The organism is Morganella sp. HMSC11D09, assembly GCF_001807955.1.
Lineage (GTDB): Bacteria > Pseudomonadota > Gammaproteobacteria > Enterobacterales > Enterobacteriaceae > Morganella > Morganella morganii.
In genome coordinates this window covers 273,577-364,626 of sequence record NZ_KV791711.1, presented here as the reverse complement: position 1 = coordinate 364,626, position 91,050 = coordinate 273,577, and the positions used below count along the sequence as shown (strand labels likewise).

87 protein-coding genes and 6 tRNA genes (1 of these 93 only partly in view) are annotated in these 91,050 nt (G+C 52.4%); 41 read left to right on the top strand and 52 right to left on the bottom strand.

Annotation, left to right across the window (positions count from 1 at the left end; genetic code table 11):
• The first annotated feature begins 167 nt into the window (after positions 1-167).
• Positions 168-1,256 (top strand): tRNA/rRNA methyltransferase, encoded by a 1,089-nt coding sequence (locus tag HMPREF3119_RS17300; RefSeq protein ID WP_064483342.1) that lies wholly within the window; start codon positions 168-170, stop codon positions 1,254-1,256.
• Positions 1,257-1,748: 492 nt separating this feature from the next.
• On the opposite strand, the gene emrB is transcribed toward HMPREF3119_RS17300, so the two are convergent.
• The 11 genes from emrB to nrdH all read right to left on the bottom strand — a co-directional run bounded on the left by emrB (position 1,749) and on the right by nrdH (position 14,923).
• Positions 1,749-3,281, bottom strand: coding sequence for a multidrug efflux MFS transporter permease subunit EmrB (gene emrB, locus HMPREF3119_RS17290; RefSeq protein WP_004235564.1), 1,533 nt, complete (start codon positions 3,279-3,281; stop codon positions 1,749-1,751).
• A gap of 12 nt (positions 3,282-3,293) precedes the next feature.
• On the bottom strand, positions 3,294-4,472 hold the full coding sequence (gene emrA, locus HMPREF3119_RS17285; RefSeq protein ID WP_070580410.1) for a multidrug efflux MFS transporter periplasmic adaptor subunit EmrA: 1,179 nt from the start codon (positions 4,470-4,472) through the stop codon (positions 3,294-3,296).
• Positions 4,473-4,715: 243 nt separating this feature from the next.
• Positions 4,716-5,231, bottom strand: coding sequence for a transcriptional repressor MprA (gene mprA / locus HMPREF3119_RS17280; protein ID WP_004235567.1), 516 nt, complete (start codon positions 5,229-5,231; stop codon positions 4,716-4,718).
• Between the two features lie 483 nt (positions 5,232-5,714).
• Positions 5,715-6,941 (bottom strand): MFS transporter, encoded by a 1,227-nt coding sequence (locus HMPREF3119_RS17275; RefSeq protein WP_070580408.1) that lies wholly within the window; start codon positions 6,939-6,941, stop codon positions 5,715-5,717.
• A 170-nt stretch (positions 6,942-7,111) separates the two neighbouring features.
• Positions 7,112-8,110 carry a glycine betaine/L-proline ABC transporter substrate-binding protein ProX gene (proX, locus tag HMPREF3119_RS17270; protein WP_004235570.1) on the bottom strand — a complete coding sequence of 333 codons (999 nt, stop codon included), beginning with the start codon at positions 8,108-8,110 and terminating at the stop codon, positions 7,112-7,114.
• A gap of 82 nt (positions 8,111-8,192) precedes the next feature.
• The gene (gene proW, locus HMPREF3119_RS17265) at positions 8,193-9,332 is read right to left on the bottom strand and encodes a glycine betaine/L-proline ABC transporter permease ProW (protein ID WP_070580406.1); all 1,140 of its coding nucleotides are present in this window, start codon (positions 9,330-9,332) and stop codon (positions 8,193-8,195) included.
• On the bottom strand, positions 9,319-10,524 hold the full coding sequence (proV, locus tag HMPREF3119_RS17260; protein ID WP_004235572.1) for a glycine betaine/L-proline ABC transporter ATP-binding protein ProV: 1,206 nt from the start codon (positions 10,522-10,524) through the stop codon (positions 9,319-9,321). Before proV ends, proW begins: the two co-directional genes overlap by 14 nt.
• 604 nt (positions 10,525-11,128) lie before the next feature.
• A complete protein-coding gene (nrdF, locus tag HMPREF3119_RS17255) occupies positions 11,129-12,091 on the bottom strand; it encodes a class 1b ribonucleoside-diphosphate reductase subunit beta (RefSeq protein WP_004235573.1) in 963 nt (320 codons plus the stop codon).
• A gap of 24 nt (positions 12,092-12,115) precedes the next feature.
• Positions 12,116-14,236, bottom strand: coding sequence for a class 1b ribonucleoside-diphosphate reductase subunit alpha (gene nrdE, locus HMPREF3119_RS17250; protein WP_070580404.1), 2,121 nt, complete (start codon positions 14,234-14,236; stop codon positions 12,116-12,118).
• 30 nt (positions 14,237-14,266) lie between these two features.
• Positions 14,267-14,683, bottom strand: a complete 417-nt coding sequence (nrdI, locus tag HMPREF3119_RS17245) for a class Ib ribonucleoside-diphosphate reductase assembly flavoprotein NrdI (RefSeq protein ID WP_004240863.1) — start codon at positions 14,681-14,683, stop codon at positions 14,267-14,269.
• A 21-nt stretch (positions 14,684-14,704) separates the two neighbouring features.
• The gene (gene nrdH / locus HMPREF3119_RS17240) at positions 14,705-14,923 is read right to left on the bottom strand and encodes a glutaredoxin-like protein NrdH (protein ID WP_024474189.1); all 219 of its coding nucleotides are present in this window, start codon (positions 14,921-14,923) and stop codon (positions 14,705-14,707) included.
• 308 nt (positions 14,924-15,231) lie between these two features.
• Between nrdH and mnmH the strand changes: the two genes are divergently transcribed.
• The 3 genes from mnmH to cspE all read left to right on the top strand — a co-directional run bounded on the left by mnmH (position 15,232) and on the right by cspE (position 17,372).
• Positions 15,232-16,314 carry a tRNA 2-selenouridine(34) synthase MnmH gene (mnmH, locus tag HMPREF3119_RS17235; RefSeq protein ID WP_070580402.1) on the top strand — a complete coding sequence of 361 codons (1,083 nt, stop codon included), beginning with the start codon at positions 15,232-15,234 and terminating at the stop codon, positions 16,312-16,314.
• A 181-nt stretch (positions 16,315-16,495) separates the two neighbouring features.
• Positions 16,496-16,963: a methylated-DNA--[protein]-cysteine S-methyltransferase gene (locus tag HMPREF3119_RS17230; protein WP_004235582.1), complete on the top strand. Its 468-nt coding sequence runs from the start codon at positions 16,496-16,498 to the stop codon at positions 16,961-16,963.
• Between the two features lie 199 nt (positions 16,964-17,162).
• A complete protein-coding gene (cspE, locus tag HMPREF3119_RS17225; protein ID WP_004235583.1) occupies positions 17,163-17,372 on the top strand; it encodes a transcription antiterminator/RNA stability regulator CspE in 210 nt (69 codons plus the stop codon).
• Between the two features lie 90 nt (positions 17,373-17,462).
• Here the strand turns inward: cspE and HMPREF3119_RS17220 are convergent, their stop codons facing one another.
• The 10 genes from HMPREF3119_RS17220 to rsfS all read right to left on the bottom strand — a co-directional run bounded on the left by HMPREF3119_RS17220 (position 17,463) and on the right by rsfS (position 26,988).
• Positions 17,463-18,311: an EamA family transporter gene (locus HMPREF3119_RS17220; protein ID WP_036424934.1), complete on the bottom strand. Its 849-nt coding sequence runs from the start codon at positions 18,309-18,311 to the stop codon at positions 17,463-17,465.
• A gap of 303 nt (positions 18,312-18,614) precedes the next feature.
• Positions 18,615-19,580: a lipoyl synthase gene (gene lipA, locus HMPREF3119_RS17215; protein ID WP_004235585.1), complete on the bottom strand. Its 966-nt coding sequence runs from the start codon at positions 19,578-19,580 to the stop codon at positions 18,615-18,617.
• Positions 19,581-19,711: 131 nt separating this feature from the next.
• The gene (gene lipB / locus HMPREF3119_RS17210; protein WP_004235586.1) at positions 19,712-20,344 is read right to left on the bottom strand and encodes a lipoyl(octanoyl) transferase LipB; all 633 of its coding nucleotides are present in this window, start codon (positions 20,342-20,344) and stop codon (positions 19,712-19,714) included.
• Between the two features lie 141 nt (positions 20,345-20,485).
• Entirely contained in the window at positions 20,486-20,749 is a 264-nt protein-coding gene (gene ybeD / locus HMPREF3119_RS17205; protein WP_004235588.1) for a DUF493 family protein YbeD, read from the bottom strand.
• A gap of 68 nt (positions 20,750-20,817) precedes the next feature.
• Positions 20,818-22,032, bottom strand: coding sequence for a D-alanyl-D-alanine carboxypeptidase DacA (gene dacA / locus HMPREF3119_RS17200; RefSeq protein WP_004235589.1), 1,215 nt, complete (start codon positions 22,030-22,032; stop codon positions 20,818-20,820).
• Between the two features lie 93 nt (positions 22,033-22,125).
• Positions 22,126-23,115, bottom strand: a complete 990-nt coding sequence (gene rlpA, locus HMPREF3119_RS17195) for an endolytic peptidoglycan transglycosylase RlpA (protein ID WP_049246186.1) — start codon at positions 23,113-23,115, stop codon at positions 22,126-22,128.
• Positions 23,116-23,132: 17 nt separating this feature from the next.
• Positions 23,133-24,245 (bottom strand): peptidoglycan glycosyltransferase MrdB, encoded by a 1,113-nt coding sequence (mrdB, locus tag HMPREF3119_RS17190; RefSeq protein WP_070580400.1) that lies wholly within the window; start codon positions 24,243-24,245, stop codon positions 23,133-23,135.
• A 5-nt stretch (positions 24,246-24,250) separates the two neighbouring features.
• Positions 24,251-26,131: a peptidoglycan DD-transpeptidase MrdA gene (gene mrdA, locus HMPREF3119_RS17185; protein ID WP_032099116.1), complete on the bottom strand. Its 1,881-nt coding sequence runs from the start codon at positions 26,129-26,131 to the stop codon at positions 24,251-24,253.
• 56 nt (positions 26,132-26,187) lie between these two features.
• Positions 26,188-26,658: a 23S rRNA (pseudouridine(1915)-N(3))-methyltransferase RlmH gene (rlmH, locus tag HMPREF3119_RS17180; RefSeq protein ID WP_004235593.1), complete on the bottom strand. Its 471-nt coding sequence runs from the start codon at positions 26,656-26,658 to the stop codon at positions 26,188-26,190.
• A 3-nt stretch (positions 26,659-26,661) separates the two neighbouring features.
• Positions 26,662-26,988: a ribosome silencing factor gene (rsfS, locus tag HMPREF3119_RS17175; protein WP_004240847.1), complete on the bottom strand. Its 327-nt coding sequence runs from the start codon at positions 26,986-26,988 to the stop codon at positions 26,662-26,664.
• 290 nt (positions 26,989-27,278) lie between these two features.
• Here rsfS and HMPREF3119_RS17170 point away from each other — a divergent pair, with 290 nt between their 5' ends.
• Entirely contained in the window at positions 27,279-27,806 is a 528-nt protein-coding gene (locus HMPREF3119_RS17170) for a DUF1722 domain-containing protein (RefSeq protein WP_015422537.1), read from the top strand.
• Here the strand turns inward: HMPREF3119_RS17170 and HMPREF3119_RS17165 are convergent.
• The gene (locus HMPREF3119_RS17165; RefSeq protein ID WP_004240845.1) at positions 27,776-28,135 is read right to left on the bottom strand and encodes a winged helix-turn-helix transcriptional regulator; all 360 of its coding nucleotides are present in this window, start codon (positions 28,133-28,135) and stop codon (positions 27,776-27,778) included. The two genes, HMPREF3119_RS17170 and HMPREF3119_RS17165, sit on opposite strands and share 31 nt — an antisense overlap.
• Before the next feature lie 103 nt (positions 28,136-28,238).
• Between HMPREF3119_RS17165 and HMPREF3119_RS17160 the strand changes: the two genes are divergently transcribed.
• Entirely contained in the window at positions 28,239-28,958 is a 720-nt protein-coding gene (locus tag HMPREF3119_RS17160) for an SDR family oxidoreductase (protein ID WP_004235596.1), read from the top strand.
• A gap of 1 nt (position 28,959) precedes the next feature.
• Here the strand turns inward: HMPREF3119_RS17160 and nadD are convergent, their stop codons facing one another.
• The 8 genes from nadD to HMPREF3119_RS17120 form a co-directional block, all read right to left on the bottom strand.
• Positions 28,960-29,616 (bottom strand): nicotinate-nucleotide adenylyltransferase, encoded by a 657-nt coding sequence (gene nadD / locus HMPREF3119_RS17155; RefSeq protein WP_032099110.1) that lies wholly within the window; start codon positions 29,614-29,616, stop codon positions 28,960-28,962.
• Complete coding sequence (gene holA / locus HMPREF3119_RS17150) at positions 29,597-30,640, bottom strand: DNA polymerase III subunit delta (RefSeq protein ID WP_064483337.1); 1,044 nt, start codon at positions 30,638-30,640, stop codon at positions 29,597-29,599. Before holA ends, nadD begins: the two co-directional genes overlap by 20 nt.
• Entirely contained in the window at positions 30,637-31,191 is a 555-nt protein-coding gene (gene lptE / locus HMPREF3119_RS17145; protein WP_015422538.1) for an LPS assembly lipoprotein LptE, read from the bottom strand. The genes holA and lptE overlap by 4 nt, the downstream gene beginning before the upstream one ends.
• A 14-nt stretch (positions 31,192-31,205) precedes the next feature.
• Positions 31,206-33,788, bottom strand: a complete 2,583-nt coding sequence (leuS, locus tag HMPREF3119_RS17140; protein WP_032099112.1) for a leucine--tRNA ligase — start codon at positions 33,786-33,788, stop codon at positions 31,206-31,208.
• 216 nt (positions 33,789-34,004) lie between these two features.
• A complete protein-coding gene (locus tag HMPREF3119_RS17135) occupies positions 34,005-34,730 on the bottom strand; it encodes an amino acid ABC transporter ATP-binding protein (RefSeq protein ID WP_004240836.1) in 726 nt (241 codons plus the stop codon).
• Positions 34,727-35,404: a glutamate/aspartate ABC transporter permease GltK gene (gene gltK / locus HMPREF3119_RS17130; protein ID WP_004235602.1), complete on the bottom strand. Its 678-nt coding sequence runs from the start codon at positions 35,402-35,404 to the stop codon at positions 34,727-34,729. Before gltK ends, HMPREF3119_RS17135 begins: the two co-directional genes overlap by 4 nt.
• Entirely contained in the window at positions 35,404-36,141 is a 738-nt protein-coding gene (locus HMPREF3119_RS17125) for an amino acid ABC transporter permease (protein ID WP_004235603.1), read from the bottom strand. Before HMPREF3119_RS17125 ends, gltK begins: the two co-directional genes overlap by 1 nt.
• Positions 36,142-36,339: 198 nt before the next feature.
• Positions 36,340-37,242, bottom strand: a complete 903-nt coding sequence (locus tag HMPREF3119_RS17120) for a glutamate/aspartate ABC transporter substrate-binding protein (RefSeq protein WP_064483336.1) — start codon at positions 37,240-37,242, stop codon at positions 36,340-36,342.
• A 424-nt stretch (positions 37,243-37,666) separates the two neighbouring features.
• Here HMPREF3119_RS17120 and HMPREF3119_RS17115 point away from each other — a divergent pair, with 424 nt between their 5' ends.
• From HMPREF3119_RS17115 to HMPREF3119_RS17100, 4 genes are read left to right on the top strand one after another with little or no spacing between them, the layout of a single operon-like run.
• Complete coding sequence (locus HMPREF3119_RS17115) at positions 37,667-38,035, top strand: hypothetical protein (protein ID WP_004235607.1); 369 nt, start codon at positions 37,667-37,669, stop codon at positions 38,033-38,035.
• A 57-nt stretch (positions 38,036-38,092) separates the two neighbouring features.
• On the top strand, positions 38,093-40,129 hold the full coding sequence (locus HMPREF3119_RS17110; protein WP_070580419.1) for a protein-disulfide reductase DsbD family protein: 2,037 nt from the start codon (positions 38,093-38,095) through the stop codon (positions 40,127-40,129).
• On the top strand, positions 40,126-40,854 hold the full coding sequence (locus tag HMPREF3119_RS17105; protein ID WP_004235609.1) for a DsbA family protein: 729 nt from the start codon (positions 40,126-40,128) through the stop codon (positions 40,852-40,854). Before HMPREF3119_RS17110 ends, HMPREF3119_RS17105 begins: the two co-directional genes overlap by 4 nt.
• The gene (locus tag HMPREF3119_RS17100; RefSeq protein WP_004235610.1) at positions 40,854-41,351 is read left to right on the top strand and encodes a protein disulfide oxidoreductase; all 498 of its coding nucleotides are present in this window, start codon (positions 40,854-40,856) and stop codon (positions 41,349-41,351) included. The genes HMPREF3119_RS17105 and HMPREF3119_RS17100 overlap by 1 nt, the downstream gene beginning before the upstream one ends.
• A 71-nt stretch (positions 41,352-41,422) precedes the next feature.
• Here the strand turns inward: HMPREF3119_RS17100 and lnt are convergent, their stop codons facing one another.
• From lnt to miaB, 5 genes are all read right to left on the bottom strand, one after another.
• Positions 41,423-42,976, bottom strand: a complete 1,554-nt coding sequence (gene lnt, locus HMPREF3119_RS17095) for an apolipoprotein N-acyltransferase (protein WP_004235611.1) — start codon at positions 42,974-42,976, stop codon at positions 41,423-41,425.
• Entirely contained in the window at positions 42,973-43,863 is an 891-nt protein-coding gene (gene corC, locus HMPREF3119_RS17090; RefSeq protein ID WP_004235612.1) for a CNNM family magnesium/cobalt transport protein CorC, read from the bottom strand. Before corC ends, lnt begins: the two co-directional genes overlap by 4 nt.
• A gap of 70 nt (positions 43,864-43,933) precedes the next feature.
• Positions 43,934-44,401: an rRNA maturation RNase YbeY gene (ybeY, locus tag HMPREF3119_RS17085; protein WP_004235613.1), complete on the bottom strand. Its 468-nt coding sequence runs from the start codon at positions 44,399-44,401 to the stop codon at positions 43,934-43,936.
• On the bottom strand, positions 44,394-45,476 hold the full coding sequence (locus HMPREF3119_RS17080; protein WP_062772239.1) for a PhoH family protein: 1,083 nt from the start codon (positions 45,474-45,476) through the stop codon (positions 44,394-44,396). Before HMPREF3119_RS17080 ends, ybeY begins: the two co-directional genes overlap by 8 nt.
• A 52-nt stretch (positions 45,477-45,528) precedes the next feature.
• The gene (gene miaB / locus HMPREF3119_RS17075) at positions 45,529-46,968 is read right to left on the bottom strand and encodes a tRNA (N6-isopentenyl adenosine(37)-C2)-methylthiotransferase MiaB (RefSeq protein WP_015422540.1); all 1,440 of its coding nucleotides are present in this window, start codon (positions 46,966-46,968) and stop codon (positions 45,529-45,531) included.
• Positions 46,969-47,172: 204 nt separating this feature from the next.
• Between miaB and ubiF the strand changes: the two genes are divergently transcribed.
• Positions 47,173-48,354 (top strand): 3-demethoxyubiquinol 3-hydroxylase, encoded by a 1,182-nt coding sequence (gene ubiF / locus HMPREF3119_RS17070; protein ID WP_070580398.1) that lies wholly within the window; start codon positions 47,173-47,175, stop codon positions 48,352-48,354.
• Between the two features lie 217 nt (positions 48,355-48,571).
• Here ubiF and HMPREF3119_RS17065 read toward each other — a convergent pair.
• The 9 genes from HMPREF3119_RS17065 to nagB form a co-directional block, all read right to left on the bottom strand.
• Positions 48,572-48,646: transfer RNA gene (locus HMPREF3119_RS17065), tRNA-Gln, on the bottom strand.
• Positions 48,647-48,667: 21 nt separating this feature from the next.
• Positions 48,668-48,744: transfer RNA gene (locus HMPREF3119_RS17060), tRNA-Met, on the bottom strand.
• Positions 48,745-48,781: 37 nt separating this feature from the next.
• Positions 48,782-48,856 (bottom strand) — tRNA-Gln (locus HMPREF3119_RS17055).
• A gap of 39 nt (positions 48,857-48,895) precedes the next feature.
• Positions 48,896-48,980: transfer RNA gene (locus tag HMPREF3119_RS17050), tRNA-Leu, on the bottom strand.
• Positions 48,981-48,988: 8 nt separating this feature from the next.
• Positions 48,989-49,065, bottom strand: a tRNA-Met gene (locus tag HMPREF3119_RS17045).
• Positions 49,043-49,240, bottom strand: coding sequence for a hypothetical protein (locus HMPREF3119_RS18970; RefSeq protein WP_004235617.1), 198 nt, complete (start codon positions 49,238-49,240; stop codon positions 49,043-49,045). Before HMPREF3119_RS18970 ends, HMPREF3119_RS17045 begins: the two co-directional genes overlap by 23 nt.
• Positions 49,241-49,255: 15 nt before the next feature.
• A complete protein-coding gene (locus tag HMPREF3119_RS17040; RefSeq protein WP_070580396.1) occupies positions 49,256-50,491 on the bottom strand; it encodes a DNA-binding transcriptional regulator NagC in 1,236 nt (411 codons plus the stop codon).
• A gap of 13 nt (positions 50,492-50,504) precedes the next feature.
• The gene (gene nagA, locus HMPREF3119_RS17035) at positions 50,505-51,668 is read right to left on the bottom strand and encodes an N-acetylglucosamine-6-phosphate deacetylase (RefSeq protein ID WP_070580394.1); all 1,164 of its coding nucleotides are present in this window, start codon (positions 51,666-51,668) and stop codon (positions 50,505-50,507) included.
• A gap of 83 nt (positions 51,669-51,751) precedes the next feature.
• Positions 51,752-52,561 carry a glucosamine-6-phosphate deaminase gene (gene nagB / locus HMPREF3119_RS17030; RefSeq protein ID WP_070580392.1) on the bottom strand — a complete coding sequence of 270 codons (810 nt, stop codon included), beginning with the start codon at positions 52,559-52,561 and terminating at the stop codon, positions 51,752-51,754.
• 428 nt (positions 52,562-52,989) lie between these two features.
• On the opposite strand from nagB, the gene nagE reads away from it, so the two are divergent.
• Positions 52,990-55,020 (top strand): N-acetylglucosamine-specific PTS transporter subunit IIBC, encoded by a 2,031-nt coding sequence (gene nagE, locus HMPREF3119_RS17025; RefSeq protein WP_070580390.1) that lies wholly within the window; start codon positions 52,990-52,992, stop codon positions 55,018-55,020.
• Positions 55,021-55,194: 174 nt separating this feature from the next.
• Positions 55,195-56,862 (top strand): glutamine--tRNA ligase, encoded by a 1,668-nt coding sequence (gene glnS, locus HMPREF3119_RS17020; RefSeq protein WP_004235622.1) that lies wholly within the window; start codon positions 55,195-55,197, stop codon positions 56,860-56,862.
• Positions 56,863-56,993: 131 nt separating this feature from the next.
• On the opposite strand, the gene fur is transcribed toward glnS, so the two are convergent.
• The 3 genes from fur to ybfE all read right to left on the bottom strand — a co-directional run bounded on the left by fur (position 56,994) and on the right by ybfE (position 58,593).
• Entirely contained in the window at positions 56,994-57,443 is a 450-nt protein-coding gene (gene fur, locus HMPREF3119_RS17015; RefSeq protein WP_004235623.1) for a ferric iron uptake transcriptional regulator, read from the bottom strand.
• 179 nt (positions 57,444-57,622) lie between these two features.
• Positions 57,623-58,153 (bottom strand): flavodoxin FldA, encoded by a 531-nt coding sequence (gene fldA / locus HMPREF3119_RS17010; RefSeq protein ID WP_004235625.1) that lies wholly within the window; start codon positions 58,151-58,153, stop codon positions 57,623-57,625.
• 146 nt (positions 58,154-58,299) lie between these two features.
• On the bottom strand, positions 58,300-58,593 hold the full coding sequence (gene ybfE / locus HMPREF3119_RS17005) for a LexA regulated protein (protein ID WP_004235627.1): 294 nt from the start codon (positions 58,591-58,593) through the stop codon (positions 58,300-58,302).
• Positions 58,594-58,902: 309 nt separating this feature from the next.
• Between ybfE and HMPREF3119_RS17000 the strand changes: the two genes are divergently transcribed.
• On the top strand, positions 58,903-59,157 hold the full coding sequence (locus tag HMPREF3119_RS17000; RefSeq protein ID WP_070580388.1) for a hypothetical protein: 255 nt from the start codon (positions 58,903-58,905) through the stop codon (positions 59,155-59,157).
• Between the two features lie 29 nt (positions 59,158-59,186).
• Here the strand turns inward: HMPREF3119_RS17000 and ybfF are convergent, their stop codons facing one another.
• Complete coding sequence (ybfF, locus tag HMPREF3119_RS16995; protein ID WP_036417111.1) at positions 59,187-59,966, bottom strand: esterase; 780 nt, start codon at positions 59,964-59,966, stop codon at positions 59,187-59,189.
• Between the two features lie 258 nt (positions 59,967-60,224).
• Between ybfF and seqA the strand changes: the two genes are divergently transcribed.
• On the top strand, positions 60,225-60,779 hold the full coding sequence (seqA, locus tag HMPREF3119_RS16990) for a replication initiation negative regulator SeqA (protein WP_070580386.1): 555 nt from the start codon (positions 60,225-60,227) through the stop codon (positions 60,777-60,779).
• 47 nt (positions 60,780-60,826) lie between these two features.
• Positions 60,827-62,467 (top strand): phosphoglucomutase (alpha-D-glucose-1,6-bisphosphate-dependent), encoded by a 1,641-nt coding sequence (gene pgm / locus HMPREF3119_RS16985; RefSeq protein WP_062772245.1) that lies wholly within the window; start codon positions 60,827-60,829, stop codon positions 62,465-62,467.
• A 60-nt stretch (positions 62,468-62,527) separates the two neighbouring features.
• Here pgm and HMPREF3119_RS16980 read toward each other — a convergent pair whose 3' ends face one another.
• Positions 62,528-62,956: an EamA family transporter gene (locus HMPREF3119_RS16980; RefSeq protein WP_004241607.1), complete on the bottom strand. Its 429-nt coding sequence runs from the start codon at positions 62,954-62,956 to the stop codon at positions 62,528-62,530.
• 274 nt (positions 62,957-63,230) lie between these two features.
• Between HMPREF3119_RS16980 and HMPREF3119_RS16975 the strand changes: the two genes are divergently transcribed.
• Entirely contained in the window at positions 63,231-63,443 is a 213-nt protein-coding gene (locus HMPREF3119_RS16975; RefSeq protein WP_015422543.1) for a YbfA family protein, read from the top strand.
• Positions 63,444-63,570: 127 nt separating this feature from the next.
• Entirely contained in the window at positions 63,571-64,314 is a 744-nt protein-coding gene (locus HMPREF3119_RS16970) for a type 2 GTP cyclohydrolase I (RefSeq protein ID WP_024474160.1), read from the top strand.
• 39 nt (positions 64,315-64,353) lie between these two features.
• On the opposite strand, the gene HMPREF3119_RS16965 is transcribed toward HMPREF3119_RS16970, so the two are convergent.
• Positions 64,354-65,499 carry a multidrug effflux MFS transporter gene (locus HMPREF3119_RS16965; protein WP_070580384.1) on the bottom strand — a complete coding sequence of 382 codons (1,146 nt, stop codon included), beginning with the start codon at positions 65,497-65,499 and terminating at the stop codon, positions 64,354-64,356.
• A 104-nt stretch (positions 65,500-65,603) separates the two neighbouring features.
• On the opposite strand from HMPREF3119_RS16965, the gene HMPREF3119_RS16960 reads away from it, so the two are divergent.
• Complete coding sequence (locus HMPREF3119_RS16960) at positions 65,604-66,368, top strand: AraC family transcriptional regulator (RefSeq protein ID WP_015422544.1); 765 nt, start codon at positions 65,604-65,606, stop codon at positions 66,366-66,368.
• A 69-nt stretch (positions 66,369-66,437) separates the two neighbouring features.
• On the opposite strand, the gene HMPREF3119_RS16955 is transcribed toward HMPREF3119_RS16960, so the two are convergent.
• Positions 66,438-67,733 carry a citrate synthase gene (locus HMPREF3119_RS16955; protein WP_024474157.1) on the bottom strand — a complete coding sequence of 432 codons (1,296 nt, stop codon included), beginning with the start codon at positions 67,731-67,733 and terminating at the stop codon, positions 66,438-66,440.
• A 589-nt stretch (positions 67,734-68,322) separates the two neighbouring features.
• Here HMPREF3119_RS16955 and sdhC point away from each other — a divergent pair.
• The 12 genes from sdhC (at position 68,323) to ybgE (ending at position 82,196) form a co-directional block, all read left to right on the top strand.
• Entirely contained in the window at positions 68,323-68,712 is a 390-nt protein-coding gene (gene sdhC, locus HMPREF3119_RS16950) for a succinate dehydrogenase cytochrome b556 subunit (protein ID WP_015422545.1), read from the top strand.
• Positions 68,706-69,065, top strand: a complete 360-nt coding sequence (gene sdhD, locus HMPREF3119_RS16945) for a succinate dehydrogenase, hydrophobic membrane anchor protein (RefSeq protein WP_004235642.1) — start codon at positions 68,706-68,708, stop codon at positions 69,063-69,065. The genes sdhC and sdhD overlap by 7 nt, the downstream gene beginning before the upstream one ends.
• On the top strand, positions 69,066-70,832 hold the full coding sequence (gene sdhA / locus HMPREF3119_RS16940; RefSeq protein WP_004235643.1) for a succinate dehydrogenase flavoprotein subunit: 1,767 nt from the start codon (positions 69,066-69,068) through the stop codon (positions 70,830-70,832).
• A 34-nt stretch (positions 70,833-70,866) separates the two neighbouring features.
• Entirely contained in the window at positions 70,867-71,583 is a 717-nt protein-coding gene (locus HMPREF3119_RS16935; RefSeq protein ID WP_004235644.1) for a succinate dehydrogenase iron-sulfur subunit, read from the top strand.
• Positions 71,584-72,044: 461 nt separating this feature from the next.
• Complete coding sequence (sucA, locus tag HMPREF3119_RS16925) at positions 72,045-74,849, top strand: 2-oxoglutarate dehydrogenase E1 component (RefSeq protein WP_070580382.1); 2,805 nt, start codon at positions 72,045-72,047, stop codon at positions 74,847-74,849.
• A 14-nt stretch (positions 74,850-74,863) separates the two neighbouring features.
• Entirely contained in the window at positions 74,864-76,075 is a 1,212-nt protein-coding gene (gene odhB, locus HMPREF3119_RS16920; protein ID WP_004235646.1) for a 2-oxoglutarate dehydrogenase complex dihydrolipoyllysine-residue succinyltransferase, read from the top strand.
• 148 nt (positions 76,076-76,223) lie between these two features.
• Positions 76,224-77,390, top strand: a complete 1,167-nt coding sequence (gene sucC / locus HMPREF3119_RS16915) for an ADP-forming succinate--CoA ligase subunit beta (RefSeq protein WP_070580380.1) — start codon at positions 76,224-76,226, stop codon at positions 77,388-77,390.
• Positions 77,390-78,262 carry a succinate--CoA ligase subunit alpha gene (gene sucD / locus HMPREF3119_RS16910; RefSeq protein WP_004235649.1) on the top strand — a complete coding sequence of 291 codons (873 nt, stop codon included), beginning with the start codon at positions 77,390-77,392 and terminating at the stop codon, positions 78,260-78,262. The genes sucC and sucD overlap by 1 nt, the downstream gene beginning before the upstream one ends.
• 803 nt (positions 78,263-79,065) lie before the next feature.
• Positions 79,066-80,628, top strand: coding sequence for a cytochrome ubiquinol oxidase subunit I (gene cydA, locus HMPREF3119_RS16905; protein ID WP_004235650.1), 1,563 nt, complete (start codon positions 79,066-79,068; stop codon positions 80,626-80,628).
• Positions 80,629-80,642: 14 nt separating this feature from the next.
• Positions 80,643-81,785, top strand: a complete 1,143-nt coding sequence (cydB, locus tag HMPREF3119_RS16900) for a cytochrome d ubiquinol oxidase subunit II (protein WP_004235651.1) — start codon at positions 80,643-80,645, stop codon at positions 81,783-81,785.
• A gap of 13 nt (positions 81,786-81,798) precedes the next feature.
• Positions 81,799-81,906, top strand: coding sequence for a cytochrome bd-I oxidase subunit CydX (gene cydX / locus HMPREF3119_RS16895; protein ID WP_004235652.1), 108 nt, complete (start codon positions 81,799-81,801; stop codon positions 81,904-81,906).
• Positions 81,907-81,911: 5 nt separating this feature from the next.
• Positions 81,912-82,196, top strand: coding sequence for a cyd operon protein YbgE (gene ybgE, locus HMPREF3119_RS16890; protein ID WP_015422547.1), 285 nt, complete (start codon positions 81,912-81,914; stop codon positions 82,194-82,196).
• Between the two features lie 68 nt (positions 82,197-82,264).
• Here ybgE and HMPREF3119_RS16885 read toward each other — a convergent pair whose 3' ends face one another.
• Positions 82,265-83,158 (bottom strand): LysR family transcriptional regulator, encoded by an 894-nt coding sequence (locus HMPREF3119_RS16885; protein ID WP_004235654.1) that lies wholly within the window; start codon positions 83,156-83,158, stop codon positions 82,265-82,267.
• A gap of 91 nt (positions 83,159-83,249) precedes the next feature.
• Between HMPREF3119_RS16885 and HMPREF3119_RS16880 the strand changes: the two genes are divergently transcribed.
• The 10 genes from HMPREF3119_RS16880 to HMPREF3119_RS16835 all read left to right on the top strand — a co-directional run.
• Positions 83,250-84,623, top strand: a complete 1,374-nt coding sequence (locus tag HMPREF3119_RS16880) for an MFS transporter (protein ID WP_070580378.1) — start codon at positions 83,250-83,252, stop codon at positions 84,621-84,623.
• Complete coding sequence (locus HMPREF3119_RS16875) at positions 84,616-85,023, top strand: hypothetical protein (RefSeq protein ID WP_015422548.1); 408 nt, start codon at positions 84,616-84,618, stop codon at positions 85,021-85,023. The genes HMPREF3119_RS16880 and HMPREF3119_RS16875 overlap by 8 nt, the downstream gene beginning before the upstream one ends.
• Before the next feature lie 426 nt (positions 85,024-85,449).
• The gene (gene ybgC, locus HMPREF3119_RS16870) at positions 85,450-85,842 is read left to right on the top strand and encodes a tol-pal system-associated acyl-CoA thioesterase (RefSeq protein ID WP_070580376.1); all 393 of its coding nucleotides are present in this window, start codon (positions 85,450-85,452) and stop codon (positions 85,840-85,842) included.
• Complete coding sequence (gene tolQ, locus HMPREF3119_RS16865) at positions 85,839-86,525, top strand: Tol-Pal system protein TolQ (RefSeq protein WP_070580374.1); 687 nt, start codon at positions 85,839-85,841, stop codon at positions 86,523-86,525. The genes ybgC and tolQ overlap by 4 nt, the downstream gene beginning before the upstream one ends.
• 14 nt (positions 86,526-86,539) lie before the next feature.
• Positions 86,540-86,965, top strand: coding sequence for a colicin uptake protein TolR (gene tolR / locus HMPREF3119_RS16860; protein ID WP_004235659.1), 426 nt, complete (start codon positions 86,540-86,542; stop codon positions 86,963-86,965).
• 46 nt (positions 86,966-87,011) lie between these two features.
• Positions 87,012-88,112 (top strand): cell envelope integrity protein TolA, encoded by a 1,101-nt coding sequence (gene tolA, locus HMPREF3119_RS16855; RefSeq protein WP_070580372.1) that lies wholly within the window; start codon positions 87,012-87,014, stop codon positions 88,110-88,112.
• A 127-nt stretch (positions 88,113-88,239) separates the two neighbouring features.
• Positions 88,240-89,532, top strand: coding sequence for a Tol-Pal system beta propeller repeat protein TolB (gene tolB / locus HMPREF3119_RS16850; protein ID WP_004235661.1), 1,293 nt, complete (start codon positions 88,240-88,242; stop codon positions 89,530-89,532).
• Between the two features lie 43 nt (positions 89,533-89,575).
• Positions 89,576-90,070 (top strand): peptidoglycan-associated lipoprotein Pal, encoded by a 495-nt coding sequence (pal, locus tag HMPREF3119_RS16845; protein WP_004241622.1) that lies wholly within the window; start codon positions 89,576-89,578, stop codon positions 90,068-90,070.
• Between the two features lie 9 nt (positions 90,071-90,079).
• Complete coding sequence (gene cpoB / locus HMPREF3119_RS16840) at positions 90,080-90,859, top strand: cell division protein CpoB (protein ID WP_015422550.1); 780 nt, start codon at positions 90,080-90,082, stop codon at positions 90,857-90,859.
• A gap of 164 nt (positions 90,860-91,023) precedes the next feature.
• Positions 91,024-91,050 (top strand) — tRNA-OTHER (locus HMPREF3119_RS16835) (it continues 48 nt past the right edge of the window).

Genomic DNA, 91,050 nt, shown 5'->3' with positions numbered 1-91,050 from the left:
TTCACAAAAAACAGTATGCATTGTACTGTTAACGCTGCACAATAGCATGATTTTTCGCGGGGGCGCCTGAGTTCAGTGCCTCCGGCGGGGGCGGCCGGTGACCATAACCGGCAGGTCCGGACGATATCGGGTAATCTTCGCCCCCGGAAATGGCGTGGGAGAAACACATGAACGACTCTTTAAATGGTAAAAACGGCAAAGTGAAAGTAATGTATGTCCGCAGTGAGGACAAACAGGACGATCAGAAAAAATCAGACAGACGCGGTGGCCGGGGATCAGATCGCGGCGACCGCAACAGCCGCGGCCCGCGCGGGGATCGCAATGAGCGCAGCAATCGCGGAGAACGCAGTGACCGCAGTGATCGCGGCGAACGCCGGGGTCAGGGAAGTTATTCCGATGATGGTCGTTCACCGTGGAAAACAGTGTCCCGTCAGCCGTCAGAAGACGGAGAAGGGCTGATCCCGGATCACGGTGGTATCAGCGGCAAAAGTCAGATTGACCCGGCACAACTGCGCCGTCAGCGTCAGGAAGAAACCCGTATTTACGGGGAAAACGCCTGTCAGGCCATGTTCCGCAGCCGTCCGGAGCGCATTGTGCGCGCCTGGTTTGTTCAGTCAGTGACACCGCGTTTCCGCGATGCCCTGAAATGGCTGGCGGCAAACCGCAAAGCCTATCATGTGGTGGATGAGGAAGAGCTGGCCAAAGCATCCGGTACTGAACACCACGGCGGTGTCTGCTTCCTGATTAAAAAACGCGGCGGTGTGAGTGCGGAAACTTATCTGGAAACCGCCGGTGAGCAGGATTGCGTGCTGGCGCTGGAAAACGTAGGTAACCCGCATAACCTCGGCGGTATTATGCGCAGCTGTGCTCACTTCGGTGTCAACGGTGTGATCCTTCAGGATGCCTCTGTGCTGGAATCCGGTGCGGCTGTCCGCACAGCGGAAGGCGGTGCCGAGCATCTGGTCGGGATTGATGCCGATGGTCTGACGGATACGCTGGATTTATTCCGCAAAAAAGGGTACGCCATCGTCACCACCTCCAGCCACAAAGGCAGCACCGATCTGGCGAAAGCCACACTGCCTGCAAAAATGGTACTGGTTCTGGGTGAAGAGAGTGACGGCCTGAGTGACGCGGTCTGGGAAGGCGGGGATATGCGCCTGTCAGTCGGCGGTACCGGTAATGTCGAAAGCCTGAACGTGTCCGTTGCGACCGGGATTATCCTGGCACGCTGGTGGCAGCAGAATAAAGTCAGCTGATACCGGCTGATTATGATTAATAAAACCCGGCGTTTGCCGGGTTTTTAATTAATGATGTTCATGAATGTTTTTTCTGAAATAAATATCTCCCGTTATATTCACCTGTCTGTCAGCACGCCAGTCATAACGGCTGTACGGGGATAGATGCTGTTAATGTCAGATATTATAAAAAAACCATGCCGGAGCATGGTGCAAAAATGTGCATTAAAAATAAAAATTATGGCAAACAGCATTAATAATGCTAAATCATGCTCACACTCCTTTGTGAATATAATATTGATAATTATCCGTGATATTAATTCCGCAACCGGAAAGTGTATTTTCCTGCGGTGAAATAAGAATAGCAATTTGATGATTTTAATAGCAAGTGATTATTCTGTTAATAAGTTTTTGTTTTATTATTGTTTAATTAATTTGTAGATAAATATATTTTATTTTTATATTAAGCACATCAATAAAAATAAAGGCACCGCAGTGCCCTTATTTTCTTATTTAATGTGCACCACCGCCGCCGCCACCGGCAGTAAACGGTGGTTTGGCAAACCAGACCAGCAGCATCAGCACCAGGAAGACACCGGCAGAGAGCCAGAAAATCTCGTTCGCAGAGATAATCAGCCCCTGGTCGGTGATCACTTTTGCGATATAGGCCGATGATTGCTGCTGCGACATCCCCATTTCACCCAGCGTGTGATACATCTGCTGTGTATCCGGGCTGAACGGGTTGATATGCTCGGCAAAATTGGCGTGATGCATGGACTCCCGCTGTGTCCACATCGTGGTGGTGATCGATGTTCCGATAGCGCCGGCCAGTGTCCGCGTAAAGTTTGACAGGCTGGATGCCGACGCCATTTTCTCCGGCGGCAGGCCGGAAAGCGTAATGGTGGTCAGCGGCATAAAGAAACAGGCGATTGCCAGCCCCTGTACAAACTGCGGCCAGGCTGCGGCGGCAAAGTCCATTCCCGGCTCAAACGTATAGGCCCGCCAGTAGAAACAGACGGTATACATAATGAAGCTGAATGTCACAATGATCCGGTAATCCACTTTATGAGCATATTTGCCGATAAGCGGTGTGATCAGCAGCGGCAGAATACCGACCGGCGCGGAAGCCAGTCCCGCCCAGGTGGCAGTGTAGCCGAATACCCCCTGCAACAGCTGCGGCAGCAGAACAATGGTGCCGAAATAGAGCATATAAGCCAGACTGAGGCTGAGGCAACCTATTGTGAAGTTCCTGCTCTTAAACAGAGACAGGTCCACCACGGGGTGATCATCCGTCAGTTCCCAGACGATCAGGAAGGCGATGGCAACCACAGCTATCACGGTCAGGACAATAATCTCCGTCGAGTTAAACCAGTCCAGCTCTTTGCCCTGGTCGAGCATAATCTGCAGACAACCAACCCCCACCACCAGCAGGATCAGCCCGACAGTATCAATCGGACGGATTTCCGTTTTGGTTTCCCGGCCCTCCAGGGTTTTTGCGGTCAGCATCATGATCACAATCCCGAACGGCACGTTGATGAAGAAAATCCAGCCCCAGTGATAGTTGTCACTGATATAGCCGCCGAGGATAGGCCCGCAGATCGGCGCGATAACAATGGTGACTGACCAGAGCGCCAGCGCCATAGTGCGTTTTGCGGGAGGATAGTTATTGAGCAGCAGACTCTGTGACAGCGGGATCAGCGGCCCGGCCACCAGACCCTGGATCACGCGGAAGAAAATCAGCATGCCCAGGCTGTTGGAAATACCGCATAACCAGGAGGAGATGGCAAACAGCGCTGTTGACCACATAAACAGACGCACTTCGCCGATCCGCTTGGCCAGCCAGCCGGTGATCGGGATGGAGATGGCATTCGCCACCCCGAATGAGGTAATCACCCAGGTTCCCTGAGAGTTAGAAGAACCCAGGTTACCGGCGATCGTCGGGATCGCCACGTTGGCGATAGTGGAGTCGAGCACCTGCATGAAAGTCGCCAGTGACAGGGCGATAGTCATCCAGGCCAGTCTTGCTCCGGTCAGTGGCGCCTGCATAACCCTGACCCCTTACTGACCGGCATTGCGGCTGATAATCTCAGCGATCATCTGATCCGCCGGTTGCATATCAATGCTCAGGGCACTGGTATGATAGGCCGGATCGGTGCGCACGCTTTTCGACCGCACCAGGCCGTCAGTATTCTGTGTGTCCACCGTGACATCACCGGAAAGACCGATACGCAGCGGGTATTTCTCCAGCTGTGCCGGATCCAGCGCGATACGCACCGGCAGACGCTGCACAACCTTAATCCAGTTACCGCTGGCATTCTGCGCAGGCAGCAGGGAGAAGGCACTGCCGGTGCCCATGTCCAGCCCAGTAACGGTACCGGTGAAGACCACTTTGTCGCCGTAGAAATCAGTAACCACTCTGGCCGGCTGCCCGATACGCATGGCGCTGAGCTGGGTTTCTTTAAAGTTGGCATCAATCCACATACCGGTGGCCGGAACCACCGCCATCAGCGGGGTAGCAGGGGTGATTTGTGCACCGACCTGCACACTGCGCCGGGAGACATAACCGTCCACCGGGCTGCGGATATCGGTCCGCTCCAGTGCCAGCCAGGCGTTGCGCACTTCGGTGGCTGCCTGTTTCACTGCCGGCTGTTCACTCAGCGGGGTATCGAGGATCACGGCTTTGTTGGCATTAAACTGCTCGGTGGCAACATCCAACTGCGCTTTGGCACTCACCACGGCTTCGCGGGCGTGCTGAAGTTCTTCTTTGCCGATCACATTTTGTGCGCCCAGTACTTCACGGCGGCGCAGGTCATTCTGCAGGCGGGTCAGTTCTGAACGGCGGACTTCAATTCCGGCCAGTAACTGACGGCTGTTGATCATCTGCTGATGTGTCTGGCGGACACTGTTTGCCAGCGCAACCTGTGCTTTTTCCAGCGCCAGTCCGGCATCGCGTTTATCGAGCTGCACCAGCAGCGTTCCGGCGGTCACATAATCGGTATTATCCACACTGACAGTGGTGACACTGCCGGGAACCTGTGACATCACAATCACCTGGTTGCCGGTGACATAGGCGTTATCGGTCGATTCATGGTGGCGGAGCACCATAAACCAGTAAACGGTGTAAGCCGCACCCAGTAATACAAACAGTAATGTCAGTAACATCAGCGCATTACGGCGTTGTCGTTTTTTGTTACGGACTGGGGGCTGGACAGCCTGAGTTTCCTCACTGACACTCATCAGTTATCTCCGGATATTGTTCTTTTTTTAAGGTGTTGCATGACATAACCGCAACAAAGACAGGCTTGCTATTGTCGTCACTGTGATAAACGACAACCGCAAGCCCGGATGGTCAGCACATCAATTGATGGCAGAAATGTCAGCCTGTGAAGGATAAAGGATCCGGGCCAACAGAAAAGGTTTTTTTACACCTGCTTATTGAGAAAAGCTCTTATTCATTAACCTTAAACAATAAAAGGTTATTTAGTTGTCGCTCTTATCGAGCTGAATAAGCAGTTTGCGCATCAGCTTTTCCAGGTTTTTCTGTTCATCTTCGGCCAGTGCTGACCAGATATGACGTAATGCATCATGCTGAGGCGGCAGCAGACTGTGCAGAAAATCTGAGCCTTTTTCTGTCAGGTGCAGATGCAGACAGCGGCGGTCATTGTGGCTCTCTTTGCGCTCAATCCAGCCGTTTTTCTCGAGTTCATCCGCGATGCGGGTCGCATTGGTGCGGGAAGATCCGAGCGCGGCGCTGAGTTCTGAAGGCTGAATGCTGTGAGATTCTTTAGTATCCAGAATCATCAGAGCCATGAATAATGTCTCATTGATACCCTGAGATTTCAGCATATTGTTGCGTTTTTCTAATAATTTACTCTGAACGTGCATTGAAAGCCGGGTCAGTAAAATTTCCTGATACGGCAGATCGGCACCCAGATTCTTCTGTTGTGAGATCCGGCTGTTAAGCAATTCTTCTGTCGGTGTAAATGAACTTTCCATTATTGAGATACCTTATTAGTTTCTGTTGGTATGTTAACCCGGCTATGACCCGGTGAAATGACCGGCCAAAAGATTAATTTAACAATTATAGCAGGTTAATATCACTACATTTCTTTTGATAATGCCACCTGATTCATAAATTTTATGAATGTTAGTCACAAATATCACTTATTATTTAGCAAATCACTTACATTTTCATTACCGGGCGGCTGACTCTGATTATGCGTAATTTTTGCTTCATAAATTACGTCAATTTTTATTAGTGAACCATGATAATGAAGAATATCAAATGACCTTCATTGCCGTTATGGCAGTGATTATCGCTGTGGTATCTATTTTACGTGGTCAAAAATTATTTTCTTTGATTAACAGTGTTATTTGTAACTTTTAACGAAGGAATAATCCACAGGTGGTAGATTATTATGCGATGTTTGTTGGATTTTTGAGTGGAAAAAGCACCCTAAGGTGCTTTTTCCGGAGGAATCAGGTGTGTGATGGCTGCTGACGGGTAGACGTTTCATCAGACTGCGGTACATCATACTTCTTCCCGGCAAGCCAGATCACCAGCCCCAGGGCACTGACTGCCGCGCCGCTGTAACAGACGCCATCCCAGCCATAGTGGCTGTAGGCATAGCCGGACAGCAGTGAACCGAATGCGCCGCCGCAGAAATAGCAGGTCATATAACCGGCTGTCAGACGGCTGCGTGCCTCCGGCATCATCCGGTAGAGGGTACTCTGATTGGTGACATGCACCGCCTGTACCGCCAGATCCAGTACCACCACCCCGGCCACAAAGGCTGCGACAGAATAACCGCTCAGCGCCAGCGGGATCCACGAGAGCAGAAGCAGCAGCAGACCGGCGCTGGTGGTCAGGCGGCCTTTGCCTTTATCGGCAAAACGCCCGGCCGGGCCTGCCATCAGGGCACCGGCGGCACCGGCGAGGCCGAACAGCCCGATAGTGCTCTCGGAATAATTAAACGGATCCGATGCCAGCAGGAAGGCCATAGACGTCCAGAGCAGGCCGAACGCGGCAAACACAATGGCACCGAGTGCCGCCCGGACACGCAGAACCGGGGTGCGGACAAACAGCACCACAATGGAGGCCAGCAACTGACCGTATTTCAGTTCAGACACCTGCTTATACTGCGGCAGGTGCAGATACAGGATCAGCGCCAGCAGAACCAGCAGCCCGGATGCAGCCCAGTAGACTGTCCGCCAGCCGCCGAATTCCGCCAGCACACCGGCGACGGTCCGTGCCAGCAGGATACCGAGCAGCAGGCCGCTCATAATAATCCCGACCGCCTTGCCGCGGTGCTGCGGTTTGGCGATAGTCGCCGCCAGCGGAATAAGAATCTGCGCCACCACGGAAAACATCCCGGCCAGTGCGGTGCCCAGCAGCAATTGCCAGAGGGTCTGTGACAGAGCAGAAATCACCAGCCCGATAGCTGACAGCAGTGTCATGGTGACAATCAGGTTACGGCGCTCGAATTTGTCCCCGAGCGGCACCAGAAACATCAGGCCGGCAGCATAACTGAGCTGGGCGGTGGTGACGATAAATCCGGCCATACCGGCGGTAACGCCGAATTGTGCGGCAATCGTCTCCAGTAAAGGCTGTGCATAATAGTTACTTGCGACTAACAACCCGGTTGCCATTGCCATCAGGCAGATAAGCTGAGGTGTCAGAACCGCATCAATAGTTTTCTTTTTCATGATTATTATAAGATTGATTGAGTATGAAATGATTACGGGTACTACGGAGCGCTACTATATAGAAAGCAGACCGGAAAGGGTATCGATTTTGTGAGGTTGATCACGTTTCGTTGAGGGTAAAAAAAAGCGGCCATATGACTATGGCCGCCGGGAGGCTTTTTCAGATCCGGTTATTTATCAGCGGCTTTGCGTGCCTGTTCAATCCAGCCGTCGAATTTTGCCTGATTGGCTTTAATCCAGGCATTGGCGTGGCGTTCAATATCCGCCTGCGAGTTTTCGCCGTTATGCATGCGCAGGTTCTGGGCGTTGATGGCCGAGACCGGCAGTTTCATGACAGCGAACAGCTCTGCGGCTGCCGGGTTTTGTTCAGCCCAGGCTTTGTTGGCTGCGATATGCATGGTGCTCGGCGGGAAGCCGTAGTTTTTGCCGTTCGGCAGTTTGGTGTCAATTTTTTCGCCGTCCGGCATGGAGGAGAACGGTACTTCCAGCCAGACCACATCACGTCCCGGTTTCAGCACATCACTGATCCAGTACGGCGTCCAGGTATAGTAAAGCACCGGTTTGCCTTCTTTGTAACGGGTGATGGTGTCTGCCATCATCGCAGCGTAGTTCCCCTGGTTGTGCTCAACGGTGTCTGTCAGCTTATAGGCGTTCAGATGGTTGTTGATGGCGGCCTCACAGCCCCAGCCAGGGTTACAGCCGGTCAGATCCGCTTTACCGTTGCCGTTGCTGTCAAACAGTTTGGCGATTTCCGGGTCTTTCAGTTGTTCAATATTGGTGATGTGGTATTTCTCAGCGGTTTTCTTGTCAATCAGATACCCCTGAGCGGCGTTCACGACATAATCCCCTTTGCGGTAGAATTTATCGTCACCTCCGGCCGCTTTGTACTGGGAATTGTGCAGCGGCACCCAGCTTACTGCCATAAAGGTGGCATCACCGTTGGCGATTGACGCATAGGCTACGTTGTAATCCACTTCCTGAATCGGCTGCACGTCATAGCCGAGTTCTTCCAGTGCTTTGTTGACGATAAGGGTCTGAAAGGTTTCTTCAGTAATGGTGCTTTGTACAGGCAGCACTTTGACCCCTTTGCCCGGCTGCGCGGTGTCCGCGAAAGCCTGAGTACCAATGAGTGCCGATAAGGCGATTGCTGCGATTGCTGTCTTACGCATCGTTTTCCCTCTTGTTGTGCCTGCCGCCGCGATAACAGCGGCAGGGTGATAATGAGCGGGAGCGGAAGCCCCCTACCGTGTGTTACGGCGCGCGGCGGAACGGACGGGTGATAAGCCCGGCAGGACCGGTGCGATACCAGCGGCGGCCGGCTTTGCTGCGGGAATCTTTCCCGAGTGATTGTGTCAGGCGGTCAAGAATAATGGCGAGAATGACAATCCCCGCACCGCCGACAGACGCCAGCCCCATATCCAGACGGCCGATACCGCGCAGTACCATCTGCCCCAGACCGCCGACGGCGATCATGGAGGCGATAACCACCATTGACAGTGCCAGCATCAGCGTCTGGTTGATCCCGGCCATGATGGTCGGCATTGCCAGCGGCAGCTGTACTTTAAACAGCATCTGACGCGGATTGGCACCAAAGGATTCTGCGGCTTCGACCAGGTCGGCGGGCACCTGACGGATCCCGAGGATAGTCAGGCGGATCACCGGCGGCAGGGCGAAGATAATGGTCACCACCACACCCGGCACGTTACCGATACCAAACAGCATGACAATCGGCACCAGATAGACGAAGGCCGGTGTTGTCTGCATGGCGTCGAGCAGCGGACGGATAAATTTCGCGGCGCGTTCATGCCGCGCCAGGGCAATACCGGTCGGTAACCCGATGATAATACAGAACATCAGGGCGGTCAGAACCAGTGACAGAGTCACCATTGCTTCATTCCATGCCCCGATGGCCCCGATAAAGGTCAGTGATACCACGGTGGCAAGCCCCAGTCCTTTGCCGCTCATCTGCCAGGCGAGCAGGGCAAAAATAAGAATGGCGATCGGCGCCGGAATGGCGGTCAGTCCCTGTTCAAAGGTCGTGAGCACAAAATCAATCGGCACACGGATGCCCTGAAAGACCGGACGGAAGTGCAGCACAATCCAGTTGATGGCATCGGTCACCCAGCTGTCAAACGGGATCAGCGAGTGATCAAACGGATTTGCCCAGTCAAACGCGGGGCCGGTATCTGCCGGTGCTGCATCCAGCCAGTCACTGCCGCTGTCCGCCGCGCCACCCCACGGGTCGGCATCCGCACCGCCGGTATCGGCGGCACTTCCCCACGGATCACTGCTGTCTGCGGCGTCAGGGGCTGTTTGTACTGATGAAGGATCCGGCTCTGATGTTGCCGCCCACGGATCCAGTTCTGTATCCTGTTGATTATTCCGGCTCATTCGGCGTCTCCTTATCTAAAGCCTGCAGCAGCATCCCTTTTGAGATAACCCCGGCATAGCGGTTGTTGTTGCCGACCACCGGAACAGCACACGGTGACTGCGCGACAACGGTCAGCAGCTCATTGAGCGGTGTGTCAGCACTGACCGCCTGCGGCTCGCTCAGAATGGCGTCTGTGATAGGTTTTTTCGCTTTCAGTGCCGCCTCCAGTGAGGCAACAGAAACAATACCGGCAAATTTTTGTCCGCGTTCAATCAGGTAACCGTACTCGCGGTCATCATCATTGAGAACTTTCAGTGCCGAACGCGGGCCGAAGCCCGGCGCAACATGCAGCAGCGCATCCGCACGGCGGCGGGCAATATCTTTGGCGCTGAACACATGACTGATATCCACACCACGGAAGAAGGTACGGACATAATCATTAGCCGGATTATTGAGGATCTCATCCGGGGTGCCGACCTGCACCACAACGCCGCCCTGCATAATGGCAATACGGTCGCCGATACGCATGGCCTCGTCGAGGTCATGGGAAATAAACACGATGGTACGCTGTTTATCGCCCTGGAGGCTCAGCAGCTCATCCTGCATTTCGGTGCGGATCAGCGGATCAAGGGCGGAGAACGCCTCATCCATCAGCAGGATATCCGGGTCATTCGCCAGCGCGCGGGCAAGCCCGATCCGCTGACGCATCCCGCCGGACAGCTCATCCGGATAGGAATTCGCCCACTGCTCCAGGTTGACCTGTTTCAGCGCATCCAGTGCACGGTCGTGGCGTTCCGCTTTGCTCATCCCGGCCAGTTCCAGGCCGAATGCGGTATTGTCGATCACCGACATATGCGGCATCAGAGCAAAGGACTGAAACACCATGCTGATTTTTTTACGCCGTACCTCGCGCAGTGCCTGATCAGAAATCACAGCGATATCTTCGCCGTCGATCAGCACCTGGCCGCGGGTCGGTTCTATCAGGCGATTGAGAAGACGAACTAAGGTGGATTTCCCTGAACCGCTCAGTCCCATGATGACGAATATTTCGCCTTCTTCAATGGCCAGATTGGCGTCCTGTACGCCGACGGTAGCACCGGTCTTTTCAAAGATATGTTCTTTGTCCAGGCCCTGTTCTAATAATTCAAATGCCTGTTTCGGGTGCTCACCAAATATTTTATAAAGATTTTTAACTTCGAGTTTTATTGCCATGCAGTATATCCATTCAGAATAACGTGGATGTGAAATGGGTAAATGTGGATCCTCTCCCTGAAAAAAACGTTATTTACCCTAGCATACGAGATAATGCTGACAACCCCTTGTTTATGAGAATTAATCAAAAAGAACGGATATATTTTTGGTGTAAAATCACCGGGATCCGCTGAATATCTTATTTCATTAATATATGAATAATCTGCGGAAAATAAGAAAGGAAAAGTACCGGAAAGTTAACCAGGCACTTGTTTTAACCGCTTTTTATCCGGAATGCCTGAAAAGGGAATATGATGATATTTTGCCGGATAATCCCGGCGTCAGTAAGTTGTGAGATTCATCGCGAAAACAGGGAAAAAAAATTGCACCACATTAAATATATTTATTAATAATGATGTGTAATTATTGGTGCAATAACAGATATTTCGCTTAAGTCTGGAAATGACTCGATAAAAACATCCTGATAACCGGAAAATACCCCCGTAAAAATTGATGATTCAGGTTGTTTTGTGAGCTAAAAATGCACTGATATAAATATGCTGCAATATCAGTGCATTAATAAAACCGGTGTTTATAGTACGATACTTAAACGGAAGTGATTGATTTAAAAATCCCAGTCTTCATCTTCTGTGTTCACTGCTTTACCTATCACATAAGAAGAGCCGGATCCGGAAAAGAAATCGTGATTCTCGTTGGCATCCGGTGACAGCGCCGATAATATTGCCGGACTGACATCCGTCACACTCTCCGGAAACAGTGCTTCATAGCCTAAGTTCATCAGTGCTTTATTGGCATTATAATGCAGGAATTTAATCACATCCTCAGACCATCCGGCACCGTCATATAATTTCCGCGTATAACTGACTTCATTCTCGTATAAATCAAATAACAGACTGAAGGTAAATTCCTTTATTTCTTTGCGGGTTTGTTCATCATAATTCTGTAATGAGCGCTGGAATTTATAGCCGATATAATAGCCGTGAACTGCTTCATCCCGGATAATCAGGCGGATAAGATCGGCGGTATTCGTCAGCTTGGCGCGGCTTGACCAGTACATCGGTAAATAAAATCCGGAATAGAATAAGAAGGATTCCAGAAACACACTGGCGACTTTCTTTTTCAGCGGGTGCGGGTCACGGTAATAGCCGAGGATAATCGCTGCTTTATTTTGCAGGGTCGGTTCCTCTTCACTCCAGCGGTAGGCGTCATCAATCTCCTGTGTGGAGCAGAGCGTGGAGAAAACCGAGCTGTAAGAGCGGGCATGTACCGCTTCCATAAAGCTGATATTGGAGAGTACCGCTTCCTCGTGCGGTGTCAGGGCATCTGGGATAAGCGCCGGTGCGCCGACCGTGTTCTGAATGGTATCCAGCAGGGTCAGCCCGGTGAACACGCGGATGGTCAGCTGTTTCTCTGCCGGGGTCAGTGTCTGCCACGACGGAATATCATTGGAGAGCGGCACTTTTTCCGGCAGCCAGAAGTTGCTGGTCAGGCGGTTCCAGACTTCGAGATCTTTGTCATCCTCAATCCGGTTCCAGTTAATCGCGGAAATGCGGCTTAATGTGGTCATGATAATATCCTGATATAAAACGGTTTATACGGCGCAGGAAACACAGCCCGCCACTTCGGTGCCTTCCAGTGCAGACTGACGCAGACGCACGTAATAGAGGGTTTTTATCCCTTTGCGCCAGGCATAAATTTGTGCGCGGTTGATATCGCGGGTGGATGCCTCATCACTGAAAAAGAGGGTGAGGGATAAGCCCTGATCAACATGCTGCGTGGCGGCGGCGTAGGTATCGATAATCTTTTCCGGCCCGATTTCGTAGGCATCCCGGTAATACTCAAGGTTATCGTTAGTCATAAAGGCGGCCGGGTAATAGACACGGCCGAGTTTGCCTTCTTTGCGGATCTCAATACGGGCCACAATCGGGTGAATGGAGGAGGTCGCGTGATTAATATAGGAAATCGATCCGGTCGGTGCGACTGCCTGTAAATTCTGGTTGTACAGCCCGTGCGCCATCACACTCTCTTTCAGCTGCTGCCAGTCCGCCTGCGACGGAACAGCAATTCCGGCATCGGCAAACAGGGTGCGGACTTTTTCTGTCGCCGGTTCCCATTTTTGCGTAATGTATTTGCTGAAATATTCCCCGCTGGCATAGGCGGACTGCTCAAAGTTACGGAATGTCTGCTGCCGCTCAATTGCCAGTTGGTTGGAGGCTTTCAGGGCATAATAGGCGATGGTTAAGAAATAGATATTGGTGAAATCAATACCTTCTTCTGAACCATAATGAATATGCTCCCGTGCCAGATAACCGTGCAGGTTCATCTGCCCGAGCCCGATAGCATGAGAGCCCCGGTTGCCGTGATCGATGGACGGCACACTGCGGATCTGACTCATATCTGACACCGAGGTCAGCCCGCGCACGGCGATTTCAACAGAGCGGGCGAAATCCGGGGAATCCATCATTTTCGCGATGTTCAGCGAGCCGAGGTTACAGCTGATATCACGCCCGGTATGGCGGTAACTGAGGTCGTCGTTGTATTCGCTGGCACTGTTGACCTGGAGGATCTCCGAGCAGAGGTTGCTCATATTAATGTAACCGGCGACCGGGTTTGCACGGTTCACATTATCCTCAAACATAATATAGGGATAACCGGATTCAAACTGGATCTCCGCCAGGATGCGGAAAAACTCACGGGCATTGATTTTGCGTTTGCGGATGGCCTTGTTATTCACCATGTCCGCATAGTGCTCTGTGATGCTCAGTTCTGACATCGGTTTGCCGTAAATCCGCGCCACATCGTACGGGGAGAAGAGGTACATCGGCTCGTTATTTTTGGCCAGCTCAAAGGTGATATCCGGGATCACCACGCCGAGAGACAGGGTCTTGATACGGATTTTTTCATCCGCATTTTCCCGTTTGGTATCGAGAAACGTGAGGATATCCGGATGGTGTGCATGCAGATATACCGCCCCGGCTCCCTGGCGCGCGCCCAGCTGATTGGCATAGGAAAAGGCATCTTCCAGCATCTTCATCACCGGCACCACGCCGCTGGACTGGTTTTCAATCAGTTTGATCGGCGCACCGGACTCACGCAGGTTAGTCAGCAGAAATGCCACACCGCCGCCGCGTTTGGAGAGTTGCAGGGCCGAGTTCACACTGCGTCCGATGGATTCCATATTGTCTTCAATACGCAGCAGGAAGCAGGAGACAAACTCCCCGCGCTGCTTTTTGCCGCAGTTGAGGAAGGTCGGGGTGGCGGGCTGGAAACGTCCGCTGATGATTTCCTCCAGCAGATGCTCTGCCAGTTGCGTATCTCCCCGCGCCAGTGTCAGCGCCACCATACAGACGCGATCTTCAAACCGCTCTAGATAGCGCTGGCCGTCAAAGGTTTTCAGGGTATAGCCGGTGTAATATTTCAGGGCACCGAGGAAGGTCGCAAAGCGGAATTTTTTGCTGTACGCCAGCCGGAACAGATTTTTAATAAATTCAAAATCATATTGTCCGATGACGTCAGCTTCGTAATAGTTTTCATTAATCAGAAAATCGAGCTTTTCCCGCAGATTGTGGAAAAACACGGTGTTCTGATTCACATGCTGGCGGAAGTAGTGGTGCGCCGCCGTGACATCTTTATCAAACTGGATCCTGCCCTCTGCATCATACAGGTTGAGCATGGCATTCAGGGCGTGGTAATCCGTGTATTCAGTGGTCATCGTGTTATCCCGGAATCAGGTAAGCAGCACTCAGCAGGCGGTCTCAGCGGCCTGCTGCTGCCAGAATTGGTGTAAGCCGCGGCGGACGTTATCGACATCCGCCTGTGTGCCGAGCAGTTCAAAACGGTATAAAAACGGCACCTGACATTTGGCGGCGATAATGTCACCGGCGATGGCATAAGCGCGGCCAAAGTTGGTATTTCCGGCGGCAATCACACCACGCAGCAGTGCCCGGTTCTCAGGCCGGTTGAGAAAGCGGATCACCGGACGCGGCACCGCGCCGCTGTGATGGCCGCCGCCGTAGGTCGGCACCAGCAGCACAAAGGGCTGAGTGGCGGTAAGGTCACCATCTTCCGGCAGCCGTGTGGCCGGGATCCCCAGTTTTTCCGTGAAACGGTGACAGGTTTCTGAACGGGTGGAGAAATAAATCAGTGCCTGCGTGGTCATGGTGCCTCCGGCGTGTGCGGTTCAGAGGGCGGCAAGTTTGTCGGGACGGAACCCGGCCCAGTGATCCTGACCGGCGATCACCACCGGCACCTGCTGATATCCCAGTGTGCGGACATGCTGATACGCCTGCTCATCCTGAGTGATATCAATGACACTGAACGGAATATTTTTCCGTGTCAGCATCTGGTAGGTGGCATTGCACTGCACACAATCGGGTTTGCTGTAGATAGTCACTGTCATGGCGGTTTCCCGTGGTTATCGCTGCCCGTTATGAGCAGATATCGTGGGTTAACTGTGTTTTGAATACTATATGTAGACATTAAATATATCAACCACACTATATATGGTGTTTTTGCATTTTGAATGATTATCACTATTATTAATCCGGATGTGAGTAAATGCATGATGAACTGTCTGCACGGTGAATATGCGGAGGGGGAAAATCCGCAGCGACAAATGTCCCCGTCAGGCGTACAATAAAAAAATCTGAACTGTCTTTTGCAGACAGCTGAATTTATTGGCATCTGAACTGAAATCACACATTTATTATGGAATTAGCTCCGTCTTCCCGAACTATCCGCACACTCCTTGCTTCTGATACCCCGCTGATTGATGTCCGCGCGCCGGTTGAATTCAGCCAGGGAGCCATGCCTGCCTCACACAATCTGCCGCTGATGAATGATGAGGAGCGGGCCGCTGTCGGTACCTGTTATAAGCAGCAGGGCGCTGAAAAGGCGCTGGCGCTGGGGTATCAGCTGGTAAACGGTGAGCGCCGTGAACAGCGGATAGCAGCCTGGCTGGCGGCCTGTGCGGATTATCCGCAGGGTTATCTCTGTTGTGCCCGGGGTGGCCAGCGTTCGCATATCGTGCAGCAGTGGCTGCGGGATGCGGGAACGGAATATCCGCTGATTACCGGCGGTTACAAAGCACTGCGTCAGGCGGTAATTCAGGTGACTGAAGAGCTGGTGGCGCGCCCGGTGATCCTGATCGGCGGCTGTACCGGCAGCGGTAAAACCACGCTGGTGGGCGAACTGGCTGATGGTATCGATCTGGAAGGACTGGCGCATCACCGCGGATCGTCTTTCGGGCGCACGCTGGAGGCGCAGTTTGCCCAGGCGACATTTGAAAACCATCTCGCTGCCGCCATGATAAAAAAAGAAAACGCCGGGACCCGCTGGGTGCTGGAGGATGAAGGCCGCGCCATCGGTGCCAACGGCCTGCCGGAGCCGCTGCGGGTGCAAATGGCACTGGCTTCGCTGGTGGTGGTGGAAGATCCGTTTGAGCGCCGTCTGGAACGGCTGAAAGAAGAATATTTTGACCGCATGACTCATGATTTCACCGCCGCATACGGTGAAGAAAAGGGGCGTGAGGCATACAGTGAGTATCTGCATCACGGGCTGTCAGCTATCCGGCGGCGGCTCGGCACGCAGCGGGCGGCGGAACTGACCGCGCTGCTCGACAGTGCACTTGCCGAGCAGTGGCGCAGCGGCAATACCGAAGCTCACTTCTCGTGGCTGTGTCCGCTGCTGGAAGAATATTACGACCCGATGTACCGCTATCAGCTGAGCAAAAAAACCGACCGCATCCTCTTTCGCGGCACCTATGAAGCCGTCGCTGACTGGCTGAAATAATCCGCCGTCTCATCATTCGTCACAAAGCTGTTCACCGGGGTATCATTTTCCGGTGAACTGACTTGCATGAATTCATTTGCCTCGTTATTTTCTCTGTTGTGAGATGAATGACGTAAATGATGTTTGTCTCTTTATCATAATTAGGTTTTGCTATAGCAAAACCAGCACAAAGGGCAGACGTATGGCAACGACTTATATAAAGGCTCCGGCCGGATTTCCCCGCCGTTATATCATTATCAGCGCGGATGAGCAGGGGATCACTGAACTGGGATTTGATGATACTGCGCCGGCGCAGACAGACAGTGATAACCCGCATATCAGACAGTGTATTCATGAGCTGGATGAATATTTCGCCGGGAAACGGCAGGATTTCAGTGTGAAACTCAATCCGCACGGTACGGAATTCCAGACCCGGGTGTGGGCGCAGTTATCAACTATTCCGTTTGCGATCACCTGGTCTTATAAAGATCTGGCGCTGAAGCTGGGCTCTGCCAATTACTGCCGCGCGGTTGGTATGGCAAACGGGCGTAACCCTGTTTGTCTGATTATTCCGTGCCACCGGGTGATTGCACACGACGGTTCAATGGGCGGATACAGCAGCGGGCTGGATATTAAGCAGTGGCTGTTGCGCCATGAGGGCATTATCTGAGTAAAAAGGTGGCAAATGTTGCTGACCGTTGAAATAACCAGGACAAATCCTCTGGTATATCAGCGGAATATCTCTCACAATGACGTTATCCGGCGGGTAGTTTAGTATCGAACCAGATTGCCCGGCAGGATCAATACAGTCTGAAAACGACTGGCCGGGTACTGATGAAGTACTATCACTTGTTAAAGGGTTTTTTTGAATGTCAAAGCGCAAAGGTAACGTGAAGTGGTTTAACGAAGCAAAAGGTTTCGGTTTTATCACTCCGGAAGACGGCAGCAAAGATGTGTTTGTTCACTTCTCTGCAATTCTGAACGACGGTTTCAAAACACTGGCAGAAGGCCAGAAAGTGGAATTTGAAATCGTTGATGGCGCTAAAGGCCCGTCTGCTGCAAACGTTGTCTCGATTTAAGTTGTAACACGCTATACCGTAGCTGTTATTTTAATTCGACATTATCGTGACGAAAACCCGTTACTCACCATAGTAACGGGTTTTTTTATATCAGCACCGGTTGGCGACCTGGCTGAGCCAGACACTGCCGATCACCACGATAACCCCCGCACACTGTAACAGGCTCAGTTGCTGATCCAGCACAAACCAGCCCAGCAGTACCGCCGTCAGCGGACTGAGAAAACCGAGCGATGCCACGGAATTCGGCCCGAGGATTGCCAGTCCGCGAAACCAGAACAGATAGGTCAGCGCCGCGCCAATCAGCCCCAGATACAATAATCCGCTGATATTGAGCAGCGTCAGCGGCGGCAGTGCCGGTTCAAGCAGCAGAGAGACCGGCAGCAGCAGTAATCCGCCTGCGGTGAGCTGCCAGGTGGTAAAGGTCAGCGGTGAGACATCCGGCTGCCAGCGGCGGCTCAGCACGGTACCGGCGGCCATGGAGAACGCACCTGCTAACCCGGCAATAATACCGATGGTGTCGAGTTTTGCCTGCGGTGTCAGTAACAGCAGTGCCACCCCGCCTATCCCGCACAGTGCGCCGAGTACTGCCAGCGGCTTCAGTACATTGCCCAGCACCATGCGGGAGAGCAGCAGCACAATCAGCGGCTGAATAGCGCCGACGGTCGCAGCCACGCCACCCGGCAGACGATAGGCCGAGACAAACAGCAGCCACCAGAACACCGCGAAGTTCAGTGCCCCGAGCACGAAAATCCGCCCCCACCAGATCCCTTTAGGTAACTGGCGGATAAACAGCATCAGCAGCAGACCGGCGGGTAAGGCACGCAGCATGGCAACAGTCATCGGATAACCAGCGGGCAGCATTTCGGTGGTCACCAGATAGGTACTGCCCCAGACGGCGGGAGCGAGTGCTGTCAGACATAAAACGCCACTACGTTTCATAATTTACTCATTAATAATGTGATATGGAACGCATCATAATCCGCATCAGTTGCAGTGGGAATAGCGGCAGCGGGGCAGAGCACAAAAGACATATATCATTGGTTTTTTTTCCGGTCAGATAAAACGCCGGTAACGGGCAGGCGAACGAAAAGCGTAAGCGCCATGGATGGCGCGATCCGAGCGCACAGGGAAGTGTTTACAGCGACTTTTCGTTTTGCCCGTTACCAGCGTTATCACCGGATCGGCATAAAAAAACCGCCGTTTTTCAGCGGCGGTTTCAGGTATTCACAGAATGGCGGGAAATTACTTAACTTCTTCGCCTTTGGCCTGCAAATCAGCATGGTAAGAAGAGCGGACAAACGGGCCGCAGGCGGCGTGAGTGAAGCCCATCGCCATTGCTTCGGCTTTCATTTCCTCAAACTCTTCCGGGCTGACATAACGCTGAACCGGCAGATGGTGACGGCTCGGCTGGAGATACTGCCCCAGGGTCAGCATGGTCACGCCGTGACGGCGCAGGTCGCGCATCACATCGAGGATCTCTTCATTGGTTTCGCCTAAGCCGACCATCAGGCCGGATTTGGTCGGGATCTCCGGATGGGCTTCTTTAAAGCGTTCCAGCAGTTTCAGTGACCACTCATAGTTAGCGCCCGGGCGCACCTGACGGTAAATACGCGGTACGTTTTCCAGGTTGTGGTTGAAGACATCCGGCGGAGTGGCGGTCAGGATTTCCAGTGCTTTATCCATACGGCCGCGGAAGTCCGGCACCAGGGTTTCAATTTTAATCGCCGGGCTGTGGTCGCGGATAGCGGTGATACAGTCAGCAAAGTGCTGTGCGCCGCCGTCACGCAGGTCATCACGGTCAACAGAGGTGATCACCACATAACGCAGTCCCATATCTTTGATGGTCTGACCGAGTTTCTGTGGTTCGTTGGCATCCGGTGCATTCGGACGGCCGTGGGCAACGTCACAGAACGGGCAGCGGCGGGTGCAGATAGCCCCGAGGATCATAAACGTGGCGGTACCGTGGTTAAAGCATTCGCTCAGGTTCGGGCAGGAGGCTTCCTCACAGACAGAATGCAGGCCGTTACGGCGCATTGCATCTTTGATCCCTTTGATTTTATGGGAATCAGCCGGAAGTTTTATTTTCATCCAGCTTGGTTTGCGTAATCGTTCGGTCGTCTCTGATACCAGGTTTTTGACCGGGATAAGCGCCATTTTATCGGCATCACGGTATTTGATACCGCGTTCCATCTGAATTGGTTTACTCATGTTTATGTCATTTCCGGTTAGATTCATCGGATAGTGATTGATGAGTGCCGTGGTGACGGCCTGTCTGCTGAATGTAACGAAGTCATCAATCTTTTAAAAATCTTTTTAAAAATGTTAAAAAAATTATATCACTATTCTGCGGCAAGTTGGAATCCTAATTGCCGGCAGAATTGTGCGGTCAGCACGGGCTGAACATCCGCAAGGGTAATACCGGGAACAAAATCAGCCATTTGTGTCATGGCGAGACCGGCATAGCCACACGGATTAATACGGTGAAAAGGCTCGAGATCCATATTGATATTGAGCGCCAGGCCGTGGAATGAGCGGCCGTTGCGGATCCGCAGACCGAGTGAACAGATTTTGTTACCCGCCACATAAACACCGGGCGCATCCGGGCGCGGGTAAGCGTCAATATTCCACTGTTTCAGGGTCTCAACCACTGAATTTTCCAGCGCGGTTACCAGTTCGCGCACACCGATTTTGTCGCGTTTGAGATCAATCATCACATACATGACCTGCTGTCCCGGGCCGTGGTAGGTCACCTGGCCGCCGCGATCAGACTGGATCACCGGGATATCACCGGGGGAGATAACATGTTCGGCTTTCCCTGCCTGGCCCTGGGTAAAAACGCGCTCATGCTCGACCAGCCAGATCTCGTTACCGGTTTCCGCCGTACGCTGTTCGGTAAATTGGTGCATGGCTTCAGAGACAGGATGATAAGGCCGCAGGCCCAGCTGACGTAAAATAATGGTGTTATTTTGCAAAATGGTATCTTCAGTTCGGTATGCCGGGCCAGCAGTATAACGCGCACGGCAAATGCGTACCAGTGATGCGCATAAAATGTTCAGAGGGATAAAAAAAAGCCGCCCGGAAAGGCGGCCTGAAATGATGAAGAAATGACGGTGTTACAACACCATTCTGACGCGCTCTAACGCGCCTAATTCTTCGTACAGATTCTCGATCTGCTCAATGTGTGTCGCATCAATGGTGACAGAAACGGAATGATAGGTTCCTTTGCTGCTTGGTTTGATTGACGGACTGTAGTCACCCGGCGCGTGGCGCTGAATCACTTCCAGAACATCATTCACTAATTCCGGTTCAGCGGCACCCATCACTTTGTAGGTAAATGAGCAGGGGAACTCTAACAGTTCATTGAGTTTGGTTTTCATGGGTGCTCCTTAATAAAGCAAAACGTCAGATGAACTAAATATGGGGATAGTTCATCTGATTTCAAGTCTCAGCCGAACCAGCGGTGAAACAGCAGGCGGATGTAGTCGATCAGACGGCTGAAGAAGTTCCCTTCCGGTACCGCTTCCGTCACGACCAGCGGCCGTGTTTCAATGATCTGGTTGTCGAGCTGGAAATTAATGGTACCGACCACCTGGTTTTTCGCCAGCGGCGCATGCAGCTCCGGATCGGTCAGGACAAAACCGGCTTTCAGATCTTTCAGGCGGCCGCGCGGAATGGTGATATAAACATCATTTTCCACTCCTAACTGCACTTTGTCTTTATCACCGAACCAGACGATTTCCGAGACCAGCGGGTTGTCTTTCTGCATCGGTCTGACCGTTTCAAAGAAACGGAAGCCCCAGGTGAGCAGTTTCTTGCTTTCCGCATTACGGGCTTTGGCAGATTTGGTGCCCATCACCACGGAGATCAGACGCATATCCCCTTCGGTGGCGGAAGCGACCAGGTTATAACCCGCGCCGTTGGTGTGACCGGTTTTAATCCCGTCCGCATTCAGGCTCTTATCACCCAGCAGGTCGTTACGGTTTTGCTGGGTAATATTATTATAGGTGAATGAGCGCTCTTTATAGATAGCATATTCATTCGGCACGTCGCGGATCATTGCCTGACCAATCAGCGCCATATCCCGCGCACTGCTGTACTGGCCGTCGGCATCGAGGCCGTGAACGGTTTTAAAGTGGGTATTTTTCAGACCAAGCTGCGCCACATACTGGTTCATCTGGCCGACAAACGTGTCCTGATCACCGGCAACAAACTCGGCCATCGCCACACAGGCATCATTACCGGACTGCAGGTTGATACCGCGTGTGAGATCCGCCACGCTGACGCGCTCGCCCGGTTTGAGGAACATCAGCGAGGAGCCGCGGAATACCGGGTTACCGGTTGCCCAGGCGTTTTCCCCGATGGTGACCATGGTGTCCGGCGTGAATTTACCGGTGTTCATTGCCTGGCCGATGACATAGCTGGTCATCATTTTGGTCAGACTGGCCGGATCACGGCGGACATCGGCATTTTTCTCCGCCAGCACTTTGCCGGAGTGGTAATCCATCAGAATATAGGATTCCGCTTCAATATCCGGAACAGGCGGGATGGTGGTATTCAGATTCGGAACATCAGCGGCAGAAGCTGCGGCGCTCAGTGCCAGGGTCAGACCGAAAGCGGCCAGGCGCCCGGCGCGGTGTTGATAAGTCGTTGCGTATTTCATGAGTGTTAAAACAACATTGATGATGCCGGTGAAAAAGAAACGCTATCATAGCAAAACTGCTATGACAGCGCGTAGTGTTATCACTGCCTGTTTTTAAGGTGCAAGGATAAATGAATTCATATTCAGCTGCTGCTGAAGGCGTCCCTGTACTTCGGCGGCCCGTTCACGGCTGGTAAACGGCCCCAGCTGGACACGGAACATATCACCGGAGGATTCTGTCATACCGGGCACACCCAGTTTATCGCTGAGCTCTTTCTGCCACTGTGTTGCGCGTTCCGCACTTGCCACAGCACCCACCTGGACGCGGTAACCGCTGACAGCGGCCTGCTGCGGTGCGGGTGCGGCGGTGTTTTCAGTTTGGGCTTCTGCCGGTGCTGCGGGCTGTTTCACGGTCGGGATCAGTGCGGATTCCGGCTGCGGCTGTGCCATAACAGGACGGCTGTTGATCGGCACCACCGGGGTGGTATTGGTCACCGGCGTACCGAGAGCACTGGTTTTGCCCAGTTCAGGGCGGCCCGGCAGGGCATAGCTCTGTTTGGCGACCACGGTACCGACAGTCCCGGAGCCGCTCAGCGAGCCGTCTTCCGCAACCACAATCGGGTCAATTTTAATTTTGGTATTCGGCAGCAGGTTCAGGCGATCTGCGACAGCGCGGGAAAGCCCGATCTGTTTGCCCGGCATATACGGGCCGCGATCGTTAATCCGCACCACCATCATGCGGTTATTCGCCATATTGGTGATCCGCGCATAGCCGGGGATTGGCAGCGTCGGGTGGGATGCGGTCAGTTCGGCGCTGTTGACGATTTCGCCGGTAGCGGTCCGGTTACCGTTCTGGGCCTGACCATAAATCCAGGCATATCCCTGCTGACTGAAGTTTTCCGGATCACGGACAATCTGATACTGCTGACCATTACGGACGTAATCATTATTCGCGCCCGGATGCAGCGGCTCGTAGGCCGGTACGGCGCCGAGAATCTCTTTTGCCGGGCCCGGCGGCGGTGTCTGTTTGACCGGCGGCTGCACTGACGGGCAACCTGCCAGCAACGCGGCCATCGCTGTGACCGCAATCCATTGTAAACGCATGAAAACCTCGTAATGTATTATAAGCTTTTTGACAGCATCTTACGGTGTGTATGAATTGACATGACAATACCAAACCCTGCCATTAATACAATCAGGGCGGAGCCGCCGTAACTCATCATCGGCAGCGGCACACCGACCACCGGCAGGATCCCGCTGACCATGCCGATATTCACAAACACATAGACAAAGAAGATGAGCATCAGACCGCCCACCATCACCCGTCCGAAGGTATTCTGGGCTCGGGCGGCAATCATCAGCCCGCGCATAATGATCAGCAGATAGAGTACCAGCAGGAAGATCACCCCGACCAGCCCCAGCTCTTCCGCGAGGACGGCAAAGATAAAGTCAGTATGACGTTCCGGCAGGAATTCCAGCTGGGATTGTGTGCCCAGCATCCAGCCTTTTCCGGCCAGTCCGCCGGAGCCGATGGCAATTTTTGACTGAATAATATGATAACCGGCACCGAGCGGGTCGGTTTCCGGATCGAGCAGCATCATCACGCGGCCGCGCTGGGAATCGTGCATCAGGAAAAACCAGAGCAGCGGAATAAAGGCGGCGAGCAGCAGCAGGGCTATCCCGATAAGGCGCCAGCTCATCCCGGCCAGGAACAGCACAAAAATACCGGAGGCGGCCACCAGGATGGATGTCCCGAGATCAGGCTGTGCGGCGACCAGCAGGGTCGGCACCACCACCAGCAGCAGGGCGATGGCGGTATTTTTCAGGGTCGGCGGACACTGGTCGCGGTTCATAAACCGCGCCACCATCAGCGGAACGGCAATTTTGGCAATCTCGGACGGCTGAAAACGGACAATCCCCAGATCCAGCCAGCGCTGCGCGCCTTTACTGATCTGCCCGAAGACATCCACAAAGACCAGCAGGATGACACAGACAATATAGAGGTGCGGTGCCCAGGTCTCATACACGCGGGGCGGGATCTGCGCCAGAACCAGCATAATGATGATACCGGAGAAAATCTGCCCGAGGCGGCGCTCCATCATTTCCGGATCCAGCCCGCTGGCACTCCACAGCACAAATGCACTGTAAACCAGCAGGATCAGCAGCAGCACCAGCAACGGGAAGTCGATGTGCATGCGGGTCATCAGGGATACTTTGCGCGGATTATCAGTCATGGGCATCACTCTGTTTCACTGCCGGGCGGTGATGGCGGAGCATCCGGCAGTACCGTGTTGTTATCACCCAGCAGGACGTGGTCAAGGATCTGGCGGACCAGAGTACCGACTGCCGGGCCTGCACCGCCGTTTTCCAGAATAATGGTCACCGCCACTTTCGGGTTATCGTACGGTGCGTAAGCAATCATTAATTTATGGTCGCGCAGGCGTTCCGCCAGTTTGCTGGCGTTATAGGTTTCGTAGCTGAACACCTGTGCTGTACCGGATTTGGCGGCTGCTTTGTACGGCGTACCGGCAAAGAATTTGCGGCCGGTGCCGTTCGGTGCGTTGGCCACGCCGAACATCCCGGACTTGGCCAGCTCCCAGTATCCGGAATGAATATCACCGATAGCAATATATTCTTTCTGCTCATACGGCAGCATACCGCTACCTTCTTTGGTGCCGAGCAGCAGGTGCGGTGTTTTCACCACACCATCATTTATCAGGGTATTAAGGGCTTTTGACATCTGGATCGGTGTTGATGTCCAGTATCCCTGGCCGATCCCGACCGGGATGGTATCGCCCTGATACCACTGTTTCTTATAGCGCCGCTGTTTCCATTCACGGGTCGGCATCACACCGTTGTACTCTTCCATCAGATCGATACCGGAATATTCGCCGTAACCGAAGCGGGTCATCCAGGCGGACAGACGGTCGATCCCCATGTCATACGCCACCTGATAGAAGAAGGTATCCGCTGATTCAATAATCGATTTCACTACGTTCAGGTTGCCGTGACCATAGCGTTTCCAGTCGCGGTAACGTTTTTCTGAGCCGGGCAACTGCCACCAGCCGGGATCAAAAATCGTGGTGTTACGGGTGATCACTTTTTCGCTGAGTGCCGCCACAGAAATAAATGGTTTCACGGTGGATGCCGGCGGATAGAGCCCCTGGGTGGTGCGGTTGATCAGCGGCCGATCCGGGTTATTGAGCAGGCCCCGGTAATCCGGGCCGGAAATGCCGTTCACAAACAGGTTCGGGTCATAACTCGGGTTGGACACCAGTGCCAGAATTTCGCCGTTGCGCGGATCACTCACCACGACAGCCGCACGGCTGGTGGTCAGCAGTTTTTCGATATACATCTGCAATTCAAGATCAATCGTCAGATAGATATCTTTCCCGGCCTGCGGTGCCTGCTCGTGTAACTGGCGGATCACGCGGCCGCGGCTGTTGACTTCCACTTCCTCATAGCCGGTTTTGCCGTGCAGGACGGATTCATAATAACGCTCAATACCCAGCTTACCGATATCATGAGTGGCGGCATAGTTCGGCAAAAGACCGTCTTTATCCAGGCGCTCGACATCTTTGTCGTTAATTTTTGCCACATAACCAATAACATGGGTCAGGGCGGAGCCGTAAGGGTAGAAACGGCGCTGATAGCCTTTGATTTCCAGTCCCGGGAAGCGGTACTGATTTACCGAAAACCGTGCCACCTGTATCTGGTTGAGCGGGGTTTTCAGCGGAATAGAGGTAAAGCGGCGGGAACGGCGGCGTTCTTTTTCATAATTCGCGATGTCTTCATCGGTCAGATCGACAATCTCGCGCAGCTCATTCAGTACGTCCGGCAGGTCAGTGACTTTCTCCGGCACGATTTCGAGCTGATAAATGGTTCTGTTTTCCGCCAGCAGCGTGCCTTTGCGGTCATAAATCAGACCCCGGCTCGGCGGAATAGGAACCAGTTTGATCCGGTTATCATTGGAACGGGTCTGATAATCTTCATGGCGGTTAATCTGGAGATGATAGAGATTCACCACCAGTACGGCAGATAAAATAACAATACCGATAAATGCAACCACCGCACGGCGGATAAACAGGGCGGATTCCGCGCTGTAATCGCGGAAGTCCATCCGTTGCTTGTGTTTTTTCTTATCGCCGTCAGGCGCGTTCAGACCGGGCACTGCGGTTATTCCCTGTGATACGGATGATTGGCAGTAATACTCCAGGCACGGTACAGACTCTCCGCGACCAGCACACGCACCAGCGGGTGCGGCAGGGTCAGCGGGGAGAGAGACCAGCTCTGTTCTGCGGCTGCTTTACAGGCAGGCGAAAGACCTTCCGGGCCGCCGATAAGCAGGCTGATGTTGCGTCCGTCCTGCTTCCAGCGTTCCAGTTGCCCGGCCAGCTGCGGGGTATCCCAGCGTGCGCCGGGAATATCCAGTGTGACAATCCGGTTGCCTTTGCCCGCCGCCGCCAGCATTAACTCACCTTCTTTTTCCAGGATCCGTTTGATGTCCGCGTTTTTTCCCCGCTTTCCGGCCGGGATTTCGGTCAGTTCAAACGGCATATCTTTCGGAAAACGATGGAGATAATCCTGAAATCCGGTTTCGACCCAGTCAGGCATTTTGGTGCCGACGGCAATGAGCTGTAACTTCAACACTCAGCTCCAGAGTTTCTCTAATTCATACATACGGCGGCTTTCATCCTGCATCACATGCACGATAGCTTCACCGAGATCGACAACAATCCAGTCGGAAATGCCCTGACCTTCCACGCCGAGCGGCATCATACCGGCCTGACGGCAGTCAGTGACAAGGTTATCGGCCACAGACGCCAGATGGCGGCTGGATGTGCCGGTACAGATAATCATGTGGTCGGTAATGCTGGATTTACCGCGTACATCAATAGTAATAATGTCCTGTGCTTTGGAGTCTTCGAGTTTATCAATAATAAACTCAAGTAATTCTGTGCCTTGCAAAAGGTTCACCTTATATTCCGGATAAATAGATAACAGAACACATCCCCGTCAGTCGTACCGCCGTGGCAGTTCCGGCGCGGGGTTGCTGTGTGCCGGGGGATAATCGCTATTTTACGTTACAGAGGGCAATTTTGCGAGGCTCACCCTGCGTTGCCGCCGGCACCGCAAGAATAACAGCGAACAGGGGGAATACAAAGCAGTAAAGATTAAAGAAATATCAGGAAATGTGCGGACAGGGAAAACAGAAACAGTGCGATTTGTACTATAGTCACTCCGTAACAGATAAAAAGGCGGAAAATATGACATATCAGCGACAACCGGAAAGTAGCGATGAGGATGCACTGTGGCGGCAGAGGGCGCGGCAGGAACTGATTCAGGCACTGAATCCGCCGCTCAGTGCGGGCGGGCTGATCCGTCTGCACAGTCGTTACAAATATGCGCTGATGGCATATTCACCACAGTTATATAAAAGCAGCGGACGGCTGTTGTCACAGGCAGGAAAACTTTCCCCGGCGGAACTGGCGGAAACGGCGGCGGTCTGGCAGCAGGCGCTGCTTACCGCATTTTCACAGCCTGCGACCCGCGCCAATATGACCAATGCACTGATGCATATGCAGGGCTATTTCAAACGTTTACTGAGCCCGGCAGAAAAGCAGCAGATGAGTGCGGCGATTGAAACTTACCGAACCGGCACCGGCTCTGCGGAGGCGGTGAAACATCTGTTGCTCACCACTGCCCGCCACTATCAGACAGATTATCTGTGTGATCAGGCAATACTGCAGCCGGTAACAGCGGCTCAGTCACACTCCGGGCGCAGCAGTGTGTAGCGGTCGCCCATATTCTCATAACCCCAGTCACACATCAGCAGCAGAATCGGGATCAGGGAACGGCCTTTGTCTGTAATAGTATATTCCACGCGGGGCGGCACTTCGGCAAAGACCGTCCGGGTCAGCAGGCCGTCCGCTTCCATCTCGCGTAATTGATTGGTTAATGTTTTTTGTGAAATATTGACAATATAAGCCCGTATTTCCCCGAAACGCTGAACGGTTTTTTCAGATAATAAATTTAATATTAACGGTTTATATTTCCCGCCGATAACAGACAGCGTAACTTCTATTTCACTGACCACTACAATTTTCTTTATTTTATCGTCCATTAGTTACCTGCAGGTTACTTTGTGAAATAAATCTGCCTTCTTGATATATGTAAAGCAAGGCATAAAATCATGCAACTTTATTTATATTCTCAGGATAAATGCAATGAAAAAATTAGTGGTTATTACCGGCGCCAGTTCCGGTATCGGTGAATCTGTGGCAAAACGGATGAGTCAGGCCGGACATCCGGTCTTATTACTGGCCCGCCGCAGTCAGATTACCGAAGGGTTTCATCTGCCGGACAGCCTGTGCCGCAGCGTGGATGTGACGGATCTTGCGGCAATGAAAGCTGCCATCGCAGAAGCAGAAAGCCTGTACGGTAAAACAGATTTATTAATTAACTGTGCGGGCGTTATGCTGCTGGATAATCCGTATGATCAGGATTATGCAGAATGGCAGCAAATGGTGGATGTGAATATTAACGGTGTTCTGACCGGGATTAATATTGTATTGCGCGATATGGTTTCACGTCAGGAAGGAACCATTATTAATATCAGTTCAATTGCCGGACGAAAAACATTCCCGAGCCATTCAGTCTATTGCGGAACCAAATTTGCCGTTCATGCGATAACGGAAAATATCCGTGAAGAAGTGGCATCAGCGAATGTCCGTTTAATTACCATTGCGCCGGGTGTGGTGGAAACGCCGTTATTAAGTCATACCACCAATGAGGAAATTAAGCAGAATTACCAGACCTGGAAAAAAGAGATTCAGTCAGGCCTGGATCCGGAAAAAATCGCGGATTGTATTCAGTTTGCTTATCAGCAACCGCAGGATGTGTGCATCCGTGAGATTGTAATTGCCAAAACCCGGCAGGCCGGGTGAGTCAGCGGTACAGTCCCTGTGCCAGAATGTAGTCCTGAACGGCGGGGGCCAGCTGATCGCTGCAGTCCTCGCCGTTTTTCAGCCGTTCGCGGATATTGGTGGCAGAAATCGGAAACAGAGGGGTATCAGCCAGGAAAATATAACCGCACGGTCGTTTGTGCAGGCTTTCCGGCGTAGTGACCAGATGCTGCACAAACCAGTCAGCCAGCCGTTCGGACGGAAAATCGAGTGAATATCCCGGCCGTTTGCAGACCAGAATATGGCACAGGGTCAGAATCTTGTCCCATTCATGCCAGGTATCAATCGTGAGCAGGGAATCCTGACCAATGATAAAAGCCAGCGGCCGCCGTGAACCAATCTCAGCCCGGTACTGACGCAGTGTTTCCACCGTATAGGAGAGGGCATCGCGGCGCAGTTCGCGGTCGTCCACCAGAAACAGCGGGTCTCCGCTGACGGCCAGTTGTGCCATCATCAGCCGCTGTTTTGCATCCGCTTTCGGCTGCGGACGGTGCGGCGGGACATTGTTCGGCAGTAAAATCACCTGTTCCAGACCGGCTTCCGATGCCATGGCTTTCACGGTATTAATGTGTGCCTGGTGGATCGGGTCAAATGTGCCGCCGTACAGCGCCAGAATCCGGTTATCCGCGTTGTTCGTCATAGAGGATCTGTCCTGTCTGTGCTTTACCGCTCAGGAGCAGTGTCAGTGTCAGTAAGTCATCACTTACGGATTGTCCGTAATCCTGCTTGAGGCGGATTTCAATACGGGTGATCAGGGATATCGCCACCTGCAGGGTATGCGCATCAAGGCGATCCAGGGCTTCGGTTATCATACCGCGGCGGTTCTGCCAGATACGGTGCTTGTCAAACAGTGTGCGCAGCGGCTGGTTTCGGTTTTCGCGCTGTAATGTCAGTAACTGCATCACTTCCCGCTGGACGGTGCGCAGCAGGATCACCGGTTCGTTATCTTCCGCCAGCAGCTGAGTCAGGATATGACAGGCGCGTTTGCTTTTTCCGGCCAGCAGGGCATCCACCCAGTGATACGGGGTAAAGTGAGCCGCATCATTCACCGCTGCTTCCACACGGGGCAGTGTAAGTTTGCCGTCGGGATAGATAAGCGCCAGCCGGGAGAGAGCCTGTGACAGCGCCAGCAGATTGCCTTCGTAGCAATAGCAGAGCAGGCGGACAGCCTGTTCATCCGGTTGCAGTTGTAACAGAGCTGCCCGCGCGGTGACCCACTGCGGCAGTCGGTTCAGTTCCGGGGTCATGCAGGCGATATAGACGCCATCCTGTGCCAGCGCTTTAAACCAGGCGCTGTTTTCCTGGGCTTTGGTCAGTTTATGGCCGCGCAGTATCAGCAGCAGATCCGGATGTAACTGCCCGGCCAGCCGGAGAAGCTGTTCGCCCATTGCGGCATTGGGGCCGTTTTCCGGCAGATACAGGGTGAGTGTCTGCCGTCCGGCAAACAGACTGAGTGACCGGCAGACAGAAAAAATCGCATCCCAGTCAGTATGTTGTTCAAGAGAAAAGGTGAAGTGCTCGTCAAATCCCTGTTCCTGCGCCGCATGGCGGATAGCATCCCGGGATTCCTGGAGCAGTAACGGCTCGTTCCCCCAGAGGAGGTAACGTTCACGCAGCCCCGAACGGAGCTGCGTGATGAGTTGCTCAGGTGAAACTTTTATCATGCCTTCGGTGCGACAATCTCAGCCGCTTCAGCATTTTCAGCCTGTTTCTGTTGTTCGGACGGCTGGATAATCAGCAGTTTACGAACCAGACGGGCGGCTGCCTGCTCACGCATTTCCTGGCGGATCATATCTTTTTCCGCATCTTTTGCGAGTGCTTCCAGCGGGTTATCGAAGAATGAACGGTCAACGCGGACATTGATCGGATAAACCGACCCGTTCGGCATAATGACCTGGGCATTCAGGTAATAAACCAGCTCTTTCTCAGCGGCTTTACCGTCCTGGAAAATCGATACTGTCTCTTCCGAACCTTCGGAAGAACTGGTGATCTTCAGAACCGGGATGGTGGCATCACCACCTTCAATAATCTGAACGTTATTCAGCAGCAGTTGCTGGCGGATAGCACGGGTTTGTTCGCCATACGGATCACCGGTGCTGATTTGCAGTTTCTGCAGTTCAGGCGGGATTTGCGTGGTGCCGCGCAGATGGAAGCCGCAGCCTGCGGTGACCAGCACCGCAAGCCCGAGCAACAGCGTGATAATGCGATGTCGCACGATATCTCCTTAAATTAACCCACGACCAGGTTCAGTAATTTACCCGGCACATAAATGACTTTGCGAACACTCACACCTTCGAGGTATTTCGCCACATTAGCTTCCTGCGAGGCCAGCGCCATGACCGCATCCTGCTCCGCATCGGCGGCAACGGTGATACGGCCGCGGACTTTACCGTTGATCTGGATAACAATCAGTTTGGTATCGTCAATCATCGCTTCTTCGCTGGCGACCGGCCACTGTGCATCATCCACATCCGTTTCGTGACCCAGTGCTTTCCACAGGGTAAAACCGGCGTGCGGGATAATCGGCGACAGCATACGGATAACCGCATCCAGCGCTTCCTGCATCAGTGCGCGATCCTGCTCTGTTTCCTGAGGTGCGCGCTGCAGTTCATTGAGCAGTTCCATAATCGCCGCGATGGCGGTGTTGAACTGCTTACGGCGGCCGGCGTCATCGCTGACTTTGGCAATGGTTTTGTGCAGTGAGCGGCGCAGATCTTTCTGTTCCGGTGTCAGGCTGCTGATATCCAGCGGCGCGGTTTTGCCTTTCTGAACATGCTCATACACCAGACGCCATACACGGCGGATAAAGCGGTTCGCGCCTTCCACGCCGGATTCCTGCCACTCCAGGGTCAGTTCCGGTGGTGCCGCAAACATCATAAACAGACGAACGGTATCCGCGCCGTATTTTTCCACCATAATCTGCGGATCAACGCCGTTGTTCTTCGATTTTGACATTTTGCTCATGCCGGTGTGAACCAGCTCGCGGCCTTCTTTATCTGTTGCCTTGATGATACGGTTTTTATCATCACGCTCAAGAATGGCATCTTCCGGAGACACCCATACGCGGTGGCCGTCAGTGTCGGTGTAATAGAAGGAATCAGCCAGTACCATGCCCTGACACAGCAGGTTTTTCGCCGGTTCATTTGAGTTCACCAGACCGGCATCACGCATCAGTTTGTGGAAGAAGCGGAAATACATCAGGTGCATAATCGCGTGTTCGATACCGCCGATATACTGATCGACCGGCAGCCAGTAGTTAGCCGCAGCCGGATCCAGCATGCCTTTGTCATAGTCCGGGCAGCAGTAACGGGCGTAATACCAGGAGGATTCCATAAAGGTATCGAAAGTATCGGTTTCACGCAGCGCAGGCTGACCGTTGATGGTGGTTTTTGCCCACTCCGGATCGGCTTTAATCGGGCTGGTGATGCCGTCCATGACCACATCTTCCGGCAGAATAACCGGTAACTGATCTTCAGGAACCGGAACCACGGTGCCATCTTCCAGGGTTGCCATCGGGATTGGTGCGCCCCAGTAACGCTGACGGGAAACCCCCCAGTCACGCAGACGGTAGTTGACTTTGCGCTCGCCGACGCCGAGTGCCACCAGTTTGTCCGCAATTGCGTTAAAACCGGCGGTGTAATCCAGACCATCGAACTCACCTGAATTGAACAGGGTGTTTTTGCCGGTCATTGCTGCTTCACTGATATCCGGTGCGTTACCGTCTTCGCCCAGGATGACCGGCTTGATTGGTAAACCGTATTTGGTGGCGAATTCCCAGTCGCGCTGATCGTGCGCCGGAACGGCCATAACGGCGCCGGTACCGTATTCCATCAGGACAAAGTTGGCGACCCAGACCGCGACTTTTTCACCGGTCAGCGGGTGAATGGCAAACATACCGGTTGCCATGCCTTTTTTCTCCATCGTGGCCATTTCAGCTTCGGCCACTTTGGTATTACGGCACTCATCGATAAAGGTTTTCAGTTCAGGATTGTTCTGTGCAGCCTGCTGTGCCAGCGGATGACCCGCCGCTACCGCCAGATAAGTGACACCCATAAAGGTATCCGGACGGGTGGTGTAGACACTCAGTTTTTCGGTGCTGTCCGCGACATCAAAGGTGATTTCCACACCTTCGGAACGGCCGATCCAGTTGCGCTGCATGGTTTTGACCTGCTCCGGCCAGTCTTCCAGCGTATCCAGATCATTGAGGAGTTCTTCGGCATAAGCGGTGATTTTGATAAACCACTGCGGGATCTCTTTGCGCTCAACCGGGGTATCACAACGCCAGCAGCAGCCGTCGATAACCTGCTCGTTGGCAAGCACCGTCAGGTCATGCGGACACCAGTTCACGGCGGAAGTCTTCTTATACGCCAGACCTTTTTCATACAGCTTGGTGAAGAACCACTGTTCCCAGCGGTAATATTCCGGCGTACAGGTGGTGACTTCGCGATCCCAGTCGTAGGCGAAACCCAGCTTTTTCAGCTGCTGTTTCATGTATTCGATATTGGCATAGGTCCACGGTGCCGGTGCGGTATTGTTTTTTACCGCCGCGCCTTCCGCAGGCAGACCGAACGCATCCCAGCCAATCGGCTGTAAAACGTTTTTACCCAGCATGCGCTGGTAACGTGACATCACATCACCCAGGGTGTAGTTACGTACGTGGCCCATGTGTAGTCGTCCTGAAGGGTATGGCAGCATAGACAGGCAGTAGTATTTCTCTTTACTGTTATCTTCAGTCACTTTAAATGTTTGTTTTTCCTGCCAGTGACTCTGGACTTGTTGCTCTATGTCTTCGGGACGATATTGTTCTTGCATGGCACCGGTATTCCTGTGGTGATGAACTGCCGGACACGGACTGACGACCAGACCGGGCGGACAGCATGAAAATATTGGGTTTCGTTAATTTCTGACCCGTTAGCATAGCCGATATGCCCCTGAGGGAACAACAGTTAAGGGCGTAAAGGGATGAAAAAAGCAGGGGAATGATAAAGAGAAGAAGAAAGGCCGGTCTGTGACCGGCCGGTCAGAACATCAGTGCAGAATCTTGGCAAGAAAATCTTTGGCACGCTCGGATTTCGGGTTGGCAAAGAAATCGTCTTTTCTGCTGTCCTCGACGATTTTGCCCTCATCCATAAAAATTACACGGTCCGCCACTTTACGGGCAAAGCCCATTTCGTGGGTGACCACCATCATTGTCATGCCTTCGTGCGCCAGTTCAACCATAACGTCCAGTACTTCGTTGATCATTTCCGGGTCGAGGGCGGATGTCGGCTCATCAAACAGCATGGCGACAGGATCCATACACAGGGCGCGGGCGATAGCCACACGCTGCTGCTGCCCGCCGGACAACTGGGACGGGAATTTATCCGCATGGGCAGACAGACCGACGCGCTCCAGCAGTTTCAGTCCTTTTTCTTTTGCTGCCGCTTTATCGCGTCCCAGCACTTTTACCTGTGCCAGGGTCAGGTTTTCCACAATGGAGAGGTGCGGGAACAGCTCAAAGTGCTGGAATACCATGCCGACTTTGGAGCGCAGTTTCGCCAGGTTGGTGCGTTTGTCATTCACCTGAATATCATTGACGAAAATTTCACCCTGCTGCACCGGCTCAAGGCCGTTAACGGTTTTTATCAGCGTGGATTTACCGGAGCCGGACGGGCCGCACACCACAACCACTTCCCCTTTTTTGACTTCGGTCGAGCAGTCGGTTAAGACACGGAACTGACCGTACCATTTGGAGATATTTTTCAGGGAGATCATGACACAGTCCTTCTCTTGAGATAATTAACCAGCATTGACGCACCAAAGCTGATAACAAAATAAACCGCACCCGCAAACAGCACCATTTCGATTTGTGTTCCGTCACGCTCGCCGATATTGCTGGCGGTGCGGAAGAAATCGGTCAGGCTGAGCACATACACCAGCGAGGTATCCTGGAACAGGACGATTCCCTGGGTCAGCAGCAGCGGGATCATCGCGCGGAATGCCTGCGGCAGAACCACCAGGCGCATGGTCTGCATTTTGGTCATACCGAGGGCGAGTGAGGCGGATGTTTGTCCCCGTGACACACTCTGAATCCCGGCGCGGATAATTTCAGCATAATACGCAGCTTCAAACAGGGAAAACGCTACCATAGCTGAGATCAGACGGATATCTGTTTTTGGTGATATGCCAAGAACATTTTGGACTAAGTTAGGCACAATCAGATAGAACCATAACAGCACCATTACCAGCGGAACGGAGCGGAAGGCGTTCACATAGAGAGCAGCCAGCCAGCTTACAATCTTTATGGATGACAGGCGCATCATAGCCAGTATCGTGCCCCACAGGATGCCGATAACAATCGCTGTAACTGTGATTTTCGCCGTAATAACCAGCCCCTGTAACAGGAACGGCATACCCGGCATCACCGAACTCCAGTCAAATTCGTACATCAGTGGCCTCCTGTCCCGGGCAGACGCACCCGTTTTTCCAGTAAATGCATGGCCAGCATAATAATAACGTTGATGCCGACATAGGCGAGGGTGATTGCGGTAAAGGACTCATAGGCTCTGGCGGAATAATCCAGTAACTTCCCGGCCTGCGCGGCCATATCGACCAGCCCGATAGTGGAGGCGATGGCGGAGTTTTTCACCAGATTGAGCATTTCCGATGTCATCGGCGGAATAATCACGCGGTAGGCATTCGGCAGCAGCACATAGCGGTAAGTCTGCGGCAGTGTCAGCCCCATTGCCAGCCCGGCGGCTTTCTGGCCGCGCGGCAGTGACTGAATGGCGGCACGTACCTGTTCGGTCATACGGGCGGCGGTAAACAGCCCCAGACAGAGGGTGGAGGAAATAAAGAACTGGATATTCGGGTCGAGATCCATTTTAAACCAGTCGCGCAGGGACGACGGCAGGAACTCCGGGATCACCAGATACCAGGTGAAGAACTGGACGATCAGCGGCACATTACGGAAAATTTCCACATAAATGGTGCCGAGCGAGGAGAGAAACTTATTCGGTACCGTACGGAGAATACCGAACAGGGATCCCACCAGAAAGGCGATAATCCAGGCACAGATTGACAGCAGCACAGTGACCTTCAGGCCGGACAGGATCCAGCCGAGGTAAGTGGTGTTGCCGAAGGGGGCGGGCTGAAAAAAGATGCCCCAGTCCCAGTTAGCTGACATAGCGCGGCTCCCGGTAAAAGAACGAACTCCCTGTATAAGACGGATAACCAGTGGTTACCGGACAGACAGTGTGTTTGCATGCAACGGACTGTGGTTTATCGTCCGCGCCCGCGTCAGTTGTGAACGCGGGCGCGGCGGTCTTAGTTATATCCTCAGTCCGGACGGCGCAGCCGGTCAGGCTGTCAGCCGCCGTGGTGGTTATTCAAAGGCCTTGTCATTCGGCGCTTTGAACAGCCCTTTCATTTCATCGGATAATTCAAAGTTCAGGTTGAGGTTCTTAGGCGGAATCGGCTGTTTGAACCAGCGGGTGTAGGATTTCTCAGCCTCACCGGAGGTTTGTGCATCAGAAACCGTTTTATCGATCAGGGCTTTGAACTGCGGATCATCTTTGCGCAGCATACAGCCGTAGGCTTCTTCGGACTGCGGTGTGCCGACAATCACCCAGTTATCCGGTTTTTTCGCTTTGGCGCGCTCACCGGCCAGCAGGGCATCATCCATCATAAAGGCGACCGCACGGCCGGATTCCAGGGTGCGGAAGGCATCCCCGTGATCTTTGGCGCTGATAATGCGCATCTTCATCTGCTTCTCATCATTGAGTTTGTTGAGCAGCATTTCAGACGTGGTACCGGATGTGACCACCACGTTTTTCCCGGCGAGATCGGCAAAGTCTTTGATACCGGAGTCTTTACCGGTCAGCAGACGGGTACCGACCACAAAAATAGTATTGGAGAAAGCGGCCTGCTGCTGGCGGGCCAGGTTGTTGGTGGTGGAGCCGCACTCGAAATCGAATGTGCCGTTCTGTAACAGCGGGATACGGTTCTGAGAGGTCACCGGAATTAGTTTGACCTGTAAATCCGGCTTATTCAGGGTCTTTTTCACTGCATCAACAATATGGTTGGAGTAATCCTGGGAATAGCCGACCACCTTTTGCTGGTTATCATAATAAGAGAAGGGTACGGAGGATTCGCGGTGACCGACAACAATCACGCCGCTGTCATTGATTTTTTTCAGTGTACCGGCCAGCTCTTCAGCAGAAACCGCCGCACTGGCAAGCGCGGCTCCGGTGACCAGTACAGACAAAACTAACTTGCGCATAAACAACTCCTTTTCGGGAAACGGTATAAGGACGTGTATTGCTCTTGTGTTTGTATTGTTAAAAATAGAACATAATTGTTAATTAATGGAAGTTAATTTGTTTTAAATCGGGAGATCCCTCTCACTCTGTCAGATAAAGATGTGCAAGTTACACACAGAACGTACACTCACATTAAATTATGATATTTTTAGTTGATTTGGTTTTATGTGCTGATATTGGGGTGATTATTAACCTGTTAATGGTTGTTGTTACTGTCAGGCGGGATGCTGTTATGGCCGGGAAGTGCTATTGTGTCATAATCCGCTGTTGTAACAATTCTGCTGTGCGGCGGTAACATCACATTGCGGTTAAATGTGTAAAGTTATGGTTATCCGGTTGTCTGAAATCGCAGGCTGTGTAAGATAGGCGGTAACTATCGGGGAGCGGGCTATGCTGAAGCAACGCAGGCAGGGTTATCTGCTGCTGTTTTTCACATTATTCTTTATCCTGTTGTGTCTGACACAACGGATGTCTGGTGCGCCGCGCATCAGTCTGAGCCCGTCTGCGGATTTCACTACCCCGGTGCTGCTGAGTGATACGGAAACCGGCAGCGCCAATCCCGGTGGTACCTGTGATATCAGCGCCAAGTCGCTGAGTACCGTGCCGCAGTTCCCGGCAGAACCTCTCTTTTTTGCCCTTCTTTTCTTCGTCATGACCTCGGTGATAGTTCCTGTCCGTTACCGTTCGCGCTCGTGGCGTCAGCATATCCCGCCGATGCGGCTGCGCAGGCATCTCCATTTCTGTGTGATGAGGGATTAGCAACCGGCAATCTGTGTATTGTCGGGTTTTTTGCTTAATTCGGAGATGAAAAAAATTATGCGTTCTGTATTAACAGCGTTTGTGCTGTTTTTGTTCACGCTGACCACTGTGCATGCGGCTGATACCGGCTGGACCGAAATGCCGCACAATGATCACGCCCGTGTCAGAGTCACATCAGATCAGTGGAAAGACGGAAAACTGCGTCTGCTGCTGGCGGTTGAATTACAACCCGGCTGGAAAACCTACTGGCAGTCGCCGGGAGAGGGGGGCGTTGCTCCTGAACTGACATGGCAGGAGGCCTCCGCCGGAACACAGTGGTTCTGGCCCGCACCTCAGCGTTTTGACGTCGCCGGGCTCTCCACCCAGGGCTACGGCGGCAGTGTGGTGTTCCCGCTGGAAGTCACGGCGGCTCAGGCGCTGCCGGTGCTCAGCGGGACACTGACCTTATCCACATGCAGTAATGTCTGTATCCTGACCGATTATCCGGTCTCACTGGATACCTCAGAACCCGCGCCGGACGATTTTGACCGTCAGTATGCGATGGCCATGCAGCAGGTGCCGCAGACCGGCGGTGATATCACCACCGGCGGCAGCCGGGTGAACGGCGGGACGCTGACGATGGCACTGCACCGCCCGGGCGGCTGGCAGGATCCGCAGCTGTTTTTTAATGCGGATAAAGAAACCATTTTTGCCGCACCGTCATTTACGATTTCCGGGGATAATCTCACCGCCACCGTTAAAGTAACGGATGACTGGGGGGAAATACCGTCAGATCTGAACGGAAAACCGCTGTCGGTCGTTGTGACAGACGGCCCGGCAGCGCAGGCGCTCACCACGGTGATCGGCAGCGGACCGGATATTGCGGCCGAATCCGGCAGTGATACCTCCTTTATTATGTTGCTGCTGTTTGCATTGCTGGGCGGGCTGATCCTCAACGTTATGCCGTGTGTTCTGCCGGTGCTGGCGATGAAACTCGGCGCTGTGCTGTATGTGGAAAACCGTGAGCGGCGGATGATCCGCACCCAGTTCCTGGTCTCCTCCTCCGGTATTATGGTCTCCTTCTGGATCCTCGCGGCGCTGGTGTCGGTATTACGCCTGACACAAAGTGCGGTCGGCTGGGGTATTCAGTTCCAGAACCCGTGGTTCCTCGGCTTTATGGTGGTGGTAACTTTACTGTTCAGTGCCAATCTGTTCGGTGTTTTTTCTATCCGTCTGAGCAGTAATGCAACCACAAAACTGGCGACTGCGGGCGGCAAAGGGATGCGCGGCCACTTTATGGAAGGTATGTTTGCCACGCTGCTGGCAACCCCCTGTACCGCGCCGTTCCTCGGCACCGCCGTTGCGTTTGCGCTGGTGGCTCCGTATTCACAGCTGTGGATGATTTTTACCGCGCTGGGGCTGGGGATGAGCCTGCCGTGGCTGCTGATCGCCGCGTTTCCGGGAATTGCCCGGGCGCTGCCGAAACCGGGCCGCTGGATGAACGGCCTGCGTCTGGTGCTGGGTGGCATGATGTTTATTACGGCACTGTGGCTGATCAGTCTGCTGATCCCGCACACCGGGCCGGAAACCGCTGCCGTGATGGTGGGAGTTGTGCTGCTGGTACTTGCGCTGCTGGCTTTCCGCCGTACCGGTATTAAGCGGGGATCTGCGGCACTGGTGGCACTGCTGGTGGCAGGAGGTGTCTGGGCCGGTATCAATATGACGGATGACCGGCAGCAGAGCCTGGTCAGTGATCAGGTGGACTGGCAGCCGCTGACGGAAGAGGCGGTGAACACCGCGCTTTCTCAGGGGAAACGGGTTTTTGTGGATGTGACCGCCGAATGGTGCGTGACCTGCAAAGCAAACAAATACAATGTATTATTACGCGATGATGTTCAGGACGCACTCCGTGAACCGGATGTTGTCGCACTGCGCGGGGACTGGACAAAACCGTCACCGGATATTAATGCGTTTTTACAGAAACGCGGGCATCTGGCTGTGCCGTTTAATCAGATTTACGGCCCTGCTTTACCTGATGGTGAAATCTTGTCACCATTGCTGGATAAAGAAACACTCTTACATCTGTTAAATCAGTCACAAGGAATTGAACCATGAAAAAAACACTCGCGGCTTTAATGATTGCTCCGCTTATCTTTACAGCCACAGCTCATGCGGCCGCTTTTACCGCTGACCAGGAAGCGCAGGTGCGTGAATTGGTTCGTGACACGCTGGTCAAAAACCCGGAAATTCTGGAAGAAGCGATTATGGCGCTTCAGCAGAAACAGACCGAAAAACAGACCGCACAGATGAAAGATGCTGTTAAAGCCAATGCTGACGCGCTGTTTAATGATAAATACACGCCGCGTATCGGTTCAAAATCACCGAAACTGACCATCGTGTCTTTCACCGATTACAACTGCCCGTACTGCAAGCGTTTTGATCCGCAGCTGGAAGCGATGGTGAAAAAATACCCTGACGTGGCAGTTGTCTTCAAACTGCTGCCGTTCAAAGGGGAAAGTTCCCTGAATGCCAGCCGTGCCGCACTTTCTGTATGGGAAAGCAAGCCGGAAGCATTTGCACCGCTGCATAACCGACTGATGCAGAAGAAAACCGCACTGACTCAGGATGACATCAACAGCGCACTGAAAACCGCCAAAGCCGGTGATGTGAAAGTCACTGATAACAGTATGAATACCATGCGTATGAATATGATGCTGGCAGAGCAGTTAGGTGTTCAGGGAACCCCTGCAACGCTGATTGGTGATGTGATGCTGCCGGGTGCCGTGGATGAAGCACAGCTGGATGCCATCATTAAGGAACAGCTGGCTAAGGTTAAATAATGCGGTTACTGCGCAGATGGGGAAAGGAATTTCTCCTGCTGCTGGTGATTTTATTTATTGCGTCACAGGCGATGGACTACTGGCGCAAACCGCAGGCACCGGATTTAAACACGGTGCCTTCGCTGACACTGACAGATGGCACACCGGTGTCCATTGCGCAGATGAGTGCGGAAAAACCGCTGTTGGTCTACTTCTGGGCATCCTGGTGCGGGATCTGCAAACTGACCTCGCCGTCAGTCAGCGAACTGTCTGAGTCTGGCTACAATGTGGTGACGGTTGCTATCCGCTCCGGTGAAGATGACCGGCTGGCGAAAGGGATGGCAGCGAAAGGTTACTATTTTCCGGTGATTAATGATCCGGATGGCCGTATCTCTCAGCTCTGGGGTGTGAATGTCACGCCGACTTTTGTGATTTATCACAAAGGGGAGATAGTCAGTTACACCAGCGGCTGGACCAGTCAGTTGGGGATGATGGCACGGTTGTGGCTGGCGAAGTAATCAGTCTGAAATGAAAAATCCCGCGGTGAGCAATCACGGCGGGATTTTTTTATCTGCGGAAACTTTTCGTATCAGCGAAAATGCAGACCGCGTTCTGTGCTCTTTCTGCGTTTTATCAGTGCCAGACCCAGGAAGACAACGGTGGCACCCCAGACCGGCCAGGTGCCCATACGGTAATACGGTGTGAAGCCGGACGCTGAGGTTACAGTGGCACTCAGGGTGGCCTGTGTGAACTGCGGCAACTGAGCGGTGACAGAGCCGTCCGGCGCAATAATAGCGGTAATACCGTTATTGGTGGCACGCAGCAGCGGACGACCCAGCTCCAGCGCACGCATCCGTGCCATCTGGAAATGCTGCCACGGGCCGATGGAGCGGCCGAACCAGGCATCATTGGAGGCAGTCAGCAGCACGCCGGTTTTATCGGTCATATTGCGGCGCACCTGCTCCCCGAGGATCACTTCATAGCAAATCTCGGCGGTGAGTGTCATTTTTCCGGCGGTCAGCGGCGGCTGGATGTAACCTCCGCGGCTGAAAGCAGACATCGGCAGATTAAAGAACGGCGCCAGCGGACGCAGTAAATCTTCCAGCGGCACAAACTCCCCGAACGGCACTAAGTGATGTTTGTAATAGCGGTTTTTATCCCGGCTGTCGTATTCACTTTTATTACCCAGCACAATCAGGGTGTTGTAAACATCGTACTCTTTACCGTCTGCTTTCGGAACTGCATCAACCACACCGGTGATCAGCTGTGCGCCGCTGAGTGTCAGCAGGCCGTTGAGCTGATCCAGAAACGCAGACTGACTGGCGGCAAAATCCGGAATAGCGGATTCCGGCCAGATAATCAGGGTATCAGGCCGGAAGTAGGGGCGGCTCTCTTTGAGATAGATACCCAGCGTTTTATCCAGCATACCCTGTTCCCATTTCAGGGACTGGGCGATATTTCCCTGAACCAGCGCGACCTGAGTCGGGTCGTTGTTCATCTGATACCACTGGTAGTTGCGGGCGAGCCACGGCGCGAACAGCAGTACCAGCGCCGGGATCAGCGGACGGATACGGCGCTGTGAGAGTGAAAGAGCAATCAGCCCGCTTATCACCATCAGCAGGAAGGTGATGGCATTCACACCCAGGATTGGCGCCAGTGCACGCATCGGGCCGTCAATCTGGGTATAGCCGAATTCCAGCCACGGGAAGCCGGTCAGCACCCAGCCGCGTAAAAATTCAGTGAGCTGCCAGAGTGCCGGGGCGGCAATCACCAGACGCCAGACTGTGGCGTGCGGGAAGCATTTGGCCAGCAGGCCGGCAAACAGCATCGGATAGAGCGCCAGATAGGCAGCCAGCAGGACAACAAGGAACAGGTTGGCAATTTCCGGCATACCACCGAAATCCGCGATACTGACATACACCCAGTTTACGCCGCTGCCGAATAAACCCAGCCCCCAGGCGAAACCGATAGCACAGGCCTGTTTACCTGTCCGGTTGAGAGTCAGCAGCAGCAGGGCGGCCAGTGCGGGCAGTGAGAAATACCAGAGATCAAAAGGCGAAAAGGCCAGCGTTCCGCCGGCCCCGAAAATCAGTGCCAGCAGCAGACGCGGCCACTGGCGTAAACCATGAGGTGATTTTATCATGTCAGATTATCTTCATCTAAAGACGGGATTGGAGCATCGTCCGGAATCTTAACATGTAACTGGATAATTTTACGACTGTCTGCCATCGCAACTTTGAACTGGTAGTTGTCAATCTCAATGGTTTCACCACGGGTCGGCAGATGGCCGAAGGCCTGCATCACCAGCCCGCCGACGGTATCGACCTCTTCATCACTGAAGCGGGTGCCGAATGCGTCGTTAAAATCTTCTATCTGGGTGAGGGCGCGGACAGAATAAGAATGCAGACTGAGCTGACGGATATCCACGTCATCCTCATCATCGTATTCATCCTCAATTTCGCCGACAATTAACTCCAGAATATCCTCGATAGTGACAAGTCCGGAGACTCCGCCGAATTCATCGATCACAATCGCCATATGATAGCGCTGGGAGCGGAACTCCTTAAGCAGACGGTCAACACGCTTACTTTCCGGCACAACAACCGCCTGGCGCAGCACTTTATCAATACTGAATTCTTCGGAATCACTGCGCATAAACGGCAGCAAATCTTTTGCCATCAGCAGGCCTTCAATGTGATCTTTGTCTTCACTGATCACCGGAAAGCGGGAGTGGGCAGAATCAATAATGACATCCAGGCACTCGTCGAGTGTCTGATTGCGCTTGAGAGTCACAATTTGTGAACGCGGGATCATGATATCGCGGACACGCTGATCAGAAATATCCATTACCCCTTCGAGCATGTCGCGGGTGTCAGGATCGATCAGTGCATTTTGTTCGGAATCACGGATGACCTCAACGAGGTCTTCACGGCTTTTGGGCTCGCCGTGGAACAGTTGCTGGCGCAGCAGAGAAAAGAAACCCTTTTTCTGGTTCGGTGTATCACTACCCGATGGATGGTCGTCGCTCATGGCGGTTTTTTTACATTCCCCGATTTAATGAAAGATGCCGTATTATGTAGCATAAAAACGGCATCGCTGACTACGCTTTTTCTGTGATATACGGATCAGAATAGCCTAATTTTTTTAAGATTTCCGTTTCCAGGCCTTCCATCTCTTCTGCTTCATCGTCTTCGATGTGGTCATAACCCAGCAGATGCAGGCAGCCGTGGATGACCATATGCGCCCAGTGTTCTTCTTCGGTTTTTTCCTGTTCGGCGGCTTCGCGCTCCACCACCTGACGGCAGATAATCAAATCCCCCAGCAGCGGCAGTTCAATTTCCGGCGGCACTTCAAACGGGAAGGAGAGCACGTTGGTCGGTTTATCCATGCCGCGGTAAGTCAGGTTCAGCTCGTGGCTTTCCGCTTCATCCACCAGGCGGATGGTAACTTCACTCTCTTCCTGAAACATCGGCAGCACGCCGTCAATCCAGCGCTGAAACTGAGCTTCAGAGGGCAGGTTGTCTGTGTTTTCACAGGCGATTTGTAAATCAAGAACCGGATTACTCATGAGATTGTTCCTGCTGCGCCTGCGCGCGTTCGGCATCACGCTGCTGTTTCAGCATCTGTTTGCGTTTCTGTTCTGCGGCTTCCCACGCTTCATAGGCAATAACCACTTTTGCCACGATAGGATGACGCACCACGTCTTCACTGTGGAAGAAGTTAAAGCTCAGTTCCGGTACATCCGCCAGCACTTCAATGGCGTGACGCAGACCGGATTTATTGCCGTTCGGCAGGTCAATCTGGGTGATATCCCCGGTGATAACCGCTTTGGAGTTAAAGCCGATACGGGTCAGGAACATTTTCATCTGTTCGATGGTGGTGTTCTGGCTTTCATCGAGAATAATAAAGGCATCGTTCAGGGTCCGGCCGCGCATATAGGCCAGCGGCGCGACTTCAATCACGTTGCGCTCAATCAGCTTTTCCACTTTCTCAAAGCCGAGCATTTCAAACAGCGCATCGTACAGCGGGCGCAGATACGGATCGACTTTCTGGCTGAGATCTCCGGGCAGGAAGCCGAGTTTTTCACCGGCCTCAACGGCAGGACGAGTCAGCAGGATGCGGCGGATTTCCTGACGCTCAAGAGCATCCACAGCTGCGGCGACCGCCAGATAGGTTTTCCCGGTTCCGGCAGGGCCGATACCGAAGGTGATATCGTGGTCGAGAATATGGGCGATATACTGTGCCTGGTTTGGCGTACGTGGTTTAACCACACCGCGTTTGGTTTTGATATTGACGGATTTGCCGTAGTCCGGCACATGTTCGTCACTCTGTTCCAGTACACGGCTTTCTGCCACGGCCAGGTGAACCTGCTCCGGGTCGATATCGTGGATCACACCGCGCACCGGGGCAGTTTCCACATAGAGCTGGCGCAGGATAGCCGCAGCGGCTTTGACGCAGTGCGGTTTGCCGGTCAGCCGGAAGCGGTTGTCGCGGCGGCTGATTTCGGTGCCGAGACGGCGCTCAAGCAGTTTGATGTTATCATCGAAGGGACCGCAGAGGCTTTGCAGACGCTGATTTTCGGCGGGTTCGAGGAAAATTTCCTGTGTTGCTACCTGTGAAGGTGATATATAGGTCTCTGTCACTGAATCTCTCTGTGTATTCTCACGCGCAGGTCATTCTGCGCGTGATCGTTAGTTAGTGTACGGATGGCTGATAGATGCCGACACCCAGTTCGTCTTCTTTACGGGTGCGGGCAATCACGGATTCCGGGGTTTCGTGAACACGCAGGTTCATCTGATCTTCTGTCCGGATCACGCGGCCGCGCAGTGAGTTGGTATAGACATCGGTAATTTCGACATCCACAAATTTGCCGATCATGTCCGGGGTGCCTTCAAAGTTCACCACGCGGTTGTTTTCGGTGCGTCCGGATAATTCCATGACGTCTTTACGGGACGGGCCTTCCACCAGGATACGCTGTGTGGTGCCGAGCATCTGGCGGCTGTAGCTCATCGCCTGCTGGTTAATCCGCTGCTGTAACAGGTACAGACGCTGTTTTTTCTCTTCTTCGGTCACGTCATCCGGCAGATCAGCCGCCGGGGTACCCGGACGCGGGGAGTAGATGAAACTGAAGCTCATATCGAAATTCACGTCTGCAATAAGCTGCATGGTTTTTTCGAAGTCGTCATTAGTTTCTCCAGGGAAGCCGACGATAAAGTCAGAGCTGATCAGGATGTCCGGACGCGCTTTGCGCAGTTTGCGGATGATGGATTTGTATTCCAGCGCGGTATGGGCGCGTTTCATCTGGGTCAGAATACGGTCTGAGCCGCTCTGTACCGGCAGATGCAGGAAGCTGACCAGCTCCGGGGTATCTTCATATACGGCGATAATATCATCCGTGAATTCAATCGGATGGCTGGTGGTAAAGCGGATGCGGTCGATACCGTCAATCGCGGCCACCAGGCGGATCAGTTCGGCAAAACTGCAGATGCTGCCGTCAAACGCCGGGCCGCGGTAAGCATTCACGTTCTGACCCAGCAGGTTCACTTCACGCACACCCTGAGCGGCTAACTGTGCGATTTCAAACAGCACATCATCACACGGACGGCTGACTTCCTCACCACGGGTGTAAGGCACCACGCAGAAGGTGCAGTATTTATTACAGCCTTCCATGATAGAAACAAACGCGGACGGGCCTTCGGCGCGCGGTTCCGGCAGGCGGTCAAATTTTTCGATTTCCGGGAAGCTGATGTCCACAATCGGGCTGCGGTCGCCTCTGAGTTTGTTGATCATCTCCGGCAGGCGGTGCAGTGTCTGCGGGCCGAAGACAATGTCCACGGCCGGGGCGCGGCGGCGGATAAAATCCCCTTCCTGGGAGGCCACACAGCCCCCGACACCGATAATAATGTCCGGATTCACATCCTTGAGGTTTTTCCAGCGGCCGAGCTGGTGGAACACTTTTTCCTGCGCTTTTTCACGGATAGAACAGGTATTAAGCAGGAGAATATCGGCTTCATCGGCATTGTCTGTTAAAGTATAGCCGTGGGTGCTTTCCAGCAGGTCAGCCATTTTGGATGAATCGTACTCATTCATCTGACAGCCCCAGGTTTTTATGTACAGTTTTTTACTCGTCGACATTTTCTCAATCCGCTGTTTTCAGTGAAACAATACCCGCAACACTGAAAAGCATTGTGTGTATTCAATCAGGTTTTGATGTAACCAATGGTCGATATTGTAGTCATTTGACACACCAGTGACCAGACCCGGCAGCACGGATCTTCACCTTTCCCGGTGAATTTACGGCAATTGAACAAAAAATCAACGTATTAGAATAGGTATGTCATGGATAACCCGTTAACACATTCTGAAGTCACCGTTATCGGCGGGGGAATGATTGGTGCCGCCACAGCCCTGGGACTGGCTCAGGCCGGTTTTCGTGTCACTGTGGCTGAGTTACAGGCACCGGCACCGTTCGATGCTCAGAGCCGCCCTGACGTGCGGATTTCCGCCATCAGCCGCGCGTCAGCTGAGTTACTGGAGAGTCTCGGGGTATGGGAGCGTGTCCGTGATATGCGTTGTGTACCGTACCGGACCCTGGAAACTTATGAGGAACCGGGGTCGGAAGTAACCTTTACCGCAGAGAGCCTGGGGTTACCTGAGCTGGGGTATATGGTGGAAAACCCGGTACTGCAGCGGGCATTGTGGGAGATGATCACCGCTCATGAGCTGATCACCTGTCTGTGCCCGGCACGGTTGCAGAGTATGACAAAGCAATCCGGTGAATGGTTGCTGACATTTGATAACGGCGACGTAATCAGTTCCCGTCTGGTTATCGGCGCGGACGGTGCGAAATCACAGGTCAGAACGCTGGCCGGTATCGGCAGCCGCGGCTGGCAGTATCGTCAGTCCTGTATGCTGATCACCGTTGATACCGGACGTGAGCAGCAGGATATCACCTGGCAGCAGTTTTTCCCGTCCGGCCCGCGTGCGTTTCTGCCGCTGTTTGACTCTTATGCCTCGCTGGTCTGGTATGACTCACCGGCGCGGATCCGCCAGCTCAGTAAACTGCCGCTGCCGCAACTGCAGGCGGAAATCCGCGCATCATTCCCTGAGCGTCTCGGAGATATCACGCCGCTGGCCTGCGGCTCTTTCCCGCTGGTGCGTCATCATGCTGCTCACTATGTACAGGACGGGCTGGCTCTGATCGGCGATGCGGCGCATACCATTAATCCGCTGGCCGGGCAGGGAGTAAACCTCGGTTACCGTGATGCGGATACCCTGCTGAATACCCTGATTGCGGCGCGTGAGTGTTGTGAGGACTGGGGCAGTGAGTCTGTTCTCAGACGTTATGAGCGCCGCCGCCGTCCGGATAACCTGTTGATGCAGGCCGGGATGGATGCGTTTTATCTCACTTTCAGTAATACCCTGCCGGGGTTACAGCCGTTGCGTAACCTGGCACTGACGGTGGCACAACGTGCAACACCGCTGAAAAAACTGGCGCTGAAATATGCGCTGGGGGTATAACCCGTTGGTTTTCCGGCCGGTCAGGTAACAGCGGACAGCGGGTAAAAGAAACGAAAAGCGTAAAGCGCCATGGATGGCGCGAATCGAGCGGACAGGGATGTGTTTACAGCGTCTTTTCGTTTTTACCCGCTGGCAGCAGAAGCACGAAATAACAGAATAATGGTTTTATCCGGATTCAAAAAAGCAAAAAGCCCGTCAGAGACGGGCTTTCAGAATTTGGCTGGGGTACCAGGATTCGAACCTGGGAATGCTGGAATCAGAATCCAGTGCCTTACCGCTTGGCGATACCCCAAAAGATAGTGGCTGCAAAAGATGGTGGCTACGACGGGATTCGAACCTGTGACCCCAACATTATGAGTGTTGTGCTCTAACCAACTGAGCTACGTAGCCATCTTTTACTGCTTTAACAAAGCCGCTTTTCAGAATATGGCTGGGGTACCTGGATTCGAACCAGGGCATGCCAGGATCAAAACCTGGTGCCTTACCGCTTGGCGATACCCCATCCGGAGATACAATAAGCAACAACGAATGTCACGAGAAATGGTGCGGGAGGCGAGACTTGAACTCGCACACCTTGCGGCGCCAGAACCTAAATCTGGTGCGTCTACCAATTTCGCCACTCCCGCAAAAAAGATGGTGGCTACGACGGGATTCGAACCTGTGACCCCAACATTATGAGTGTTGTGCTCTAACCAACTGAGCTACGTAGCCATCTTTTTTTTGCGTGACCTTCATCGGCGTTGCGGGGCGCATTATGCGGATTACAGCCAAAAGCGTCAACTGCTTTTTGCAGATATTTTGATGAAATCCGTTTGTTTGCCTGCATAATAATCACTTTGAAGATAAACAGTACAAAAAACAGGATAAAATCACGGAGTTGACGCATTTATCCGGTGGCGGATTATTCCGCCATATCCGGTTTATTTTCCAGAACATGCAGCAGCAGTTCACCGTACAGCATCGCCCGTTTTATCAGGGCAAATGCCCCGATAGCGGAGTTCGGCGGCAGCTGTGAAATCACCACCGGCAGATCCTCACGGAAATTTTTCAGCGACTGCGTATTTATGCAGCTTTGCAGGGCAGGGAGCAGTACATTTTCAGCGGCGGTTATCTCACCGGCAATCACCACTTTTTGCGGGTTAAACAGGTTTATCGTGATGGCAATGGCTTTTCCGAGGGAATTACCGACCTGTTTTATCACTTCTGCCGCAAGAGCATCCCCCCGGTTAGCGGCACGGCAGATGGCGCGGATGGAGCAGTTATCCGGCGTCAGTTCACTCTCAAACCCCTGAGCCAGCTGGTGTTTTACCCGGGTTTCAATGGCGGCATCTGATGCGACGGTTTCCAGACAACCGAAGTTTCCGCAGTGGCAGCGTTCACCGAGCGGATCTATCTGAATATGGCCGATTTCGCCGAGATTACCACGCCGGTTCAGCAGGATCTGATTATTGATAATGATCCCCGCCCCGGCTCCCCGGTGAATACGCACCAGCAGGGAATCCGCGCAATCGCGGGTGGCACCGAAATAGTGTTCGGCCAGCGCGAGGCTGCGGATATCATGGCCGGCATAGCACGGCAGCTTAAAATGGTGATGAAGATTTTCAGTCAGCGGCCAGTCACTGACAGCAATGTGCGGCATATAGCGCACAATGCCGCGATCCGGATCGACCAGACCGGGCAGGATCACCGCAATGGCGATAAGCTCGCGGATACGGCGCTGGTGCGTCTGTCTGAAGTTGTCGATCAGTGCAATAAGTTTGGCTTCCGCATCTGCCTGAGAAGTGGCTTCCAGGGGACAGGTCTCTTCTTCGAGCGCCCGTCCGCTGAGATCAAACAGTGCGATAGTGGCATCATGGCGGCCGAGACGCACGCCGATAGTCTGAAAGGCGCGGTGCTCGGAAATAATGGAGATAGCGCGGCGTCCGCCGGTGGATGCCTGCTGATCCACCTCTTTTATCAGGCCGCGCTCAAGAAGCTGACGGGTAATTTTGGTCACACTGGCGGGAGCCAGCTGACTTTGTTCGGCAATCTGAATGCGTGAAATCGGGCCGGAACGGTCTATCAGGCGGTAAACCACCGCCCCGTTCAGCTGTTTGACTAAATCAATATTACCTATCTGCGGAATTCCGTTACCCATCGGCGTCTTTTACTCATGATGTATGGACCACATTCCCGTTAACGATTGTCATACAGACAGAAAAATCAGCGGTGAAGGCGGTCAGGTTGGCAATACTGCCGGATTTAATACTTCCCAGTCTGTCCTGAACACCAATTGCCCGTGCCGGATAGAGTGTGGCCATGCGCAGGGTTTCATCCAGCGGAATACCGACATGCTGAACACAGTTTGCCACTGCGCGGATCATGGTGAGTGAGGAACCACTCAGTGTGCCGTTTTCGTCCACACATAAACCATCACGATAATATATCGTTTTGCCGGCAAAGATAAAATGATCCAGCCCGCTGGTTTTCGGATCAAGCCCCGCCGGTGCGGTGGCATCGGTGACCAGGATCAGCTTGTCGCGCTTGAGGGCTTTACTGTTACGGATGTTAGGCCAGGAAACATGCAGGCCGTCAGCAATAATTCCGGCATATATTTCAGAGGTATCATAAATCGCGCCGATCAGTCCCGGCTGGCGGCCGGAAATGTACGGCATGGCATTAAACAGGTGGGTGGAGAGGGTGATGCCGTTTTCAAACCCGGCACGGGACTCTTCATAACTCGCATTGGAGTGCCCGGAGGAGACCACAATTCCGGCATCCGTCAGTTTGCGGATAACGGCGGGGTCCACCATTTCCGGCGCCAGGGTGAGTTTGGTAATCACATCTGCGTTGTCACACAGGAAATCAATCATCGCGGCATCCGGCTTGCGGATATAGTCCGGATTGTGCGTGCCTTTCTTCACCGGGTTGATGTAAGGCCCTTCCAGATGCAGCCCCAGCGCCTGATTTTTATGGTTTTTCAGATAATCACGCATGGTGCTGACACTCAGTTTCATCAGCGAATCAGGGCTGGTGATCAGTGTCGGCAGGAAGCTGGTGCAGCCGGTGCGTTCGTTGGCTTTCTGCATAATGTCCAGGGTGCGGACAGTGATATCGTCCTCATTGTCATTAAACTGTACGCCGCCGCAGCCGTTGACCTGTAAATCAATAAATCCCGGGGAGAGAATGGCACCGCCCAGATCCCGGGTGTCAATTCCGTCCGGTAACTCACTGACCGGACACACGCTGTGGATTAATTCGCCGTCAATAATGACCGCGTGGTTTTCCAGACGATCGTGACCGGTATAAATAATGGCATTGGTTAATGCGTACATAACGCCTCCTGGGGGAGAGAATACTTATTTAAAGATAAGACAACACAACAAAAACCGCCCGGATAAAGGGCGGTCAGCATCGGTTATTCAGCAGCAAATTGTTCGATAATGTCAGATTCAAGGTGACAGAAATACTTCAGGGTTTTCACTTTCAGCTCAAGTGTGGCCGGTTCATCACACACCACAATGGCTTTCGGGTGGATCTGCACACAGGTAATCGTCCACATATGATTCACCGAGCCTTCAACCGCCTGCTGTACCGCCATAGCCTTGTTATGGCCGGTGGCGAGGATCAGCAGTTCTTTGGCATCCATCAGTGTGCCGACACCTACAGTGAGTGCATATTTCGGTACTTTATTGATGTCATTATCAAAGAAACGGGAGTTGGCGATGCGGGTTTCCGGTGTCAGCGTTTTGACACGGGTGCGCGAAGTCAGTGATGAGCCCGGTTCGTTAAAGGCAATGTGACCGTCATTACCGACACCGCCCATAAACAGCTGCACGCCGCCGTAAGCTTTCATCTTCGCTTCGTAGCGTTCACATTCCGCATCGGTATCCGGGGCATTACCATTGAGCAGGTTGATGTTTTCTGCCGGGATATCAATGTGATTAAAGAAATTCTCATGCATAAATGAGTGATAGCTCTGTGGATGGGACTCCGGCAGGCCGATATACTCATCCATATTAAAGGTCACCACATGACGGAAACTGACTTTTCCGGCCTGATACAGGGCGATCAGCGCTTTGTAGGTGGCCAGCGGGGTGCCGCCGGTCGGCAGTCCCAGAACAAAAGGGCGTTCTGCCGTCGGGCGGAACGCGTTAATTTTGTCAGCGATGTATTGTGCGGACCACTGACCGACATCCTGCGCTTTCGCAAGAGGGATTAAACGCATATCGATTCTACCTCGTTAAGTTATACCGGGTTATCGGCCCGGTATCTGCTGTGCTGTCTCAGGAAGATCCTTCCTGTCTCATCTATAGCATGAATACCCGGAATTTATTAGTCACGGGAGAGAATACAGCCGCCGGAAAAGATATTTTTTATCTTAAAATAAGTTTTGTGTGACTGCCAGCATTTTAACCAGCCGGTGACGAATATTGGTGACAATAATCACAAATCACAGCTATTTAATTTGCGAAGCGAAATAAACTTTTTAGACTGATACGTATAGTTGGCAGTAAAATAAGTGTTACGCAATCCGGTGAGTGATCAGACCGGTTGTTACAAATTCAGTTGTACACAATAAGGCAGCCGGTCATGGCTGTGATAATAATGCTGTAAAACAAAAAGGCCGTTCGTCAGGGCGGCAAGGGGGAGTGAGTGGGTATACTGAACTATCTGCAGCGGATTGGCCGGGCACTGATGGTGCCTGTCGCCACATTGCCGGCTGCGGCAATTCTGATGGGGGTCGGTTACTGGATCGACCCGACGGGCTGGGGTGCGGACAACGTGGTTGCCGCGTTCCTGATTAAATCCGGTGCAGCTATCATTGATAACATGTCAATGCTGTTTGCTATCGGTATCGCTTACGGGATGTCAAAAGACAAAGACGGTGCGGCAGCACTGACCGGTTTTGTCAGCTTTATGGTGGTGACCACCCTGTGTTCCACCGCGACAGTCGGTATGATTCAGGGGATCCCTCCGGAAGCGGTTCCGGCGGCGTTCGGTAAGATCAACAACCAGTTTATCGGTATTCTGGTCGGTGTTATTTCCGCCGAACTGTATAACCGTTACAGCGGTGTTGAGCTGCCGATGGCATTGTCATTCTTCAGCGGCCGCCGTCTGGTGCCTATCCTGGCATCATTCGTGATGATCCTGGTGGCTGCGGTACTGATGTATGTCTGGCCGGTCATTTATGATGCACTGGTTTCCTTCGGTAAGAGCATTAAAGACCTGGGCGCGTGGGGCGCGGGGATTTACGGCTTCTTTAATCGTCTGTTAATTCCTGTCGGTCTGCACCATGCACTGAACTCCGTGTTCTGGTTCAACGTGGCAGATATCAACGATATTCCTAACTTCCTGGCCGGTCAGCAATCCATTGATGCCGGTACGGCGATTCCGGGTGTCACAGGCCGTTATCAGGCTGGTTTCTTCCCGATCATGATGTTTGGTATCCCGGGGGCCGCGCTGGCGATTTATCACTGCGCCAAACCGGAAAACAAAGCAAAAGTGGCCGGTATCATGATCGCCGGTGCATTTGCCGCGTTCTTCACCGGTATCACCGAGCCGATTGAATTCTCCTTTATGTTCGTGGCACCGGTTCTGTATGTCATCCATGCCTTCCTGACCGGTATCTCCCTGTTTATCGCTGCAACCATGCAGTGGATTTCAGGTTTCGGCTTTAGTGCGGGGCTGGTGGATATGGCGTTGTCTTCACGCAACCCGCTGGCAACCAACTGGTATATGCTGATCCTGCAGGGCCTGGTCTTCTTCGCGCTGTACTATGTGGTGTTCCGTTTTGTTATCACCAAATTCAACCTGTTAACCCCGGGCCGTGAAGCGGCGATGGCAACCAACGATACCGTTGATGGTTACAGCGAGAATGTCAGCACTGATAACAAAAAAGATGAGAAAAAATCCATCAGCAGCGAAGCGCGTCAGTATATCGCGGCTATCGGTGGTTCAGATAACCTGACCGGTATTGATGCGTGTATCACCCGCCTGCGTCTGACTGTAAAAGACTCCGCGCAGGTTAATGATGCTTATGCGAAACAAATAGGTGCATCCGGCGTTATCCGTCTGAATAAAGAGAGTGTGCAGGTGATTGTCGGCACCCGTGCCGAGCTGATTGCCAATGCCATGCGTGACGTACTGAAAGAAGGCCCGGTTGCGGCAGCTCAGGCTGCGGCGGCTCCGGAAGCTGTGAAAGCCAAAGCACAGGGCAATGGTAACGTGGTACTGACGCTGGTGGCACCATTCGACGGTGAAGTGGTTGATTTATCCGCTGTACCGGATGAAGCATTTGCCGGCCGTGTTGTCGGCGACGGTATTGCCATCAAACCGGAAAGTGACACCGTATATGCCCCGGCGGCAGGTACTGTGGTGAAAATTTTCGATACCAACCATGCATTCTGCCTGGAAACCGATAATGGTGCGGAAATTATTGTCCACATGGGTATTGATACCGTGAATCTGAACGGTAACGGTTTTACCCGCCTGATTGAAGAAGGCGCACAGGTTGCTGCCGGTGATGCGGTGCTGAAACTGGATCTGGCGTATCTGAACGAACATGCCAAATCCATGATAAGCCCGGTAATCATCAGTAATATCGATGATTATGATCGCGTGGAGATTGTTGCTAAAGGTCTGGTTAAGGCAAACGAATCTGAACTGTATCATGTCATTAAATAAGTGATTGCGGTTATGATAATAACGGGAGGCAGCTGCTTCCCGTTTTTTTATCTGTTTTTTGCGCGAAGGCATCTGCCCGGCTGATATTTCTGTGCTCAGGTGGTTGTATATGAGCGCATCATATCGGATGATAAGAGGTTATTAACGCGCATATTGCATTGAGGAATTATGACAATGAACGAGGCTGATGCCCGCCCGACAAACTTTATTCGTCAGATTATTGACGAAGACCTGGCTTCCGGAAAACATACCACGGTTCACACGCGCTTCCCGCCTGAGCCGAACGGTTACCTGCATATTGGTCATGCGAAATCAATCTGCCTGAATTTCGGCATTGCACAAGACTATCAGGGGCAATGCAATCTGCGTTTTGATGACACCAACCCGGTTAAAGAAGACGTGGAATACGTTAATTCCATTGAAAACGATGTCAAATGGCTCGGTTTTCAGTGGAGCGGCAAAGTATGCTACTCCTCCGACTATTTCGACACGCTGTACAACTACGCCGTTGAGCTGATCAACAAAGGCCTGGCGTATGTCTGCGAATTAAGTCCGGAAGAGATCCGTGAATACCGCGGCACCTTAAAAGAGCCGGGCCGGAACAGCCCGTACCGCGACCGTACTCCGGAAGAGAACCTCGCGCTGTTTGAAAAAATGCGTGACGGCGGCTTTGAGGAAGGTAAAGCGTGTCTGCGTGCCAAAATCGATATGGCATCCTCCTTTATGGTGATGCGTGATCCGGTCATTTACCGTATTAAGTTTGCGACTCACCATCAGTCCGGTGACAAATGGTGCATCTACCCGATGTACGATTTCACCCACTGTATTTCTGATGCGCTGGAAGGGATCACCCATTCACTCTGTACACTGGAATTCCAGGACAACCGCCGCCTGTATGACTGGGTGCTGGATAACATCACTATTGACTGCCATCCGCGTCAGTATGAGTTCTCCCGCCTGAATCTTGAATACACTGTGATGTCCAAGCGGAAGCTGAATCAGCTGGTAACAGAGAAATTTGTTGAAGGCTGGGATGACCCGCGCATGCTGACCATTTCCGGTCTGCGCCGTCGTGGTTATACCGCTGCCTCTATCCGCGAGTTCTGCCGCCGTATCGGCGTCACCAAACAGGATAACAACGTCGAAATGGCGGCTCTGGAATCCTGTATCCGTGATGACCTGAACGAAAGCGCACCACGCGCCATGGCGGTTATCGACCCGGTGAAAGTCGTGATTGAAAACATGCCGGAAGGCGATGTGATGGTCACCATGCCGAATCATCCGAACAAACCGGAGATGGGCAGCCGCGAAGTGCCGTTCAGCCGTGAAATCTGGATTGATCGCGCGGACTTCCGTGAAGAAGCGAACAAGCAGTACAAGCGTCTGGTGCTGAATAAAGAAGTGCGTCTGCGTAATGCGTTTGTGATTAAAGCAGAGCGCGCGGAAAAAGACAGCGAAGGCAATATCACCACTATCTACTGTACCTATGATCCGGAAACCCTGAATAAAGATCCGGCTGACGGACGTAAAGTGAAGGGCGTTATCCACTGGGTCAGCGTGAAACACGCGGTACCGGCGGAAATCCGTCTGTATGACCGCCTGTTCAGTGTACCGAACCCGGGCGCAGAGGATGATTTCCTGTCGACGCTTAACCCGGATTCTCTGGTGATCCGTCAGGGCTTTGTGGAGCCGTCACTGGTTGCCGCTGACAGCAGCAAGCCGTATCAGTTTGAGCGTGAAGGGTATTTCTGTGCTGATGCCAAATTATCCTCAGCGGATAAATTAGTCTTTAACCGGACTGTCGGCCTGCGTGATACCTGGGCGAAAATTGAGAGTAAATAACAGATAACACAGTGTTATTAATATAAAAAAGCCGTTCGCAGGAACGGCTTTTTTGTGTGCATGTGTTCTGAAAAACGGCAACAAAAAAGGCGCGATACGCGCCTTTCATACAAAATGGTTAACGGCGAGAATTATTTTTTCTCGTCGTGGATACCTTCATCAGAACGGCAGTCACCATCCGCACAGTGGCCGTACAGGTACAGGCTGTGGTTGGTGAGTTTAATACCGTGGCGTTCCGCGATATTTTTCTGACGTGATTCAATGGATTCATCACTGAACTCAATCACTTTACCGCAATCCAGGCAGATCAGGTGATCGTGGTGGTGTTGCTGGGTCAGTTCGAAAACGGATTTGCCGCCCTCAAAGTTATGACGGGTGACAATACCGGCGTCATCAAACTGGTTCAGAACGCGGTAGACAGTTGCGAGTCCAATCTCTTCACCGATATCGATCAGTTTTTTGTAGAGATCTTCCGCACTGACGTGATGGCACTCCGGATCCTGCAACACTTCCAGAATCTTCAGGCGGGGAAGTGTGACTTTCAGTCCTGCATTTTTCAATGCTTTATTGTTATCGGTCATGCGGATTTAGTCCTATATTGTCGCTGGTGAGCGCACATTCGGGAAAACGCTCAACGGCTGAACACAATGTCCGGCTATCAAAAGGTGTCAGGTGCGATTCGCCTGACCGATGCCGGACCGGATAAATAATATCATTACATAAATAAGCAGAATTATCATTCGCAATTTAAGGGAAAACCTTAAATTGCCAGAATCTCGTCAAGACTCATTTCTTCGCGGATCTGCTCAACCCATTTTGCCACGCGTTCGTTAGTCAGCTCCGGCTGGCGATCTTCATCAATAGCCAGGCCGATAAAGTGACTGTCGTCCGCCAGGCCTTTTGACTCTTCAAAGTGGTAGCCTTCTGTCGGCCAGTGACCCACAATGGTCGCGCCGCGCGGTTCAATGATGTCACGGATGGTGCCCATGGCGTCACAGAAATACTCTGCGTAATCCTCCTGGTCACCACAACCGAAGATAGCCACAATTTTACCGTTAAAATCAATTTCTTCCAGTGTCGGGAAGAAATCATCCCAGTCACACTGTGCTTCGCCGTAATACCAGGTCGGGATACCCAGCAGTAAGAAATCAAACCCTTCGATGTCCTCTTTGCTGCACTTGGCAACATCCCGGACTTCAGCAACATCATCGCCGAGTAATTTCTGAATCATTTTAGCGATATTTTCTGTGTTACCGGTGTCACTACCAAAAAATATACCTGCGATTGCCATAAATAAGCCTCTCAACCGAAAATCTCTGTGCCTGCAAAAGGACGCCGCAGCGACAACAAGCAGAAATTATAACTATTTCATCTTCATAAATACCATTCTGACGAAAACAGTATTTGAAGTCTGTCAAATTTGTGTGGTGTGTCGTCTCACAATTTGGTGCATAAATCAGAACGCTGAAGGTAATCAAGCAGAATTTGCTCGATAAGTTCGCCCCGGTTCACGTTTTCTTCGTATGCCAGCTGGTTCAGGGCATCGACAATATCCGCATTCAGTTTGAGCTCAACGCGGCGTAATCCGTTAACTTTGTCACGCCGCAGCTGATTGCGTTTGTTAATCCGCAACTGCTCATCACGGGAGAGCGGGTTTGTTTTCGGTCGTCCGGGCCGGCGTTCGTCAGCGAACAAATCCAGCGTGGTACGATCCGTTTGTTCTTTGGCCATAATTTTACTACGAAAAGGCGGATTACAATGATAAACGCGCAATGATACACCGCCATCCCGCTTACCGCCACCGCTTCGCGGCCTGTTACCGCGGATTTCGTGCAGATTGATTAACATCGCACCGTCTGCCCGTCTGTGCGGCAGCCCTGCAGGACGGGTGATGGGTTTCGTCAATGAATTCAATATTGCAATTATCGTTATGAATATATTAGAAAAAAAAGAGTATTCAGCTCAGGATAACGGAGTGTTTTTGCGGGCAGGCATTACGTAGTATGTATTTTCAGCAAGGGAATAACAGAGGACGCGCACATGGATCGTATCTCAGAATCTGCGGAGTTATCGCGGATATCGCACAAAAAGTATCAGTACGGCTGCAAAGTAAAGCAGATGCTGACGGTGTTTATCCGCCCGCTTCAGTATTTGTGTCTGATTTTATCCGGCTGCTGTCTGCTGGATATCTGTTTTGATCTGCTGGGGCAGGATGTCAGGTATCAGGTGCGTTCTGTTGTGGCCTGGTGGCAGGAGAGTGATACTGACAGTCTGATACTGAGCTTCCGTCAGTGAATGATGCCGCCGTGACGGCGGCACTGCTGTCAGGCTTTATCCAGGAAACGGCTGATGGCGCGCAGAACCGCGTCCGGTTTTTCAGCGTGTACCCAGTGGCCGCATCCGGCAATCACATGGGCGGTTGCCTGCGGGAACTGCGCCATAATGGCGTCGCGGTATTCCGGTTTCACATACGATGAATTACCGCCCGGGATAAGCAGCAGCGGAACCTGTTGCGGCGGCAGAGTTTCCCAGCCGATGATGGATTCATACTGTGCTTTGATAACCGGCAGATTGAATTTCCATTCTCCCTGCTTAAAGGATTTCAGCAGGAACGGAATAACGCCATCCTCACGGATGCGCTGCGCCATAATTGCGGTGGCCTCAGTACGTGTGGTGACACCGGCGGCGGTAACATCTTCCAGTGCCGCAATAATCTCATCATGACGGCGTACGCCGTAAGCGACGGGAGCCATATCAATAACAATCAGTTTTTCAGTAACATCCGGAGCCAGTGCAGCCAGCGCCATGGCGATTTTTCCGCCCATGGAATGGCCAATCACAATCACTTTTTCAACGTTCAGGGAGCGGATAAGATCAAGCACATCCTGCGCCATCTCCCGGTAAGTCATGGTTTGTGCGCGCGGTGAATCGCCGTGGTTACGGACATCAATCTGTACCACAGTGTGCGTTTTCCGCAGTTCACGGCCAAGCACCCCGAGGTTATGCAGATCCCCGAACAAACCGTGGATCAGAACAATGGGTGTGGTGTGATGTGATATTTCAGGCGTGAATATTTCATGATGAAGTAATGCAGGTAATTTCATATTAACAACCGATCCGCAGAGCAAAACAGGCGGATATGATGACACGGCAGCCCCCGGAAACCAACATGTTAAGTAAATGTTTCTGTGATTGATTGTGTGCCCGGAAACGATAACTTACTGATTTATTTTTTAAATGCCGTACGGGGCAAACTGCGGGGGTTTTTAGTTTAAGTTATTGAAATTTTACTTGTTTTGTTTTGCATTTTTCTATCTTATAATAACGTGTTCCGCGTTAACGAATAAAAGAACCGGGTAGAAATGAAAACAATCGATGTAGATGAAGAACTTTACAGTTATATTGCCAGCCACACACAGCACATTGGTGAAAGCGCATCGGAAATTTTGCGCCGTATGCTCAATTTAGGGCCGCAGGCTCCGGGTACCACCTGCGCACCTGTTGCAACTGACAGCGTGGATAACAAAACGCCGCCGGTTACCCCGCGTCCGGTAAAAACCACGTCTCAGGATCCGGTCCGCGTCATGCGCGAACTGCTGCTGTCCGACAGCTATGCAGAGAAAAAGAAAACGATCGATCGTTTTATGCTGGTGTTATCCGCACTGTATAATATTGATCCGCAAGGGTTCAGCAAAAGCACCGATGAACTCCACGGCCGTACCCGTGTCTATTTTGCCGGTGATGAGCACACGCTGCTGGCCAGCGGTAAAACCAGCAAGCCGCGCCACATTCCGGGCACGCCGTTCTGGGTTATCACCAACACCAATACTCAGCGTAAGCAGAGCATGGTAGAACAGATTATGCAGGGAATGGGCTTCCCGGCAAATACTGTCGAGAAAGTCTGCAATACCCTGTAAGGGGTATTTATCTGCCGGTGACGGCGTAATCAGGGGAGAATGACACAGTGGCTCATACGCACCCGCGGGCTGGTCAGCCTGCGCAACAATCCGATTTAATCAATGTGGCGCAGCTAACCTCTCAGTATTATACCCTTGCACCTGATGCGGCGGATCCGGCACAGCAGGTCAAATTCGGGACTTCCGGCCATCGCGGCAGTGCGGCGCGCGGCAGTTTCAATGAAGCACATATTCTGGCGGTCACTCAGGCAATCGCCGAAATCCGTCAGCAGCAGGGTATTACCGGCCCGTGCTATGTGGGCAAAGACACCCACGCCCTCTCTGAAGCGGCATTTCAGACGGTGTTATCCGTACTGGCAGCAAATGGTGTCCGCGTTATTATTCAGGAAAATAATGGTTTCACCCCGACCCCGGCGGTGTCTCATGCCATCCTGACCTACAACCGCGACCATGCTGATAAAGCCGACGGTATTGTGATCACCCCGTCGCACAACCCGCCGGAAGATGGCGGTATCAAATATAACCCGCCGACCGGCGGCCCGGCAGACACTGACCTCACCTCTGTTATCGAAAAGCGTGCCAACGTGCTGCTGGCCGGTAATATGGCGCAGGTGAAACAGATGCCGGTGTGTGATGCCCTGCGCAGCCCGCTGGTCAGCGCGGTGAATCTGATTGAGCCGTATGTCAGCTCGCTCAGTGACGTGATCAACATGGATGCTATCCGTAACGCGAAACTCAAAATCGGCGTGGATCCGCTGGGCGGTGCCGGGATTGAGTACTGGAAACGCATCCGTGATTTCTATGAGCTGGATATTGAGCTGGTCAATGAGCAGGTGGATCAGACATTCCGCTTTATGCCGCTGGATCACGACGGGGTTATCCGTATGGATTGCTCCTCAAAATGGGCGATGGCGGGTCTGCTCAGCATGCGTGACCGCTTCTCGCTGGCCTTCGCCAATGACCCGGATTACGACCGCCACGGGATTGTGACACCGAAAGGGCTGATGAATCCGAACCATTATCTGGCGGTGGCGATTAACTATTTATTTCAGCACCGTCCGGACTGGCCGGCCTCTGTCGGTGTCGGCAAAACCCTGGTATCCAGTGCGATGATTGATCGCGTGGTTGCCGATTTGCAGCGTGATCTGGTGGAAGTCCCGGTCGGGTTCAAGTGGTTTGTGGACGGGCTGTATAACGGCACACTGGGCTTCGGCGGGGAAGAGAGCGCGGGGGCTTCGTTCCTGCGCTTTGACGGTACACCGTGGTCAACCGATAAAGACGGTATTATCCTCTGCCTGCTTGCAGCGGAGCTGACCGCCGTGACCGGCAAAAACCCGCAGCAGCATTATGATGAGCTGGCGGAAAAATTCGGTTCACCGTGCTACAGCCGGATCCAGGCAGCGGCCAGTCATGCGGAGAAATCCCGGCTGTCAAAACTGTCTCCGGAAATGGTTACTGCAGATACCCTGGCCGGTGATCCGATCACCGCCCGCCTGACAGCCGCGCCGGGTAACGGTGCGTCGATCGGCGGCCTGAAAATCATGAGTGAGCAGGGGTGGTTTGCCGCGCGTCCTTCCGGTACGGAAGATGCCTATAAAATCTACTGTGAAAGTTTCCGGGGTCCGGAACATCTGGTACAGATAGAAAAAGAAGCGATTGAAATAGTCAACCAGGTGATTGCGGACTGACGCATTCCCCGGAAAAGCAGCGCGGAGCGGATCTTCCCTCCGCGTTTTTTTTTGCCTGTCTCAGCCCAGCGCGACCATCAGTGCACCAACGGTGATCAGCGCAACGCCACCGGCTGCAATCAGGGAAATTTTCTCACCGAACAAGATCACGGCAAAAATAACGGCAAAGACCACACTCAGTTTATCAATCGGGGCAACCTGTGAAACCTGACCGTTTTTTATTGCCATAAAATAGAACAGCCAGGAAAGTGCTCCGGCAATTCCGCTCAGAGCGATAAAGAACAGGGCTTTACGGTTTTCGATTATCTCACTGATAAGATTAAATTTTCCCTGAACCACCACCACGCCGACCAGAAACAGCGCCATAATCACGGCACGGATCGCGGTTGCGGTATTGGCATCCAGATGCTGCAACCCCATTTTCCCGAAGACAGCAACCATTGCGGCGCTGATAGCAGACAGCAGGGCATAGATCAGCCAGGCGCTCATAATAAATAATTCCCATTATCAATTAGTGATGTGAATATCATAAGGTATTTTCATCAGCGTGGTAGCTTAATTTTAAATAATAAAATTGTTAATGAAATGATAAAAAATAACAATTATGTAATTTAATTACTTAAAAGGGGCATTTTGTGCGTATCATACCGGCGCCAAGTGGTCAGATGAGTGGTAAATTTTCACCAGCCGGGTTAATATGAAAGAGAAATACATTCGGTGATTATTGCTGTTCTGCGATAATCCGTTATTAAGGAGGGTCTCAATGTCAACATTTCAGGTATATCCGTTGCATAAGGTTCTCTTGCGCCGTACCGGTGCAGTATCTTTAGGTATCCTGGCGTTCCCGTTTATGCTGTTCTACCGGGATCGCGCCCGCTTCTGGAGCTATCTGTACCGTGTGTGGTCCAAGACAAGCGATAAACCGGTCTGGCTGGCACGTTCAGAAAATGCGGTAAGCAGTACCCAGCAGCACTGATACCGGCATCCGGAAAGCAAAAGAGACGCCCGGCGATGTTATCGCGGGGCGTTTTTTTATGTCTGCAAATTGCTATTGGCGGGCAGGGAAGGTATGGTAAATCTATCCGCACGGACAGGAAAAATGTATGAATCATATTGAATTAGAACAGATTATTAATGAAAAGCTGGCAGTACAGGATTTTCAGGATTATGCCCCGAACGGTCTGCAGGTTGAAGGACGTGAACAGGTTCAGCGCGTGGTGACCGGCGTGACCGCCTGTCAGGCATTACTGGATGAAGCGGTGAGACTGAATGCGGACGCGGTGCTGGTGCATCACGGCTATTTCTGGAAAAACGAGCCGGTCAGTATCCGGGGCATGAAGCAGCGCCGGATCAAAACACTGCTGTGTAACGATATGAATTTATATGGTTATCATCTGCCGCTGGATGCGCATCCGGAGCTGGGTAATAACGCGAAACTGGCGCAACTGATGGGGGTCACAGTCACCGGACAGGTTGAGCCGCTGCTTCCGTGCGGCGAGTTCGCGCAACCGGTCAGCGGTGAGGAACTGGCGCAGCGTTTACAGCAGGGGCTGGATCGGGAGATTCTGCATTGCGGGGATAATGCGCCTGCTCAGATTAAAAAACTGGGCTGGTGTACCGGCGGTGGTCAGGGTTTTATTCAGGCAGCCGCATATGCGGGGCTTGACGGCTTTGTGACCGGTGAGGTGTCAGAGCAGACAATCCATATCGCCCGTGAATGCGGGATGCACTTCTTTGCCGCCGGTCACCATGCCACCGAGCGCGGCGGGATCCGTGCTCTGGGTGAATGGTTGCAGAAAACGCACGGGCTGGATGTGATTTTTGTGGATATTCCGAACCCTGCATAACGGGTAACAGGAAAAGCCGGTCTTCCGACCGGCTTTTTCTTATGCGGTTTGTGTGCTTTGTACAGCCTTGCGCGGTGCACAGAGCAGTGTCCCCGCAGCACAGACACACAGCGTCAGGCCAAGATTCTGGCTCAGCCCGGCCAGTGCCAGCCCGCCGCCAATCAGCAGGTAATACATCAGACCGAGCAGCGCACCGGCAGTGCCGAGGCGGTCACGGTAATCCTGTAGCACACCGGCCAGAATATTCGGAATGGCGAGCCCGTAACAAATCACGATACCTGTTACCGGCAGCACAAATAAAATCGATCCTGACAACAGCCAGACCGCAGCAGCGCTGACCATACCGGTTACGGCAGCAAGGCGGATCAGTGAATGGCTGTGCCATCCGCGTTTAAGCAGGACACGGTTGATCACAGAGCCTGCGGCCACGCCAAGCGCGAGCAGTAATCCGCTGTAACCGAATTCCTGTTGTGTAAAGCCCAGCCCGCTGAAATAAAATGGTGCTAACTGGTAGTAGCTGAACAGGCTGATATTCAGAAAGGCAATCAGCAGCACATTGCGCAGAATAAAGCGGTCACACAGCATACGGCCGGCTGTTTCCGGCAGCGAAACTGACGTGATATGTGCCGGACGTGTTTCCGGTAACCGGAGTGCTGTCCATACCAGCAGAACAACCGCCAGTACCGCAAGCCCGGTAAAGACGCCCTGATATCCGGCAAAACCGGTCAGCAACGCGCCGCTGAACATGCCCAGTGCCGGGCTGACAGCCAGTGCTATCCCCATGACAGAGAATACTTTTGCCAGCTCATCCCCGCGGTAACAGTCACGCATGATGGTTTGTGTGCCGACTGAGCCGACCGCCGCCCCGAAGGCAGACAGCATCCGCAGGATCAGTAACACGCTGAAATCCTGTGTGATAACCGCGCCGCAGGAGGCGGCAGCGTAAAGTATCAGACCGCTCAGCATTGTGCGTCTGCGCCCGGCGATATCACATAAACGTCCCCAGGTGACCACGCCGAGTGCGAAGGCGAAAAAGTACAGGGACAGAGTCTGTCCTGCCTGTGCCGCACTGACGCCGAATCCCTGTGCGATATCTGTCAGCGCCGGACTGTAGATGGTTTCCGCTATCTGCGGGAACATCATCAGGGCAACGGCAAGTGTTAATGCGGGTTTTTGTATTGTCATTTTGTCCCCCTTTTTTGTAACTGAAATGAACGGGGAGCAGATTAGCAAAAGGCGGGATGTCTTATTATAATAATAAGGACATTCTGTTTATCAAAAGGGACAACATGGCGTGGCTGAAGCAAAGTGATGCATTTGATGCGGACAACTATTCCGCGCCACTGATTGGCATTGCCGCAGAGATGGCGGCGCAGCATGATTCCGGTTTTCACTGCCATCAGCGCGGACAATTGCTGTTTACTGAGCGGGGGGCGATTCAGATTACCCTGACGGACACGCTCTCTGTTCTGCCGCCGACGCGGGTAGCGTGGATCCCGCCGCAGATGCTGCACCGTGCACAAATGTTTGAGGCTGTCGGTTACCGCTCACTGTATCCGGATGCGCAACTCAGCGCCTGTCTGCCGCCAACCTGTGAAATCTTCGGCGTATCGCCGCTGCTGCGTGAGATCCTGTTTCTCTTTGCCGGACTGCCGTTTGACAGTGACTGGACACAACCCCGTTTACAGCATCTGCTGCCGGTATTTCTGGATGAGCTGGCGCTGGCCGGGCGGGAAGATATGCAGTTACCGCTGCCGTCGGACCGGCGGCTGAAAACCCTGGATCCCCGGATACTGCCGCCGCAGCTTAATGAGCTGGCATCCCGCTGCGGTGCCGGGGAAAAGACGATAACGCGGATTTTCCGGCGGGAAACCGGTATGAGCTACCAGCAGTGGCGGCAGCAGTGGCGATTAATAAAATCTGTTGAACTTTTGGCGAAAAAATACCGCAGCAGTGATATTGCACAGGCTCTCGGATTTGCCAGTGACAGCGCGTTTGTCTCTTTCTTCCGTAAGATGACCGGAAAAACACCCGGTGAATATATGGGTAAATGAATAGCCGGGAGTTAAAAATGCATAAAAAAACCCTCCGGAGAGGGTTTTATAAGGATTAATACGGTATTGTCACGATGAACAGCGTTTGGTGACTTTGGTTTCAAACGGACGCTCAGTGTAACCGGTATAAAGCTGGCGCGGACGGGCAATTTTCAGGCCGTCGTCGTGCATTTCGCTCCAGTGGGCGATCCAGCCGATGGTGCGGCCGATAGCAAAGATTACCGTGAACATATTTGACGGAATACCCAGCGCTTTCAGGATGATACCGGAGTAGAAATCCACGTTCGGATAGAGTTTCTTCTCGATAAAGTACGGGTCGTTCAGTGCGATACGTTCCAGCTCCATCGCCACTTCGAGCAGGCTGTCATTCAGGCCCAGTTCGTTCAGTACTTCGTGACAGGTTTCACGCATCACTTTGGCACGCGGGTCATGGTTTTTGTACACGCGGTGGCCGAAGCCCATCAGACGGAAAGAGTCATTTTTATCTTTCGCGCGCTCAATAAAGGCCGGGATGTGATCGACGGTCTGGATCTCTTCCAGCATACGCAGGCAGGCTTCGTTCGCACCGCCGTGAGCAGGTCCCCACAGGGAGGCAATACCGGCTGCGATACAGGCGAACGGGTTGGCACCGGAAGAACCGGCGGTCCGGACAGTGGAAGTGGAGGCGTTTTGTTCGTGGTCTGCGTGCAGGATCAGGATTCTGTCCATGGCACGTTCCAGCACCGGATTAACCACATACTCTTCACACGGGGTGGCAAACATCATACGCAGGAAGTTACCGGCGTAGGAAAGATTGTTCTTCGGATAGACAAACGGCTGCCCGACAGAATATTTGTAACACATTGCCGCGACGGTCGGCATTTTGGAGAGCAGACGGTAGGCCGCAATTTCGCGGTGGCGCGGGTTGTTCACATCCAGAGAATCATGGTAGAACGCCGCCAGTGCGCCGGTCACGCCGCAGAGCACGGCCATCGGGTGAGAGTCACGGCGGAACCCGTTGAACAAGCGGGTGATCTGCTCGTGGATCATGGTGTGGCGTTTTACGGTTTCTTTAAATTCGTCGTACTCTTTCTGATCAGGCGCTTCGCCATACAGCAGGATGTAGCACACTTCCAGATAATCAGATTTCATCGCCAGCTCTTCAATCGGGAAGCCGCGATGTAACAGGATACCTTGATCACCGTCGATATACGTGATTTTTGATTCACAGGACGCAGTGGAGGTGAAGCCGGGATCAAAGGTGTAGTAGCCTTTTCCGCCGAGCGTCCGGACATCAACTACGGGCTGGCCGAGAGTCGGGCTCAGGATATCCAGATCAGTAACCCTGACGCCGTTTAGTGTCAGCTCCGCCTTTGTATTAGACATGTAGGTCTCCTTAGCGCATTTATTATTTGTTTTTCAATCTTATTGTGATAACCCCTGATGCGTTACCTGAATGGATACCGTACCTGGTGTTACGTTATCCGGTACGGCGCATAGTGGGTTATCAGATTGTTAATGAAACTTTGTGTTGCGATAAAAGTTATGTTGTACAGCAAGATATTGTGCATTTTTTGCAAGTTACACTTTTGCATAAGTTTGCACTTACGGGAAGTCTTTCTTGCCGGTAATCGTCGTTTTAATTTTTGTATTTAACCACATAATGTAATTCAAATGTTGTCAGAATGTCACAAGTAATAATAATGGGCGTTTTTATTGTGTGAACCGTGATCTTATTCACTGTTCTGGCTAAATCTGACCAAACATTTTGTATGGGAATTGTAATCATATTGTGAAGTCCATATACTGCCTCAAGGTCTCCGGAATTCCCTGAAGCAGGAGCACCCAGCGTAACTGAATCATTACTTTTGTAAAACAATACGGATGTTGATTTTACTTAAGGATTGTTCTTATTTCCCCAGCGCTGTCTGATTTCCGCCCGGGTCCGGAGGAAGGAAAAATAATAAAGAGCTGTGTGGGCAAAATTGTGAAAAAACAACGACCTGTCAATTTAGACTTGCAGACGATCCACTTTCCGATCCCTGCAATCGCTTCAATTTTACACCGTGTCTCAGGCGTCATTACCTTCATTGCTGTAGCGATTCTGCTGTGGTTATTAGGGTTGTCGCTGTCCTCGCCGGAAGGGTTTGCGCAGGCTGCTGATATCATGAGCGGTTTCTTCGCGAAGTTTATCCTCTGGGGCATCCTCACTGCATTGGCTTACCACATCTGTGGTGGCATTCGTCACATGTTAATGGATTTCGGATTTGTTGATGAAACGCTGGCTGCCGGTATTTCATCCGCGAAGATTTCCATGGTTCTGACTGTGATTTTAGCCGTGTTGGCGGGGGTTCTGGTATGGTGAAAAATTCAAAAATCAGTGCGACCACGCTCGGCCGTAACGGGATTCAGGATTGGTTAATTCTGCGTGCCAGCGCCATTGTGATTACACTTTATGTACTCTACCTCGTCGGTTTTGTGGCTTTTACCTCTGACATCACTTATGACGTCTGGTACAGCTTCTTTACCGCTTCATTCACTCAGGTGTTCACCACCCTGACACTGATCGCCATTCTCGCCCATGCCTGGGTCGGGTTATGGCAGGTACTGACGGATTACGTCAAGTGCCTGAGCCTGCGCCTGCTGCTGCAATTTATTATCATTATTGTGCTGGCAGCCTATGTCATTTACGGTTCAATCATTGTGTGGGGTGTCTAAATGAGCTTACCTGTCAGAGAGTTTGACGCAGTTGTTATCGGTGCAGGCGGTGCAGGTATGCGCGCGGCACTTCAGATTTCTCAGTCCGGCCTGTCCTGTGCCCTGTTATCCAAAGTGTTCCCGACCCGCTCTCATACAGTATCCGCCCAGGGCGGTATCACTGTGGCGTTGGGGAATACCCATCCGGATAACTGGGAATGGCACATGTACGACACCGTAAAAGGGTCGGATTATATCGGTGACCAGGATGCTATCGAATACATGTGTAAAACCGGCCCGGAAGCGGTGCTGGAACTGGAGCACATGGGGTTACCGTTCTCCCGTCTGGACGACGGCAGTATTTATCAGCGTCCGTTCGGCGGACAATCCAAAGATTTCGGGGGCGAGCAGGCTGCACGTACTGCCGCTGCGGCTGACCGTACCGGTCACGCACTCCTGCATACTCTGTATCAGCAGAACCTGAAAAATCACACCACAATTTTCTCCGAATGGTATGCCCTGGATCTGGTGAAAAACCAGGACGGCGCCATTATGGGTACCACCGCTATCTGTATCGAAACCGGTGAAGTGGTCTATTTCAAAGCCAAAGCCACCATTCTGGCGACCGGTGGTGCGGGGCGTATCTATCAGTCCACCACCAACGCTCATATCAACACCGGTGATGGTGTCGGTATGGCGGTGCGTGCCGGTATTCCGTTGCAGGATATGGAAATGTGGCAGTTCCACCCGACCGGGATTGCCGGTGCCGGGGTGCTGGTCACTGAAGGCTGCCGTGGTGAGGGCGGTTATCTGCTCAATAAAGACGGCGAACGTTTTATGGAGCGCTACGCACCGAACGCCAAAGATCTTGCCGGGCGTGACGTGGTTGCCCGTTCCATTATGATCGAGATCCGCGAAGGCCGTGGTTGTGACGGCCCGTGGGGTCCGCATGCCAAACTGAAACTCGACCATCTGGGCAAAGAAGTGCTGGAATCCCGTCTGCCGGGTATCCTGGAACTGTCACGGACATTCGCCCACGTTGACCCGGTCAAAGAGCCGATTCCGGTTATTCCGACCTGCCACTATATGATGGGCGGCATCCCGACCAAAGTCACCGGTCAGGTTGTGACCATGAATGAGCAGGGCGAGGATGTGCTGGTTCCGGGTCTGTTTGCGGTCGGTGAAATTGCCTGTGTTTCTGTTCACGGTGCAAACCGCCTCGGCGGTAACTCTCTGCTTGACCTGGTGGTCTTCGGCCGTTCAGCCGGCCTGCATCTGAAAGAATCCATTCTGGAGCAGGGAGCAATGCGTGATGCCGGTGAATCGGATATCGATGCGGCACTGGCGCGTCTGAACCGCTGGAATAACACCCGCAGCGGTGAGGATCCGGTTGCTATCCGCAAGGCTCTGCAATCCTGTATGCAGCACAACTTCTCGGTATTCCGCGAAGGGGATGCGATGGCCAAGGGACTGGAAGAGCTGAAAGCCATTAAAGAGCGTCTGCAGTATGCGCGTCTGGATGATACCTCATCAGAATTCAACACCCAGCGCATCGAGTGTCTGGAGCTGGATAACCTGATGGAAACGGCGTATTCCACTGCAATGGCCGCCAACTTCCGTACTGAAAGCCGTGGTGCGCACAGCCGCTTTGACTATCCGGATCGCGATGATGCGAACTGGCTGTGTCATTCCCTGTACCTGCCGCAATCTGAAACCATGACACGCCGTGCGGTGAACATGCAGCCTAAGCTGCGTGACCCATTCCCGCCGAAGATTCGTACTTACTGATGTGTGGTGATGAGGCATTTGCGGAGAGAATACTATGAAAGTTGAATTTTCAGTTTATCGCTATAACCCGGATGTGGATAACGCACCACACATGCAGAACTATCAGCTGGATGTGGAAGAAGGCCGGGACATGATGGTGCTGGATGCACTGATTCTGCTGAAAGAGCAGGATCCGAGCCTGTCATTCCGCCGCTCCTGTCGTGAAGGGGTGTGTGGTTCTGACGGTATCAATATGAACGGCAAAAACGGTCTGGCCTGTATCACTCCGTTGTCGGCGCTGATGAAAGGCGGCAAAAAAGTGGTGATCCGTCCGCTGCCGGGCTTACCGGTGGTGCGGGATCTGGTAGTGGATATGGGGCAGTTCTACGCGCAGTATGAAAAGATCCGCCCGTATCTGATCAACGACAACAAAAACCCGCCGGCGCGTGAGCATTTACAGTCACCGGCGCAGCGTGAAAAGCTTGATGGTCTGTACGAATGTATCCTGTGTGCCTGCTGCTCGACATCCTGCCCGTCCTTCTGGTGGAACCCGGACAAATTTATCGGTCCGGCCGGTTTATTAGCCGCGTACCGCTTCCTGACGGACAGCCGCGATACCGAGACAGAATCCCGTCTTGACGACATCAGTGATGCTTTCAGCGTATTCCGCTGTCACGGCATCATGAACTGCGTCAGTGTATGTCCGAAAGGGCTGAATCCGACAAAAGCAATTGGTCATATTAAATCAATGTTACTGAAACGCAGTGCATAATTGACTTTATTCTGCTTAAGCGATTGATAATAATAAGATGCCTGCCCGGCAGGCATCTTTTACCAACCCGTAACAATAGGCATAATCTATCGCAGTAAGTGTTAGAAGCGACAATAAATGTAGTTAATTGTGATTAAGATGTGAGTTTTTTGGTTCAAATGTAAGTATGGTTATAGACAGCACAGGGATCTTCAGCAACGGTTATTCCGTTGCTAAAGGTTCCTCAGGGATACACAGAACATAAGATGCACAAGCACCACCCGGGAATCCTTTACGCACCGCAATGTATCGCGGTATTAGTTATCACGGCGAAAACTAAACCCGGCCTCATTCAGGTTGCAGGGCAGCGGCAGACGGGGAATCCGCAGAACAGAACCACTCTGTTTTCCGGACGGACACGCAGCCGGTACACCGCAGCCGGAAAGACAACGGGGATGAAGCTCTAAGCTTAAGGGATCATAATGCAGAACGGCGCACTGAAGGACTGGCTGGATTCCAGCTTTCTGGCTGGAGAAAACCAGGCCTACATAGAAGATATCTATGAAGACTATCTGAACGATCCGTCCTCCGTCGATGGAAGTTGGCGGGAGATTTTCGACTCACTGCCAAAAGCGGACATCACAGAACAACCTCATTCACAGACGCGCGACTACTTCCGTCGTCTGGCCAAAGATTCAACCCGCTACCACACTTCCGTCAGCGATCCGGCGATGGATTCCAAGCAGGTCAAAGTCCTGCAGCTTATCAACGCATTCCGCTTCCGCGGTCATCAGAATGCCAACCTTGACCCGCTCGGCCTGTGGAAACAGGAACCGGTTCCGGATCTGGACCCGGCGTTCCACAATCTGACCAAAGCCGATTTTGATGAAACCTTTAACGTCGGTTCTTTTGCCATCGGCAGCGAAACCATGCAGCTGAGCGAGTTGTTTGATGCATTAAAACGCATTTACTGCGGCTCCATCGGTGCCGAGTATATGCACATCACCAATACCGAAGAGAAACGCTGGCTCCAGCAACGTCTGGAATCCGTTGACGTCAGTAAGCTGTTCAGTGCTGATGAAAAACGGCGTTTCCTGGCGGATCTGACCGCAGCCGAAGGGCTGGAGCGTTATCTCGGGGCGAAATTCCCGGGCGCAAAACGCTTCTCACTGGAAGGGGGCGATTCCCTCATTCCGATGCTGAAAGACCTGATCCGTCATGCCGGTAAGCAGGACACCCGCGAAGTGGTGCTGGGTATGGCACACCGCGGTCGTCTGAACGTTCTGGTTAACCTGTTCGGTAAAAAACCGGCGGATCTGTTTGATGAGTTTGCCGGTAAACACAAAGATCATCTGGGTACCGGTGACGTGAAATACCATCAGGGTTTCTCGTCTGATTTCGTGACAGAAGGGGCTCAGGTACATCTTGCGCTCGCCTTTAACCCGTCTCACCTTGAGATTGTCAGCCCGGTGGTCATCGGCTCTGTCCGCGCCCGCCGCGACCGTCTGCCGGAAAGTCTGAGCAAAATGGTTCTGCCGATCACCATTCACGGTGACTCAGCGGTAACCGGGCAGGGGATTGTTCAGGAAACGCTGAACATGTCACAGGCACGGGGCTATGAAGTGGGCGGGACTGTCCGCATTGTTATCAATAACCAGATTGGTTTCACCACCTCCAACCCGAAAGATACCCGGTCAACGGAATACTGTACTGACATCATGAAGATGGTACAGGCACCGATTTTCCACGTGAATGCTGATGATCCGGAAGCTGTGGCATTCGTGACCCGCCTGGCACTGGATTTCCGTAATACCTTTAACCGCGATGTGATGATCGACCTGGTCTGCTACCGCCGTCACGGCCATAACGAGGCGGATGAGCCGAGTGCAACCCAGCCGATGATGTACCAGAAAATCAAACAGCACCCGACACCGCGTAAAATCTACGGCGATAAACTGATTGCCGAAGGTGTGGTCGCTGCCGGTGATGTGACTGAAATGGTCAATATGTACCGTGATGCGATGGATCGCGGTGACTGTGTGGTGGAAGAGTGGCGTGAAATCGGTAAAGCAGCGCTTACCTGGGAACCGTACCTGAATCACAACTGGAACGACAGCTACGCCAATAAAGTGGAACTGAAACGCCTCGGTGATCTGGCGCGCCGTATCAGTACCGTGCCGGAAGAAGTGCATATGCACCCGCGTGTCGAAAAAATCTATACCGACCGTGCGGAAATGGCGGAAGGTAATAAACTGCTCGACTGGGGTGCGGCGGAGAATCTGGCTTACGCAACACTGGTGGATGAAGGTGTTCCGGTGCGTCTGTCCGGTGAGGATGCGGGACGCGGTACGTTCTTCCATCGTCACGCGGTTATTCATAACCAGAGCAACGGCTCCTGCTATGTGCCGCTGATGAATGTCCATAACGCCCAGGGACGCTTCAATGTATGGGACTCCGTCCTGTCTGAGGAAGCGGTACTGGCCTTTGAATACGGCTATGCAACCACTGACCCGCGCGGCCTGACTATCTGGGAAGCCCAGTTTGGTGACTTCGCCAACGTGGCACAGGTGGTGATTGACCAGTTCATCAGCTCCGGCGAACAGAAGTGGGGCCGGATGTGCGGACTGGTGATGTTACTGCCGCACGGCTACGAAGGCCAGGGGCCGGAGCACTCCAGCGCCCGTCTGGAACGCTACCTTCAGCTTTGCGCGGAACAGAACATGCAGGTCTGTGTCCCGTCAACCCCGGCACAGGTTTACCATATGCTGCGCCGTCAGGCACTGCGCGGTATGCGCCGTCCGCTGATTGTCATGTCACCGAAATCACTGCTGCGTCACCCGCTGGCGGTCTCTTCTCTGGAAGAACTGGCCGAAGGTCACTTTGAAGCGGTTATCGGTGAAGCAGATGATCTGAATCCGGCAGATGTGAAGCGCGTTGTGCTGTGTTCCGGTAAGGTTTACTACGATTTACTGGAGCAGCGCCGCAAGAATAATCAGACGGATGTGGCTATTATCCGTATTGAACAGCTCTATCCGTTCCCGCATGAAGATATACATGCGATTCTTGCACCATTCAGCCATGTGAAAGATTTTGTCTGGTGCCAGGAAGAGCCGCTCAACCAGGGCGCGTGGTACTGCTGCCAGCATAATTTCCGTGATGCGGTTCCGGCAGGTGCGGCACTGCGTTATGCGGGCCGTCCGGCATCCGCCTCTCCGGCCGTGGGTTATACGTCTGTTCACCAGCAGCAACAACAAGAGCTGGTTAATGATGCACTGAACGTTGAATAAATTAAGGAAAAGCAATGAGTAGCATAGAAATTCTGGTTCCTGATCTCCCCGAGTCTGTTGCCGATGCCACCGTGGCAACCTGGCACAAAAAACCGGGTGACAGCGTCGAACGTGATGAAGTGCTGGTGGAAATTGAAACAGACAAAGTCGTGCTGGAAGTTCCAGCCAGCGATTCCGGCGTTCTGGAAGCGGTGCTGGAAGAAGAAGGGGCAACCGTCCTCTCCAGACAACTGCTCGGACGCATCCGTCTGGGCGACAGCACCGGTCTGCCTGCGGAAATAAAAGAAAAAGTACAGTCCACACCGGCACAGCGTCAGAACGCTGGTCTGGATGAAGAAACCAATGACGCGGTAAGCCCTGCTGTGCGCCGCCTGCTCGCAGAGCATGGCCTGAAAGCGGCAGATATTACCGGCAGTGGTGTCGGTGGTCGTCTGACCCGTGAAGATGTTGAGAAATATCTGTCTCAGCAGCCGAAAGCGCCTGCAAAAGCCGCCGCTGAGCCGGTTTCTCAGGCCGGTTTACCGCACCGCAGTGAAAAACGCGTGCCGATGACCCGTCTGCGCAAGCGTGTGGCAGAACGTCTGCTGGAAGCGAAAAACAACACCGCAATGCTGACCACCTTTAACGAGGTGAGCATGAAGCCGGTGATGGATATGCGTAAACAGTATGGCGAATCCTTTGAAAAACGCCACGGTGTGCGCCTCGGTTTCATGTCTTTCTATGTGAAAGCGGTGGTTGAGGCACTGAAACGTTATCCGGAAGTGAACGCTTCTATCGACGGTACTGATGTGGTGTATCACAACTATTTCGATATCAGTATTGCGGTCTCCACGCCGCGCGGTCTGGTGACCCCGGTCCTGCGTGATGCGGATGCGCTGAGCATGGCTGAAATCGAAAAACGCATTAAAGAGCTGGCTGTCAAAGGTCAGGAAGGCAAACTGACAGTGGAAGACCTGACCGGCGGTAACTTTACCATTACCAACGGCGGGGTATTCGGTTCGCTGATGTCCACACCGATTATTAACCCGCCGCAGAGTGCGATTCTGGGGATGCATGCTATCAAAGATCGTCCGATGGCGGTAAATGGTCAGGTGGTGATCCTGCCGATGATGTACCTGGCGCTCTCTTATGACCACCGTCTGATTGATGGCCGTGAATCTGTCGGATTCCTCGTGACCATTAAAGAGATGTTAGAAGATCCGGCACGTTTACTGCTCGACGTGTAATCAACCCTCATCCGGGCGGCATCGCGCTAAAACCGCTCGGCTGAACTCGCGACAGTGAATCTGTGTCCCTGCGCCGGAAAACCGGCGCTATCCAGGCAACAACAATAAGAGAGTCCGCTCTCATCAGACAAATTATGGATAGAACATCATGAATTTACACGAGTATCAGGCAAAACAACTCTTCACCCGGTATGGTTTACCTGCACCGGCAGGCTATGCCTGCTCCACACCCCGTGAAGCGGAAGAAGCAGCATCCAAAATCGGCAGCGGCCCGTGGGTCGTGAAATGCCAGGTTCATGCCGGGGGCCGCGGGAAAGCGGGCGGTGTGAAACTGGTTAAGAGCAAAGACGAAATTCGCGCGTTTGCCGAACAGTGGTTAGGCAAGCGTCTGGTAACCTATCAGACAGATGCACTGGGTCAGCCTGTGCATCAGGTGCTGGTGGAAGGCGCAACAGATATCGCCAAAGAGCTTTATCTGGGTGCCGTGGTGGATCGCGGCTCACGCCGCGTGGTCTTTATGGCCTCCACTGAAGGTGGTGTTGAAATTGAGAAAGTGGCACATGAAACACCGGAACTGATCCACAAAGCCGTGATTGACCCGCTGACCGGCCCGATGCCGTATCAGGGGCGCGAGCTGGCGTTTAAACTGGGCTTAACCGGTAAATTAGTCAGCCAGTTCACCAAAATCTTTATGGGATTGGCAACCATGTTCCTGGAGCGTGATCTGGCCATGGCGGAAATCAACCCGCTGGTTATCACCGCTCAGGATGAGCTTATCTGCCTCGACGGCAAATTAGGCATTGACGGTAACGCACTGTACCGCCAGCCGGAACTGCGTGAAATGCATGATCCGTCACAGGAAGATGCCCGCGAAGCACAGGCTGCACAGTGGGAACTGAACTATGTGGCGCTGGACGGCAATATCGGCTGTATGGTAAACGGTGCCGGTCTGGCAATGGGCACCATGGATATCGTCAAACTGCACGGCGGTGAGCCGGCAAACTTCCTGGATGTCGGCGGCGGCGCAACCAAAGAGCGCGTGACAGAGGCCTTTAAAATCATTCTGTCTGACGAAAACGTCAAAGCGGTCTTCGTTAATATCTTCGGCGGGATTGTCCGTTGTGACCTGATTGCGGACGGGATCATCGGCGCGGTTGAGGAAGTCGGTGTCAGTGTGCCGGTGGTTGTGCGCCTGGAAGGGAACAACGCGGAACTGGGTGCGGAAAAACTGGCGAAAAGCGGTCTGAATATTATTGCGGCAACCAGCCTGACGGATGCTGCGAAACGTGTTGTTGCAGCAGTGGGAGCGAAATAATGTCTATTTTAATCGATAAGAACACCAAAGTTATCTGTCAGGGATTCACAGGTAGCCAGGGGACTTTCCACTCTGAACAGGCAATTGCGTACGGCACCAAAATGGTCGGCGGTGTGACGCCGGGCAAAGGCGGTACAACACATTTAGGTTTACCGGTCTTTAACACCGTGCGTGACGCGGTGGAAGCCACCGGTGCGACCGCTTCTGTTATTTATGTTCCGGCACCGTTCTGCAAAGACTCGATCCTGGAAGCGATTGATGCAGGTATCAAGCTGATTATCACCATCACAGAAGGCATTCCGACCCTGGATATGCTGACCGTCAAAGTGAAGCTGGATGAAGCCGGTGTGCGGATGATCGGCCCGAACTGTCCGGGTGTTATCACGCCGGGTGAGTGTAAGATCGGGATCATGCCGGGACATATCCATCTGCCGGGCAAAGTGGGGATCGTTTCCCGTTCAGGTACGCTGACTTATGAAGCGGTGAAACAGACGACTGATGCCGGTCTGGGACAATCCACCTGTGTGGGTATCGGCGGTGACCCGATTCCGGGCTCTAACTTTATCGATATCCTGCGGATGTTCCAGAACGACCCGCAGACAGAAGCGATTGTTATGATCGGTGAAATCGGCGGCAGTGCGGAAGAAGAAGCGGCTGCCTTTATCAAAGACCACGTCACCAAACCTGTTGTGGCGTATATCGCGGGTGTGACCGCGCCGAAAGGCAAACGTATGGGTCATGCGGGGGCGATTATCGCAGGCGGGAAGGGGACAGCAGATGAGAAATTTGCCGCCCTTGAAGCCGCCGGTGTGAAGACGGTCCGCAGCCTGGCTGATATCGGTGATGCGGTAAAAGCGATTCTGAATAAATAATTCCTGCCATTATTATACAGCCGGAGCCGGTTCCATGCCGCTTCCGGCTGTTTTTTGATCTGAACACAATTCCGCCATTTCTGCCTGATTACGCGCTTTTACTCACTGCTTCCTGTTATTGCTGTTGTTTTAAGCAATTTTCTTAATTGTTCTGAAACGCCTGCTGTATCGTTTACACAGCAAAAAGTCTCAGGTATAAAAGGGCGTTTTTTATCATCTTGATTTATACTTAATTTTTGTGCCGAAAATGATTATTGTCGTGCGTTAATACAAACAGACAATAACAGTTTTAGTGATAATTTATTTATAATTGAATTATCCGGCTCATGAAATTAACCAGAATTACTGATGAAAATAAAAGGTTAATAAAAAGCGCATATATTATTGGTATTTTTCTGTCAGGTTGTATTTGTGTGTACATTACCGTAACAATAAAGTAACTCAATTACCATATATGCGATTTTAATTAACACGGAGAGGAAAAATTGACATAAATCAATCTATTGCACTGGCATTATTTCGGTGGTTTGTTTAAATTGTGGCAGATCAAAATAGCCGAAAATGACTACGCTGTGCATTATTTGATATATCCTCAGAATTCCAATCTGAATCACGCAAAAGCGGTTTATTGTGTGCAAATATAAGCGTACTATTATTAGGGTGTCTATTTAGGTGTTTTTTTTGTTACTAATTTGTTATTGCATTTAGAGGCATTTATTGCTGGTAGTTATGTTGCTTTCTTTCTTCAGGAAAGCTTGGGTTGCCGCATGTCGGTGTCTTCCTGCTAGGAGCAAGGAGTCAAGATGTTTGATATTGTCGAACTGTCGCGATTACAGTTTGCCTTAACAGCGATGTACCACTTCTTATTTGTACCGCTAACATTAGGGATGTCCTTCATGTTAGCGATCATGGAAACGGTATACGTCCTGTCCGGTAAACAAATCTATAAAGATATGACGAAGTTCTGGGGCAAGTTATTTGGTATTAACTTCGCTCTGGGTGTTGCTACCGGTCTGACCATGGAGTTCCAGTTCGGGACAAACTGGTCATACTACTCTCACTATGTCGGTGATATCTTCGGTGCGCCTCTGGCAATCGAAGGTCTGATGGCATTCTTCCTCGAATCCACCTTCGTGGGTCTGTTCTTCTTCGGCTGGGATCGTCTCAGTAAGAAACAGCACCTGATGGTGACCTGGTTCGTTGCGCTCGGTTCCAACTTCTCTGCACTGTGGATCCTGGTGGCAAACGGCTGGATGCAGAACCCGATTGCTGCTGATTTCAACTTTGAAACCATGCGTATGGAGATGCTGAGCTTCTCCGAACTGGTTCTCAACCCGGTTGCACAGGTTAAATTTGTGCACACAGTGGCTGCCGGCTACTGTACCGGTGCGATCTTCGTACTGTCTATCAGTGCGTGGTATCTGATGAAGGGCCGTGATCTCGCATTTGCAAAACGCTCTTTTGCGATTGCAGCAAGCTTTGGTATCGCCGCTGTGTTATCCGTTATCGTGCTGGGTGATGAATCCGGTTATGAAATGGGTGACGTACAGAAAACCAAACTCGCCGCGATTGAAGGTGAATGGCATACCCAGCCTGCGCCTGCATCATTTAACGTGATTGCGTTCCCTAATCAGGAAAAAATGGAAAACAGTTTTGCGATTGAGATTCCGTACCTGATGGGTCTTATCACCACCCGTTCAATTGATACTCCGGTTCTCGGCCTGCGTGACCTGATGGTGCAGCACGAAGCCCGTATCCGTAACGGTATGGTGGCGTATGATCTGTTACAGCAGCTGCGTGGCGGTAATACCGACCCGGCAGTCCGTGATGCCTTTAATCAGAGCAAAAAAGACCTTGGTTACGGCTTACTGCTGAAACGCTATACCGATAACGTCGGTCAGGCAACTGAAGAGCAGATTCAGGCAGCAACCAAAGACTCCATTCCGCGTGTCGCACCGCTGTTCTGGGCATTCCGCCTGATGGTGGCTGCCGGTGGTCTGATGCTGATCGTTCTGGGTCTGTCATTCCTGAGTGTACTGCGCAATCGTATCGGCAAGTCCAAATGGCTGCTGCGTGCTGCATTCCTCAGCCTGCCGTTACCGTGGATTGGTGTTGAAGCAGGCTGGTTCGTTGCTGAATATGGCCGTCAGCCATGGGCAGTCGGTGAAGTGTTACCGACAGCATATGCAACGTCACATCTGGCAGCCGGAGACATTCTGTTCTCTATGGCGCTGATTTGCGGCCTGTATACCTTATTCCTGATTGCTGAAATGTTCCTGATGTTCAAATTTGCACGTCTTGGTCCAAGCAGCTTAAAAACCGGCCGTTATCATTTCGAAACGTCCCCGGCACAAGACGCTAAGTAAACAGGAGCCCACTTATGTTTGATTATGAAATATTACGGTTTGTATGGTGGATCCTGATTGGCGTATTGCTGATTGGCTTCACTGTAACTGATGGCTTTGATATGGGCGTGGGTGTTCTGCTGCGTGTTATCGGCAGAAATGATACTGAACGCCGTATCATGATTAACGCGATTGCACCGCACTGGGACGGTAACCAGGTATGGCTTATCACCGCGGGTGGTGCACTGTTCGCAGCATGGCCGATGGTCTATGCGGCAGCATTCTCCGGTTTCTATATCGCAATGATTCTGGTCCTGGCGGCATTATTCTTCCGTCCGGTCGGTTTTGACTATCGTTCAAAACTGGAATCACCAAAATGGCGCGGTATGTGGGACTGGGGTATCTTTATCGGCAGTTTCGTACCGTCATTAGTGATCGGTGTGGCATTCGGTAACCTGTTACAGGGTGTACCGGTTGAAGTTAACTCCCAGCTGCAGGTGTCTTATGCAGGGAGCTTCTTCGGTCTGCTGAACCCGTACGGTCTGTTAGCCGGTTTAATCAGCCTGATGATGATCGTGGCGCACGGTGCAACTTACCTGCAGATGCGTACCACCGGTGATCTGCATGTGCGTGTGCGTAAAGCCACCACTATCACTGCTCTGCTGACATTTGTTCTGTTCGCGGCAGCCGGTGCATGGCTGATGTGGGGCGGTATCGATGGTTTCCGTGTTGTCTCTGACATCGACCATTTCGGTGCGTCTAACCCGGTCAATAAAGAAGTGGTACAGGAAGCAGGCGCATGGATGGCAAACTTCAATGCCTATCCAATCCTGTGGATCCTGCCTGCTATTGGTCTGGCATCACCTCTGCTGGTCGTGATGTTCACTGCAATGGATAAAGGCGCGTGGGCATTCCTGTTCACCTCGCTGACTATTGCCGGTGTGATCCTGACCTGTGGTACAGCAATGTTCCCGTTCATTATGCCTTCAAGCATCGACCCGAACGTTAGTCTGACCATGTGGGATGCAACCTCCAGCCTGTTTACTCTCCAGGTGATGACGGTTGTTGCGATTATCTTTGTACCACTTGTTCTCCTGTACACCATCTGGTGTTACGTGAAGATGGCAGGACGTATTGATAAGTCCTTCATCGAAGAGAACAAACATACATTGTACTAAGGAGCAGACGAATATGTGGTATTTTGCATGGATCCTCGGAACGCTCCTGGCCTGTAGTATTGCTGTTATTGCAGCACTGGCTATTGAGCACCACGAAGATAAAGCCGCTTCAGGCGAGTAAGACGGATGCTGGATAAGTCTTACCAACTACTGGATAAGGGTCCCTTACGGGCCCTTGTCCTGATAATGGCGTTGGGGCTGGCATTGAGTGTGATCTGGGATCCGTCGCGTTTTGCGGCAAACACCAGTTCATTACAGATCTGGCAGGGACTGCTGATGATCTGGGCTGTATGCAGCGGCGCAATTTTCGGTCTGGCATTCCGGCCGAAGCGCGCAATCTGGAAGATTCTGTTCCATCCGCTTCCGGCGGTGGTGATTCTGGGTTACGGCCTTTATCATTTTTTCAGCTGATATAAACGTTTATGACTAAAAAGCCGTTCATCTGAACGGCTTTTTTTCTTTTCTGTTTCCGCTCCGGTTCACGGATAGCGCAGTAATGCGGCATTATCTGCAAAAAAGCGGGCAAAATAATCAATAAACACCCGGACCTTCTGCGGCAGATGTGCCGCGGGCGGAAAGACCATATTGATGCTCTGATCCGGTACCGGCTGACGGGTGAATACCGGAACCAGTTTTTCCTCTGTCAGTTGCTCTCTGATATACCAGACCGGCAGCAGACTGTAACCCTGATGTGCCAGTGTCATGGTGCGGATCGCCTGAATCGAATTAGAGATAAACACCCGGTTGTCCGGCGCGGGCAGATGCTGACGCCAGTTGATACGGGCGGTCAGGTTGCTGTTGGCGATAAAGGGCAGAGCGGCGGGATCACTGCTTTCTGTCACGCGGTGTTGCCGGATAAACGCCGGTGTTGCCACATAACAGACCGGAAAGTCAGCGAGTTTGCGGAACCGCAGACCGCTGTCACTCAGCGTTCCCAGCCGGAACACCACATCCAGTTTCAGGGCAATCAAGTCACTCAGACTGTGATCGACGCGGTAATCTGCTCTGATCAGCGGATAGCGCTTTGTGAAAGCAGGCAACTGCGGCAGCAGAAATTGTCCGCCGAATTCTGCGGCGGCACTGAAACTCAGCGGTCCCTGTGGTTGTGCTGTCCCCGTTCTGACGGCATCCATCGCGCTGTCGAATTGTTGTAACAGTGGTTTGAATTGCTGATACAGCGCCTGTCCTGCTTCCGTCAGCGTAAACTGCCGTGTGGTCCGGTGCAGCAGTGTGGTGCTGAGTTCAGACTCCAGGGCTTTGATATGCAGGCTGACCACCGATTTGCTCAGATTCAGGCGTGCAGCGGCCCGGGTAAAGGAACCGGTATCCACAACATAAATAAAGGTATTGATCTTCTCAACGGCTGTCAGCATAAGATTGTTTCGTTTTTTCAAACAGTATTGTCTATATTGATGCATAGACGGCTGCGGTCAACTGCTTTTACACTGCCGGCCGGAGGAAACCATGACTTATCGTTACCGTATCGCCCTGATTTTTTTACTGGGCTTTTTTATTGATTGTATCAATATCTTTATGTCGGCCATCACACTGCCTGCTATTGCAGAGGCCATGCAGGTGTCATCCCTGTCGGTGACCTGGGTGGCAAACAGCTATATTCTCGGACTGACACTGATTATCCCGCTCAGCCCCCGTCTGGCGGCCCGTTTCGGGATCCGCGAACTGATGACGGCCTCAATGCTGCTGTTTGCCGCAGCGGCAGTACTGGCAGGCAGTGCGGAATCCTTTACTTCACTGATTTTCTGGCGTTTTTTACAGGGTGTGGCAGGCGGATTACTGATCCCTGCCGGGCAGTCACTGACTTTTCAGTATTTTCAGGGGCGTGAGCGGAGCAAAATCTCCACCATTATTATGATGATCGCGCTGATAGCACCCGCGCTTTCCCCGATGGCCGGGGGGAGCATTGTTGACTTCGCCGGATGGCGGCCTGTCTTTTATGTCAATGCGCCGGTGGCACTCTTTACGGCACTGCTGGCCTGGTGCTGGATCCGTGAACCGAAAACCACTGCCGGAGAAGCACCGGATCTCAAAGGGCTGCTTCTGGTCAGCCTGACGCTGGCATCCCTGCTGATTGCCCTCTCATTGTACGGGGAATACCACAATATCACCGGCGCACTGGCGCTGGGCGGGCTGATGCTGTTCAGTGCCGGGCTTTATTACCGCCATTACCGGCAGACTCCGCAGGCGATTATTGATTTATCGCTGCTGAAAAATACACGGCTGTGGCTCTCGGTTGCGGTGTATTACGCGGTACCGGGCGTATTCACCGGGGCGAACATCCTCGCTATCTTTTATCTGACCACGGTTCCCGGCCTGAGTACTGCGGTGACCGGTGCGTTTATGCTGCTGTATGCGGCGGGTGCCATGGTGGCGATGCTGATTAGCGGTGCGGTGTATAACCGGACCGGTGCCGGGCGTCTGTTTATTATCAGTCTGCTGCTGCACAGCGGCGGTATCGCGCTGTTTGCCCTGACAGACAGCCACACACCGCTGTATTTCATCGGCCTGATTTATTTGCTGACCGGCACCGGCGGCGGTATTGCCGCAAACTGCGCACAAACTACTGCATTGTATGATTTTCACGGCGCACAGCTGAACAAAGCCAGTGTGATCTGGAATATTAACCGTCAGGTGGTGTTCAGTATTGGTGCTGCCGTCATGATGACGCTGTATCAGACCCTGAATGCGGTTGCCCCGGGACAGGCATTTGCCCTGACATTTCTGGGAGGCGCACTGGCTGGGCTTATCCCGCTGATTTTCCTGGTCCGCCCGCAGTTCCGTACTTCATTAAAACCCGCAGAGGAGATTATTCGTGAGTAATACCATATTTCAGCAGGCGTGTGACGAAATCCATCATGTCCATGACCTGATTTTTAAAACATTTACTGTCCCGGGCGCAGAAGGGCAGGCGGCACTGTCTGAATTGCTGACCCATTTCACTCCTGAGTTTTCCATGACCGGTATCAGCGGGGCAGTGATTGATCTCGCGGCGGTGACGGCGATGTTTACCCGTATACAGGGTCAGAGACAGGGAGCACCGATTGAAACGGCGGAGTATCAGTGCGTCAGCCTGACAGAAAACACCATATCCGTGCGCTATCAGGAGACACAGCACTTTGCCGGAAGCACCACAGCACGGCGCTCGCTGGTGATTCTCCGCCGGGAGGAGAACGGGAAATGGCGGTGGCATTATTTACACGAAACACCGCTGTCTGCCTGAAATAGCGCCGGTGGCGTTTTCAGCCGGTAAATGCGGACGGAAATCCTGTTTTTATAAGATAAAAATAAGGTGATTTAATTTATGTAATTACAATAAGTTAGATTACGCGGTAAATAAATCGGTAGCACAAAAATCCGGATAATTCCGGATTTTTGCGTATTCATGGGGAAAAATGTCTTTTAATAAGTGTTTAATGATAGCTTTCAGAGCAAAAAATAACGCCCCTAAGGTGTTGTAATACGTAACAAAATATTTTTTCATCTCAACCCTTCCGGGGGCTTGCGTGTTGGATAAAGGCGAGTATGATTAGCGCGCGGACAAACGGGCTTTTCTTATCTTTACGAACTAAGCATTTTCAATACGTTTGCTCTTCACGTATAGTTTGCAAAGCATGTTGTCTGATAAAGGTAAGTTGCGGGATATTCAATGTTCAGTTGGCCAATACGGGTTTATTACGAAGATACCGATGCTGGTGGTGTGGTATACCACGGGCAGTATCTTGCATTTTTCGAGCGCGCCAGAACCGAAATGTTACGGGAACGGGGCTTTCATCAGCAGCGTCTGCTGGAAGAGCAGCTCGGCTTTGTGGTCCGCAAATTAACTATCGATTACCACCATCCGGCAAGGTTAGACGATCTGTTAGAGGTACGCAGTGAGATCACCGACATCCGTCGTGCGTCTCTGACATTTACGCAGACACTTATGCATAAAAACGGAACTCTTTTATGTCGCGCAGAGGTACTGGTCGCCTGCGTGAATATTTCTTTAATGAAGCCGGTAGCGCTTCCTGAGTCTATTGTCGCGGAGGTTAAGCAGTGACTGACATGAATATCTGGGATTTATTCCTGAAAGCAAGTTACCTCGTGCAATTTATCATGCTGGTATTGCTGGGCTTTTCTGTTGCCTCGTGGGCCATTATTATTCAGCGCACCAAAGTCCTGAATGCGGCCACCCGTGAAGCAGAAGCGTTTGAAGACAAATTCTGGTCAGGAATCGAACTGTCCCGTCTGTATAAAGAAAGCCAGGCCCGCCGTGATGAACTGAGCGGTACTGAGCAGATCTTCTACTCCGGCTTTAAAGAATTTGCCCGCCTGCATCAGGCGAATGTGCACTCTCCGCAGGCGGTGGAAACCGGTGCGGCGCGTGCAATGCGCATCTCCATGAACCGTGAGATGGAAAATCTGGAAAACCACATCCCGTTCCTTGGTACTGTCGGTTCTATCAGCCCGTATATCGGTCTGTTCGGTACAGTATGGGGGATCATGCACGCCTTTATCGCACTGGGTGCGGTAAAACAGGCAACATTACAGATGGTGGCACCGGGTATTGCGGAAGCACTGATTGCAACAGCAATCGGTCTGGTTGCGGCAATTCCTGCGGTTATGGCATACAACCGTCTTAATCAGCGCGTGAATAAATTAGAACAGAATTACGACAACTTCAGCGAAGAATTTCTGGCGATTTTACACCGTCAGGCCTTTGCTACTGCTGATAAGAAATAAGGCAGGAGATTATCATGGCACGTCATCGCGGACGCCGGCGGGAGCTGAAATCCGAAATTAACATTGTTCCTTTACTGGACGTGTTACTCGTGTTGCTGCTGATCTTCATGGCAACAGCGCCGATCATCAGTCAGAGTGTGGAAGTGGATCTGCCGGATGCCTCCGATTCACAATCCGTTTCCACCAATGATAATCCGCCGGTGATTCTGGAAGTCTCCGGTGTCGGCCGCTACACCCTGGTCGTGAAGCAGGATCGTCTGGAACTGTTACCGGAAGAGCAGATCATTGCTGCGGCAAAACAGTATCTGGCTGAAGATCCGAAGACTATTTTCCTGGTCGGCGGTGCCAAAGATGTGCCTTACGAAGAGATTATTAATGGCCTGAATATTCTGAAACAGGCCGGAGTGAAATCTGTGGGCCTGATGACGAAGCCGATGTAAGGTTTGTTATGCAGATGTTTTCACTCAGAAGGTTAGGGAATTAAGCGTGGGAAAGCTGAAAGAGCGTAAAGATAAATTAAATCGTTCTGTCATCACCTCTGTGGTGTTGCATCTTTTGCTGATTGCGCTTGTGATCTGGGGATCCTTTGTAACCAAATCAGGGCTGACCGGCGGCGGTGAGGGCGGTCAGGTGATCGACGCCATTATGGTTGATCCGAACGCCATGGTTGAAAATTTTAACCAGCAGCAACAGCAGCAGGCCAACGCAAAACAGGCTCAGGCGCAGCGCGAGAAAAAGGCGAAGCAGCAGGAAGAAGAATTACGTCAGAAAGAACTGCGTGAGCAGGAGCGCTTAAAAGCAATTGAAGAAGAGCGCCTGAAGACCGAACAACAAGTTGAAGACCAGAAAAAACAGGCTGAAGAGCAGCAAAAACAAGCTCAGGAAGCCGTGAAGAAAGCCAAAGAAGAGCAAAAGCTGGCGGAAGAAGCCGCTGCCAAAGCTCAGGCTGAAAAAGAAAAAGTGATTAAAGAGCAGGCACTGGCGAAGAAACAGGCTGACGAAAAAGCTGCCGCACAGAAAGCCGCTGAAGAAGAAAAAGCCAAAGCCGAAAAAGCGGCTCAGGAAAAAGCAGCCAAGGCCGAAGCCGCTAAAGCGGAAGCTGCCAAAGCAGAAGCTGCCAAAGCAGAAGCCGCAAAAGCTGAAAAAGCAGCCAAAGACAAAGCAGCTAAAGAGAAAGCCGCCAAAGCCGCAGCGAAAAAACAGGCCAGTGAAGTCGATGACCTCCTCGGCGGACTGGCGTCCAACGCTCCGGGTACAGAAAGCGGCGGTGCATCCGCAGCCGGTCAGGGCGGTGGTAAGAAGAGCGGAACAAACTCGGATGGCGATATGAACGGTTATACCGCACAGGTCCGGTTAGCGATTCAGGCGAAGTTCTATAATGCGGATATGTACCGCGGTAAAACCTGTACGCTGGAAATTAATATCACTGATAAAGGTACGCTTATCAGTGTGAATGCGGTCGGTGGTGATGACGGTTTATGTCAGGCCGCACTCGCGGCGGCCAAACAGGCTCGTATTCCTGCGCCGCCGAGCAAATCGGTCTGGCAGCAGTTTAAGAATACCAAACTGGACTTTAAGCCGGAATAAGCTGTAATACAGCGTGACGAACCAGATATATCCGGGTATTAGTTTTTACTGTGGTATCTGGTTTTGGTTATGAACGTTTGTTAAAATACGGGTTTGATGCGGGCATTGGCGCAACGAGGGAGAGAGAATGAAGCAGGCAGTTAAATACATGCTCGGTTTTCTGATGCTGTGGGCGGCAGTTGCTCAGGCTGAAGTTCGTATCGAGATTACTCAGGGTGTTGATTCAGCACGTCCTATCGGCATTGTACCTTTCCAGGTCGCCGGCGGCGGCGCTGTACCGGAAGAAGTCGGCGCTATCATTGCTGCTGACCTGCGTAACAGCGGGAAATTTAACCCGATCGACCCTAACCGTATGCCGCAGTTACCGGGTACCGCGTCTGAAGTGGTTCCTGAGTCCTGGACGGCGTTAGGCATTGATGCTGTTGTTGTCGGCCAGGTTCAGCCGGGTGCTGACGGCAACTATCTGGTGAGCTACCAACTGGTGGATACCTCCGGTTCCCCGGGCAGCGTGCTTGCACAGAACCAGTTTAAAGTCACCAAACAGTGGCTGCGTTATGCGGCACACACTGCCAGTGATGAAGTATTTGAGAAATTAACCGGTATTCGTGGTGCATTCCGTACCCGGATCGCTTATGTGGTGGTTAAAAACAGCGGTGACTATCGTCACGAGCTGCGCGTGTCTGATTATGACGGCTACAACCAGTTCACCGTTCACCGTTCACCTGAGCCGCTGATGTCACCGGCATGGTCACCGGATGGCGAGAAACTGGCGTATGTTACCTTTGAGAGCGGAAGTTCAGCCCTGGTTATTCAGAATCTGTCCAGCGGACAGGTGCGTCAGGTTGCTTCATTCCCGCGTCACAACGGTGCACCGGCATTTTCACCGGACGGAACCAAACTGGCATTTGCGTTATCAAAAACCGGTAGTCTGAATCTGTATGTGATGGATCTCGGCTCAGGCCAGATGCGTCAGGTAACAGATGGTCGCAGTAATAACACCGAACCTTCATGGTTCCCGGACAGCCAGACGTTAGCGTTCACGTCTGACCAGGCTGGTCGTCCGCAGATCTATAAGGTTGGTATTAATGGCGGTGCGCCTGAGCGCCTGACGTGGGATGGGACTCAGAACCAGAATGGTGACGTCAGTGCTGACGGCAGTTTCCTGGTAATGGTCAGTTCAGGCGGCGGGAAACAGCATATCGCCAAACAAGATCTAGTAGCGAACAATTTCCAGATTTTAACGGATACGTTCCTAGATGAAACGCCAAGTATCGCACCTAACGGCACTATGGTTATTTATAGCTCCTCACAAGGTATGGGAACTATATTGCAGCTGGTTTCGACCGACGGGCGTTTCAAAGCGCGTCTTCCGGCGACTGACGGACAGGTAAAATTCCCTGCCTGGTCGCCGTATCTGTGATGCATTAAAAATATGTATGGCAAATTATAAAAGGATCAAAGAGATGCAACTTAACAAAGTGCTTAAAGGGCTGATGTTAGCTTTACCTGTTCTGGCTGTTGCTGCATGTAGTTCTAACAAAAACGACCAGGCGGATGCGGGCACTGTCGACAATGGCGCAAACGCCGGTATGTCTGCGGAAGAACTGGCACGCCAGCAGCTGCAGGAACTTCAGAACAACAATATCGTATACTTCGGTTTCGACAAATACGATATCTCTCCTGAATTCCAGCAAATGCTGGATGCACACGCTGCATTCCTGCGCAACAACCCTTCTTACAAAGTAACTGTAGAAGGTCATGCTGACGAACGTGGTACTCCTGAGTACAACATCGCACTGGGCGAGCGTCGTGCTAACGCAGCGAAAATGTACCTGCAGGGTAAAGGCGTTAACGGCGAACAAATCTCTATCGTTTCTTACGGTAAAGAGAAGCCGGCAGTTCTGGGTCACACCGAAGCTGACTACGCTAAAAACCGTCGTGCTGTAATCGTATACTAAGAGATATACATGAAAAGTAACTTCAGACGCCTGATGGTGAGTCTGTCGTTATTGATAGGTGTAGCGGCCCCCTGGGCCGCTATTGCTCAGGCACCCATCATCAATATCGGCTCAGGCTCCACTGATGACCGCCTCACGCAGCTCGAGCGTATTTCTAACGCTCATGGTCAGCTGTTAACCCAACTTCAGCAACAAGTCATGGACAACCAGCGCGATATCGACATGCTGCGCGGGCAAATCCAGGAAAGTCAGTACCAGCTGAATCAGTTGACAGAACGCCAACGCGAACTTTTCTCACAGGTGGATTCCCTCACCGGTGGCGGCAGTGCATCAACAGATAATACATCCGCGGCATCCGGTAATACGGACTCTGCGGGTACTGCCGCAACCTCAGCTCCTGCTGCTGCAAGTAAGGGCAATGAGAAAGATGACTATAACGCCGCGGTAAACATGGCGATGAACACCAAAGATTATGATGGTGCAATCAGCGCATTTCAGAGTTTTATCCAAAGCTATCCGAAATCCGGTTATCTTCCTAATGCCAATTACTGGTTAGGTCAGATGAACTACAACAAAGGCAAAAAAGATGACGCCGCGGCGTATTTTGCTTCTGTGGTAAAGAACTGGCCGAAATCCCAGAAAGCAGGGGAGTCCTTCTATAAAGTCGGGCTGATCATGCAGGAGAAAGGGGATAAAGCGAAAGCGAAAGCGATTTATCAGCAGGTTGTCGCAAAATATCCGGGCTCTTCCGGTGCGAAACTGGCTGAGAAAAAACTGGCTGGTTTATAACCGCCGGTTTATTTTTTTGCTCAGAGTATAGCCCCGACCGGAGAGTTTTTTGCTCAACCGGGGCTAAGTGAGTGAATTATAAGCGTTTGAATAAGTTAATTTGAAAAAATCGTTGCACCGGCCGGATAAATCAGTATTATATCGTGCCGTTGGCAAGAGAGTACGGGTCGTTAGCTCAGTTGGTAGAGCAG

Bases quoted from the DNA above. Each gene is read 5' to 3' on its own strand.
- HMPREF3119_RS17300 (WP_064483342.1), top strand. From the start codon at position 168: ATGAACGACTCTTTAAATGGTAAAAACGGCAAAGTGAAAGTAATGTAT.
- emrB (WP_004235564.1), bottom strand. From the start codon at position 3,281: ATGCAGGCGCCACTGACCGGAGCAAGACTGGCCTGGATGACTATCGCC.
- emrA (WP_070580410.1), bottom strand. From the start codon at position 4,472: ATGAGTGTCAGTGAGGAAACTCAGGCTGTCCAGCCCCCAGTCCGTAAC.
- mprA (WP_004235567.1), bottom strand. From the start codon at position 5,231: ATGGAAAGTTCATTTACACCGACAGAAGAATTGCTTAACAGCCGGATC.
- HMPREF3119_RS17275 (WP_070580408.1), bottom strand. From the start codon at position 6,941: ATGAAAAAGAAAACTATTGATGCGGTTCTGACACCTCAGCTTATCTGC.
- proX (WP_004235570.1), bottom strand. From the start codon at position 8,110: ATGCGTAAGACAGCAATCGCAGCAATCGCCTTATCGGCACTCATTGGT.
- proW (WP_070580406.1), bottom strand. From the start codon at position 9,332: ATGAGCCGGAATAATCAACAGGATACAGAACTGGATCCGTGGGCGGCA.
- proV (WP_004235572.1), bottom strand. From the start codon at position 10,524: ATGGCAATAAAACTCGAAGTTAAAAATCTTTATAAAATATTTGGTGAG.
- nrdF (WP_004235573.1), bottom strand. From the start codon at position 12,091: ATGACCACATTAAGCCGCATTTCCGCGATTAACTGGAACCGGATTGAG.
- nrdE (WP_070580404.1), bottom strand. From the start codon at position 14,236: ATGACCACTGAATACACGGATTACCACGCCCTGAATGCCATGCTCAAC.
- nrdI (WP_004240863.1), bottom strand. From the start codon at position 14,683: ATGACCACGCAGGCACTGATTTATTTCTCCACCCGTTCAGAAACCTGT.
- nrdH (WP_024474189.1), bottom strand. From the start codon at position 14,923: ATGACAGTGACTATCTACAGCAAACCCGATTGTGTGCAGTGCAATGCC.
- mnmH (WP_070580402.1), top strand. From the start codon at position 15,232: ATGGAATTAGCTCCGTCTTCCCGAACTATCCGCACACTCCTTGCTTCT.
- HMPREF3119_RS17230 (WP_004235582.1), top strand. From the start codon at position 16,496: ATGGCAACGACTTATATAAAGGCTCCGGCCGGATTTCCCCGCCGTTAT.
- cspE (WP_004235583.1), top strand. From the start codon at position 17,163: ATGTCAAAGCGCAAAGGTAACGTGAAGTGGTTTAACGAAGCAAAAGGT.
- HMPREF3119_RS17220 (WP_036424934.1), bottom strand. From the start codon at position 18,311: ATGAAACGTAGTGGCGTTTTATGTCTGACAGCACTCGCTCCCGCCGTC.
- lipA (WP_004235585.1), bottom strand. From the start codon at position 19,580: ATGAGTAAACCAATTCAGATGGAACGCGGTATCAAATACCGTGATGCC.
- ybeD (WP_004235588.1), bottom strand. From the start codon at position 20,749: ATGAAAACCAAACTCAATGAACTGTTAGAGTTCCCCTGCTCATTTACC.
- dacA (WP_004235589.1), bottom strand. From the start codon at position 22,032: ATGAAATACGCAACGACTTATCAACACCGCGCCGGGCGCCTGGCCGCT.
- rlpA (WP_049246186.1), bottom strand. From the start codon at position 23,115: ATGCGTTTACAATGGATTGCGGTCACAGCGATGGCCGCGTTGCTGGCA.
- mrdB (WP_070580400.1), bottom strand. From the start codon at position 24,245: ATGACTGATAATCCGCGCAAAGTATCCCTGATGACCCGCATGCACATC.
- mrdA (WP_032099116.1), bottom strand. From the start codon at position 26,131: ATGGACTTCCGCGATTACAGCGCGGAATCCGCCCTGTTTATCCGCCGT.
- HMPREF3119_RS17170 (WP_015422537.1), top strand. From the start codon at position 27,279: ATGACATATCAGCGACAACCGGAAAGTAGCGATGAGGATGCACTGTGG.
- HMPREF3119_RS17165 (WP_004240845.1), bottom strand. From the start codon at position 28,135: ATGGACGATAAAATAAAGAAAATTGTAGTGGTCAGTGAAATAGAAGTT.
- HMPREF3119_RS17160 (WP_004235596.1), top strand. From the start codon at position 28,239: ATGAAAAAATTAGTGGTTATTACCGGCGCCAGTTCCGGTATCGGTGAA.
- nadD (WP_032099110.1), bottom strand. From the start codon at position 29,616: ATGACGAACAACGCGGATAACCGGATTCTGGCGCTGTACGGCGGCACA.
- holA (WP_064483337.1), bottom strand. From the start codon at position 30,640: ATGATAAAAGTTTCACCTGAGCAACTCATCACGCAGCTCCGTTCGGGG.
- leuS (WP_032099112.1), bottom strand. From the start codon at position 33,788: ATGCAAGAACAATATCGTCCCGAAGACATAGAGCAACAAGTCCAGAGT.
- HMPREF3119_RS17135 (WP_004240836.1), bottom strand. From the start codon at position 34,730: ATGATCTCCCTGAAAAATATCTCCAAATGGTACGGTCAGTTCCGTGTC.
- gltK (WP_004235602.1), bottom strand. From the start codon at position 35,404: ATGTACGAATTTGACTGGAGTTCGGTGATGCCGGGTATGCCGTTCCTG.
- HMPREF3119_RS17125 (WP_004235603.1), bottom strand. From the start codon at position 36,141: ATGTCAGCTAACTGGGACTGGGGCATCTTTTTTCAGCCCGCCCCCTTC.
- HMPREF3119_RS17115 (WP_004235607.1), top strand. From the start codon at position 37,667: ATGCTGAAGCAACGCAGGCAGGGTTATCTGCTGCTGTTTTTCACATTA.
- HMPREF3119_RS17110 (WP_070580419.1), top strand. From the start codon at position 38,093: ATGCGTTCTGTATTAACAGCGTTTGTGCTGTTTTTGTTCACGCTGACC.
- HMPREF3119_RS17105 (WP_004235609.1), top strand. From the start codon at position 40,126: ATGAAAAAAACACTCGCGGCTTTAATGATTGCTCCGCTTATCTTTACA.
- HMPREF3119_RS17100 (WP_004235610.1), top strand. From the start codon at position 40,854: ATGCGGTTACTGCGCAGATGGGGAAAGGAATTTCTCCTGCTGCTGGTG.
- lnt (WP_004235611.1), bottom strand. From the start codon at position 42,976: ATGATAAAATCACCTCATGGTTTACGCCAGTGGCCGCGTCTGCTGCTG.
- corC (WP_004235612.1), bottom strand. From the start codon at position 43,863: ATGAGCGACGACCATCCATCGGGTAGTGATACACCGAACCAGAAAAAG.
- ybeY (WP_004235613.1), bottom strand. From the start codon at position 44,401: ATGAGTAATCCGGTTCTTGATTTACAAATCGCCTGTGAAAACACAGAC.
- miaB (WP_015422540.1), bottom strand. From the start codon at position 46,968: ATGTCGACGAGTAAAAAACTGTACATAAAAACCTGGGGCTGTCAGATG.
- ubiF (WP_070580398.1), top strand. From the start codon at position 47,173: ATGGATAACCCGTTAACACATTCTGAAGTCACCGTTATCGGCGGGGGA.
- HMPREF3119_RS18970 (WP_004235617.1), bottom strand. From the start codon at position 49,240: ATGCGTCAACTCCGTGATTTTATCCTGTTTTTTGTACTGTTTATCTTC.
- HMPREF3119_RS17040 (WP_070580396.1), bottom strand. From the start codon at position 50,491: ATGGGTAACGGAATTCCGCAGATAGGTAATATTGATTTAGTCAAACAG.
- nagA (WP_070580394.1), bottom strand. From the start codon at position 51,668: ATGTACGCATTAACCAATGCCATTATTTATACCGGTCACGATCGTCTG.
- nagB (WP_070580392.1), bottom strand. From the start codon at position 52,561: ATGCGTTTAATCCCTCTTGCGAAAGCGCAGGATGTCGGTCAGTGGTCC.
- glnS (WP_004235622.1), top strand. From the start codon at position 55,195: ATGAACGAGGCTGATGCCCGCCCGACAAACTTTATTCGTCAGATTATT.
- fur (WP_004235623.1), bottom strand. From the start codon at position 57,443: ATGACCGATAACAATAAAGCATTGAAAAATGCAGGACTGAAAGTCACA.
- fldA (WP_004235625.1), bottom strand. From the start codon at position 58,153: ATGGCAATCGCAGGTATATTTTTTGGTAGTGACACCGGTAACACAGAA.
- ybfE (WP_004235627.1), bottom strand. From the start codon at position 58,593: ATGGCCAAAGAACAAACGGATCGTACCACGCTGGATTTGTTCGCTGAC.
- HMPREF3119_RS17000 (WP_070580388.1), top strand. From the start codon at position 58,903: ATGGATCGTATCTCAGAATCTGCGGAGTTATCGCGGATATCGCACAAA.
- ybfF (WP_036417111.1), bottom strand. From the start codon at position 59,966: ATGAAATTACCTGCATTACTTCATCATGAAATATTCACGCCTGAAATA.
- seqA (WP_070580386.1), top strand. From the start codon at position 60,225: ATGAAAACAATCGATGTAGATGAAGAACTTTACAGTTATATTGCCAGC.
- HMPREF3119_RS16980 (WP_004241607.1), bottom strand. From the start codon at position 62,956: ATGAGCGCCTGGCTGATCTATGCCCTGCTGTCTGCTATCAGCGCCGCA.
- HMPREF3119_RS16975 (WP_015422543.1), top strand. From the start codon at position 63,231: ATGTCAACATTTCAGGTATATCCGTTGCATAAGGTTCTCTTGCGCCGT.
- HMPREF3119_RS16970 (WP_024474160.1), top strand. From the start codon at position 63,571: ATGAATCATATTGAATTAGAACAGATTATTAATGAAAAGCTGGCAGTA.
- HMPREF3119_RS16965 (WP_070580384.1), bottom strand. From the start codon at position 65,499: ATGACAATACAAAAACCCGCATTAACACTTGCCGTTGCCCTGATGATG.
- HMPREF3119_RS16960 (WP_015422544.1), top strand. From the start codon at position 65,604: ATGGCGTGGCTGAAGCAAAGTGATGCATTTGATGCGGACAACTATTCC.
- HMPREF3119_RS16955 (WP_024474157.1), bottom strand. From the start codon at position 67,733: ATGTCTAATACAAAGGCGGAGCTGACACTAAACGGCGTCAGGGTTACT.
- sdhD (WP_004235642.1), top strand. From the start codon at position 68,706: ATGGTGAAAAATTCAAAAATCAGTGCGACCACGCTCGGCCGTAACGGG.
- sdhA (WP_004235643.1), top strand. From the start codon at position 69,066: ATGAGCTTACCTGTCAGAGAGTTTGACGCAGTTGTTATCGGTGCAGGC.
- HMPREF3119_RS16935 (WP_004235644.1), top strand. From the start codon at position 70,867: ATGAAAGTTGAATTTTCAGTTTATCGCTATAACCCGGATGTGGATAAC.
- sucA (WP_070580382.1), top strand. From the start codon at position 72,045: ATGCAGAACGGCGCACTGAAGGACTGGCTGGATTCCAGCTTTCTGGCT.
- odhB (WP_004235646.1), top strand. From the start codon at position 74,864: ATGAGTAGCATAGAAATTCTGGTTCCTGATCTCCCCGAGTCTGTTGCC.
- sucC (WP_070580380.1), top strand. From the start codon at position 76,224: ATGAATTTACACGAGTATCAGGCAAAACAACTCTTCACCCGGTATGGT.
- sucD (WP_004235649.1), top strand. From the start codon at position 77,390: ATGTCTATTTTAATCGATAAGAACACCAAAGTTATCTGTCAGGGATTC.
- cydA (WP_004235650.1), top strand. From the start codon at position 79,066: ATGTTTGATATTGTCGAACTGTCGCGATTACAGTTTGCCTTAACAGCG.
- cydB (WP_004235651.1), top strand. From the start codon at position 80,643: ATGTTTGATTATGAAATATTACGGTTTGTATGGTGGATCCTGATTGGC.
- cydX (WP_004235652.1), top strand. From the start codon at position 81,799: ATGTGGTATTTTGCATGGATCCTCGGAACGCTCCTGGCCTGTAGTATT.
- ybgE (WP_015422547.1), top strand. From the start codon at position 81,912: ATGCTGGATAAGTCTTACCAACTACTGGATAAGGGTCCCTTACGGGCC.
- HMPREF3119_RS16885 (WP_004235654.1), bottom strand. From the start codon at position 83,158: ATGCTGACAGCCGTTGAGAAGATCAATACCTTTATTTATGTTGTGGAT.
- HMPREF3119_RS16880 (WP_070580378.1), top strand. From the start codon at position 83,250: ATGACTTATCGTTACCGTATCGCCCTGATTTTTTTACTGGGCTTTTTT.
- ybgC (WP_070580376.1), top strand. From the start codon at position 85,450: ATGTTCAGTTGGCCAATACGGGTTTATTACGAAGATACCGATGCTGGT.
- tolR (WP_004235659.1), top strand. From the start codon at position 86,540: ATGGCACGTCATCGCGGACGCCGGCGGGAGCTGAAATCCGAAATTAAC.
- tolB (WP_004235661.1), top strand. From the start codon at position 88,240: ATGAAGCAGGCAGTTAAATACATGCTCGGTTTTCTGATGCTGTGGGCG.
- pal (WP_004241622.1), top strand. From the start codon at position 89,576: ATGCAACTTAACAAAGTGCTTAAAGGGCTGATGTTAGCTTTACCTGTT.
- cpoB (WP_015422550.1), top strand. From the start codon at position 90,080: ATGAAAAGTAACTTCAGACGCCTGATGGTGAGTCTGTCGTTATTGATA.